The following is a 115,343-nucleotide window of genomic DNA, read 5'->3' as shown; positions in this document are numbered from 1 at the left end:
GCCTCATGCAAAATAAACCAAGCACCTTCCATAGCGTGTCCGGGATTCAGCGTTCGCCCGTCGATATGGTCGATAATACTTCCATCTAAGGCAACACTTTCCATCACACATTGAATATCATCTTTGATAAAATCACGTTCAATTTCCGTTATCCAACGACTAATCCATTCATCGCAACGCTCGTCGCCAATATTTTCTCGCAATTGTTGAGCAGTATTAATCATAATCATTGGTATTCCAATACCTTTTGCTGGACGCACAGCCGTGAATTTGGCAGGTAACAAACTTGGATTACTAGCATATTCGATGCACTTACCAAAAAGTTCTCTGGCTTTATCAGCGGCTTGTGAATCACCACTTGCTTTGGCATAGGCAGCATTTGCAATCACCGCAAAGGTTTCTGAAAAGAAATAACGCCTTTTACGAAGGGGTTTTCCATTACGAGTTACATGAAAAAACATACGCCCATCAGTATCAAAACAATGATTATTCAAAAAATCGATTCCGCTTTTGGAGCCTTCTATCCATTTGTTATCTTTTTCAAAAGTATTGTATAAAGTAGCAAGCATCCACGTTGCTCTGCCTTGAATCCAAACAGCTTTGTCGTCATCAAGCAAATTGCCTGTTTGGTCTCGCATCAATAAATAACCTCCGTGTTCTGTATCGATACTTCTTGGAAACCAAAAGGGAATCGTATCATCCAATAATTGTTTCCGATAAAAATCTCTTAAATCTATAAGTTCTTGTGTTGAGTACATCTTTTTCTCCTTTGAAAATTGGGGAATTGTAACATCGAAAATTCAAATCAGATGAATGATAATTGGAGTACTTTTCAGTCCAAAATCAAAAATCCTTAATCCGAATACGCATCATTTTCCCTAAAAAAATAGCTAAAGCCAGTAAGACAAAACCCGCTAAAATTGCCAAGTCGTAGCCAAGTTGCCCTTGGTCGGTTGATTTTCCTAAAAGATTGGTAATAAATGCCCCTGCAAATACGCCACACATATTCATGATACCATAAGCAGTACCTCTGTGTTGGGCACTAACAAATTGACATAAAATCGGCATATTGTTGGCGTCGAACATACCGTAACCAAAGCCAAAGCAAAGTGCTGCACAAACCAAATGCACTACACTATGTCCAAAGCCCAAAAACAATAAGGCGGGAACAGTTAACCCCAGTCCGATGGTGCTGGTAAAAATGCGTCCTCTGGGGTTTTTCTGTATCCATTTATCTGATAATACTCCTCCAAATAAAACACCAAACAAAGAAGACACTGCCAAAGCAATCGTAGAAAGTGGACCAGCTTTTGCCATTTCAATCTGTAAATTTTGGGCAAAAAGCGTAGGTAACCAGTTTTTAATTCCCCAACCCGACAAACTTGGAATTGTGAAATAGAATAGTAATAACCAAAATGAAAGATTTCCAAATAGTACTTTCAAGTCTTTTAAAAGCGGTCTTGGCGCCTCATTTTCAACTTTTTTACTTGTTTTCATTTTTTGTTCTTTCAGCAATAAGAGCAATACTAAAGCATAAATAATACCGATAATACCAAAAGCATGAAAGGTTTCTTGCCATGAATAATGTTCCGCAATCGTCGCTCCAAATCCACCTAGTGATTGCCCAACATAAAGACCAGTCATGTGAATACCAATGGCTATCGAACGAGTTTTATCACTATGATAATCGGCAATCAGCGACAAACCCGCAGGAATATATAAGGCTTCGCTAACGCCCATCAATGCCCGTAACCAAAAAAGTTGGTTGAAAGAAGTAGTATATCCCATCAAAAAAGTAACACTAGACCAAACAAAAAGACTAATAACAATTATCCATTTTCGATTGAACCTGTCTGCCACAATGCCCGCAACGGGACTCATAAGACCATAAATCCACAGAAAAATAGCCATTAAATAGCCAAAATTTGCAGCAGTTTGTAGCTCTGGGATAGACGCTTGCATACTTGCTTTCATGGTCGATAGCATTTGTCTATCCAAGTAATTGAGCAAAGCCACACCCCATAATAGAGCCACCACCAACCATTTATATGTTTTTGAAGCCATCTTTTCTAAGTTGAAATATTAATACTTTACAAATCAAAACTACGGGTTTAGTTTTCCCACCAGAATATTCGCTGTACGCACACCCGCTTTTACTTCTCCGCAAGGAATCATAATCTGTTTATCCCACATAACTGCTTGCGTAGTTACTGGCGTTTGAAAACCGATGTTATTGGTGCTAGTCCATTGATTACTAGTAATATTATACAACAATACTTCCTGACTAAAACCGGGATGATTTATCTGCAATTGATTTTTTTCTTGAATTAATCGCTGTTTCTTCTCTAAGTCTTGTTCTGCTTGAATGGCAACGAGTAACTTTTCTACCTGATGAAAAGTTGTTCCTTTATCACCACCGAACATTGCTAAAGTATTTTCCCCAACGACACAGCCTGTTCCTGCCGATAAAGGATAGGGCAAATCTTGAAGTTTCTCCCATGTTTGGGTGACTAAATTAAACGCAAAACAAGCACTGAATAAAGTACTGATTCCTGATTCTTGCTTTTGGCGTCCACCCAACAAATACAGTTTTTCTCCATGATTAAGGAAAACGGTATGTGATACTTTTTCAGGAATATCTGGCAAGATTTTCCAGCCTAGTGCTAAATTGTCTAAATCTAAGCGCAATAATGCTGATGAAATCCCATCTATCTTTTCGCCGCCAGCAACAAATAATTGATTATTGACCAATGTTGCTGCTGCATTAGTAAGTGCAAAAGGCAAATTGGGAAACAATGATATTTTTTTATTAATCTGATTATCAAAAACTTGCATCAAAACAACTTTATCGCTTAATCCTTTTTCATTTTCTCCTCCCACGTAAATTATTCCATCAGAAGTATTTACCACAGCTGCATAAGCTTTCTTTTCGGGAAGGCGTAAGGTTTTTTCTTGCCAAGTAAATACGCCATTTATGTCTTTTTTCAAGAAATAAATATCGTCGAAATACTTCTTTTTTCCCCCTTCCCAAGGAAGAGCATCTTCAAAATTGGATCCTCCAGCCACGATAAATACATCTCTATGGCATCCTGCGATAGCTCCTGCTAAACCCATTTGTTTGTGATGTCCTTCGGCAACAGGAAGTTGGGTCGGAATACTCCAATCAATGGTTTGAATTGCATTGTTTTGAGCAATGCTATTGTAAGTTAAAATCGAGAGTGAAAGAGACATTAGAATTTGCTTCATGAATGTGTTGAATAGATTTTGAGCAAAATAAGGAGAAATTCAATGATTCCACATCCTGCTTGAATACTTCGAACTGGGCTGACGTCATATTTCTAACGGGTGCTCTAAACGTTCCGCAGTCATGACCGATTAATTTCATGTATGCTTTTCCTGTAGAAATCCCACCATATTTTCCCAATAAACGAATCATTTCTATCGAAGTCATTTGCAACGCTCTTGCTTTTACTAAATCATTGTCTTCAAAAGACTGAATAAGCTGGTGATAAAGCGGTGCTGCATAGTTGAAAGTACTCCCAACCGCACCTTTTGCTCCTAAAGCCAAGGCCGAAAGCATATTTTCGTCTCGTCCCCATAACATATCATACTTTTCGTTTTGAAAGCTCATGCATGATTGGTAATCCATAAAATCTTCATGAGTATATTTGATACCCGCAAAATTAGGGACATTGCCATCTATCGCTTTTAACAAACCATACATGGCAAAATCAACACCCGTCAACACAGGAATATGATAATAATAAAATGGCATTTCTGGTACAACAGCAGCTACTTCTCTACAAGCACTTGCCAGCATTTCTACCGAAGCAGGTTTGAAATAAAAAGGAGCTGTAAATGAAATAGCGTATAAACCAATTTTTTGAGCAAACAACGCTAACTCTTTGCAATCTGTAAGGCTGGTTCCTCCCAAAAATAACATCACTTTAAAATCATCATCGTGACGAGTACATATTGCCCATGCTTCGGCAACAGCTTTTTTCTCTACTTGTGTCATTGAAACGCCTTCGCCAGTAGAACCACAGATGAATGCACCTGTTACGCCATTGGTTTTAAGCATTTGATAATAAGCTGGAATAGCCGTTAAATTAAGGGTTCCGTCGGCATTCATGGGCGTAAATGGCGCTGCAATAAGCCCAGAAAGATGTGTTGTTTTCATATAAATTATCATTAAAAAAAATAGAAAATCATATCCAGAGCAGGCGAGTACCCGCTCTGGATGATAAAACTAAAAGACTGGATAACCAGCAGTTTGTACTAATGACCTATTGTTTGTCAGGGAATTACGGTCGATTGGCCATAATAATTTGAATGCTTCGTTTGATGAAAGGCTAGTATTAGCAAATACATAATTGTTACCTACACGACGTAAATCGTACCATCTTTTTCCTTCGAAAACAAATTCAAATAATCTTTCATCCAAGATGGCATTGAGTGGACTAGCATCTTTGGCTTGATTTGGGAAAGCGTATTTACTCGCATCATATTTCGCTCCAAAAGCACGGGCTCTCACTAAATTGATTTCATTGGCAGGATTTTGTCCTAAAATTACTTTTGCTTCTGCCATCATTAATAACAAATCTGCATAACGATAAATAGGATAATCGTTGGTAAAAGCACGTGAACCCGCATTTTGTTCGCCTTGAAATTTATTGATAAAACAACCCACCAATTCAAACCCAGTACCTTTTTTACTAAAAGCAGGTTGAATAGAAGACAATTTTCGACTATCGTTATCATCAAATTTTTGATAAGTAGCAATACGTACTGGTGCACGCAAAATCCCTCCCCAGTTGTCGGTAGTTACATTAAATTGTCGTGAACCATTGAAGTCATAAAAGTTGGAAATCAAACCAGATTGTGGAACAAAGGAGCTCGCAACAAAACCCATTGTAGCTTCATTGAGTACATATCGAATGGCAAAAATAATCTCATTATTCCCTTTATTACCAGCAGTAAATACTGTGCTATAATTGGGTAATAAAGTTAAGTTTGGAATATTTGTTTTGATGTCATTCAGCGCATTTAATGCTGTAGTGGCATCAACAGAACCACCACCACGATGACTATTCCAAAGTGATACTTCGGCTTTGAGCATCAGCGTAGCTGCTTTTGACCAATAGCCTTTATTATTTCTGAAAGTATAATTAGGACCAAAACTGCTTTCCGATTTATCAATATCAGCTTTAATCAATGCCATTACTTCAGCTTCAGGTGAAGCCGCTTTTGCCAAATTTGCAATATCTATTGATAAAACAGGCTCTGTTTGAATTACCACACCGCCCCAAGAACGATACAAATGAAAGTAATAAAATGCACGCATCCCATGTGCAATACCCAAATAATAGTTTTTATTGGCATCTGAAACAATATTGGTAGCATTTAGCTTATGAATCAACAAATTGAGTTGAACAATATTGCTGTAAAATCCTCCGAAATTGCTCACACCCGTATTATCCATGTCCAGATTTTGCAACCACATGCGTTCTAAACCTTGCGTGGCTTCACCCGTGAAAGTACTTGGGCTGTTGGCTTCCGTTCCAAAAATATCAGAACGCATTTCTCCCAAAGCCTGAAAACTGGCATTGTGACTTCTGAAACGAACGTGAATACCCGATACAAAAGCATCAAATTGATCGGCAGTTTTCCAATAATTGGCGTCGCTGATACTGCTTTCAGGCGCTAAATCCAGTTGAGTATTGCATGAGGTAAATAGCAAACTAATTCCCAAACTGATGTATATGGTTTTAATGATATTTTTCATGAAAGTAATTTTTAATAATTAAAATGAAACCTGAAGACCTAATACCACTGATTTTGGCGTTGGATATGTACCTGCATAAATACCGCCTGCTGGTGGTTCTGGCGATGGTCCACTAAATTTCGTGACATAAAAAAGGTTGTTAAAATTGGTATAAACACGTGCTTGCGAGAACCATTTACTCAAGAATTTATTCTTAGATAAATCATAAGAAATGGTAATTTCTCTACAAGCTAAATAATCTCCTTTTTCATAGAATCTTGAATTGTTCCCGTTCAATACTTGCCCTGCGTTGTTTGCACGTGTATAGTTCTTTTTACCTGCTGGTGCACCCACTTGGTCGGCATAATATACTTTTGGAATATCAGTGTCGGTATTGGTTGGCGACCAAGCATCTTTTTGCATTTCCATGTAGTTTAAAGTACCCTGATAATTACCAAGTGTACGTGCTACTAAGTCATTATAAATGGTATGTCCTAAAGCAAAATCAAATCTGGTGAAAAGAGAAAATCCTTTGTAACTAACATTTGAAGTAAAACCTCCTGTAACCGTTGGATTGATATTTCCTAAAAATACTTGGTCACGTGAGTCGATAATATTGTTATTGTCAACATCTAGCCAATTGACATCCCCCGGGGCAATTTTGTTCGTCATCGTAGTAGATGGACCACCGATTCCTGCAATGGCATCTACTCTATTAGCAGCTAGTTGGGCGATTTCTTCCTCATTTTTAAAGATAGAAACTTGTTTGAAACCGTAAATAGCTCCCAAAGGTTGTCCTTCTTGTAAACCGCCAACCCACACTACTTTACCTTGAATTGGGTCATAAATTTGCAAGCCACCTTGTCGATTATTTTCATTTCCATTGAATGGTAATTGCAAGATTTTATTGCCCACAAACGAAACATTTCCACCCATATTCCAAGAAATTCCATTTGGATTTCTCAAGATGCTCGCATTAACCGTCAATTCAAGACCAGTATTTTGAAAAGTTCCGAGGTTGGTTCTTACCGAGCTATATCCTACATAACTTGGCAAGGTTAAATTGGTCAATAAATCGCTCGTTCTACGGTCATAATAATCTAGCATTATACTAAAGCGATTATTAAGGAAGGAAATGTCTAAGCCTAAATCCAAAGTTTTACTTTTTTCCCAACGCAAGCCAGAGTTAATAATACTTGTACTTAAAAAACCTAAACTAGTGTTATAATTACCTTGCGAACCGTACACGCCTTGTACTTCGTAATTGCCAATTCCTGCCACATTTCCATTAATACCATAACTAAATCTTGGTTTTAAGGCACTTATGTATTGGTTAAGTGAACTTTCAGCAAAGAATTTTTCTTTGTGAAGATTCCAACCAGCCGACATCCCAGGAAAGAATCCATAACGATTGTCAGTTGCCAAACTTGATACTCCATCTCTTCTGAACACAAGACTCACCAAATAACGCTCGTCAAAATCGTAATTAAGGCGACCAAATTGCGACACAATTTTGTACTCATCTCTGGTTGAATAATTACTTCCTGCCGCAAAAGTTGTTGAAGCATTTGCTGTTTCGATATCATCTGTCGGAGCATTTTGCCCTAAAACTTGCATTTCAAAACCTTTTTGACTGAATATTTCTGCCCCGAGCATTGTGTTGAAATGGTGCGATTCACCGATACTTTTTTGGTAATTAATAATGGCATTGTATTGCTGTTGTACCGACCTTGAGAAATTCGCAAGTGAATTACGTGTAGCATTGCTAAACGACGGCGGATTGGTATATAAGTTGGTATAGTTTTGCGTAGCAAGGTTAAATGACTGATTTAGCGATTCAAATAGATAAGCATTTCCAGCTACTTTTACGTACAAATCTTTCGTAATATCATATTTTGCAGAAGCATTTACCGTAAATCGGTTGACTTCGCTGTTACGTTTTGTTTTTTGTAACCAATACAAAGGATTACCATCGCTCACGCCATTTCCAGGGTTGGGCATTGTTTGCAAAGAATCTAACCAAGGGTTCATCGTAGGCCAAATCGCCAAACTTCTGTACAATACATTGGATTCAGATGCCAAAGTACCATTTTGGGAAGAAGTCGAGAAAGTTGTTCCTGTTGTTACTTCAAGGTTCGGTCTTACTTTGTAAGAACCATTGATATTCCCTGTATAACGTTTGTAATCTGAACCCACAATTACGCCATCTTCTTTATAATGGTCAAAGCTTGCGAAATACTTTCCACGGTCATTACCACCTTCTACGCTAACATAATGGTCTTTTGTATAAGTATTTCTGAAAACTAAATTTTCAATTTCTCCTCCGTGTTCTTTGTATAAAATCGAACCGCCATAAGGGTCATCCATTGCCAACCAGCCTTGCGATAGCAAGCCAGCATTAGCAGCATTGTTTATTCGAATATCAAAAAGTGCTAAATTGGCAGCGTCCGTCAAAAGTCCATAACCTCTTGATGAATTTACTTGTGCAAGCGTTCTACCTGAGTTCAAATTTCCCAATCTATTATAATAAATATAGTCTCGGGCATTCATGTATTTATAACCTTCACGGTTTTGGTTATAGCCCGCTGTAAACTTATAGGTTACACGGGCGGTGCCAGCTTTACCTTGTTTTGTGGTAATTATAATTACTCCATTGTTGGCCCTAGCACCATAAATAGCCGTTGATGCAGCATCTTTCAACAATTCTATCGACTCAATATCGTCTGGAGCGATGTCATTTAATGACCTAATTACGCCATCAACCACTACTAAAGGCGAACCCGGACTATTAATTGAAGCCCCGCCACGCAATAAAATTGATGGCGCTGCACCGGGCGTTCCTGTTCGATTTACAACTTGTAAACCCGCCAAAGAACCTTGCAAAGCTGTTCCAACATTGGCTCTCGGAGCATTCGAAAGTACATCTTTGTCAAGCTTTCCAATCGAACTGGTAATATTCCGACGTGACTGCGTTCCGTAACCAACCACCACTACTTCACCAAGAGAAGTAATGTCTGCTCTGAGTTTGATGTTCAAAAAAGCATTTCCACTTACTTTGATTTCTTCTTTAAGATAGCCAACATAACTCAGCACTAATATATCTCCCTCAGCAGTTGTTACACTAAATTCCCCATTTTCGTTGCTAATAGTTCCAGTAGTTTTTCCTTTCAAAATAATTGATACGCCGGGTAAAGCCTCCCCTGTTTCAGCGGCAGTTACTTTGCCATTAATCTTTTTGGTTTGTCCCCATGCGCTTAGTAGGCAAAGGCAACAGATAATCAAGAAACCAATTTTCTGATAAACGTTTTTCATAATGAAGTCTAATTTTATTTTTGTATTATGTATGACATAACAAAACTATAGAACATCTTTTTAATTTCATAACATTATTCGAATATTTTTATAAAATATCTCTAAATAGTAACAAATACTCAAAATTGGCGCCGATAATATACTCAATAAGAGTATTTATGAAGATAAATATGTAATACTTAATGGCTATTTTGTGATGTTTTGTCGTTAAAAGGCTTACTTTACATTATCTTTAAAAAGAAAACAGCATATCTTCTTCAACAAGTACTCATACAAAGCTAAATAGCGCTTTACAGTTGATATAATCATGAATATTTTATAAAATGAAATATTTTACCTACTTTTATTCGAAATAAGTAATACATAATATGACAAAGGAATCTATTAATAATAATTTTATAACTGTTGACAATAGCTCATTGGTGGATAAAGTAGAAGCCAATTTGGTTGAATTACTACAAAGTAGGAAGCTAAAAGTGGGCGATGTCATCCCTAAAGAAATAGAGCTGGTAGAGCTATTAGGAGTAAGTCGCACGGTAATTAGAGAAGCCATTACCAGACTTCGCACAATGGGTATTATTGAATCTAAGAAGAAAAAAGGTTCTGTAATTACGAGTCCAGATATTTTTGGAATTATGAGTAAAAGTATGAATCCTCATATTTTGAACGAAGAAACGCTGAAAGAGATTTTTGAAATTCGACTGGTATTAGAAATCGGAATGGCGGATTTTATATTTCAGAAAATCACCCCAAAAGATATTGAGGAACTCAAAGAAATTGTTAAAAATGAGCCTGCATCAAGTGAATCACATCTTTTTAATATTGAACACGAAATTAAATTTCATGGAAAATTGTACGAAATAACAGGCAACAAAACCATGAAGACTTTTCAGAAAATGCTATTGCCGATTTTCGATTATGTCCATAACAGTGGTTTATTAAAAAAGGAAGTACAGAAAAGAAAGTTTGTTTCGCACAAAGGCTTGGTAGATATTTTAGAAAATGGTTCACCAGAATTGTTCAGAAATGGTATGCGTAATCATTTAGAAAATCACTTCGCTCGATTAATTTCCTAATCATTCTGAAAGAATTATTACATACTTTGATTGGATAGTAATTCGCCCATTTTAAAATAATGGATGAATTACTATTTAGAATTATTTTAAATAATGCTTGCTAGTATAGATTATCACATGTAGCTTTGTGTTATTATTTATAATAAGTCTAAATAAAATTAACAATTTTCATACCATGAAAAGTAATACAACATTATTAAAGCTATGTCTATTATTGACAATTATTTGCCTCCCATTTTTATCAAGGGCACATGGATATTGGCTTGAAACACAAGGCTCTGGAAAAATCGGTGAACCTGTTAAAATCTTAATGTTTTTTGGAGAATATGCTGAAGCAATAAGAGAAAAGGGTAATAAACTTGATAAAATGGCTGACCTAAAAGTATCTGTTATTGATGTTATTGGAAAGCAATCGGCCATCAATATGGTTCAGAAAGAAACGCATTGGGAAGGAACGTTTACGCCAACAACCAATGGAAATTATCAGATTTTGGCAATAAATGATACCCGTGAAGTACAAGATTTTACGAAACATAATTTAGGCATTACTCGTCCCGTACAATTTATGAGAACAACTTATCAAGTTGGGAAAGCTAGTGCAACAAATGCGAAGAATCTTCAATTTTTAGATGTAACGACAAATCAAGAAAATGGTAAAATTACTTTATCGGCTTTTAAAGACAAGCAAGCTTTAGCCAAAACCAAATTAACGATTATCAATCCACAAACGTGGGAAAAAACAAAATTCACTAATGAAAATGGCCAAACAACATTTACGCCAACTGGAAAAGGTTTGTATTTGGTTGAATTAGAATGGATTGACACAAATCCTGGTACTTTTAAAGGAAAAGATTATCAAACAATCAGATACAAATCTGAGATGACTTTTGTGCTTGATTAATAATAAAAATCTTCTTTGAAAATAATTACGACTGGCACAATTTTAACAGTGCCAGTCGTAATTTATAGGCAATATTATTTATCCCACCATACTTTGGTTGTAAATAAGTCTGGACCCTGACGAGTAATAGCGTCTTTGAAATTAGGATTGATACCCAGTTCACTTAATGGATAACGTAAGCGACGAGGAATCACTCCACCAGTTTCGTTACCAGAATAATTTACTGGGTTTAAATTTGGATAGCCCGTTCTTCTCCAGTTTGCCCAAGCTTCAATATGATTAAGGGTTGAAGCATGAATCAAATATAATTCTGTATGAATAGCATTTAGTTTATTGTCTAAATTTCCACTTTCAGGATAAGCATTTAACGTTGCATAAGTACTTAAATCATTTGCTGTAATAGTGCTTCCCACTACTGAAAGTTGGTTAATTCCTGCACTTTGTCCTTCAATAAAAGCTGTTTTTGCCGAGCCACTTGCCCAACCTCTTTCAATGGCTTCTGCTTTTAATAATTGTGCTTCGGCATAAGTCATATAAATCCAAGGAGTAGCCAAGCTCATCAAATTACTGCTAGGACGAGAGTAATTATTAAGATTTTTCTCCTCTAAAGTATTCAATATGATAGCATCGGTTGCATTAGGTAATCCTCTTTGGTTTTCAATGGTTTTGTCGCCATTTCTTAAACTAGAAATAACCGATAAACGTGGGTCTTTACGAGTCTTTAAAAGGTCGATAAGCGTTTTGCCCCATTGTACACCCGCATTATTCAAATTGGCAATGTTTTGTCCGCTTGGTCCTAGTACCCATGAATTTGGGTTTGAGTTAATCATTGCACCAGTATTATCAAATTTAAAGGCAATGGTTTCACTGTTACTCGTTATCAAACCGCCATCAATGGCTTTTTTAGCCCAAGATTGTGCAGACGTGGCATCTACTTTCTGCAATCTCATTGCTAAACGTAGCATTAAAGTATTGGCTGCTCGTTTCCATTTGTCTAAATCACCTGAATAAATATAATCAGCCGTTTTAGGAATATAAGCTGTTGCACTAAATGCTTTACCTGCTTCATCTAATTCTTTCAACATATCAAAATAGATGTCTTTCTGCGCATCATATTTTGGCGAAAAGTTACCATCTAAAAATGCTTTTCCTGCTTCAGAATATGGAATATCTCCATAAAGATCGGTAAGCCTAGCCATTTCCATTACTTTCAGGATTCTAGCCATCGACAACACATTGATATATTTAGCATCTTTTTTAGCTATATCAATTACATTGACTAAACTTTTCACAGCATTGGGATATGAATAATCGAAAAATGAAGTAAAATTGTTAGAGCCAGAATTATAGAAACTACCGCCATAAAATGTTACATCTATTGATGACATCTGTTGAACAAAACAAGCCGCAAAACCAAAGTTGATACGCCAAGCTTTACTAGAAGCATCGCTAGAACCAGGAATAAATAATTCAGATTCGCCTAATAAATAATCGATTGGAACGCTTGATGGTGTATTTGGGTTCACATTGATTACTTCAAAATCTTTCGTACAAGCTCCCATTGATAAGATGAGAGAAGTACATATTGTTATTTTCTTTAACATAATTGTCTATTATATTAACTGTATTTTTCTAAAAAATTGATACTGTTTGGTGGATTACCCTTAAAACTTCAAGTTTACATTCATCCCAAACGACCTTGTTGATGGAGTACCCGCAAACTCTAAACCTTGAGCATTTCCATTATTATAAGTGGACTCAGGGTCAATGTTTGGTGTTTTTTTCATAAGTATAGCCAAGTTTCTACCTACGATTGAAACAGATGCTCCTTTGAATGGGAACTTATTCAAGTATTTAGCTGGAATACTGTATTCTAATACAATTTGGCGCAATTTGATAAAATCTGACTGATACACAAATGGCGTAGCAATGCTACTGTACCATCCGCTGTAGTAAGCCTGTGCAGGAGCTTTTACTGTATTAGGTTCGCCAGATTGAGTAACTCCAACTCCAAGTACTCCACCTTCACGACCAACCAACGTTTCTTTGGCTAAACCAAAACGATATGCCAAGGCGTTTGTACCAGAATAAATATAACCGCCAAACTTACCATCCACTAAAACACTTAGGCTTACACCTTTAAAAGAGAAAGTGTTATTTAAACCCAAAGTATATGGAGAAACACCCGTACCAAAGTTTTTCAAATCTCCTTGCATCGCAAAGCCTTGTGCATTGTACACGATGTTTCCGCTAGCATCTCTTTTAAAATCATATCCTTGAATTTGGCTATAAGGTAAACCAATGGTTTGTTGGATAAAAGTAGCGCCAGGTCTTGACTGGTCAACACGTAGCGTATTCAAATTGCCATATAAACTTAACACCTCACTTTTGTTATAACCCATATTGAATGAAGCATCCCAAGTAAAGCTTTTAGTTTTAGTAATAGCAACACCTAATAATAATTCTACACCGCTGTTTTGGATAGCTCCAACATTAAATAAAGCACTGTTATAACCAGAAGCTCCAGAAATTGTAGCGGCTACAATATCATTTGTAGTTTTCCTGTTGTACACCGCTAAATCTAGATTTACTTTATTTCTGAATAATTTAGCTTCAAGCCCTAACTCAGAAGCAGTAGATGTTAAAGGTTGTAAATTAGCATTTGGCACACGGTTTGAACTTACTTGAGCAATTGGTGAACCTAAATGTGCGCCATTTAAAGCATAATATAAAGATAAATTATAAGGGTCAGTATCGCCACCAGCTTGTGCCCATGAACTTCTGAATTTCAAATAGTTAATCGCTTCAGGCAATACGAAAGCCTCGGATGCTACAAAACTTAAACCAACAGAAGGATACATAATACTGTTTTTGCCCGCTGCAAGTGTCGAAAACCAGTCATTTCTAGCAGTAGCTGTTAGGAACAAGATATTATTGTAAGATAATTCAGCCGAACCATATACTGAGTTGATTCTTTTTTCGATATAAGCTTCTGATAAACTTCTTGCAGATGGATCAATGTTTGAAATATCATAGAAGAAAGGAATATTAAAGCTGTTTGAAGCACTAAATTCAGTTACTCTAGTAACTTGTCTCATTTGGTTACCACCAAGCAAAGCACTTACACTGAATTTTTCACCAAATTTCTTGTTGAAACCTACTAATAATTCCGTATTTGTCTCTGTAAAATTACGGGTAGAAACCGCATAATTTCCTCTTAGTGCATAGCCAGTACCATAAGGTTCGATGTTTTTGTAATAATGATTGAAATTATCAAAACCCAAACGTCCTTTCACATAAAGCCATTCGTTGATGGTATATTTTGGTTCAAATGAAGTAATGATTCTTTTCTTTTCATCATCTTGTTGAAATTGCTCCGTAGCAAAATATGGGTTTTGTGTAAACTGATTATCAGACCATACTTTTTCGTTGCCATTGGCATCGAAAACTGCATTTCTTAATACATCTACGCCCAACGAAGTTGGTAAAACATACATGGTAAAGTTGGCATTTCCGGGCGAATCGTTTACTCTTGGTCTATTGTGATTTTTTTCAATGATGTACTTTGCATTGGCTACGAATGAAATGTTTTTACCAAGATTACCATTCAGATTCAAGGCAAAATTATTTCTGTGTAATGTATTGTTTGGTAAAACACCCTTATTATTTAAGTCATTCATTGAAAAACGGTAGGTCACTTTTTCAGTAGCACCCGTTAATGCAACAGAGTTTGTTAAAGTCGTTCCTATTTGATAAAACTTCTTCAAATTATCTTTTACAGCTAGATAAGGTCTTTCTACGCCATCGTAAAACATGGCATTACTTCCGTCTAATTTTCCACCCCAGCTATTTCTAGTAGCCGTTTGAGCAACCGTTGTAGGTTTTACGCCATTGTTTCCTAAGCCATATTCATACTGGTAATCGTTGTAAGACTTAATTAGTAAGTCTTCAGCAACAAAATTGCTGTTTACTTCTAATCCAATACCTTTTTCTGATTTTCCGCCTTTGGTTGTCACTAAAATAACACCATTAGAAGCTCTTGAGCCATATAAAGCCGCTGCCGTAGCACCTTTTAAAACACTGATATTTTCAATTTCATCAGGATTTAAACTCGAAATTCCATCGCCTCTATCGGCACCAGTCCATGCTCCATCACGGTTTGCACCAATATTTACTGAACCTAGATTGTCATTATTGATAGGAATTCCATCCACAATAATCAAAGGCTGATTGTTTCCAGAAATAGACCCATTTCCACGAATCACAATTCTACTTGAACCACTTGGTCCTGTAGCAGTTCCTGAAATATTCAAACCTGCAACCTTACCAGCTAAACTATTAGCAATGTTGGTAGAACGAGCTTTAGTTAATTCGTCGCCTTTTATTTCAGAAACGGCATAACCAAGGGCTCTTTTTTCTTTTTTGATTCCTAAAGCAGTAACAACTACTTCTTCCAAAGCCTGATTTTCAGGAATCATTTGTACGTTAATCAACGACTTTTGAAGTACAGTAATTTCTTGTTTTTTGAAACCAATAAAGCTAAACACAAGTATTGCATTAGGAGATTCTACTTCAATTTTATAAGCTCCTTTTTCATCTGTCAAAGTCCCTTTCGATGTACCTTTAATTAAAATACTTACTCCAGCTAAAGCAATTCCTTTGTCATCCACAACCGTTCCAGCTACCTGACTTTCAACTACAGCTTCAGTACTCGTCTCTGCTGTTTTGATTAGTTCTTGCGTTTTGTTTTCAATCGCAGTAGTTGCTTTGTTGATTGTCGAGGGTAAGATTACGTAAGAATTCTTCTTGATTTTCTTAAAACGTAAACCCGTTGGTTGTAAAATAGATTCAATGTTTTGTTCAACGGTATTTTTATTACCAATCAGATTTCTAAGTACTTCGTGGTTTGCTACTAAACCCTCTTCAAATAAGATGTCTGCTTTGTAAAATTCTTTTAACTTTAGTAAAGCTTCTCTTAGTTTAATGGTATTAGAAGTATTTTCTTTTTCAGTAAACTTTTTACTTTTCTGATTGGAATATGCCAATAGTTGTGAGAAAACCAATGAGGGAAAAACACTCAGGGCGATGCCACAACAAAGCATTCTTAGTAAAGCTTTGTTTCTCATATTAAATTCGGATTGTTTTGTGAATAATTTTTGAATGGGTTATTTATTCTTTATTTAGTTGTAAACATTGTTTAATTATCAAATGAAATCACATAAGAATTCTCTTCTTTCACCACATTGAATGATAGCATTTCAGCTAATACATTTACCAATTCCTCGGCACTTTCTGCTTTGAAGGCTCCTGTAATAGTTCTGTTGGCTAATTCTGGTGTTTGTATTTTTATTTCTACTCCAAAATTTTCCTTAATTAAACTACCTATTTCTTTCAAGGGTGTGTTATCGAAGACAAACCGATGGTCTTTCCAAGAAAGCTGAGTACTCAATTTTTCTTTGTTCAATACTTGTAGTTTTAATTCTCCTTTTTTAGAAATATTGACCATATCTCCGGGTTTCATCGTAATAATTTCTCTTTTATTAGCAGAGCTTAATATTACTTTCCCTTTGTTTAAAACCACTTTTGTACCTCGTTGTCTAGCATAAACCACGAATTCAGTACCCAAAACCGTAATTTGGTGTTTATCAGGGGTATTAACGATAAATTTTTGGTGGTCTAGCGTGTGTTGAACAGAAAATTCAGCTTCGCCTTCTAATAATACTTCACGGGTTTTTGTGCCAAAGCCCCATCTTGGTACAAATAATTCTGAATTGGCATTGAGCGTAACATCACTACCATCTGGCAGATGTATTTTTCTTATCTCACCAAAGTCTGTTGCATAAGATTGGTACATTATTTCCTGTTTCATCAAAAATCCTGATACCCCAAAAATCAAGCATACCGCAGCTGCAATCCACCATGAATTTAGTTTTGGCTTTTTGTAAACAGGGTTAATGGCATCGACACCGTCGATGGGAAAAACGTTATTATCTATACGCTCAATATTTTTTAAAAGAGCGATTTCTACATTTGGTAAAAATTGCGGACAGGTTCTTTCCCACTCGTCAAGCCATTCAAAATACTGTTCGATATTTTTCGGCTCTTGTAACCAATCTTCAATTAATTTTTTATGTAAAGGCGAGGCATTACCAGCGAAATAATTAAAAATCATTTCTTTGACTAGATTCATCTTGTTCATCTATTTAAAAGGAAAACTATCACTTACTATAATACATTAATATCGAAAAGACCAAAAGAGAAACGAGTCCATAATTTTTTAATCCTTTTCGTAGTTCTGCTAAGGCTTTACTTACATGTGCTTCAACGGCTTTCTGGCTTACGCCAAGTTCACTAGCGATTTCACTATATTTTTTACCTTCAAATCTGCTTAATAAAAATACTTTTCGGCATTGTTGAGGCAAAGTACTTATTACTCGTTCCACTTGCATATAGAGCTCATCATATTCAAGTACTTTGTCGGGCTGAGGTAATTGAGATGCTCCATTCCAGTCAACAATATCATCAGTATTGTTATTATTGTACTCACTTTTCAGGTAAGTAAAACATCTATTACGAACCATTGTATATAAATAAGCCCTTAGCGAAGTATCTATTTGTTTATAAATTGCTTTATGCCAAAAATTATAGAATACCTCGGCAACAATATCTTCAGCGACTTCCTTTGAATAAACATACCTTATGGCATGGCTACACAATGGCGCATAATATTTTCTGAACAGCATTTCATATCCTTTGCGGGGCTCTTCTTCCAGAATTCTTTTAATGAAGAGCTCGTTATCGATTACTTTCTGAGAAGAATCGATAAAATTATGTTTGACAGCTGTCGTATCTAAAAGGTTTGTACTAAAATCCTTCGAGTTATCTTCTATTGGTAAATTCACGGGCAAACTTTAATAGTTTTTGCACTTTCAATTACATAGACTTCAAATTTTCGTTTTACCCTACCTTGCATTTAAAGTTTTTTTAAAATAAAATATAAGGATAGTTCAATATTTGACAATTGTGTATTAAAAATGTTGTATTATTTCTGTAAATATCACTTTACTAGCTGTTTAATACAAAATTTTAAATGTTTTTTAAATCAATAGAAAATAAGCTTCTTGTGAAGTATTTAGATAATCTGGAGTTCTAAGTAAATATTATTAGGAATAAATTAAAATAGAAAACCCATTGATTGAAGATAAATTTGAGCTATCAACTAAATTTATCTTCAATCAATGGGTTTGTTTTAATTCTACACAAACCTCAAACAACAGCACTTTTATTAAGCGCCACGTATTCGGATGGTGATACATTATACTTTGCTTTAAAGGCTCTGGCAAAGTAATTTGGATTGGAGAATCCTACCGAGTAAGCAATTTGCGAAATTTTCATATCGTTCTTTTGCAAAAGCGAAAGCGCTTTTTTCAATTTCAAGGACCTTACGTATTCAACGGGCGTTTCACCTGTAAAACTTAATACTTTTACATAAAGTGTTCCTCGACTCACAAACATGGCTTTACTTAATTCCTCAATCGAAAGATTAGGATTCTCAATATGCTCTTCTACATAACGAGAAAACTTCAGTAAGAATTTTTCATCTTCTGAAACTACTTCCGTTTCTGGCGTCTCAACTTGTATGTGCTTGCTGTATGTGTTTTTCAACAAACTGTTTAAACTCAATAAGTTTTCTATTTTGATACTTAATAAATGAAAACTGAATGGCTTAGTTAAATAGTCACTAGCACCTGATTCTAAACCTTTTAGCTGGTCATTTTCTTCCGATAAAACTGTCAGCATAATAACAGGAATGTGCTTGGTTCGGTTATCGGTTTTAATTTTACGCACCATTTCTATTCCATCAATTCCGGGCATATTGACGTCGCTGATGATTACCTGAGGATGACAAGCCAATGCTTTTTGCCAGCCTTGTCTGCCGTCTGAGGCTTCTATAATTTTATATTTTGTCTTCAAACTTTCAACTAAATAAGCTCGTAAATCGTCATCATCATCTACAATCAATACAACAGGCATTTCCATTTTTGGTGGCTCGTTTTTAGCGAAGCTTTCAATAGGATTTGATTCTTCATTGATGATTATTTGTGGTGTTGTTTGTTGGAAAGTAATCGGAAGTAATGGTAATGAAATCATAAAAGCACTTCCTACTCCTTCTTCACTTTCTACTTTTATAGTTCCTCCATGCAACTTGACAAATTCTTGCGCAATCGACAACCCTATTCCACTTCCTTGATTTAATATGTCAGCATTGTTATTTACTTGAAAAAATCTTTCAAAAATCTTATCGGTCATTTCTGTCGGTAACCCAATGCCCGTATCACGAAGAATTAATCTGACACCAGTATCGCCATCAGCAGCAATCTGAAAGCTTACATTTCCGCCATCATTGGTAAATTTTATGGCATTAGAGAGTAAATTAATCAAAATCCGCTCTAATTTGTCTTTATCAAAAGTGGTTTGGTAATAACTATAAGCACTTACAAAATGAAGATTTATCCTTTTTCTTACGGCGATATATTTGAAAGAATCTACAATTTCTTGAGAAAACGAAACCAAATCACCTTCAGTTTTATGAAGGTTTAATTCATTGGCTTCAATTCTTCTAAAGTCAAGTAATTGGTTTACTAAGTTTAAAAGTCTTTTGGCATTTCTACTTATCAAATTAAGCATCTCCAATTTTTCAGTACTATTTTCTTGAAACATCAGGTTTTCAATCGGATTCAATACCAGCGTTAATGGCGTTTTTAATTCATGACTCAGGTTCGTCAAGAATTTAACTTTGATTTTCTCCAATTCCATTTTTTGCTCTGCATCGTGTCGCTCTTTTTCAATTAAATGTTTCATTTCCAATCGCTCTTGTGTTCTGGAAAATTCATTTTTCAGCTTTTGAATAGAACTTCTTCTGATAGCCCAAACAGCGCCAACAATCAATAAAAAATAAAAGAAATAAGCGTAATAAGTACGCCAAAATGGGGGTTTCACAATTATATTAATCACCTTTTCGGGTGTTTGCCAAGAACCGTCTTCGCTGTAGGCTTTAAGTCTAAATGTGTATTCTCCTGGATCTAAATTGGTATAAACAGCTGTATTTGCCGTTCCTGCATGATTCCATTCTTTATCAAATCCTTCTAATTTATAAGAATATCTGTTTTCATGCGGAACAGTATAATTTAATGCCATAAAATCTAGCGAAAAGTTCTGTTTATAGCTCAAAACCATTTCTTTTGCTATCGAAATATGTTCTGTTATTTCGGCATTTTCAGAAGCATTTACTTGTTTATTATTGATTTTTAAGCTCGTAATTACAAGTGGTGGCACATTCTTTTTTTGAAAAATATTGGCAGATTTAAAATAATTAAACCCGTCTAGCCCACCAAAAAATAAGGTTCCGTCAGAGGTTCTCAAGCCTGAGCCAACATTAAAAGTACTTTGCTGCACGCCATTATAATAGGTAAAATTTCTAAATACTTTTTTGTGTGGGTCAAAAGAACTAATTCCTTTATTGGTACTAATCCATATTTTCCCGTTTTCGTCTTCTAAAATTTTATAAACTACATTGTTTGATAATGAATAATTTTCATCAAATCGTTCAAAAGAATTTGTACTAACTTTATACAAGCACAGTCCACCGCCCAAAGAACCAATCCATATTCTACCTGCATGGTCACAAAAAATACTCTGTATTTTGTCTATCGGAAGCCCACTATTACCATGATTAAATACCTGAAAACGTTTCTGTGCTGGATAATACACGGCTATACCAGTACCGTTTGAGCCAATCCAGAAATTCCCCAACTTGTCTTGTTCGATACTTGTAATGAAACCGTTTAATGGAAATTTTTGTCCTGAAGCCAATTGAAAAATCTTTTCCTCCGACTCTATGGAATTGCTAGCAGGATCATACCGATGAACACCACTTCCATTCGTTCCCATCCAGACTTTCCCATTTAAATCTGTTTTGAAACAATTTACAGGTGAATCAGCAGCATCGGTTTTACTTTTAGGAATATGAAAGTACCTCGAAGCACCTGTAGTCATATTAATATTATATAACCCAGCCTGATAAGTACCAATCCAGAGTATTCCTTTCGAAGATTCTAAAGCAATTACTGAGGAAACGTTTGCCTTTTGTTCTTTTAGTCGATAAGGTTTTATCTGACCCGTTTTACGATTAAACAAATTCAGCCCTGTTCCTTCTGTTCCGACGAATATATCACCCGAAGGGCTTTCACCAAATGCCATTACTGAGCTACCAGTCAATCCATTAGGATCGTATGAATTATATTTTTTATGGTTAAAAAAAGTCAAATTAGTATCATACTTATTTACTCCTCCTTGATGAACCGCAAACCAATATATACCAGCATCATCGATGTAAATATCTCTAACCGAACGCCCACTAGTACTTGGTACAAAACCGTTTTGTTCTAACAATGAGCTTTTTACTCTGGTAGCTTTACCTGTTTGTGGATTAAAAATATCAATGCTCCCGTCTGAACCAACCCAAAGTTGCCCAGTTTTATCAAATAATACTTTATAGATATGATTACTCGATAGCGTATTTACATCATTAGCATCAGATTTATAACAGGTAAAACTAGCCTTTGCAACATCCATTACATTGAGCCCGCCTTTGATAGTACCAATCCAAAGTTTACCTTTTTTGTCCTCGGCAATACTATTAATTAGGTTGGATGAAATAGCATTAGGACGATTTGAGTCGCTCAGAAATCTAGTGAATTGCCCTTTGGAGGGATTATAAAGATGTAAACCATTGTCAGTTCCAACCCAAATATTGTTGCTACTATCTTCAAAAATACAAAGAACTGTGTTCGAATTTAAGCTATATTTTTGGGCAGTATTTGCTTTAAAAGCTTTAACTTTTTTGGTCACTGGGTCAAAAACAAACAAGCCAGAGTAAGTCCCAACCCAAATTTTACCGGAATGGTCGGCACACAAACTGATAATCCATCCAAACTTAGTAAAGTCATAGTTAATAAAAGAATCCAAATTCAGGTTATAAACAGACAAAGTAAAATTGGTCGCTAACCACATGTTACCTACTTTATCTTGTGTCATTGCTGTTACTGGACCTCTTCCAATACTGGTGCTGTCATTATCTTTATGGTAATATGCAACAAAATTTTGTCCATCAAATCTATTGAGCCCATCTTCTGTACCAAACCACATAAAACCATTTTTATCTTTAATAATGGCATTAATAGAATTGGAGGACAGTCCATTTTTACTACTTAAATTAATGAATTTATATTCCTTTTGTTGCCCAATAATACAATGAGCAACTAAAAAAGTGATGACTAAAAAGTAAAGCTTTTTCATTTTCCTAGACTTTAACCTAACAACTATTGGTTTGGCGTACAAAATCATATCCATCCCCTAATCCAAACTATATGCTTTAGAATAAATTTACAACCCTATCAAATTTATTTCTAAAAGCCAAAAATATCTTTATCTTTCAATATTTGTACTAAAGTAGCTTTTATTCTTAAATCTACCTCAACCCTTTTATTGAAGCAAATCCCCCATCATCGTTAGATGTGGGGGATTGCAAATTCACCAAAGTGATTTTCATCTAAAATGCTATTTCATATTTGCTTTAATAGATTCTGCTACATACGAATAGGCTACTTTTCTTACATATTGCTGTGTCCAGAGACCAATTGGGTCATCAGCTCTCCAACTTGAATTAGCTGGGCTATCCAACGGACTCCATAAAGTGATACCATATCTTTGAGCAGCAGGAATAAGCTCAAAATATTTGTCAATAACATATTTATACATCTCAGCTTGTTCTTTATATTGTTCCTGAGTAGCATTTGCTGTTTTTACACCTCCTAAACCAATATCCAATTCCGAAATTTTAATCAATTTACCAGTCGCAGCTAATAATTTAAACATCTCTGCAATCTTGGCTTTATCCGATTTAATATCAATGTGCATTTGTGTTCCAATACCATCAACCTTCGCTCCTTTTCCTTCGATATAACTTGTATAGGCAATAAGTCCACGACATTTATCCAGACTGTATTCCAGATTATAATCATTGATGAAAAGTATGTCTCCAGCATTACCATACTTTCTAGCTAATTGAAAAGCAGTTACGGCATAATCTTTACCCATATAATCTTGCCAGTAAAATTCATCAGCAACTAAAGTTCTGCCTACTCCTGTTTTAAGTTCGTAAGGCTTGCCATCGTCCATTGGTTCGTTTACAACATCCCATGCTTTTACATAAGGCTTACTTACTGCCAACATTCCTGACATCCATTTGTCCAAAGCACTGGTAATGAGTGTGTTCTTTTGCTCAGCAGTTTTTTCTTTTGTTTGAATACTTCCTGTAGCATTATACTTTGTTAAAGTGATATTATCAAAATAAAAATTAGTGGCCGTTTTACCTAGATTAAACGCAATTGCACCACAAGTAGCCATATCGGCAGTAACTGTAATCTCTTTGGTATAAGTAGTCCAAGTTGAAGTCGCCGAAATAGCTCCAAAAAAGTCCCAGTGTTTGTATGCACCAGGCGTTACATGTGCCTGAGTTGGGTAAGTTGCAGGAACATCTGCCTTCACATCCATTTTAAGTATGTATTTTTCTCCTAAAACAGCTGCTGGAGCAAATTTTAAGAAAAATTGAGCTTCCCAATCATTGGCACGAACACTTGCATTGGTGATTTTCAATGCTCTTCCAACTCCGTTGGCTCCACCGCCCATTGCAGTGTAAGATATTACTGCATTAGCATTACTTTGAAAATTAGTGGCTGCATCACTTTCAAAATCAGCAGCGGTAATTAAATCCCAACCAGGACCTGTTGATGACAAGATATCAGGTGCAATTATCTTTTTCAAATAAGTGGCATTCTGATTAGCATGCCAACATAAAGTATGCCCATACACTGAAATATTGTTTTCTTTTGCTGCCGCTAATAATTTGCCAACGTTATCTAGCGCTAGGCTACCATCGGCTTGTACTACTGCACCATGCTTCATTTCATAACCCAAAGCTATTTCGTCGAAGTTTTTATTGGCAAGTCGGTACATTACTCCCTTATTGACATAATCATTAAGAGACAGAGCAACTCCAAATTTAAAATTAGGATGAGCACTGCGATTGATGTAAGATTTTAATGCGGGATAAGCATCAATATCTTCCTGAAGCGCAATGCTTTCAGGCTTTTGCACATCGAACTCCAGTGGCTCATAAGTGCTACACGAAGTCGCCAAAAGGGAGGTCAGACCAAGTGCAATTTTATATAATTTATTCATAAAATAACGGTTCTAATTTAGACAAATCATTACTTTGCCACTGGCGAAAAGGTTTCCATTGTTACTGTACGATCACGCATAACGAGGGTATCTGAAGTAGAAATTTTCATTCCCGAAACATTTACTTCGTATTTCAAATACAGTGCATCTCTGTCTTTGTTTCCCCAGCTATTTTTCTCTCCTTTTTTCACAAAAGCACCACTTCCTGTTGCGGTATAACCACTTGTTGCTGAAGCAATAGTACATTTTCCATCGCCTTCAAACTTTAGTGAAAGTGTCACAGATACATTTTTGTTGTCTTTGTCTTTGAATACTACAGGAAATTCTAGCTCGCTTAATGACTTCGTAGTAAGTTTATTTACTTCGTCACTTTCCACATATTTTGCATGACGCACCACCGTTTGATTAACAGTACCCGTTACAACGTCCTTTCCACGTCTGAGGTAATTTCCATGCCAAGGATTTACATATTTGATAGCATACAAAACAAAGTGTTTGCCATAAAGTATTGAATCAGCATCTGTTACACTTGTCATCGTTAAAGGAATGACATAAGTGTTTTTGATTGATTTCGGGTCAGCAAAAAAAGCGTCCGTTAATTGTACATCTACTCCACCTGCAAGCGTTCCTTTAGGGATAATAATTTTATCTGAACCTAAAGTGAAATAATTACTAGGCATCGGAAGTACTTCATCTTTCCCTGCTCCGAATAGTAAACCATTTTTCAGCAATGAATTATCAACCGCAACTTTGATAGATACATCTTTTCTACTTTCGTAAACGCCCCCAGTTGTGGCATAAATCTGGCATTTATGGGCATTATCCAAATCTGTATTCACATAAGTATCTTCGCCCAAAGTAATTGTTCTTACAGGGTACTGATAAGCGAAATATACAGTTTGGTATTTGAAATCTGGGAACTCATTTTCCGTATTGCAGGAGGCTAGTCCAATCAGAATCAATAGCGACATTAAAACTAAGTTCTTCATAAATATTAAATTTTGTCAATAATAAAATTATAGCTGATTATTAATTCCACCCTTCATTTTGTTCAAGTGCAGGGAACTTCAAGATTTCCGAATAAGGAATTGGTCCGTATTTCATATAGCTCTGGAATACTCTGTCTTGTACAGCAGGAAGTAAGGTATAAACACCATTTTGGATGCTTACTCCTTTGGCTGGTTCAGTTAGTTCAGCGTTCCAGCGACGTAAATCCCAAAATCTAAATCCTTCAAAACAAAGTTCTAAGCGACGTTCATTGCGAATTAATGTACGCATCATGTCTTTATTACCTTTTGCACTTTCCAGATAAGCATCGTTGTTGCTTGTACCAATGCCAGCTCTTCTTCGGATGGCTCTGATGATATCATAAGCTGAGTAAGCATTTGTACTCGTACCTGTAGGTCCCCAAGCCTCATTAGCAGCTTCTGCATAAGCCAAAGCAATTTCTGTATAGCGAATATGCGGTTTATAATGACGCTGATTGGTAGAAGATGTAGGATTTAGGTTTACATCTTGACGCAACAGTTTTCGCAAATAATAACCCGTTCTTGTAGATGTTGCCACTTTATTAAGCGCATCATTGGTTGTACCATTAGCAGTGGTATTGATGGCTGTATTATTTACACCAGCGGTTGTACCATTCACAAGCACAAACATTTTCAAACGTGGGTCACGATTAGTATATGGGTCGGCTGTATTGTAGCCACTGTTTGAGTTATTAATCGGATACCCATTTAGCATTGGAAACGCATCTACAAGGTTTTGAGTAGGGTTAATACGTCCGTTACCAAATAATGTTGGTGGAAAATTAGCTTGTTCTAAATCTCTATTTTCTCCCCAGTTATTACGCCACAATATTTCAGGTGGATTAGCTCCGTCCTTAATATTTGCAATCTCAGCAGTATTAGCATACCAAGTAAGACCACTCGCTGCATTACTTGTTACAGCGTTCAACCCTCCATTCAAATTCAATACATTGGCAGCGTAGTTGGCGGCATCTGTCCATTTATTTGTATTTCCATTATTATAGGCTGGGCTGGCAGCCAGTAATGCAGCTTGCGCTCTTACTGCTTTAGCAATACGACCCGTAAACAAACCGCTGAAAGTAACCCCGAATGCACGGTTATACTGTTCAAGCGTTACTTGCCCGTACTTTGCTGGTATCAGAGATTCTTGCCCTAATGAAAAATTCTGATAGTCTAAAGGAAGCTTGACATCAGCACTGTCTAAATCCTGATAAATTTGTTTCATACAATCATCAAAAGAAGCTCTTGGAAGATTATAATTATCAGAAGTTGTCTGTGGTTTCAATAAAATAGGTACTCCAAGCATTGTTCCGCTTACTCCTTTACCTGCATGTGTTAGTAAAAGATGGTACATCAATAAAGCACGAAGCCCATAAGCTTCTCCTTTAATTCTAGTCGTAAACAATCTATTAGCCACTGGGTCTGTTACCCATTGAACTTTGTTTACTTCTCCAAGCATGATGTTCAAGTATTGAATTCCTGCAAAACAATTTGTCCATTGATTAGCTGGATTATTGTTGGCTGTCCATTGACCTGTTGCCATTTTTAGATAGCCATTGTCTTGGTCATTACTTACAGCATCATCAGTTGCCACGTCATTGAAAGACCATGAATTTGTTGGCACTCTGTTATAGCCATTGAGTAAGATACCGAATGGAAATCTTGAGTCACTTGGTAAATAAGCACTAGGATCTAACTGTCTGTTATTTTCAATAGCAGGTTCTATTAGGTCTTCGCATCCGGTCAGCAATACAGCAGCGCAAACCAGTAGTTTTAATATTCCTTTATTCATATAAAACATAGTATAATATTCAAAATATGATATTTTCAAAAACTTAGAAAAGGGCTTTTACGCCTAAATTGAACAAACGTGTTTGTGGTGCTGCTCCAACATTAAGTTGAAGGTCCATGATTTCACGATTATCTGAAACGGTTAGCAGGTTAAAACCATTGACATAAACGCCAAGTTCACGTACAAAAGATTTCATCTTTAATACATCTGTTAAATCATAAGTAATCTGTACTTTAGTCAAGTCAAAACGATTTGTTTTATAAATCCAGAAATCAGAAGAACGGAAATTATTATCGCTGTTCAACGTTGTCAGTCTTGGATATTTAGCCGTTTGTTTTGTTTCTTCTGTCCATCTGTCTCTAACTACTTCAGAATATTTATCTTCGCCATCCACCCAGAAGTATGAGCTACGACGCATATCATTGCCACCAAAACGACCCACTCCCACTGCTAAAAAAGTAAGTTTTCTCCACTGGGCAGTAAGGTTTACGCCTAGAGTAAGCGGAGCACCAAACCAACCACCTTTTCCTAAAAACACTTCGTCTTGGCCATTGATAATGCCATCACCATTTTGGTCTTTGTATTTAATATCTCCAGGTTTTACTTGTCCGAATGTTTGCGATGGAGAATTTACAATATCTGCTTGGTCTTGGAATAGTCCTAAACTTTGTAATCCCCACATAGCATCAAGTGGTTTTCCTTGACGGTTTTGATAATCATCTTCATATAGTTCGGCTCTTTTAATAGCAGTGGTTTGATAATATGTACCATTCACGCCCAATGTCCAATTTACTTCACCATATTTTTTATTTAGTGTAGCTCCGAAGTCAAAACCAACACGCTTGTCTTCATTGTAGTTTACATAAGGAATAAAAGAAGAAACAGGGAAACCAGTTGTAAAATAACTTGGGAATAAAACAGACGCCTGAATGATATTTCCTGAAATTTTATTCACAAAGAATGTTCCGTTTACTATTAATAATCTTTTGAAAAACGAACCTTCAAACCCTATATTAATTTCTTCTCTTTTAGGGAATGTCATATTAGGGTTATCTCCTCTTCTTGATTCAGTGGCTTGAATACCTGTACCATCTTTCCAACCATACCATGAACCAGCACCCGTGTAAACACCTTGGTATAAATAGTAATTTGGAATATCCAAATCTGTATGTAAAATGCTAGCAGAAGCTGTCAATTTCAAATCGTCAACTACGTTAGAATTTTTAAGAAAACCTTCTTGACTCAATCTCCAACCTAAAGAAATTGAGGGAGAAAATGCTTGACGATTACTTGGTGGAAGTTTAGCAGAATGAATGTAAGCAGTACTCAAATCCATGTAATATTTATGCTTGTAGTTATAGCTTGCTAAAAATCCTAAATTGGCGTTGCTCGTTTTGTGGTAAATCGCAGATTCTGATTGTTGAAAACCATTCGCTAATAAAATAGCAGATAAATGATGGTTTTCATTATAGGTTCTGTCATAATTTAACTGTCCTGAAAATGCAATCGTTTGGCGATATTTGTTTCCAGATACGTTCTGAGTGCCAGATTTTGCATCTTGGTTATAAACAGCAAGGCTACTGATTAAGTCGGTTCCACTGTATTTATTCCAAGTAGGCGAATAAGTAGCATAAGAATAATTATATGCCAATGTATATTCAGTAGCATAGTCAACCGCAAAATTAGATTTGAAACTCAAGCCTTTCAAAACATTTTTGAGGTCGGCTTTAATTCCTGTATTAAATTGGAATTGGCGGTTAGCATACTGGTTATTACCGCCAGAATAAATGGTTGCAATTGGATTCGTTTGGTCTAACTGAGTACCTCCAAGTAAATATTGTCCATCGATAATATTATTACTATTTTGAATTAAAAGCTGTGAAACTGCATCTTCTTTTTCAATCATGCTAAGTGGAATTAGTGGAGCAAAACGGTTCGGACGAACAGTTGTTGCGCTATTCCAAAAGTTAGCATTTACTCCACGACCAGTATAAAAAATAGCCGTAGCATCAGCATTCAAGCTTATGAACTCATTCAAATTGACATCAATATTTCCACGGAAATTAAGGCGATCTGAATTATTGTAGGTTTTTGCTTCTCCAAAATTCAAAAGTGAGCCAGACGTTGCAAATCCTAAATTGGTATAATACTTTACTCTTTCATTTCCTCCAGAAATTTCAGCCGTAGCATCATAACTGCCATAAGCACTTTTAAGGTATTCTTGTGAGTAAAAATCTATATTAGGATAACGGTATTTGTTGATTCCTGAAGCATGATTATAAATATCGGATTCTGAATATAAGTTCGTCAATCCATCATTTCTGCGTGCTTCATTATACAAAGTCATGTACTCTGCCGAACCCAAATATTTAGGATAAGCTCTAGGAACATTTACACCACTGTTTACTCTAAGGTCAAATCTACTTTTGCCCGCTACACCTCTTTTCGTAATTACATTCACTACTCCTTTTGCTGCACGGCTACCGTATAATGCCACAGCGTTTGCTCCTTTCAAAAACACAATTTGTTCAATTTCAGTTGGCATTACGTTGCCTGTCTCACGAGGAACACCATCTATCATAAACATATAACTTCCCATTCCCCAGTTACTATTTCCATTAAATCCGGGGATGAAAGACTCCATACCGTCTAGTGTGTACGTAAAGTAATTTTTTTTCAAAAGTTCCTTCACATTTACAGAAGATATCCCACCAAGTAAATCTTGTTTATCGACATTGCGGAAAGCAAGACTTACTTGTTCTTGGTTTTCCTCTGGTGCAATGATGATTTCACCAATTTGTTGGTTTGCAGTAATGTATTTTGTTTGAAAACCTTTTGCAGTAATTGATAACACCTCATTTTTAGGAATTTCAATGCTGAAAGTACCCAAAGCATCTGTGGTAACAGCTTTTCCGATTTCGTCAGAGCTACTTACGATAGCCCCAACAACGGGTTGTTTGTTCGAGCCAACCACGGTGGCTTTCATGTTAATCGTCGAGGTATTCTGTGCCATTATAGTAGCTTTTGAAAAAGCCAGCAATGCACATAAAACCATAATTATTTTTATAAACTTCATTTCTTGTTCGTTTATCTATTGATTATCTCATTATATGATTTGCCTCCCATTACCAGCCAGGATTCTGAGAAAATTCCAGATACAAATTCACGTCATTCACCTTCAATGGTAACCAGTTATGTTTTGCAGTAAATTTGCGTTCTAAAATGACAGACTCTCTGATGTTCAAAACTCTGTTTTCTTTAGGGTCTTTTGCTGGATCAATTGCTGTGGCTCTATCAAATTCAATTGATTTTTTTAGCGTATAAGGATTTTTAGAAATCATCAACCAACGACGGAGGTCATTGAAACGATGTCCTTCAAAAGAAAGCTCAACAGCACGTTCACGTCTTAATTCTTCCATGTAAACATCCAAAGAACCCAAGAACTTGGCATCTACATGCCCCACTCCTGCTCTATCTCTAATGACGTTGATGGCATCTACTGAAGTTTTAGAATAAGTTCCAGCTTTGCCCATCGCCGAACCATAGCCTTGTGCAGCAGCTTCAGCGTACATCAAATAAATATCCGCTAAACGCATATATGGTAAGTGAATGTTGAGACTTTTATCATAGCCATATCCTTGGTCATACTTGTTTACTGTTCTTGGAACAAACTTGAATAATAAATATCCTGTACGACTACCCGTAGCAATGTCACGATAAGAACCTCCTGTATGTAAATTGGCATAACGGTTGTTAACCTCACTAGCATTTGGAATACTTCCTGTTACCATTCTCACACCATCGAAAATAATATCATTGTAAAAACGTGGGTCTCTGCCTTTCCAAGGATATTCTGGGTTATAACCAGATTCTGAGTCGGCTTTGGTAATGTCCTTAATTGGTAATCCGTTAGCCATTCCGTAATTGTCAACATAATTGGCTGTTGGCAAAAATTTCACATCGCCTTCACTGATAACGAGCGGGCTATATTGCTTACTTGTTCCCCAGTTTGAGCTATTCGCACCGTAATAAGGCCCACGGAAAATAGCTTCTGTTCCGCCCGGAATTTGCCAGTTCTGACCAGTCGTATAAAAGTTCGTATAATATTGTGCAAAAGGAATCAAGCGGTAAGGAGCTTCGCCACTTTCACATAAATTGAGCAATTCAGCAAAGGCTTCAGCAGCTTTTTTGCAATATTCAGCATTGTAAGCAGTACTTCCACCTGAGACTGAATTCATCAATGGACTACCTGCCCAAAGATAATTTTTACCCAAATAGCCAAGTGCCATAATCTTGTTGATACGCAAGGTATTTTTACCCAATGTTCTTTTACCTGCCGTTGTGTTGTCCCAGTTAGTTGGTAATAAATTAGCAGCTTCTCTAAAATCTGCTGCGGCTTTATCGGCACACTCGCTGTATTTAAGACGTGGCAAAGTCAATTTTTGGTCTCCGGGTAATACTTTATCAATATATGGAAGTCCTCCAAAATATTGCATAAACATAAAGTGGTACCATCCTCTGAAAAACAACAATTGACCTTTGATTAAGTCTTTTTCTTCTTGCGTGGCATCAGTCAATTTATCAATATTTTCCAAACCCAAATTAGCCTTACGGATACCATACCAACCTAGTCCCCAAAGTGATTTCGTAAAACGGTCATCGTTGGTTTGGTTATTGTTACGGTCCATCCAACCAGCTTGCCAGCCGTCAAAATTGCGTTGCCAGCCCCAAAAATCACCATTATCGATTTTTACACCAAAGTGAAAATTCTGAGCCGTAGATTGTATCTCATCTTCTCCCCAGTTCCAAGAGTTAGTCCAATAACCATTAGAAAAATCTGGAATTGTATGGTAGAGTTCTTCGGTAAAGCCCTGAAAATTTACAAAGTTTTTAAAGGCGTCTTTTTCAGATACCAGAGATTGAGGATCACGATCCAAAAAATCTGAACATGAAGTAACGCCAAAAGTCATAGAACAAACTACAGCTACACACAAAAGTTTTATGCTCTTTTTCATGATTTTGTTAATTAGAAAGTAATGTTTAAACCCAAGTTATATCTCTTTACTGTAGGATAAGCTCCTTGTGAAGCCCAACCAGTACCAGCAAAATTCGACTCCCTGTCATCTGGCATTTTGCTCCAAGCAAGCAGGTTGTTACCGTTCAGATAGATTCTCAGACTGCTAAGTCCTAATTTCCTACTAAGTTCTGGGGTTAATGTGTATGCTATTTCAGCATTTTTTAATCTTACATAAGAGCCATCGTACATATACTGAGTACCTCTATAATCTCCAAAAGGAGTTGATAACCAACGTGGAATAGGCGTTCCATTAGGATTTGATGGCGACCAGTATGCTCCTTCTTGATAAACCGTATGGCTCTGCGAACTTAAACTTGTAAAAACTACTTGACGAGTAGCATTATTTACTGCATAAAACTGTACAAAAGCTGATAATCCCTTCCAGTCTAAACCAATAGTTGCATTGTAGGTATTTTGTGGCCAACCAGTATGTCCGTAAGGAATTCTATCTTGTGTATCAATCACTCCGTCTCCATTATAATCAACCAAGTAGTAATTGCCTAATAGTTTTTGGTTGTCGTTTACGTTGTGCATCGCACTTCCATACAACTGATCCCAGCTATTATACAGCCCTTTACTTACAAATGAATAAGCTTGGTCAATTTGCATTCCTTCTGGTTTCTGATAATCTGGAAGCAATTCTGGCGTGGCACGTTCTAAAATTTTGTTTTGAGTATGGGTCATGTTAAGGTCTGCCCACAAACGGAACTTCCCTACATTTTTATTCAAATGAAGCTCTAACTCATAACCACTTGCTTTAACAGCACCTAAGTTGGCTACTGGCGGAGATGCTCCAAAATAACTTGGAACATCTGCTCTTCCTGTCAACAAAATTTTACTTCTGTTATCCTGAAAAAAGTCAGCTTTACCTTTTACAAAACCTCTGAAAAGTTCAAAGTCTAAACCCAAATTGAATTTCTCTGATTGCTCCCATTGTACGGTTGGGTTACCTACTGTAGCTTGCGAATACCAAGTATATGGGCTTTGTTCAGCACCTTCACCAGTTACTCCCAATCTTGACCTTCCACCATAAGCCCATTGTTCTAAGTATGGCCATCTTACGCCTAGATTATCAAAACCTGTTTGTCCGTAAGACATACGAAGTTTCATCGAATTGACAAATTTCACCGAATTCATGAATTTTTCATTCGATATAACCCAGTTAGCTCCTCCAGAAGAGAAAAAGGCAAAACGGTAATCTTTCGCAAATTGTTCAGAACCATTATAAGCTCCGTTGTACTCAACAGTGTACTTGTTATTGAATGTATAAGTAGTTCTAAATACCCAGTCTTCTCTGTAAGAAGGTATCGTACTACCACTCGCAAACACGTTTCTGTTTGTTAAACCCATCAAGGTTATGTTATGTAAACCTGCAATGGTTTTATTATAATTAAGTTGTAATTGATAAAACAAACGACGTTGACTTGCTCCGATACTTCCTGCTGCTGGCGCCCACTTGATTCCTTCTTGAAAATCAAAGCCAGTAATACCATCAACAGCTTGTTGGAAGGTTTCAACACCTGTTTCAGGATTTACCCACTTACGTTGAGTACCATTGTAGAGGTCATTCACTCCACGGTCTGATTCTACAAAAGTGTTATCTAAAGAGATTGTCCCTGTAGCTCTCAGTCCTTTCACAAGCATATCCAAATCTTGATCTAAAGTAAAATCTGTCGTTATACGAGCAGTAGTTTGATATTGCAAACCGCCAATGGCAAGGCTCAATGCCGAGTTTTCTGCTCTTGCTTGGTTAGGTGCGTAAAAACCCCATGAACCATCTGTGTATTTTGGTAAAAACAAATCGGGAGCGGCACTGTAGGCATCAATCCACGGACCATATTGACTTCCAGAGAATCCCCAAGGACTTTTTCTTACTCCATAAGAACCCGAAAGGTTAGTTTTAAAGAGCGTACTTGGTGTTAATTGAAAGTCTAAATTACTACGAACATTCAAACGGTTGAAACCAAAACCTTGCTGATAGCCTCTTTTATTGTCATAGATTTTGAACAAATCGGCTTCTTGTAGGAAATCTGCACTGGTGAAGTATTTCACTAGATTGGTACCACCGCTAATGTTCAAATTGGCATTGTTTGAAATGGCATAATCGTTGAACAATGCTTTTTCCCAGTCAACATTAGGATAGCGTTCTGCTTCTGCTAAATCAGCTGGATTACGATACTTGTTAAGAATATCCTGAGGCAAGTAATCTCTCCATCCTTCAGGTCTTGTCACAAGTTCGTATTCGATTGCCTCATTCCTAATTCTTAAAGCATCATAAGAATCATACTTTTGAGGTAATTTAGAAGGCGCTTTTACGATAGTGTTTATTGTCGCTCTGATAGAAGCTTTACCTGTTTTACCACGTTTGGTCGTAATCAAAATTACACCATTCGCACCTCTTGAACCAAAAACCGCTGTTGCCGAAGCATCTTTCAAAACAGTAACTGTTTCTACTGAACTAATATCCACACTGGTCATCGGGCGTTCTACACCATCCACTAAAATGAGCGGTTCTGAGTTATTCCAAGAACTACGTCCACGAATAAGAATCTGAGGATCTTCTGCACCGGGAAGACCAGTACTCGCATTGGTAATTAAGCCCGGTACATTTCCAGTCAATGCCGCACCAATACTTGAAACACCTCCTGCACGTTCTAGTTCTTTACCAGTAGTTTGGGTAACAGAAGCAACAACCCCTTCTTTCTTTTGCTTCCCGTAGCCTACCACTACCACTTCATCTAAAGCAGATTGGAATTCCTCCAACACGACATCAATGCTTGTTTTGTTTCCCACTAAAATCTCTTGTGTTTTGTAACCAACTGAGCTAAAAATCAAGATTGATTTTGATGAACAAGCAATTGAAAATACTCCATCTTTACTCGCACTAACTCCACGGTTAGTTCCCTTGACACTAACGGTTGCCCCAGGGATTCCTTCTCCTGAAGCAGACTTAACAGTCCCTTTCACTGTTTGAGCTTTTAACGAAAAGCCCGAAAACCCAATCAAAAGCGACACACACCATACAACCAAGTATAGTTTTTTTCGAGTGATTGAAATAGTTAGGTTGAATTGTTTCATAGGTAAATAAATATGATTCATTTAATAAATAATATGAAATTACTTTTGCAAAGTAAGTTGATGGCTAAAAAATAGAGTAGCACTAATCACTAAATATCTATTACAAATGTTCAGTAATCTTGGAAAGTGTCTATTTAACACCATTATTGTTAAATAAAACAGCCTCTATAGAACACTTTTGCTAAAATCATCAATAATTCATGTTAAAAAAGGATAGATATCTATACGTCTAATATCATAACTTTCTCTTTATTTAGAATTAATTTTGGTTGCCTAACAATAAAGAAATTTGTTATTTGAACGTTATTTTTTGTCTTATTTTCTAAGCAATTAAAGCGAAGAATTCGACCTAAAAAGATGGTACAATGAGCATCATTTTTTTACTTCTCAGCAGCAAGTCTCCAATAGTTTAGAACTCATTTAATTATATTTTGGAGTTTATAAAATCAAGATTTCTGGGATTATCAATCGAAAAGAAAACAACTAGAAATATCAGAAGAGAGTAATCAATGCGTTCCATTCTTAAAGAGTTATCATAGCAAAATTTGAATATCTTAAACAACTCAATCATAAGGATTTTAAAATAAACTAAATAAAAAAATCCAACCAGATACTGGATGGATTTTGTTGGATATATATCAAAAACCTATTATCGATCGATGTCTGATAATAGGTTTTCAAGTTAAAATCCCATCAGCGAAAGCATCTTTTCAGCATAACGTTTGCCTAATTCACGATAACCTGCTGCATCAAAATGGAGGTTATCGGCTGCATCAGTACAACCACTTGATGAAATGACATGTGCATTTTTGATGGTTTCTGGTAAAGTGGCTATAATTTTATTCATGCTTGCACAAATACCTCCTTGGTCAGCATTTACAGTTTCTCCAGCTAATAAAGGTACTTTTTTAGGTTTCAGATGAAGGTCTTTCATTAGATTGCCATAGACTAATTTAACCTTTTTAGTCCACAGTGAATCATTAGTATTAGATTCTCCTTGGTGCAACAAAATGCCTTTAATCACGCCATCTTTCTGTGCAATTTTTGCCATTTCTACCAATCGACCATAAGGATTTCCATCATACTCTTTCACCATATTTTTCAACCAATTTGGTGACTTCTCTACATACGATTCATAGTTATCTTTATCGAATAACTCAATTTTACAGCCTCCAATCGAAACATTAATAACGCCTACTCTAGCATTTTCAGGAAGTTTAGCAAGCATGGCTCTTCCAAAATAGTCAACAGGGGAAAGTCCTGTACGACAACGACATAAAGGCGGTACAGCCGTGTACCAATTGCCTTTACTTCTTCCTAAATTGGGGCAATCTACAGCTTCTAATACTTGAAATCGGCTATCAACATTTATAGTATCTTGAGCTTCAAATTTGGCATTTCCTTCCATGTTGGATTGCCCAAAACTAAGAAAAATATAAAAGTTTTTGTCTTGTGAAAAAGCTTTAAAACTTGTAACCAATAGACCAATTATTATTAAAAAATATACTCTTTTCATTGCCATTTTATTTAAACTGGATGCTTTTGATATTTAATAATTTGCTTTGCTCTTTCGGAAATTTGATAAAAATATCGTGATGTTCTGAAATACCTTTTACTTTTTGCGTAACTGTTTTCCAAGAATCATCCGTTGCCGAAAAAGGAATGGTAGCGATTAGTTTGCCTGTACTTAAATCATCAAGCCAAATCTCAATTTTCCCAATGCTTTTTGCCATCAGTTGAACTTGAATTTCCGAAGCAGATTTACTTTTATTACCTAATTCAACTCCTGAAATCATCAGCCAACCTCCTAAATTTGAATCATTTGTAACGGCTTCTTCTTTATCAATTTTCACTTTTTCTACGCCGTAATAATTACTGTATCCAATGGCTGGAAGCTCTGAAAAACCATCTTTGCAGACAAAAAAGTCAAAATCGGCAGATTTCCCTTCGGCAAATAAACCGATACTTGTACCAACCCATGAATTGTATTTTGGTTGAGTTTTATCAAGATTAACAAGACTGATACTTTCTCCAATTTTAACCCAATTCTTGCCATTGGCACTTGCAAAAGCTGTTAAATCATGTTGATTTCTAGTTACCTTTAACCAAGCGATATTTCCAAAAGTGTTTGGAATTGAATACGTTTTTTTGTTGAATTGAAAGATAATTTTCTTGCCATTATCAAAACCACTATAAAGACTTGCGTAAACAGTTTGGTCGCCATTTGTCATATAAAGTCCAGCTTTTTGATTTGATAATGAAGCATTTATATCAACTTTTGTCACGGCTGAATAATAATGGTCAGTTTCTTTTTGTACAATACTTGTTCTAGCACTGTCGGGACTTAAGCGCAACCATCCTTTTCTGGCTTCTAAAGAATATCTATTTGTATTTGCATCTTTTTTACTGAGAAAATGCCAACTTAGTGCCAAAGAAGTTTGGTCAAATTCATCAGAATCTACACTTCTCCACAAAGTTTTGGATGCAGGAAGCGCTGGCTTAACAATCGGCAATGTTGTTGGTGCCATTCCCCAAGGTCTGTCACCTTCCCAAATAACTGGATATAAGGACGTTTGACGACCCAAGCCCGACCAATCGTCGCCATCATATTTTTCATAACTCTGTCCAATAGTCCACCAAGTACCATCAGCCAACTGAATTGGCGCAGAAATATGATTAGGACGACGGAAGCCTGTTTTAGGGTCTGTTATAGGTTTGAAAAATTCGCCAAGTCGCTCCCATTTAGTAGAATCACTGGTAAGAGCGGTAGCTCTAAGTACGTATTGCCCGCCAGAAACATCGCCTGCTGGAAAGTAATAATAATAGCCATTTCGCTTACACATTACTGGGCCTTCTGCCCAACTGTATTGTAGTTTAGCGTTTATCCAATCAAGGTCAATTACAGAAGACGTAAGTTGCCCATCTTTCCCTAATTCTTGCAGACGGTTGGTTTTTTGTCCATTTTTAATAACCATATAAGGCTTTCCATCATCATCTACAAAGATGGAATTATCATAACCTAAAGGACCAGTTTTCGGATTTGACTTTACTTGAACGGGTTCAGTCCAAGGACCTAATGGAGAATCTGCTTTTGAAAACCATTGTCCATTTGCTGAAAAATATATCCAGTAAGAGCCATAAAAATAAGTAATCGCTCCTTGCCAAGTACCAGCAGAAGGTTGGTCGGTTACCCAAGTAGCTTTTTGTGGTGGCAATACTCGGCTGATTACTTTCCAATGAACAAGGTCTTTAGAATGATAAATCGGCATGTAAGGCGTAAAATGGAAACTTGAGCCACAATGATAAAAATCGTCTCCGACTTTTATCATTGTTGGGTCAGGGTGGTCGCCGGGTAAGACTGGATTTACAAAAGTTTTTACTGCATTGTAAAATGAAGCATTATTTTGGGCATAAATCTCATTGGAAATGAGGGAAAATACAATACTTAAAAAAGGGAAGTATTTAAAAATAGTATTTTTCATGTAGGTAAATTTTAACTTATGTATTTAAATAAAATTGGGTTTCTCTTTCACATAAGAAGCCTATTAATTCATTTCTAATGTTTATCAATATTTAAAATCGCATCGACAAACCTTGAAAAACATTAGGCACTACACATTACTTGTTAAAAACAAGTTTGTCTTGTATTTTAAAAAAATCGAAGTCGGCATATCCGCCTACATTTTTAGTTGCATAATTGAATAGCCCAAAACGATAGCCCATAAAATGCGGAATGGTGTAAGGCATTTTGATAGCTTCGCCAATCGGTTTCCAATCTTTAGCATCAAAACTGTAAAAGAAATAACCCTTGTCAGCTCGATTTCTAAAATCACATTCAGTCATTAAAAAAATGGTATTTTGCTTTAATGGCACTTTTTGTACTTCAATAGGTTTTCCAGAAGCATTACTGTACATTACGATTGATTTTTCTCCATGCTCAATTTTCACGCCAACCAAGCCAAAGTCTTTTTGCAAAAGGCTTAATCCAGCAAAATCGCCTTCTTTCATTTTTGAAATATCTAAAGAAGTAATTCCCGAACAAACAGGACCGATTGTTCGCTGAGTAAGTGTGTTTCTGGCTAATACAAAACTGCTATCAATTCTGGCAGTTTTTAATCGTAAAAAACCATTTCGTTCAGTAACAGACCATAAATTATTATCGGGATTATGGTTCCATTGCCAAACCAATGGAAGCGCAGGTTCTCCTTTTTTACGAGTAAATTCATCGGAATTCACAATATTTGGGATTAAACTTTTGTTGGCTGGAAGGTCTAATTTTTCAGGAACTTTACCATTTTCGCCCAATACTGGCCAGCCATCTTCCCATTTTACTGGTACTAAATAGGGAATCCGACCAACTCCACCAAAATCACGAAATAGGTATGAATACCATTTTCCGTCAGGCGTATCAATCAGTCCGCCTTGAGCTACTCCTAAATCTTGCAAACCCACTTTACCTTCCCAAGGTCCTGTAATTTTATCAGCTCGGTGAATTACCACAGTACGCATACCGCCACGAGGCCAAGTAATATTGAAAAGATAATATTTACCATTTACTTTAAAAAGTTGCGAGCCTTCTGCGGGCAAACCACCTTTAGTCCCTGATGGAGTACTGGCATTTTCAATAATTACTTGTTCCGTACTTCCTTCTTTAATACCAGAAACATCAGCATTGAGTTCTACCAATTTGAGTTTTCCACCACCATAAATCAAATAATTTCGACCATCATCGTCAAAAAACAAAGTATGGTCATGATAAGCAGGCTTAAAAGAAATAGCTTTCCAAGGTCCTTTTTCGATGTCTTTAGTCGTATAAATATGTGTTTTGCCAGTAGTTTGTGCAAAAGTCGTTACATAATAAGTACCATTATGAAAGCGCAAGCTACTTGCCCATGAGCCTCTGCCATAAGTACTTTTGCCATTGTTAAGATTCAAATCATCTACATTCGCTAAAGTATCATAAGCATAGCCAATCATTTCCCAATTTACCAAATCCTTTGATTTCATAATAGGCACACCCGGACTCATGTGCATGGTTGTGCTACTCATATAATAAGTATTTCCCACACGAATCATAGCCATATCTGGCACATCAGCAAAAATGATGGGATTTTGCGCCTGCTTTACTTGGGCTAACAAATGTTGACTAAGTATTAATAGTATTGGAAATAAAAATCTCTTTATCATTTAAACTTTATTTAATGAACATAAGGCTCAATTGTCTGAATTTTTCCATCAGCATCATAAGTAATTTCAGTAACTTTTACGCTACGTAAATGCGTAATTCCTTCCGAAAGACTTGAATCATGATAAAATAAATACCATTTGTTATCTACTTCACAAATAGAATGGTGCGTCGTCCAACCAACTACAGGATTCAATATTCTACCTTGATAAGTAAATGGGCCGTAAGGATTATCGCCAGTTGCGTAACAAAGGAAATGTGTATCGCCTGTAGAGTAAGAAAAATAATATTTTCCTTGATAAAAGTGCATCCAAGATGCTTCAAAAAAACGTCTCTCATTGTCACCAGCCAACAATGGATTACCATTCTCATCCAAAATCAATACTTCTTTGGGAGCTTCCGCAAAACCAAGCATATCATCTGTGAGTTTAGCAACTAATGGATTAAGCGCAGCTTCATTTACTTGAGGTTCTTGGTTTTCGACTGAGTATTGATTATTGCGATAGTTCTGAAGTTGTCCGCCCCAAAGTCCACCGAAATACATATAAAAAGAGCCATCTTTGTCTTCAAAAACCGCTGGGTCAATCGAATAACTTCCTTCAATTGGCAAAGGCTCAGCCACAAATGGCCCTACTGGCGAATCAGCCACTGCTACACCAATCTGAAAAATATCATCTGCTTTTTTGGCTGGAAAATACAGATAATATTTCCCATCTTTATGTGCTGCATCTGGAGCCCACATTTGGCGTTCCGCCCACGGAACATCTTTTACATGAAGTGCAACACCGTTATCAAGGGCTTCGCTTGTGATAGAATCCATTGAAATTACATGATAATCTTCCATCGCAAAATGGCTTCCTAAATCATCAAAAGCAATTCCAGCTTCAATATCATGTGAAGGATAAATATAAATTTTGCCGTTGAATACATGCGCCGATGGGTCGGCTGTATAAATATGTTTTACAAGGGGTTGGGAAATTGCCTTGCGATTCAATTCCTCAAAATCAATGTGTTCTATGCTTACTTCTGGCATTTTTCTATAATTTTATGCGTTTCTTCTCTCTTTTAATTCTCTTTCAAGTTTCAATTCCATCGCTTTATCAATCTCATACCAGATGACTAAAATGGCACCTAAAATGAAAATGATTCCCGGATAAATACTTACTGACATTATAATACCCGATACTGCTTCGGCAGTTTGTTCTGCTTTTTCGGCAATATATCCCGACCTCGATAACAAGGTAGCGCCAATAGCACCGCCAATACTTAAACCTGCTTTTAAACCAAAAATCATTGCCGAAAATATAATTGCCGTAGCTCTACGGTTATTTTTCCATTCACTATAATCTGCCACATCGGCAATCATTGCCCATAGTAATGGAATTGTTACACCATAAGTAAAACCATGTAGTAATTGTGTAACAAACACACTTCCGATGGAATCTCTAGCAAAGAAATTAAACAAGATTAAGCACAAGGCCGAAAGTGTAAGGAAAATGCCAAAAACATTACGCTTTCCAAATTTATCTGCCAAAGGTTTTGAAAACATAATGCCGACAATCATCATGATAATTCCACCAGCATTAAATAAACTATTGGCTGAGGTTGGGGCGTCTTCGGGCCATTCAAATTTTCCTAATCCCAAACCTGTAATAAATTGATTTAAGCCTTCGATGAAATGATTAAAGCCTATTTCTTGCAAGAAATTAGCCTGTGCTACAGGATTCAAATAATATTTAAAATAGTAAATATACATTCCGCCTTTTAGCGATAAAGTAATGAATATCAGTACTGTTAAAGCAAGCATAATTACCCAAGGGCGATTTTTCACTAAATCTGAAAGGTCTTGTGTTACGCTACTTTTCTCTTGTTTGGTAGGAACTACTCTTTCTCTAGTAGTAAGAAATGTAATTAAAAAACAGGCGACGCCAACTGTAGCAAAGAAAAACATTACTTTTTCAAAACCAACAGCTTTGTCGCCATGTCCAAGTGAAATAGCCAGAGGTAATAATAAAGATTGAATGATAAATTGTGCGACCATCACTGCCACAAATCTATACGACGATAAACTGTTGCGATCGGCCATATCGCCTGTCATCACGCCACTTAAAGCTGAGTAAGGTAAATTATTCGCAGAATAAACAAGTACTAATGATAAATAGGTAATTAATGCGTAAATCACTTTACCATCTTCGCTAAAATTAGGCGTGGAGAATGCTAAAAGTGCTATTACGCCAAAAGGAATAGAAGTCCAAAGTATCCACGGACGAAATTTTCCCCAACGAGTACTGGTTCTATCGGCAATTAAACCCATTGCTACATTGAAAAATGCGCCAATGATTCCTCCAATAAAAATCACTAAACTGGCTTTTCCTGCAGGTATTTTATAGACATCTGTATAAAAATATGCTAAAAAAGTCATTAATGTTTGAAATATCAAATTGGCGGCTAAGTCACCAAGACTGTAGCCAATTTTTTCCAAAACCGATAGTTTTTGTACCTCTTTATTTGTGTTCATCGTTGTTAAATTATTTTGCAGTTTTTAGATTCAATACAGCCTGATATGCTTTTTTAGGCTCTAAAGCTCTATCGAACAACAAAGGATAATTGGTACGATTGCGAATTGGGAAGCCATTTAACCATGAGTGACTATCGTTAACTCCCCAAAAAGTTACTCTACTAATTTTATCTCTGTGCTTCAAGAAAAGCTTGAAAATGTCAGTATAACGATTGGCTAGAGCTGTCTGAACTGAATCGGGTAAAGCATCTTTGTAAGGATTCATTTCAGGGCTTTCTGCAAATCGTTGATTAACATCAGCCCCTCGTAAATCCCAAGGGTTAGGTAATACAGTAAGGTCTAGTTCGGTGAAAGCCACCTTGATGCCTAATTGTGAAAATTCAATGATTGAGTCTTCAATGTCTTTTAGATTAAGTGTTTTAATACTCCAATGCCCTTGAATACCCACTCCGTCTATTTTTGTGCCACTTGCTTGCAATTTTTTGATAAGTTCAATCGCTCCTTTTCGTTTGGCTGGTTGTTCAATATTATAATCATTATAATACAAAGCCGCATTTGGGTCGGCTTTGGCAGCCAATTCAAAGGCTTCTTTGATGTAGCCTTCTCCTAGTTTATTCAAAAAAACTGATTTTCGTAATGTTCCGTCTTCATTCAATGCCTCATTCACAACATCCCAACTATTGATTTTCCCCGCATACCTTCCTGCAACCGTATTAATATGTTCGGTCATAAATATACGTACAGAGTCAGCACTTTTAATTTTACCGACAAAAGTTGGTAATTGTGAATGCCAAACCAAAGTATGTCCCACCACATACATATCATTTTTCTGACCATACTCAACGTATTTATCCGCTAAATCAAAATTATAACGATTGGGAGCTGGGTGAATTAACTGAGATTTCATGATGTTCTCAGGAGTAATCGCATTAAATTCTCGCTTAATCAACACATTTGCTTTTTCATTTCTTTCGAGAATATGTTCTGTACCTAAAGCTGTGCCTATCAGAAAATCTTCTTGATAAGCCGATTTTAGCGATTGTGTTTTGTTCTGACTAAAAGACAGATGAGTAGATAAAGCACAAAGCAATAATGTGCTATAAATAGGTTTTGTTATTTTATAATAATTCATAATTTTTGATAAATATGCTAATTGATGATTCGTTTTTATAAACATTATGTTTAATTCCATTCCTTAAATCCAACTTTATTCTTTTGAAAATAATTTTAGAGAAAAACTGCTCCAAATAAGAAATCTGGAGCAGTCCAAGAATCTAATAATCAGTCTTTACAAAAAAGTTCTGAGAGAATTTAGAGCAGTCATTTTTACAATTAAAAAGAGAAATAGAAATAAGATGGTTGTTTTTTTTCATGAGATTGTTAAATATGATTGCTTTTATCTGAATGTCTTTTTTGAGGATGTAAAGTAAGCAAATCAATAAAAAATTAAGTAGCACATATCATCATATCTCCACTCCAAATGTTCAGTGAACGTAAAATTGTGAAATAAACACCCTAAATATTACTAAAATCAGACCAAAATCTAGGAAATGTGTAGGAAAACAGAAAGGAAGTATAGTAAAGAAGTAATTTTAAGACTAGGACATCAGGAATGTAATTATTGAGCGAGAACGCTACTTTGTGTAGATTTTCTGTGATTTAAAAGGCAAGATTAACTTTGGATAGCAAATGAATATTGAATTTGCAATATTCATTTGCTATCCATAAAATTTAAGATTTCGGTAAACGCCTAAATCTTAGAAAAAGTCAGAAAAGCAATACTATGAGCAGGCAATTGAACATTTCCATTTTTCAATGTTTCTCCTTTGATGCTTGGAATTGTATCATCCTTTGTAAGCATAAGCTCTTTTCCATTCAGTTTTACTTTTTTAGTAAGCAGTTCATCAGCGGTAAGTAAATAGATTTTCCCGCCAGAAGGTACTTCAATGGAAGCTACTGCATCATTGGTATTCACCACTAAAACAGCTCTACCATCTGATTTTCCTTTTAAATTATGGGTGAAAATATCTACTCCATTCGTTGACGTTCCTGCTTCATATACTTGTGTTCCCATCAATTTATTCCACAATAATGCTGCCCAATAGTTCGGTCTTGGATTGTGCGTGTCATGGTCGAGTAAAGCATATTCGCTTCGTGCAAGAGTATTATGCATCACTACTTGTACTCCTTTTTTGGCAAGTCGCCCCAATTGTTCTAAATAACGGAAAGTATCAATATAAGTCGCCGCCATTGGGTTACCACCACAAGCTGTTTCAGCTGTTTCTGTCAACCAAATCGGAGTATTCGGCATATATTTATCTCTGGTATTTTGATAAAACTCAAGCCCTTTTTCTGTTTTACTCAACCATTCGTTGCTCAGTGCCATCGCTGGTTTTTGTCCACCCATACAGCGTTGTGAAACCGTTCCATAGTAGTGATAAGTAAATACCTCAAAAGTGGGTTTTGGCGAAGCACCCAAAATTTTATCAACAGGAATATCTAAGCCTGATGGCAAAATTCCACCTTCGCCAGTAGAACCTGGTCCAAGAATTTTCATATTAGGAAATTCTTTTTTAGAGAATTCTTCAAATACAGAAAAATCTTTAGCGAAACTATCGCCATTATAGCCTTTAGGCGCATCTCCGTGACTGGCATGTGAAGGTTCATTAAACATTTCTGCGGCAACGATTTCACCCCCAATAGATTTTGTATAATCCATAATAGATTTTACATATTTGGGTGTCCAGTTGCCCTCTTTATCTCTTACGCCACTACTTATTGGAAATGAACTTACCAATTTACCATCAACAGCTTTGCAAAAATCAACCACGCCTTTCCACTGACTACGAGTAAGGATATTTTTAAAACCTTCAGGTGGGCTTACTAATTGAGCTTCGTCATTATCCTGAAAATAAATAGCATTTGCCCATGTTCCACTAACTCGCACGTAAGTTGGACCTAAAGCAGAAGCTAAATTTCTAAGTTTTTTTTCATACAGATTGATAGGTTCTATTTTCCACTTCAAGGCAGCAAAACCTGTTTTCTTTGAAGTTTTTCTGACAGAATCTATCAAATTGTAAGGAATCCAGAAATCACCACCAATTACTTCGCACATTTCTACATTAAAAGATTGATAACGTTCGTCCACTTTACCTATCAATTTCATTTGCTTTAGGTTGATAGCATTGTTCGTTGTTTGAGCAAATGATGATGATAGGGCAAGTCCCGATAGCATGCTTATACCCAAGAAAAACTGTTTTATTTTCATGATTTTGAGATTTATAATTTTGGAATATTTATTCTTATTTAACAAGTTCCAGCTTTACTGTTCCCAATAAGCCAGCAGGCAATAAAGGAGCATCTGGTTGAGCATCACCAATAATGAGTATCATCATTATTTTGATATGATTACAATTCAGAAAGTATAAAATCAACAGTCTATAAGTATTTTACTTTAATCTGAACGTTATTGATGCCATTATTTAAGTTGAGTTTGAATTCTTCAAAGCTCACTCTTTTTAGCGATTGCATATAATAATTAGAAAAACCAAAGCCTTCTTTTGGCATCCTAAGAAAATTCTTATCCATGTCTTCATTGCTGTTCTCATCATCTAAAATGACAATCCCACATACTCCAACATCTAAAGTGCATTTCAATTCTAATGAACCATTAATAAGGTCTTTTTTATCAAATTTGATTTTTTTGTAAGGGTTTTCCTTGGCAAAGCTTTCACTATTTTTAAAAGTACTTAGTACAATCTGACCTTTTTTGGATTTAATTCCTGAAACATTAATATTAACAGTAGCATGCTGACCAAATGAAATTATACTTGAAAAGATAAAGTATAATCCCAAGCATAAGCTTAGATAAAAGGATTTTCTGATTTTCATAATTCTTAAAATTCCCAAAGATTATAGAGTAAAGATTATTTCGTTTAAACATCACAAAGCATAACACCTTGCTTTAGCGATGCAATTTTATCGGCTCGTTTAGGAATAAATTCCTGAGCGACAAAGCCTTTATAGCCTGTTTCTAAGATAGCTTCCATAATAGCAGGATAATTCAATTCTTGTGAAGCGTCTATTTCATGTCTGCCCGGTACTCCGCCAGTATGATAATGTCCAAAATATTGATGATACTTTTTGATGGTAGCAATAATATCACCGTCCATAATTTGAGCATGATAGATGTCATACACAATTTTGAAATTAGGAGAATCTATTTTTTTACACAGCTCAACTGCCCATTCGGTATGGTCACACATATAATTAGGGTGATCTACTTTACTATTGAGTAATTCAATCATGATATTAATGCCTTTTTTCTCAGCATAAGGCATCAGTTTTCTGATTCCGATGGCACAGTTTTCCAACCCTTGTTGGTCTGTAATACTTGTATCTCTATTTCCCGAAAAACAAATTACATTTTTGAAACCAGCTTTGGCTGTTTCATCAATGAGGTAATGATAGAATTTCGTCAACCCTTCATGGTTTTCGATTTTATTCCAAGCTTTTTCGATACCCCAACCTTGCCCGATACCCGATACCATACCGCAAACAAGATTGTGCTTTTTTAGCGTAGGAAAAGTATCCACCGTGAGGATTTCTACAGACTGAATCCCCATTTCTTTGGAAACAATACAAAGTTCATCCAAAGACATAGGATTAAAAACCCAGTGACAAACCGAATGGTTGATACGACCTTTAAGTTTGTTACTTTGTTCGGTTTCTGCTGCATGAAGTTGGTTTTTGATAGAACCAACCGTTGTTGCCAAGGCTGTTGCTCCGATAATTTTTTTCATGATATTTCTACGAGAATTGTTCATGATAAAGATAGCTATTAAATTAGGGAGAGTTGTAGCTCTCCCTAAACATTAAAATTTATAACTTAAAGTCAAAAAGTAAGCCCTTGGCGGTAAGGATGTGGTGTTGAATATTGCATTAGGATTGGCTTCAATTGAAGCTTTTGTAACGCCTTGAGTATTCAAAGCCGCAGGAAAACCACCAGTGCCAGCCCAGCCCATTACACCATAATTATTGAAAACATTGTTGATATTAGCTTGAACCGATAAATGTTGGTTTACATTATAGCCTAAGTTGATATTGGTTTGTGTAAAGGCTGGCAAGTAAAATGCGTTGGCAATATTAGCTTGTCTTTTTCCCATGTAAGTCATATCAACTGATGCAAAAAACGTAGTTGAATTCCAATAAGGCGAGATTCTTGCTAAAGCTCTTGGTACGTTTTCATTTTCATTTCCTGAATAACTCACTACTTTATCATCAGCTTTACCGTTGCCATTTAATGCCCAAACGTTATAGTCCACCGCAGTTGATTTTTGGAATGTAACATTTCCTCTGATACCGACATTTTTAGTTACTGCATAATTGCCCTCTAATTCCACACCGACTGTTTCAGCTTTATTATAAAGTACTTCTGTAGAATAAGCCGTTGAAGCCTCGGCGGTTTCTTGTCCATAAGCTTGCTGTGGCACATTCCCCAAAATACTATAGAAAGGAGTAATGAATATACTCAGCTTATCTCTTCTAATTTTAGCTCCCATCTCAAACATCTGGGTAGATTGAGCGATTGGATTTAAGAAATTTGAATTTGATGCTGTATTGATAGAAAGATAAATACTAACATCTGGAGCTTTTTTACCTAATGAATAACGACCGTATAAAGCAAAATCATCGTTTACTTTATAATTCAAACCTGATGAAAATGAAGTAGTCGTTACTGTTTTGTCGTAGTCGTATTTTGAAGTAATCTTACCTGCGGTATTGTCATAAAGCGTTAATGGGTCGCCATCTGTTCCACCATTTGGTAAATTATAAATAGTACCAATTTGGTTTGTACCTTTCACTCTAATGCTTTCATAACGGATTCCCCAGTCAAAATTAAGTTTCGGTGATACCTCCCAATTATGTCCTAAAAATACGGCTGCCTGATTGAACGTTACATCAAACAAACTAGCGGCAGTACTTCTATTACTTCCACCAACGATACCGTCAGGATTAGTCAGTTTTTGAATTTGACCTGTCGCAGGGTCTGTAAAAGTAATTACGGTGGCTCTTGGGTAAGTAGGAAGCATTTGAGTAAATGCTGTCCCAGCTCCTGTTGTAGTTCTACTGATGTCTGAAGCAACATAATACAAACCACCTGAGAAACTCATTTTGTCAATTTTCTTTGTAATTGTTAATTGCTCTACCAATTCCTTTACTTTATTATCCGTCACAACCAATGGGTTGAAAACCAAAGAATTTGCTTGAATTTCTGCTCCCGGCAAAGCACCTGTTGGGGTGAATTTTAAACCAGTCGCTCCAAATCCTTGGTTAACCGTTAGCAATGTTTGACCCGTGGCTGCATCTGAAAAAGTGAAAAGTCCAAATTTTGGCACCCAACCATTAAGTCCATAAAAAGTAACGCCATCGACGGCGAAAGGAAAAGGTACTTGGGTACTGTTCCAATATGAACTTTTATCCGAAACCCTAATTTTGTTATCAATATTCCAGCCTTTGCCTAAATCAAAATCAGCATTCAAGCCAATAGAAAATTCTTTATTATGAATCTTATCCGCAGAATTAAAGGTTTGCAGCGTTTTTGAATCATTCAAATAATAAGTGGCTTTAATAGGAGGTAATAAAAATGATGTATTTTCAGTTACACCCGGTGCCAATCTTGGATTATTAAAGTCAACAGTTGGTAAAAAATCGTTAAAAGAGTTTTTATCATCAAGATATTTTACGTACAATTTCAGAGAGCCACTACCAAGATGTTTTATCAAATTTGCTTTGAATTGTCCTCCGTTATTGAGTGGATAACCCGAATATCTTGGTCCATCATTTTGTCTATAAAAGCCTCCCATATTAAAATAAAGGCTATTTGATTTACCAATTGGACCGCCAATATTGGCATCCATTCTGTAATATGGATTGGCGGCTTTATTACCTTCTAAGCCATATTTTGCTCTCACTTCAGCCTTTAATTCAGAAGTACCCGTTTTGGAAACGTAGTTGAAAATCCCGCCCGGAGCGTTGTTACCTAAAATAGAGGCTGTTCCACCACGCACGGCTTCTACTTTACTCAAAGTAAGGTCTGGTCTGAGAAAAAAGTCTGGCGCATAATTGGTGTATTGAGCTCCCGTAACTGGAAGTCCGTCTTCTTGCATCGAAACATAATAATACCCGTTTACGCCACCAAAACCACGAGACGAAACTTCGTTTTTGATTTCACCAGCGGCTGAATTCACGAAAATTCCGGGAATATTTTTTAAAATCTCAGCTGAACTTGTGGGTGCTTGCAATTCAATCTGTTTTGAATTCAAGACTGAAATGGCTACTGAAGATTCCATTCTGGTACGTTTATCAAATACGCCCGTAACGATTACTTGGTCTAATGAAGCAATATCTTCTTTTAAAACGATATTGATGATTTTCTGATTTCCCACTACAATATCTTGCGAGCTATAGCCTATCATCGTGACCATTAAAACACTATTTGCATCAGGCACATCAAGCGTAAACTTACCATTGTTATCGGTAATTGTTCCCAAACGAGTTCCTTTTACAAGGATTGAAGCCCCAATTAAGGGTTCATTTTTTTCATCTTTAATGGTACCAGTTATTGTTTCCTTCACTGAATTCACTGAAGAGTTAGCAACGTTTAATTCGTGCTTTGCCGAAGCTAAAGCAGGCATTAAAGTAGTGCCAATAAGCACTATTCCTTGAAATACAATTGATTTCAAGGCTTGTAAACATGAGTAATGAGTTTTTTTCATACTTTTGTACGTTTTGTTTTTGGGTTAAAGAATAAAACAAGCATTTCTCTCTTGTTTTGGTGGCCAGACCAAAACAGAGTATCAAAAGCCAGTGATTATGCCAGTAATCATTGGCTTTTTTTGTACTCAAATTCAATGAATTTTGGAGTATTCCCGTTATGGATTTCTACTACTCAATGGTAACAAGTCCGCCTAAACCTGCTCGTTGATTTTTTTCTGTTTCTATCAATACCACCAATTTGTAGCTTTTATTTTGCCCATTAAATGGTACGCTTATCGTTGTACTTTCGTTATGATCTTTTTTGAAAATCAATTGATTATCTAACCAAAATTCAGCTTTCCCAACAAGATTTTTGAAGACTAATTTTCTTTCTTTTGAACCATCGTTTAAGCTAAAGTTGGTTCGTAGTAGGGCATATTTCCCTTCGGTAAATAATTGTAATTGAGCTGATTTAGTCGGCAACCAAGAATTCATATCATTCTCTGCTACTTCTTGTGTTGGGTTAGGTTTATTATCCGAAAATGCACTGATATGCCATTCATTCAACTCAACAACCGAATTAATCACTTTTACAAATGGAATAATGGTCGCTTTTCTCACAGGAATTTTCAGACTAAATGGCTTTAAACTTTCTGCACTGGCCAACAATTCTATCCTATTCGTATCTTCATCAGCTTGTACAATTACTTGTGCCAATCCATTAAAAAGACTTCGCTGATTGACTTTTTCTAATTCGTGTGAGTTGGGATTTCCATTACCAACACCAATAATTTTTCCGCTCCCTTTAATTGTGAATTGAATAAGGTTTTGAGCCGTAGGAACTTCTCTCCCTTTTTTATCCAACACTTTTACAGTAATTGGCATAGCATCTTGTCCATCACCATTTAAAAATGAGCGGTCTGGAATAAGCTGTACCGCAAAAGGTTCATCACTCGTTTCTACTTTTGTTCTGCTTACTTCTTTCCCATTTTTATAGCCGACAGCTTCCAGTTTTCCTTTTTGATAAGGAACAGAAAAAGTATTCATTTCATATTTATCAACCTTTTGTCCAGCTATCATTTTACCATTCAAGAGTAATTTCAAACTATCTGCATTACTCATTACCATTACTTTAATGGCTTTGCCAACGCTATCAGCCCAATTCCAATGTGGTGCGATATGGATAATTGGTTTATCTTTTATCCATTGAGCTTGGTGAATGTAAAAGGCTGTTTTGGGAAATCCGCATAAATCCATCGCTCCAAAAAACGAACTTGCCGAAGGCCAAGTAAAAGGCGATGGTTCGCCTCGATAATCAAAACCTGTCCAAACGAAAGCTCCCGCTAAAAAAGGACGTTCGGCAATGGCTTTCCAAGCGTTGCGATGCGTAGCTCCCCAAATGGCTTTTTCAGAATCATAAGCATCAATGATATTTTTGGCTTTGTCGGTTTTGTATTCTCCTCTTACCTGAAAAGCCGAAACATCTTCTGAACTTGTTAACTTCATTGTTGGGTTTTCTTTATGAAAACGGTCATACGATTGCATTTGGTAATTAAAACCCACAACATCAACCGCTTGCGATACATTTTTGAAAGCAAATAAACCGCCATTCATCGCTGCGGTAACGGGACGAGTATCATCCAAACTTTTTACTTCGGCATTCATTCTTCGCACCATTTCGTAGCCTTGTTCAGAGCCTTGCATGGGTTCTTCATTGAAAACCGACCAAAGAATAATACTTGGATGATTTCGGTCACGACGTACCATCCAACGTAATTGATTCATGTATTCGGGCGAAATATTAAAGTTTCGGTTTTCATCCATCACCATGATTCCCATTTTGTCACACAAATCCAAAAACTCAACAGAAGGCGGATGATGCGAGCAACGATAAGCATTCACCCCCATTTCTTTCAATTTTCGTAACCTAAACTCAACAATAGATTCTGGCACAGCTACACCCACACCCGCATGGTCTTGATGATTACAAACCCCTTGAATTTTAATATTTTTATCATTCAAGAAAAAACCTGAATCAGCATCAAAACGAATAGTTCTAAAACCACAATTTGTAACAACAGAATCAAGAATAGAATCACCTTGTTTTACAATGGTTTTTACTTGGTATAGATATGGGTTTTCGAGTGTCCATAAAGTTGGGTTATCTACGGAAAGATTTAGATTTAACACTTCTTTCTTCAATATTCCTATTTCATTTTGAGTGTTTTGGCTAACCAAAGTTTTCCCTTTCGCATCCAAAACACTTACTTCAATATTGGCTTTAGTTGTACTTGTAGCACTGTTTTCAAGGGTAATTTCTACTGGTAATTTCCAAGTATTTTCTATTTTGATAGGTTGTGCGTACACCCCATCGGTAACAATATGTAGGGGCGAACGTTTCAAGAGCCAAGTATGGCGGTAAATCCCAGCTCCTTCGTACCACCAGCCTTCTTGAGCATCCGCATCAACACGTACAGCCAGTGTGTTTACTTCGTCCCCGTATTTTGCTAAAGCAGTTATATCCAAATACATAGAAGTATAACCGCAAAAATTTCTATGAATTAATATACCGTTCAACCAAATGGTTGCATGAGTAGCGATGCCATCAAATTGAATTTCAAGATGTTTCCCTTTATCAGTAGCTTCTAATTTGAATTGACGACGATACCAGCCAATGCCACGTTTGCGGTAACCTTGAGAAACATTTTCGTTTTTATCAAATTCTCCTTCTACTTCCCAATCGTGGGGTAGCATAATACTTTGCCAAGTTTTATCGTTAAAATTGGCTGAAGCCGCCGCTGTTGCTCCAGCAGCTTTTGCATTATTATAACTTTCACGATGTCCTTTTACAATTGGGAAAGGAATATCACCTTTAAAAAATTTCCAGCCTTTATCAAGTGAAAGTTTTTCAGAAGTAGTCTGCCCCTCTCCTTTCCACGAAAGTATTAATAAGAGAAGCAGTAAAAAAAGATTTCTTTTCATAGCGTATTTCGATTTACATTACTACTTTTTTCATCATTTTACCGATGAGATTCGTGGCAAATCTTGGGCTAAGACGATAAAGAATGTCTAACATGGTAGCATCTTTACCGACTGTTACTCGAAACTTATTTTTCTCCATCGCCTGAATAATTATCTCAGCAGCTTTGACTGGCGAAAGTGCCATTTTCCCAGCGGCAGCAGCATTTTTTGGGTCGGATAAGTCAACTTTAGGTTTACCTAATCCTGAGTTTTCAGTAATATTGGTGGCTATCGCTCCGGGATGAACTACCGTAACTTTTACATTCGTATCTTTTAATTCAGCATAAAGTCCTTCGGTAAATATTTTCACCGCTGCTTTGGCTGCCCCGTATATTGTCTGTTTTGGAAAAGGAATAAAACCACCCATACTTGAAATATTGACAATATGTGCTTCTGGACGTTCTAAAAACAAAGGAAGAAAAGCTTTAGTAAGATACACCGTTCCATAAAAATTGACATTTATTACTCGACTAATGTCTTCAATACTAAGCTCATTTACCGTTATAAATTTTTGGATAATTCCTGCATTATTAATGATGCCGTCCACCGCCCGAAAGTGATTTAACACTTCTTCAGGCAAGGCTTCTACTTTCGTTCTATCTGTAATATCTAATGCAAAGCCTTTGAAACGTTCGTCGCTTACATTGGCTATTTTTTGAGTTTCATTCAGTGCATTGATGTTAATATCAACGCCTACTACATTGGCATTTTTTCGGAGTAATTGTAATGTCAATTCACGTCCTATACCATTTCCCGCACCTGTAACGATGATGGTTTTGTTTGATACTTGCATAATTTTAGCGTTTTTTAGATGAGAGTCATCCGTCAAATAATCATTAAAATCTTAAAGAAAAGGCGACTTTATCGCAATCGCCTTTATCTGCATCACTTATACAGTTTTAAACATTGGGTATGTTTAAATAAATACTCTTACTCTTTAATTCTTAACCCTTTTGCATCAAACATACTCATCATACTTCCTTTTAGGGTATTGTCATCTACTTTATTGAATTCAAGATTTACGTCATAACCTTGTGCTGAAAAGTAGATTACAATTTTCTCCGCTGATTCTTCAATTTTAGTAATCGCTATTTTTTCAGAAGCAGGCATGGCTGGAGAAGACAATTCTCCTGTTAACGTTCCTTCTTTACGAATGAGATTTGTTAAAAATTTAGCATCACCTTGGGGTGTTCCAGATACAGTAAATTCCCATTTTCCTGCCCAAAAATCTGCTGGTTTTGTAGTTTGAGAAAAACCTTTAATGACAATTCCAAATAGGAATACAAACAGTATTAGACTTACTTTTTTCATTAGATTATTTGTTTTATGATTAAAAATTTGATTGTTATTTCAACTTAAACTCTATTCCAAAAATCAACATCAACGAACGTTGTTCTGAACTTGTGTTGACAAAAACTATATAGACATCATGTAGTTTTTTATCATAATTATCTGGCAATTTTATAGGAGCTTTTAATTGACGCTGACCACTTCCTGCATCCATAAATTCTGATTTTCCAAGTAGTATTCCTTGTGGACTATCTAATCTAATTTCTACAGTTCCGCCTTTCATAATTACTCCTTGCTTAGGAGCCATTGCCGTAACTGCAACCTCATTTATTTGGGCTAAATCAATTTGTTTAAGACTCAGAAAAGCACCATTTTGGGATGGGATAAGTAAATTATTTCCGCCAGAAGCTACCTTTCTTACTTCATCATAAACATCAAAACTTGTTACATCTATTTTTGAATTTCTTAATAATAAGTTTTTTTCATCTTTCAAGGCTGGCAAGCCTGATACTCCTTTATCTTGATAAGCAGCTCTTACAATAAATACTCCTTTCCCTTTATCTCCTTCAGGTAGTTTGGCTGTATAATTTCCCTTAGTTGGTAATACTTCTTTTACTTTTTCGTCTGATAAACTCAAAATATACTTCACCATTTCGGTTGCATCTGATGGTGATAATTGAGGGTGACCAGACATCATTACTTCGCCCCAAACGCCACTTCCGCCACTGATAACCTTTTTGGATAATCTATCCAAAGCCGAATTATCGCCTTTATATTTCAAGGCAACTGAACGATAAGTGGGTCCAACTGATTTTTTTTCTTTGCTATGGCAAGCCATGCAATCATTGGCTTCAAGCAAGGTTTTTCCTTTGGCTACCAATGTAATAGCATCAGCAGAACGGTGTCCTTGTGCAATAGTCACTTTATCATATCCTTCTGCTAAATAGTCGATATTGATAGCTACTCTTTCGGGACTGATACCTTTGCCTAAAACTCCATCTTCTTTATCTTTTACATTGACATCATAATTAAATGGCTTATTAACAACATAGAATGACTTGTTGCTCTCAGGCATTTCTAAACTCACTTGAGGAGCTTCGTTTCCAGCGGTAATTTCTACTGATTTTGAGCTGATTCCACCTTTTCCATCATCGGCTGTAAGAGTAGCAGTATAAACTCCTTTTTTACTTAAATTAACTGTAATATCTTGGCTTTTAAACGTTTGGATAAACCCATTTTTAGCGGTTACTTTCCAAGTATATTTCAGGATATCACCATCTGCATCTTTTGTATTTTTGGCAGACAATTTTACTGTTAAAGGCAAAGAACCTCCTGATTTATCTGATGATAGTTCAATCTCTGGCTTGCGATTTCCAGCATTATATTCAATTTTAATTAGTCGAGCATCGTCGTTCTGAGCGAACCAACCTGCACCATACTCAAGCATGTATAAATCGCCATTAGGAGCAAATTCCATATCCATCGGATTACTAAATTTATGGCTTGGCATAAAACGTTCCATTGAAACATAATTGCCCTCTTTATCCATCGTAACAACCATTATTGTTCCTCGCATCCATTCATAAATAAATAATTTTCCATCATAATATTTAGAAAAAGCACGTGGCGCATTCTTGAAATTTTCAGTATAAAAAACAGGTCCCGCCATAGCATTTCGCCCGCCACTTCCTAATAATGGAAATTCTTTCGATTCACCATAAGGATACCAAATGAATGCCTTTTCAGCTGGAGGTAATACTTTTAGTCCCGTATTATTAGGTGAATTATTGGTAGGAGCATTTGCATCCCATTTTTGCGAAGCGTCGCCCGGACCTGATGTTTTTGTCGCAAAATCATACTTTGTGTAAGCTTTGTTATCGCCTACAAAATAAGGCCAGCCAAAGTTACCAGCCTTGCGTGCTTGCCCTACTTCATCATAGCCTTCTGGTCCTCTATTGGGGTCAGCTTTGGTGGCATCTGGACCTACCTCTCCCCAATATACGTATCCAGTTTTAGGGTCAACAGAAATACGATATGGATTGCGATGACCCATTGAAAAAATTTCAGGACGAGTTTGTGGAGTACCCACTGGGAATAAATTTCCTTCTGGAATAGTATAGCTACCATCAGGCAAAGGTTTTATTCTAATAATCTTTCCACGTAAGTCATTCGTATTTGATGCCGATTTTTGAGCATCCCAAGGGCCACGTCCTGCTCTTTCATCGACTGGATTATATCCTTCAATTCCTTGCGGGTTGGTATTATCTCCAGTTGACAAATAAAGATTTCCTGCTTTATCCCAAGCGATTGAACCACCTGTGTGAATACACTCTTCACGCTGTTCGGGGATTTCTAAGAGTACTTTTTTAGACTCCAAAATCAATTTATCTTCACGAAGTTCATAGCGAGTTAAAACACTTTTAGGCTCATCTGGTAAAGAATAATATAAATACACCCAGTGATTTTGTGCAAAGTTGGGGTCTTTATTTAAACCTAATAACCCTGCTTCGGCTACTCCTCCTTTGCAAGTTAAGCAAACGGGTATTTTTCCGATTGTCTTAAGTTCCTTCGTTTTGTTATTGTATAAACGTACTTCTCCTTTTCGTTGGATAAAAAGAATACGGTCGTTATCCAAAACAGATATTTCAGTAGGTTCGTCTAATTTTTCTTTTAAAATTACTTTCGTAAAACGATTTTCTTCAGGTCTTGCTTTGCTAAAATCCACATTTTTAGGCATTTCCCCTTCTATTAAGGGTAGTCCAGCAGCGTATTTAATACCTGCCCAAAGATGATTTAAGAAAAGTGGTTCAGAAAATGTTTCGTCGGTATGACCCATCGCTGTATAAAATGAACGACCGCCATCAAATTCTTGATACCAACTTATCGGATGATTCTCACCATTTTTACCTCCTTTATAACTTTTTTCATCAAGCGATAATGCTACATTGATTTTGGAAGAAATGTCTCTGAAATTATAGAACTCATCTGTTTTTTCAAATTCGTCTGGCATTCCTTGCGTAGCCCAATGGTTTTTAAGATTTACCTTAAATTTTCCTTTTTGCACATTGTTTGGCGACGGATGGTCTAAAAAGTATGCTCCCACTAATTTCCCATACCAAGCCCAACCATACTCGCAATCAGTAGCAGCATGAACACCCACATAACCACCTCCCGCTTGAATATATCGTTCAAATACATCTTGCTGTACATTGTTCAGAATGTCTCCAGTGGTATTAAGAAAAAGTACAGCATTATATTTTTTAAGGTTCTTTTCATTGAATATTTCAGCATCTTCTGTAAAGGTTACATTAAAGCCTTTCTCTTTCGCCATTAACTCCAATGCTTTTTTCCCAGCAGGAATAGATTCATGCCTAAACTCCACTGTTTTGCTAAAAACAAGCATATTAAATTTAGCCTGAGAGAATACTCCGAATGGAAGAAGAATACACCCAATAAGCTTTAAGATTCTTGATAATTTCATCCTTATTTATCCTTTATTTGATTATTTCAAGACAAAGTTATAAATAAAAACCATATTGTATATTTTTTTATACAATAATTTTCAAAAGAATAATTATACTATTCAAATACGGAATAAAACAAAAACATTTTATTGTATTTATTTATATACAATAAATAATAATGCTACTTTTGTAATGCTAAATTTTTCAGACTAAACTTCTGATAACACCTTTTAAATTGTAAAGAGTAGGAAGTATATTTAAGGATAAAATTTTAGCGGTTTTCATATTTCAATACAACAAACATATAAAAATAAGACATGGTTTTACGTTCACGATGAGCAGAATCGGGGAAATCTCAACCTAAATTATTAAAAGACAAAATGGAAAAAGAAATAGCTTTGAAGGAATTAGAATCTACAAGATGGATTAATTTAAGTCAACAAAATTATATCAATCAGGTATCTATTGACTGTGTAATTTTTGGTTATCAAGACAGACAATTAAAAGTATTAATTCCTAAACTTTCGTACAAAGGAGATTTTTGGGTATTACCCAGTGGTTTTGTTTTGCAAGATGAAGATATTGACCAAGCTGCCGAACGCATTCTCCGTGAAAGAACAAATATTAAGGGTATCTATTTAGAGCAATTTCAAGTATTTGGAAAGGCAAATAGAAATAGTAAAGAGTTTATGAATCGCTTAAAAGATCTTAACTTAGAATATTTGAAGACAACAGATATAAATCTTGAAGATCAACCTGACTATAACTGGTTCACAAAGCGATTCATTTCTATTGGCTACTATGCCTTAGTAGATATAAACAAAGTAGTTCCTCACAAAAGCATCGTTGATGAGTCGATAGAATGGTATAATATCCATGAAATTCCGCCAATGGTGATGGATCATAATGAGATTTTGGAGAAAGCACTCAAAGCTTTACGCAATGATATTGACGAAAAATTAAATGTTTTTAATCTATTACCTGAAAAATTTACCATCGCCCAAGTTCAAGAAATTTATGAAACTATTTTTGAAAGGACTTATGTTAGAACTAATTTTCAAAAGAAGATTTTGGAATTTAATGTTTTAGAACGTTTAGAAAAGAAATTTACAGGTGCTGCCAATAAAGCACCTTATTTGTATAGATTTAAGGATAAAATAAGTTTGTAATCGTAATTTATTTCAAGCAAAAAGCGGTCAAAATTAGTTTTTTGACCGCTTTTATTTTTTAAAATTCTTGATATTCAATGAGGCTATTGTTTATATTTTGTCACCTTTAAATCCTTAAAATAGCCTTCGGTACCAACATCCACAAATAAGCCCAAAGCACCTGAAGTGTTTTCGCCTAATGATTCAGTAACAACTAAAGAAGGCTGTTTGGCATCATTTACAAATAGTTTGGCATACTTGTCTTTTATTACGATTTTGATTTTTATCCACTCATTCAAACCCATATCAGCATAAGATTCATACATTTCAGGTTTTTCTTTTCTTAAACGATTGAATTTAAAATCAGGAAAAGAAAAGTATTGTATTGAATGATTACGGCGTACTTGTTCATCAGCTCTACCATTGGTTGGGCGAATATAAATACATTCAAACTTTGTATTATCTGCATTGATTCTGTACGCTACTCCTATAAATCCACGGTCGGATGGTGAAGCCGTTTTTAACAATCTGCTCAATACTTTTACTTCAATAATACCATCTTTAAAATCAAGTTCTTTAATCCGAACAAAAGTAGCTTCATCTACTTTCTTTACGGTAGAATCTTTGATTACTTTCAGCACTTTCATGCCTTCTAGTTTTTCAAAAGACATGAATACTTGATTGGCCACAAGATTATTGGCTTCTAAACTGATAGTTTGAGCGAATAAATTATGATTTAGAAAAATGGCAAAAAATAAGATTAGTAATTTTTTCATAGTTGAGGTTATCTTTGAAAGATAAGTTTTGAATTGTATTTAATTTTTCGTAAAACTTAAATTTAAGTATTTTTTAAAATATATAAATTCTTATAAATCAAAAACTTTATTCAACTAACTAACACTACTGGGATTCACTTCTTTAAAAAAGGAACAATACTTGCCCAAGTGGCAGTAAAATTTTCTAAAAAACAACCATGTCCAGTATTAAGGATAATCGCAATCTGATGTTTCGGAATAAGTCTTGCTGCTGAAACTACTCTTTCCACTGGATTACCATCATCATGGTCGCCAGCCATTACATCGTTGTTCAAGCGTAGCTTGTTCTTTGCCTGATTCAGATAAGTAAGTAAATAGTTAAATATCATTTACTTTTTCGCTTGCTTTCTTAGCTTTTAATGCTCTTTTGGTTACTTTCAAATCTTTAAAATAACCAGTTGTGGCAATATCAACATATAAACCGATACTTCCTTTTTTTGATTTCCCTAACATTTTATCTACGATAAATGATGAATACTTAAGGTCATTAATAAACATTTCTGCTGATTCGCCATTAATTTCAATTCTCATTTTTATCCATTCATTCAGAGCCACAGGTGCTGGTCCTTCATATTTGAAAGGAGCTATTTTTCGTAAAGTATCAAATTTAGCATTTGGATAAGCAAAATACTGAACAGTGTGATTTCGGTACAGTTGGTTATCAGCTCTGCCAACTTTTGGACGAAGATAAATAGATTCCCAAGCTGAATTGTCTTCTTGAATTCTATAATAAAGACCTATAAAACCTGCTGCACCAGCAAATGGTGATGGATTCTGTATTTGGCTATACATTTTCACTTCAATGGTGCCGTTTTCAAAATCATCTAAATTCAAAAGTCGTGCATAATGAACATCGTCCACAGTGGCTTCCAATCGGTTTATATCAAATGGAAAAGCCTTCAAATCTCTTTCTAATTTTAGTACTTTTTCACCCTGAAACTTTATTATTTCGCCCGTTACATTAAAAAGTTGGAAGGTTTGTTTGTCGAATTGTAGGTTTTGTCCAAAACTTTCAATCGTAAAAAGACAGAGTAAACTGTATAAAATATATTTTTTCATTTTTTTGATTTATTAAAAATGCCACGAATGAATCATATTTTAATTCGGACAGTCGTGACGATAATACATTGAAATATGTTTCTTAAAACAACTTTTCTTGTGGTGGTTTTACACCTGCCAAACGAAGATAAACTGTTGTTTGTCCTCTTTGATGCGTTTGATGTTCGAAGCTTTTTTGTAAAATCATTTCCTTGGTTAAATCAAATCTACCAAACAATTTGATGTGTTCGTTTAATTGAGCTGGCGTCATCGTTTTGATAGCGTTAATCACAAAATCATAACCTTCCATGACCAATTTCGTCACGTTAGCTTTTGATTTATCAGCCGTTTTTTCTAATTCGCCCATGCCAACAGGACTTTTTACTCCTGTTGCTGCCGACACGAAAGCATAATCTGTATCTGTTGAATGTAAAATTTGTTCAGCAAATGAACGCATTTCTGGAGTAGGTTTCAAACCATAACCAGATGCTGGCATAGCATCTAAGTATTCTTTGGTATAAGATTTTGCTCTTTCCCATTCTTTTGAGATTGCATCCACTGAATTTTGGGCATTTCCACTAAAGCTAATGCTTGTTAGAATAATGAAAAGGATTTTCGTGATTTTCATGTTTGATTTTTTTGATTGGTTGATAATACAAAATTACTCAAACAGCGTCCCCCGAACCCTTAACTTATCTTAGGAAATAGGCTTAATGTAGTTTAAGAGTAAAAGCAAAAATTAGCCTTTGAAACGTAGATTAAACCTTCTTCAAGTTTATTACTTGCAATAAAGCCAGTAACTTTATGCCAAGTTTGAAGTAGCAAAAGCCATTACTTTATTACAGAAGTGATTTCATACAAATTGACAAAACACATTTTAGATGCAAAATCCAACTGAGGTACTCATAGATTTTTTCAACAATTATTTACCTTTAAATCAAGAAGAAATTGCTTTGATTCTCGAAAAAATTACCCATCGAAATATCAAACGCCGACAAATGGTTTTACAGGAAGGTTTTGTTTGCAAACACTATTTTTTTGTCGTTAAAGGATGTTTCAAAATGTATGGAATTGATAATAAAGGAAACGAACATAACATTCAGTTTGCAGCCGAAGGAGATTGGATTATGGATATTGGCAGTTTTCATACTCAAAAACCAAGTCAGTTATTTATTGAAGCCATAGAACCCGCTGAAGTATTTCAAATAGAGCAACAAGACCTCTATTTTTTGTACTTAAATATTCCTAAGCTCGACAGGATTTTCAAAGTAATTGTAGAAAACAAATTTGTAGAATTACAAAACCGTGTATTACAAACGTTTAGCTCAACTGCCGAAGAGCGATATTTGGATTTTCTTGAACGATACGCCGATTTAGCTTCACGCCTACCCAATACTCAAATTGCTTCATACTTAGGAATCACACCCGAATTTTTGAGTAAAATTCGTAGAGATTTAAGTAAAAATAAGCCTTCAAAGTAAGCAAATTGCCATCATCTACTTTCAAAAAATTAGCTTAAAAAGCCCTGATTTCCATTATCTTACTTTCAAATGCCTCATTTGAAAGTAAGGATTTACTCTTCACTTTTGTTTTATGATTGTAAATTGTTCTAACAGAATATTCAAGTATTCTGGCGATTTGTTCGTGGTCGCTGATACCTATACGAATAAGGGCGAAAATCCTTAAATCTAGGTCTAATGGCTGGTCGGCTTGAAGAGGATATTTATCTTCTTCTTTGAAAAATGAATTAAAAGCAGGCACAAAATTGGGAAAGAGTTTGATGAAAATCTTATCAAAACTTAAGTACAAGGCTTCTCTTTCCTTTTTCATATTGATAGAATCCAAAACTTGCCCGATGCTATCGAAGTTTTTAATGGCTAATTTTTTCTCAATATTTTTCTTGATTTTTTCTATTTTATCAAGGTAATCAGAATACATATTGAATGAGTACCCAATGTACTCTTCTTTGATTTTATTGGCTTCTAATAACTCGTTATTGGTTGCTTGAAGTATTTCATTAGTCTCTTGAAGGCGGTCGTTGGCTTCTTGTAATTTATGGTTGGCTTCGGTTACTTTTTTGCCCGCTAATTTCAATTGCTTTAACTGTTTAAAAATGATAAAAGCAAAAATAATAACCAGTAAAGAAAGAAATGAAACGACAAGCGTAAAAGTAAACAAGCGATTTTTTTGCCCTTCAACGGTTGATAAACGATTTCCTTCAATAATGGGTAAAATGCCTGAAACGTGCTTTAAACGCAATTTTGCGCCATAAAAATTAGCATCATTCAGTGCTTCCTTAATGAAAAGATATGCTTTTTCATCATGTTTTTGATGATAGAGTAAATCAGCAACATAAGCCAAAGCAACGCCTTCTTTGGTTGACGATTTGATGTCGGCAATAGCGGCTTGAATCATTAAATCGGTAGCAATTTCTTTTTCTTCACTTTCTATGTAAGCACTTGCAAGCGACGATGCCGTCATGGCAAATTCTCGATAATTAGGATGAAATTTTTCTAAAACTAGCTTAAAATTTACTTTTGCTTCTTCAAATTTTCTTTCTTTGAGGTCTTTAATTCCCTTCACAAAATAGTATTGTAAATCTTTATTACTCATCAAAGCAATCGCAGAATCAGAATACATATTTCCTTTTTTATTGTAAAGGTCTAAATAATATGGGTCGCCATTATAAGCTGCTAATTCATAAAAAGACCGAGACATCAAAACATAATACTCTGTACGAAGATGATTGGGCAAGCCTTTCACCTTAATACTATTCAAGGAATCAATAGACTCTTTGTACATGCCAGAAGACAAAAGTGTAAAGCTTAATTGCAATTTTGCATAATTGATTTTAAGAGGATCTTTGAGTTTCTGGGCTATTTCTTGAAGCTTCAACGCATAAGTAAAAGCAGCATCATACTGAAAAGTTTTGTATTCGCTATACAGTTTATCGTTAAGCTGAAATTGTTGCTCAAGTGTTAAACCTCCTTGTTGAAGTGTCCCTTTTAGTTGCTCTATATCAGCTAATTTTTTCTTGATGTAAAGCTCTTTATGCTGTATTGCTTCATTCAACTCAGCAATCAATTTATCGTTATTCGATTTAGCAAACAAGACTTTTTGTTGTGCACTCATCAAGAATAAACAGACCATCATAAAATAGCGAAGCTTCATAATTTCAATTGTTTTATATCGGCAAAAAAAGGATAATAAATATTTAATGAAAAACATAATGGCTACAAAAATCTAATAAAATATTGATTAGAAGAGTACATCTGAAGAAGTTTATTTTAAAAAATTATGCTATTTCAATTAGTACTTCTTGTCAAAAAAACATTTCACCTCGAATTATTTATAAAATACTCTTCAAAAATACCCAAAAAACGCTTACCTGTCATTTACCTGAAAACACTTGAGAAATACGGATAAACGATTGATTTTTAGCATAATATCTTTTTTTGAAATATTTATTTTTTACCTGTGGATTCACTCATTTGACCTATCGGTATTCGATAATTTACATTTGTTATCGAAAAATTAATAATTCATTCATTATGCAAAAAACTTTATTTCATTGGCTAAAGCAAATAGAAGCTTGGGCTATGCTCAGTTTGTTCAAGCGAATAACTCCAAGTAAGAGTTATACCTTTCTATCTTGTTTTTTGACTTTACTTTCATTGAACTTTCAATTATTGGCGCAAAGTCAACGTACCATTACAGGAACAGTTCAAACAGAAAGTGGTGTGGCGATGGCTGGTGTTTCTGTCGTTGTAAAAGGAACCAATTTAGGAACGACAACTGATATTTCAGGAAACTATAAACTATCCGTTTCAGCGAAAAATACGAGCTTCGTTTTTTCTCATGTTGGATTTATTTTACAAGAAATTCCTGTCAATACTCAAACAAAAATTGATGTAATTTTAAAAACCGATACCAAAGCGCTGGATGAAGTAGTGGTTGTAGGTTATGGTAGTCAAAACCGAAAAGACGTAACTGGAGCAGTTGCCACAATTTCCAATGAAAACTTCAACCAAGGAGCAATCACCAATCCTTTGCAACAAATTGCTGGTAGAGCTGCGGGCGTAAACGTAACGCAAACAGGTAGCGAACCTGGCTCTGGACCAAGTGTGAGAATCAGAGGAATTACTTCATTGGTAGGTGGCAACGACCCGCTGGTAGTTGTTGATGGAATTCAAGGCAATATGGATTTATTGAACCAAGTACCACCAAGTGAAATCGCCTCAATAGATGTACTGAAAGATGCTTCGGCAACGGCAATTTATGGTTCAAGAGGTGCGCCGGGTGTAATTATTGTAAGTACAAAAAAGAATAAATCAGGAAAATCTTCGGTTGAATACAGTGCTACTTTTTCGGTTGATAGAGTAGCAAAACAGTTAGAAGTACTCAGTGCTGACGAATGGTGGCAACAAGCCCAAGCCAATGGCGTGCCTGCGGCGGCAAATCATGGTTCAAATACTGATTGGTTCAATATTTTATCTCGTACAGGTTCTACTCAAAATCATACACTTTCATTTGGCGGTGGCACGCAAAACTTCAATTATCGTGCTTCGCTAACAGCTATTTTACAAAATGGAATTGTGGTAAATTCTAACAACCAAAAATACATTGGTAGAATTCAAGCAACACAAAAAGCCTTGAACGACCGCCTGACGCTGACCATGAATTTAAACAGTGGTATTAATAACACGCTTGGAAGTCCGGGAAGTGTAGGTCGTGCCGCTTTTACTTCTAATTTGATTACGAATTCTTATTTAATGCGTCCGACTGACCCAGTTTTTAATACCGATGGAAAGTATTACACCGATCCAAACGTATTTGAATACTTCAATCCTTATGCTATTTCACAGGCTGTTGTGAACGAAGGTAGAAATAATAGTTTGTTTGGAAGTTTAAAAACGGATTTAGAAATCATTGATAATCTGACACTTGGTTGTTTTGGTAGTTGGCGAAAAACGGATAATAATTGGGGCTATTACATGCCAGCGGTTTCTACGGTGGCTTATGCCATCAACAACAAAGGCGTGGCGAATATCAGCAATAACCGCCAAGATGAAAAGTTGATGAATATTAGTCTAAATTACAAAAAAGTATTTGGCGACCACTCTATCAACGCATTGGCACTTTACGAATGGCAAAACCAAACGTACCAAGGGAATTTTACACAAGCGAAGGGTTTTATCAATGATATTGCCACTTATAATGCCCTTCAATTAGGCGATTTGACGAAAGTACAACCAGGAGATTTTTCATCGTATAAGAATGACCGTACTTTGGTTTCTTTCTTAGGAAGAATCAATTATTCGTATTTGAGTCGCTATTTATTGACGGTAAGTTTCAGAAAAGATGGCTCGTCGGTTTTTGGGGAGAATAGTAAATGGGGAAATTTCCCATCGGTAGCAGTAGCTTGGCAAATCGACCAAGAACCATTTATGCAAAATCAAAAGGTTTTTAATCAGTTGAAATTGCGTGGTGGATATGGCGTAACGGGCAATCAACAAGGATTATATCCTCAAAATTCATTGTCGTTGGTTGGGGCTGCAGGCGTTACTTATTTTGGGGGAAATCAGATTACCAATTTCAATATTACTCAAAATGTCAACAAAGATTTAAGATGGGAAACCCGAAAACAATATAATGTAGGAATTGACTTTGCTGTTTTAGATAGTCGATTATCTGGTTCATTGGATGCTTTTACAGCTACTACTGATAATTTATTATTCAACTATACTGTTCCTCAGCCTCCATTTCCTTATGGAACAATCATGGCAAATGTAGGAAGTATCAGAAACCAAGGGATAGAGGCAAGTTTGGCGTATCAAGTCATCAAAAGTAAAAATACAAGCCTTACTTTGGCTGGAAACGTTTCGCTTTTAGCCAACCAAGTAATGAACCTCAACGGCAGTATCAATGGCGTGCCTTTGAATACTGATTATATTCCTTGGGGACCCAACTCATACTTAATTGCAGGAAAACCGATTGGTACTTTTTCAATTTTACAACATTCAGGAAAGAATGAAAATAGAGCCGAAACGGTAATGGATGTAAATGGTGATGGTGTAATCGACCAAGGAAATAGAAGTCCCGACAGAGTATTAGCGGGCAATGCTTTACCGACTCATACTTATGCTTTTACGCCTACACTAAAGCACAAAAACTTAGATATTTCAATGGTTTGGCGTGGTTCTGGTGGTAACAAAATTTACAATGGTTTACGCCAAACATTAAGTATGATGGAAAACATTGGTAAAGCCAATTTATTGAAAAGTGCCGTTCCTTTAGATTTATATACTACACAGTATGGCTCAAACCTTTGGTTAGAAAATGGTGCTTTTCTAAGATTTGAAAACCTTTCTATTGGTTACAGTTTTCATCCATTAAAGCTTAAATCTATCGAAGCACTTAGGATTTCGCTTACGGGCTCAAACCTTGCGGTATTTACAAAATACTCTGGCATTGACCCAGAATTGAATGTAAGTGGTGGAAACGGATTTGGAGGTGATAACGGAATTTATCCACGCACAAGAAGCTTCGCCGTGGGTTTGAATGTAATTTTTAAATAAAGAAAACAATGAAAAAAATAATGATACTTAGCTGTCTCAGCTTGATTTTTTTGCCAAGCTGTACAGATGTAGAAGAGAAAGTATATGATAAATATGCCGCAACCGAATTTTATAATTCTCTTGAAGGCGCAGATGTGGCTTTAGCGGGCGTTTATTCAAAAATTGGCGGAAATTGGGGTGGCGTTGGTTACGCTGGGGCAGATAATGGTTGGTACGATTTAAACACAATGGCATCCGACGAACAAGTAATTCCACACCGTAATACGGGCGACTGGCAATTAGATTTTGCTCGTTTGCACTTACATCAATGGTTGCCTACAGACGGTATCATTGGCAATACTTGGAACTGGTTGTATAACGCTATTTTTTCGGCAAACTTGGCGATTGAGCAATTGGAAAATGCGAAAGCTGCGCCTGCCAAAATTGCTGAAGCAAAAGTATTAAGAGCATTTTTCTATTATTTATTGATGGATGATTTTGGAAATGTTCCTTTTTTCACTGAAAATAACGTTACAGTCGATAAAATTCCACAAATCAGTCGCAAAGAATTGTATGATTTTGTAGTGAAGGAATTGACTGAAAATCTGGATAAATTGCCCACTACAAAAGGTGGTGAATTTTATGGTAGATTCAATCGCTGGGCGGGTTATGCCCTTTTAGCCAAAGTATATTTGAATGCCGAAGTTTACACTGGAACTCCCAAATGGAAAGAATGCTTAAATGCTTGCGAGCAAGTAACAGCAGGCGGTTTTACGCTACACGGTGCAACTGCCAACGCTTCAAGTCCGCTGGGAAATCAGTATTATGAGCTTTTTGGAGATGTACTTCCAGAAGATGAAACTATCTTGGCAATTTTCGCAAAAGTCAATGTGGTATCAAGAAATATTTACGGTATCAGAAGTTTAAACGGGCCACATGCACTGGCAATTCTTGGCTTTAGTGGCTGGAATGGCACGATTGTTCCGAAAAGCTATTATCAGAAATTCAACGATGCAGATATTCGTAAAAAGCAATTTTTGTCAGGACAACAACCCGGTGGCGTGAATTATTCTTTAGAAGTTACTTCTTTGGACAATCCGGGAGCGGATAGAAATGCAGGTGTGCGAAACTTGAAATTTTACCCAGCATTACCCATGGACGGAGGCGGTGCTTCAAATGATTTTCCGATATATCGTTATGCCGATATTTTATTGATGAAAGCTGAATGCAATCTTCGTTTGGGCGATGCTACTGTCGCAAAAACATTTATTGATGCTACCAGAAAACGTGCAGGTTTAGCCGCACTTGCCAGTAATCCGAGCTTGGAAGATATTTATAACGAACGTGGATTTGAATTGAGTTGGGAAGGACACAGACGACAAGATATGATTCGCTTCAATACGTTTTTATTAGCTAATGATTTCAGAGGAGCTTCTCAAAATCATAGAAAACTCTTCCCAATTCCAACATCAGCCTTGAATGCGAATACTGGTTTAAAACAAAATTCAGGCTATTAACATAGAATACTCATGAAAAAATATATCCAACAATACTTGGCTTTTTTACTTGTTTTCTTCTTGGTTTCTTGCCAAGAAGAAGCAGAATTAACCATTCTCAAAGCGGTAAATTTCACTAATTTACCAACAGCATCAGCCAATACGATACAACTAACTCAGGCAAAAGATAATGAAACCGTTATTACTTTTTCTTGGGCAAAAGTTGATTATCCCGTACAAGCTCCCGTTACTTATACTTTGCAATTTGATATTGCTTCTGATACAATTGGCGCAAAAGCTTGGGCAAATGCCATCAGTATCGAAGCGGGCGAAGACGTTTTGAATAAATCAATTTTAGGAAAAGATTTAAACAAAATGGCTACAGACCTCGGCTTAACGCCAAACGAACAAGGTTCTTTGGTAGTTCGAGTTCAATCATATCTTGATAGAGCGGCTTTTTCAAAAGCTATTCCTGTAAAAATTACGCCCTATAAAGTATTCACTGGTTATCCATCTTTATGGGTTGCGGGCGATTATCAAGGTTGGAACGTGAACGTTGCGCCGAAACTAGTTTCTGTAAATAGTGATGGTATTTATGAAGGCTACATTTATATTCCAGCAGGCGGAACAAATGAATTCAAATTGTATGCTCAGGCAGACTGGTCACCGACTTCTTATGGCGATGATGGTAACGGAAATGTAATTATCGCCAATTATGCAGGAGGAAATTTTAAAGCTCCTTCAGATGGTTACTACTTGTTTTCCGTGAATTTGAAAACCATGAAGTATTTACTTATCAAAACAACTTGGGGCATTATCGGTGGTGCAACGCCGGGTGGTTGGGATGCTGATACCAAGTTAAATTATAATCCAAGTACTCAAAATTGGTCGGCTACTGCTGATATGAAAGCCAATGGCTCGTTTAAGTTCAGAGCCAATAATGCTTGGCAAATAGATTTTGGACTGAATGCCAGCGGAACTTTGGGCTATGCCAACCATCCTTGGTTGACCTACATTGACCAACCACAATTTACCGTGCCACAAGATGGGAATTATACCATCACTTTAGATTTGCACGAAGCTGGAAATTATACTTATAAGATTAAAAAGAATTAAGATTCTTTATTCGTTGCAGGGTTCATTCCTGCAACGATTTTATTGAAAATCAAGCATTTATCACGAACGAATTATCATTTATAAAGAAAAATCATGTCGATATTTTCCCTCAAAAAATCACGAGAAAGTAATTTTGGAATAAAACTTCCTAAAATTTTAGTCGTATTATCATTTGTTTTAGTTGGTTTTGGTTGCAAAGGAACAGAACCAGCACCTACGCCAATTGTGACAGAACCAAGTACTGCCAAACAATACGATACGCCCTTTACCAATGTTCCTCAAACTGCCGATATTTTAATGTACGAAGTCAATTTAAGTGCATTTAGTGCCACAGGAAATTTAAAAGGTGTGCAAAGTAGATTAGATTCTGTTAAAAGTTTAGGCGTAAATGTACTTTGGCTCATGCCCATTTATCCAATAGGTGAATTAAAAGGTGTTGGTTCACCCTATGCTGTAAAAAATTACACACAAATCAATACAGCTTTTGGCAATTTAGAAGATTTAAGATTGTTAGTCAAAGAAGCTCATAAACGCAATATCGCTGTTATGTTAGACTGGGTTGCCAATCATACTTCATGGGACAATCCTTGGATTCAAAACCCATCATGGTATGCCAAAGATGCTGCGGGAACGATTATCAGTCCGCCCGGCATGAACTGGAACGACGTTGCCGAACTGAATTACAGCAGTACTGCCATGCGCAAAGAAATGATTAAATCTATGACTTATTGGGTATTAGAAGCCAATATTGATGGCTTTCGTTGCGATTATGCCGAAGGTGTTCCTACGGATTTTTGGAAACAAGCCATTGATGCTTTAAGAGCGATTCCAAATCGGAAATTAATCATGTTTGCTGAAGGGGCGAAGAAAGAATTACTTTCGGCTGGCTTTGATATGATCTTTGGTTGGGATTTTTACACCAAGCTAAAAGACGTCATGAATAACAATAAGCCAGCTTCGGATTTATTGGCTTTCAACATTACTGATTACAACAATGTACCAGAAGGTTCGCAGATTTTAAGATGGATTACAAATCATGACGATGGTGCTTGGGACGATTCGCCTATCAATATTTTCAAAGGACAAAAAGGTGCTTTGGCAGCTTTTACGCTTACTTCGTTCATGGGTGGAGTGCCTTTGATTTATAACGGACAAGAAATTGGTTATGCAGGAAAAATTCCATTTTTCAGTAATAATACCACTAAAATTGACTGGTCGATGAATCCAACAATCTTGGCGGAATATAAAAGTTTGATGGCTTTTAGAAATAGTAGCAATGCCATTAAAAGAGGGACGCTTGAGGCTTTTAATGCTAAAGATGTAGTTGTGTTTAAAAAGAAATTGGGCACTGAAGAAGTACTCATTTTGGTGAATGTGCGCAACAGTAAAGTTTTACAGGATTTGCCATTCAGCCTGACGAATACTTCTTGGAAAAACGCCCTTTCAAATGAAAATGTAACCTTAAGTACATCTATTACACTTGAGCCTTATTCATATTTGATTTTAAAGAAGTAAATATTCTGCTTTCCATTTCATACTAATTTAGTGTGAAATGGAAGGCTTTTAAAAGGAAATAGTGTTACGATTTATTTTGCAAATACATCTTTCCAAGCCCTTTCAGAAGCATGAAATCCGCACATTCCATGTACTCCACCACCCGGAGGTGTTGAAGAAGAACAAATGTATAAACCCTTTTCAGAGGTTCTATAAGGCGAATATCTAAGTGCTGGACGAGTAAATAATTGTCGGATGTCGATAATTCCTCCATTAATATCTCCGCCAATATAGTTGGGATTATACTCTTCTAGCTGAGCCGTGTTGAAAGTATGTTTTGCTAAAATTCTTTCTCTAAAACCTGGGGCAAAACGTTCTACTTGTTTTTCAATAGATTCTGTCATGTCTTTACTTGAACCGTTCGGTACGTGACAATAACCCCAAACAGCATGTTTCCCTGCTGGAGAACGAGTATCATCAAAAACACTTTGTTGTGCTAATAATACAAATGGTTTTTCAGGATGTTTACCTTTTGAAGTTGCTAGTTCTGAAGAGGCAATTTCTGCAAAAGTATTGCCAAGATGTACTGTTCCTGCTTCTTTGGCTTTATCGGAAGTAAAAGGCACAGCACCATCCAATGCCCAATCTACTTTAAAAACACCCATGCCATAGCGGTATTTCTCTAATTGCCATTTGTAGATAGTTGAAAAACGGTGCCCAGCAATTTGAAATAATTGTCTAGGAGTAATATCAAATAAGATTGCTTTTGATGAAGGGAGTTGATCAAGCGATTTTACATGAAAATTAGTTTCAATTTTTCCTCCAATCGAAACAAAATAAGATGCCAACGCATTCGCCAATGACTGTGAGCCGCCTTTGGGAATGGGCCAACCCTTTGAATGCGCTGCCGCCATCAATACCAAACCTATCGCAGAAGTCGCTAAATTGTTCAACGGTTGAATGGAATGTGCTGCCATTCCTGCCCACAATGCTTTTGCTTCTAAGGATTCGAATTTCTTTGCCAATAAGGTTGCGGGTAAAAATGCTTTTAGTCCAAATTGTGTAAAATTGATTGGGTTTTTAGGAAGATGTAAAGGCGCTAATAATTCATCTAACAAACTTTCCCAGTTTTTCGTAATTGGCTCAATGAGTTTTAAATAGTTTTTTCTGTCGATACCTAAATATACTGCCGTTTCTAAAATAGAATTTGTCAAAATTACCGAAGTACCATCATCTAATGGATGAGCAGCAGTAATCCGTGGCTGAATAAATGTCAAGCCATGTTCTTGCAAAGGCAAAGTATTAAAAAATGGCGAAGCCGCAGCCAAAGGATGAATGGCAGAACAAATATCGTGTTGAAAACCCGGTAAAGTAAGTTCTGCCGTGCGGAGTCCGCCACCAATGGTACTTTTTGCTTCAAGTATTAATACTGAAAGACCTTTTTGTTGTAAGTTTATCGCTGCTGCTAATCCGTTTGGGCCAGAGCCTATTACGATAGCATCAAAATCTGTTTTTGACATTATTTTTCGTTTTATCGAAATGATTCTGGTTTAAATAAAACCTTTCCATCTTTTTTAATTTGCCAAGCTGTTATCGGATTCAGATGATAACCACCCATATCGCTTCCTCGTGCTTCTACTAATTGCTTCAAAGTTGGTTGCGTATAGCCTGTTTCGTCAGTAACTCGACTTAATAATTCGGTTTCTTCGCCTTTCCATTGCCACAAGTGTCTGAACTGCACATGCGCTTTATCCAAAATTGGCTCGTTCAATTGGGCGATTTGCCAGTTTTTTCCAGCATCTGTACTTACTTCTACCTTCACTACTTTTCCTCTTCCAGACCATGCCAACCCTCGAATTTCAATCCAACCTTTTTCAACATGTTGTGGAAAAGAAGGAAATGTAATGATAGAACGTGCATCAATGTCAAAGCTGAACATCCTTATTTTTCCATCTTTAATGCCTTCAGTATATTTTGAAGTTTCTTCTCTGGTCATATAAGGTTGGTCGGATAATTCTAATCTCCTTAACCATTTTACACTGGTGTTTCCTTCCCAACCGGGAAGAAATAGCCTGATTGGAAAACCCTGTTCTGGTCGAATGGCTTCTCCATTTTGGGCATAAGCAATAATGGCATCGTCCCAACCTTTTTGTACAGGAATACTTCTAGTCATAACGGCGGCATCGCCACCTTCTGCTAAAAACCATGTTGCATTCGGTTTTACACCTACTTCTCTGAAAATGGTAGAAAGTTTTACGCCTGTCCATTCACTCTGACTTGTTAAGCCACAAATTTCTTGTGGACTCATTTCCTCTTTACCAGTTCTGAAATTGCCTGAGCATTCAATAAAAGCAATTCTTGATACAGAGGGAAAACGCTTTAAATCAGCTACTTTTAAAATTAACGGCTTTTCAACGAGTCCATGTATCAATAATTCATGTGCATTAGGGTCGATGACTGGGATACCAGCATGATGGCGTTCAAAATGTAAATCTGAAGGAGTGATCATACCATAAAAATCTTGCAAAGGCGATCTTGAGGAAATATCTGAAGGCTTTTTAACAGATTTCACAAAAGATGATCTCGTTCCAATTTCTCCTGCTAAATTACCTACCTGTTTGGTTGGGTCTTCAACAATTGCCTTTTGAATACTTTTACCACTGGCTGATTGAACGATAGCCACTGCGACGGTGGCTGCACCGCCCAAAAGCGTTCTTCTTGATATTGTTTTGGGGCTATTTTGAGTAATCTCAATGATTTTTTCCATGTTTATTTTATTTCAGCGCCTCCTTTTCTATCATCTGGTACATATAATTTTTGTGCAGGCATAATTACTTTAGGTAATGTTTGCGCATTGATTACGTACTTTTCATCAATGATTTCATTCGCATTCAGTAAGTAGGCTGTCAAATGATATACTTCTTCATTAGTCAAAGAACCGGGTGCATTAAAAGGCATTGCTCTCCGCACATAGTCAAAAATCGTCGTGGCAAAAGGCCAGTAATTCCCAATAGTTTTTTCTTTCTTTTTATCTGATGGATTTTTATTTATTACCAAAGAGCCATTTGCTCCACCAATTCCTCCAACTCCATGACAAGCCACACATTTTGTTTCAAAAATCACTTTGCCTTTACTGGCTAATCCAACACCAGCGGGTAATCCTTTCCCATCTGGTCGAACGTCAATATCTAGTCGTTCTATTTCGGCTTTGGTTGGAGTTCTTCCCCAACCAAAATGCTGTGGAGTTTCACTAGAATCTTTTTTACTTTGATATACTAAAGTATTACTTTCTACTGAATGATTAGTGGATTGAAAAGCACTTAGTGCAATACCAAAGCCTATCAAAGTCAGTAGTTTATACTTATAATAATGGATCTCCATTGTTGAAATTTATAATGATGTTGAAGAAAAAGTACTTTGATTTAAAAGATTCGCACTTTTTTCTCTACCAAAGGATACTGTTTTTCAATTTTTTGAAGAATTACAAAAAGCGAATCACCACTTTCATTGATACCCTTTAAAATAAATTGCTTGTTATTAATATGCTTGTATTTTAAAAGTATCTTTTTGCTAGTATCCGCTCTGTTCCATAAGGTAAGACTTTGCTTGAGTGAATCTATTTCATAACCATAATACAATCGTCCTACGTTGCCATAATACTCCGTCGTTCTGGCTTTATTATCGGTATTTAATTTTGTCTGACTACCGACTTTGATGCTGAAAGTATTGAATTTTTCAAAAACTACATTTTGCCAACGAATGGTATCGTTGGTAGAGTAAGGAATAATCTGATTATTGATGCTAAATGCTGAAACATCGTAGAAACCTGCAAAAGACTTTACGCCGTCAGTCAAGGGTAGTTTAAATGTTTTATCAGCCGCATAAACTCTGCCGTATTCAAAACCACGATAAACCAAAAAGATTAGGATAAAACCCCACTTCAGTGTTAATCGAGTATTATTCTGCCATTTTTTCAAGAAATCAGGTGAAATAAAAGCAGGGATATTAGACGGTTTATGTAAAATGAGTAAGTCCCAGAAAGGCTTGAAATCTTTAACCAATAATAAAACAGCTAATGTAAAAATGTGTAGGCTGGTTAGCTCAACGCCTGCATCGTAACCAATATTCACAAACCAAATTGGGAGAAGAATTGCTACCATCATTAAAGCACCAAGTGTAGTTGTTCTTCTAAAAAGAATTAATATCGTAGCAGTTAATTCAAATATACCTGCAAAGACCTCAAAAAATGGCGAAACGCCAGTGGTTAACCAATAAAGTTTACCGGGAGTAAATTCTCCTAAATTGGTATTCAATTGACTAATTGTTGGGAAAGGCATTTGTACTGGGAATACTTTAGCAATGGCAAACCACGACATTCTTAAAGCTAAACTGTAGCGTACAATTACAAAAAACCAATAAGATAATCGGTTATAATCCTTGCGTTTTTTATCAAAAAAGTACCAGATTACGCCAACGACGATACTTAACAATAAAGTAATGAGCCAGCCAACATAATTTTTACCATCAGCATTATTGAAAAACCACGGATTATTCTGACTCGCCACATCGATAATTCTGAAAGGATGCGATTTTGTCTGAAAACTTTCGCTGTAGTCTTTTAAATAAAAACTGGGATAAAATGGAATACTTGTAACTGTAACAAAAAGGAATAATCCACGAAAAAGAATGGATTCATAAGGCTTTTTGAAAATGATATTTTCTTTTTCAGAGGACATAATTAAGGAGTTTTGGCTTTTGGCTTAAAAAAGCATATTGGTACATAAATGCCCAATACGCTTTAGCTTTTTTAATGATTCCCATATCGTTTTTCACCTGCTGTGATGGCTACAGCCAACTTGTTTTCCTGAGTTGGCAAAGGACAAGTAGCATAAGGTGTAAATGCGCAAGGTGGATTATAAGATTTGTTGAAATCAATATAAGTAATACCCTCAGCATCTGGACCGGGTACATCTAAAAATCTACCACCGCCATAGCTATCGTGTTTATTGGTTAAATCTCCGAATACAAAATGTAATCTTTCTTTTGTTCCAACGGCTTCTAAACTGTACTCTTTTCCATTTACTTTGAATACTAATTTGCCCGGAGATTCTTGTTCGTAAGTACGTCCAGTGATGTCAGTAATTTTAAGTTTTTTGCCAACCGAAGGAAAAAATTGAGCTTTGATTTTCCAGTCTTGGCTAATAGGAAAAGTTTCGATTCCTTTAAATCCTTTCAGATATGGACTCTCTAAATCTCGCAAGCGAATGGCATATTTATCACCTCGCTGAATGATAAACCATCTTAAAGATTTATGTTTTAAAACGGTAGGTTTACCAACATAAGGAAATAATTCGGCACGACTTACCAATGCTTCATCTTGATAAACAGCCGTATTTTTGTCTGCTTCAAAAGATACTTTACCTTCTTTCAAAATGATTTTTCCAAGCGTTGCATCGCTATGGTCAGCAGGAAATACAATAGCGTTTTTGGCATCGCCACCAATGGTATTTACGCCTTCTTCCAACCAAATAAGACCTGCTAGATTTAGCCAACCTTCTTCTTTTTTAAGGTCTTCAATGCGTTTTTGATGCCAACTTTTAATATCCTGTTGATAAGGAGTATCTGCTTTAAAAGCAACTATCAGGATTGATAGCAACAGAAATGCTAGGGATGTTACAGATTTTTGCATGGTATTTAAGAATTGATAATTTTTAGTTGATTGATTAATGCGATTCAAAAAAACGTATTGATGATGAGTATTTGTTGTTCTTAAAGTTGGAATAGCGATTTGTCACCAAATTCTATTACTTCTGCTAGGCGTTTAGCATTTTCATTTGCTTTGGTGATATCGCCTTTCTTAGTATAAACTTTATATAACCCCCAATAGGCATTGGCAGTATTAGGGTGACGCTTTAATAACTCTTGATAGGCTTCAATGGCTTGAGGAAAATTGCCAGCTTTCAAATGTGCTTCGGCCAAACTAATTAATACTGGTCTGGCATAAGTAGGGGGTTCACTATAGCCTAAATCTTCTTCCTTTTCTTGGGCTTTTTGTAGGATGATAATTGCCTCTTTGTGTTTATTTTCGGCACTTTTAATAACACCTTGAAGTTCTAAAGAAGCTACATTCAAATCTGCCAAGCGTTTGGTAGAAATTGCATCTTTAGCATTGTGTTGATTGCTATTTCGCCAAAGTAAAGCATCCAACGCATCTGCATAATGTTTCGCATCGTTGATTTTATTGTTTTTAGCCGCATCCATGCCTAGCGCAAAAAAATAGATTCCTTCTTTATAAGCTATTGCTTTTTGAGTAAAGAGACTATCTTTATCTACTTGGATAGTAGCGAGTCGGTCGGCTGCTTTTTTATAGAATCCAAAACAAAGCTCCATTTTAGCAGGTGCAATTACCCCTTGATAAAAGAAACGCCCTTCGTACTTACGTTTTCTTTCCTTCGTAGCAGGCATATTTTTTAGCTTTTCAGCATAATACAAAGCCGTTGAGTAGCGTCCATCTTCAGCACAGTTAGAAAGTAAGTAATTGATATTGTGGATATAATTCCAAGTATCTACTTCGGGTACTTTGAATTGCTTCATATAGGCAGAATCTACTTTTACCGCTGCTACAAAAGCATTAAAAGCCTTTTTATAATCGCCCAATTTATAATATACGTGTCCCGGCATGTGTACCATGTGACCAGAATTATTGGCTAGTTTGGGTAATTTTTCGGTACTTTCAAGTGCTTGTTCTGGACAGCAATTTTCTTTTAAGTGAATCCAATAATGATGTGCTGCCGCATTTTCAGGATGAGTTCTTAAAATATCCTTTAGTAAGTATTCAGCATATAACTGTCCTTCACGAGGTACCATTTTTGAATCATAACCGCCCATTTTACTCAAAGCCAAAAACAGTTTTGTATCCAAATCATCAGGATATTTATCAATGATGTATTCTAGTTTTTTCTGGTAAGCAGCTTTCCCGCCATCCACTTCAGAATCTCTCACTAAAATGGCTTCTGCATAACTGCGTTCTCTTTCGCTGGCTTTGCTTTTCAACTGTTTTAATTTTTGCAAGGCAAGTTTTTGGTCGTATTTGAATTCATCCCCTTCAATGGCACCAATCGCACTGTACAAACCATAGTAAGGCATAATTGCTGTTGAATCATGGCGAATAGCTTCTTTAAAAGCCCTGTAAGCTTCAAAATCCCAAAAGCAATGCAAGAGTGCAATACCTTGGTTAAAGAATTCTTGTGTTTTATTAGATTGAGTCGTAATCTTGAAAGCTACTTTCCCGATACCTTGCAAAAGCTGAGCAGGGGGTAAGTTGGGAACATAGGCCGTTTCTTTGCGATAATCTAAAATATGTTCGAGGTGACTATGGCTATCGTGACTTTCGCCATCATGCACTTCGTGTTGTGTACTATTATGTTGAGCGTGCCCCGCAGTGTCAGACTGGCGAACTCTTTGGGCTGTCATTTCAAAGCTTATCAAGCATAATAATATTGGAAAGTACTTCATTGATTTTTATGTTATAAAGCTCAAGTAGTCGGATGAAAATGGACTACTTGAGCAAGTAATCAGCTTATTCTAGTAATAATTTGTTGGTCACAATTTCCACATTTGGAAGAGGGAAAATGTAGTTAGTTTGTGATGGCTCAACAGCTGGAGCACTCAATGAACTGCTTGATTTAGCGGGTAATGGCAACAAATTGCGAAGCAAGTCGTTCGAGCGGAAACCTTCACCCAATAATTCGATGCGTCTTTCTTTTAAAATAGTATTTACCAAGGCTGTTTGTGTGCCAACGTTACTTTCTGGAAAAATATAAGTAGCATCCGAACGATTACGCACTGCTTTCAATAATTCCACCGATTTTGCTAAATCTCCTGTACGAGCCGCCGCTTCTGAATAATTTAGTAATACCTCTGAATAGCGAATGATGGGGAGATAGTCTAAAAAAGGAGAAGGCTTATTGTATTTAGTCAGGAATTGAACCCCTGAAGCAGTACGAGCAAACGTTCTTCTCAAATCAGTAGATTTCCATTCTGTTTCACCCCAAATACCGTTTGGATTTAAGTTATATTCTGAATTTGCATTAAACACATAAGGGAAAGATGTTTGCCCCGTTACATTATCCAAATCTGTCATTGGCACAGAGAGGATAGATTCTGTACTGGTATAATTGGTCGTGAAGATTTCTACAATATTTTGTAGTTTATGATTCACGCCTGTAGTAGCCGAGAAAGGAGCCGATGTTGATACTATTTTTTTAGCCTCTTCGATTACTTTAGCATAATTTCCTGAATTTAGATACACTCTTGTTTTTAGTGCAATTGCCGTATTTTTATGCGCTCTCGTTGTATTCAACAAGTTAGAAGCATAATTTGTAGGCAAATCAGCTTCGGCTTCATTCAAATCTTTGATGATTTGGGCATATACTTCGGCTACTGTACTTCTTTTCAAATCGTTGTTTGCAGTATTGGTTTCTGCTTGTAAACGAAGTGGTAATCCCGGAGAAGCACCATTGTTTTCATTGTATGGTCGTGCATACAATGTTATCAAACTATAATAGCTTAATGCTCTTAAAAACTTAGCTTCTGCAATGTATTGTTTGGTAAGAGTAGCACTTACTTTGTTCGGGTTATCCGTTAAGCCCTTAATAACGATATTAGCATTATTGATAGCGCCATAACCTGCTGCCCAGAAACCTGCTACAAAGTTTGACCCCGAATTAAGCGTTTGGTTCCAAGCTTCATAAGCGGTAAATGTATTGCTGGTGCGGTTGATAAATTCTTCTCCACGAGCTTCCGTGTAGGTATAATAATTTCCTCCGTAATAATTCCCGTTTTTTACAGCCTTGTAAATTCCATTGACTAAGCCCAAAATTCTTTCAGGCGTATCAAAGGCATTTGTTCCAGAAATAGAAGTAGCAGGCGTTGGATTTAAGTATTCTTGATCATTACAAGCAGTTGTTCCTAATACCAATGATAAACAAAAGATGCCGCTAATACGAGAAATATATGTATGTTTTGTGAATGTTTTCATGTTTAATACTATTTATGGATAGCCATTTTAGGCTAACGCTTTCGTTAAAAACTTACGTTTAGTCCCAAAGTAAATGTTCTTGCTTGTCCAACTGAGTTTTTCTCTACACCTGGAGTAGTATTTGAGTTACCATTTACAGACGATTCTGGGTCAGCACCTGTATATTTTGTTATTAAGAATAGGTTTGCTCCTTGGGCATATACACGTACTGAGCTAATACCAATTTTTGTAAACAAAGCAGACGGAAGTCTATAGCCTAGAGAAAGGTTTTGTAAGCGAAGGAAATCCGCTTTTTCAGCATTTGTTGAAACAGGGAAAGAAGAACCACTTGATAATTGGTCATTATAAACCAGTCTTGGTACATCAGTAATGTCTCCAGGTTTTTGCCAGCGATTTAAGATTTCAGTCGAGTTGTTATAAGCACGTTGGTCAAGCAAAGTAGCTCTTGTTCCATTCATGATATAGTTGCCACCTGAGAATGAAAGATTAATGCCTAAATCAAAATTGCCATACTTGAAATTGTTTGAAAAACCACCATACCAAGTTGGTAGTGCATTTCCGATTAAATAATAATCAGCACCTGTAATAGCTGCTGCTTTTTCACCATTTAGGTAAGTCCACTGACTTTGCCCCGGTAATACCACTTGGCTGTATTGTACTTGTTCACCTTTTTTATTGATGAAAATTCTTTGACCATTCGCAGGATTTACTCCAGCCGTTTTTGCGCCATATAAACTACCTACCGAATAACCAACTCGTGTGATATTCGTGGTTTCGTAAGATACGTGAGTAGTACCAATAATATCAGTATTTCCTTCTGCAAGGGCTGTTACTTTGTTTTCTAGTTTAGTGAAATTAAAGGAAGTATTCCAAGAAAAATCGCCTTTGCGGATAACTGTTGCTGTAATTCCTAATTCAATACCACGGTTGTACATTGAACCCACATTACCTAAAATAGCATTGCCAGGAATCCCTTTTGATACTGCTTGTGGGGCGCTCAAAATCAAACCATTTACGTCGTTATTGAAATAAGTCAATTCTACTTGAACTCTATTGTTCAATAACCCTAAGTCTGCTCCAATATTGGTTTGATTACTCGTTTCCCAGCCTAAGTTCGAGTTCCCTGCTTGAGAAATCGCCCAAGTAGCAGCATTTCCATACAATGAGCCACTGTATAATTCTAATGAACTGAAGGCATCGCTTAAATTACCATTGCCTACACGTCCCCAGCTTGCTCTTAGTTTTACATTGTTCAATACAGAAGAAATGGCAGAAGATTTATAAAATTCTTCTTCAGAAATTGCCCATCCTCCAGAAACACCACCGAAGTTTCCATATTTTCTTCCAGAACCAAGTGCTGAGTTACCGTCACGACGGAAGTTGAAAGTAAGGAAGTATTTTTTAGCCCAGTCGTATGTTAAACGAGAGAAGAAAGAAAGGAAAGCACGTTCACTAATTTCATTGTTTGTTGCCGAAATTGCTCCCCAGTTTCCTTGGTAGTTTTCAAAGTAAGGGTCAGCACTTTGCGTTCTTGAAGCACCCCAAGCATTATAATTGAATTTTTGTAAATCATAGCCTACTAAAGCTGAAACATTGTGCTTGTCGGCAATCGTTGTATTGTAAGTTAGCGTATTTGTCCAGTTCCAGTTATCTCTTACTGCCGAAACATTTGTTGCATTTCCTCTACTTGAAAAACCATTTCCTTGAATCGGACTATCATAGCTATAAGTATCCGTTCTAAGGCGATCAATCGCATAAGTAGTTGTAAATTCTAAGTTTTTGTACAACTTAGCCACCGCAGCAAAACTTGCAATAACACGGTCGTTTTCAGAAGTATATTTGTTTTCACGAAGTAAAGCTACAGGATTCCCCCAGTTACTTACAAACTGATTATTTCCAACCCCAATTGTATTTGGGCTATTAGGGTTGATGTTATAAGAACCATCGGCATTGAATGCTGGTACGTTTGGAGGTAAAGCCACAGCCAAGCGAGCAGCACCTACTAAGAAGAAATTAGAGTTTGCCAATGAACCTGAATAAGGAGACTGGTTAAAACTTGTATTATAAGAAAGACTACCTTTCAATTTTAACCAACCTGTAAGTTCTTGGTCGATGTTAAAACGAGCTGATTTTCTTTTAAACTCGTTTGTTACTAAGAAACCTTTTTGGTCTGTATAGTTGGCTGAAAAGTAATAAGATGTCGTTGGTGTTCCGCCAGAAACATTCACATTGTGGTTTTGTGCTGTTCCTGTTTGGTAAATATAATCATACCAACGAGTGTTAATGGGATTATTGTTTGCATCATAATTTGGATAAAATAATGCTGAAGCCACATTGTTATTATTGGCATTACCTCCCAAAATTTTAGCGTTTAAAACAGCTTCATTTTTGATGGCAATAAACTGTTCTGCATTTAATAATTTAGGCAAACGCACTACGTCAGAAACGCCCGTCCAACTATCAAAGCTGATACGAGGCTTCCCTGATTTACCTCTTTTTGTGGTAATTAATAATACTCCTGCCGCAGCTCTTGAACCATAAATAGAAGTTGAAGCAGCATCTTTTAAAACATCTATTGATTCAATATCAGCTGGGTTAATATCCCCAAGTGGGTTGTTTGGCACGGCTGTACTTGTTGAAACATTACCCGTATTAATAGGAATACCGTCCACAACAACTAATGGATATGAACTCAAGGAAATAGAGTTTACTCCACGGATACGAATAACTGGCGGGTTATTAAGTACTCCGTTGGGCGATGCAACATTTACCCCAGCAGCACGACCAGACAAGGCTTGGTCAAAACTTTGAATGGGTTGTTCTTTGATGGCTTCGCCTGAAACCCTTACAGCTGAACCTGTAAATTCAGCTTTGGTTTGTGTACCATAGCCAACAACTCTTACTTCAGCTAATTCATTATTAGCAGGAATTAAATCTACAGAAATAATAGATTGATTTCCTACAACTTTTTCGACGTTAGCAAAACCAACAAATGAAAATACCAAAGTAGCTTTTTCAGAAGCACTGATTTTGTAATATCCCTTTTGGTCGGTAACAGCTCCAGTATTTGAGCCTTTGATTAAAACAGAAACACCCGGAAGTGCATCGCCCGTTTCTTTGTCTTTGATAGTACCCGTAATGGTTTTTAATTGAGCAAACAGTGATGTGCTGAGGCTCAAAAATAGACATGTGATGATGTGTAATTGTCTGATTTTCATGCGTGCTTTTTTTGAGAAGTTTTAAATAAAAGTTAAGGGATTTTCAACTTGCTAATGATTCAGCAAGTTGAAAACTGTTGATTAAGAAATGTATTTAGTTGTACTTACCAGCTTCCAAGGTACTTTTTGAAAGGGCATATTTTTTAGTATATCGGTTTAGAGTAACATGAATAGAATCTTTATTTTCGTTGATACCCGAAAGTAAAACCCTGTTTCCGTCATCTAAAACGGTATATTTCAAAATCATTCGATTGCGTTTACTTGGTTTGCTTTCTGCTTTGATGCCTTTTGTACGGCGAGAAGAACGAGCGATGGCTTCTATTTTTGGGTCTTCTGGACCAATATTGGCTAATGCTTCTTTAGATATCCAGTTGTCTGCCACTTCTTCTGCTTTTACTTCTTTCTTTTTACGAATAGTTTCTCCACCTAAATCACGATTATTTACCAAAAACTCTCGATTTTCTTGGTTGCGTGAGCCTCTGTTTTTATCCTGCAAATACAATACTTTATTCACAGTATCGGCTTCATAATAGAAAACTCGTTGTCCGCCAGCTACGCCCGTTAGCTCAAAGGTTCGGTTAATATCTCTCATGGGCGCACCCCCGCCATTGGATAAATCTAATTCTACAGGCTTGTTTACTTTAAAAGTAAGCGTTGTCCATTTTTCGAAAGTAGCTTGTTGCCACCTTAAAGTGTCCGTAGGCGAATAGGGGATAACTTGGTTATTGATTTTGAATTCCGAAACTTCATAATTCCCACGCAATTCAGGAATACCTTTCAAAGCAGGTTGTTTGTAAGGATCATACAAAAAATTCACTACTGCTAAATACGTAAACACTGGTAAAAACAAAACAATGGTAGCTGTTTTTAGCGTAATTCTGGTGATACGTTGCCACGCTTTATCAAAAACTGGATAGTGTGTTACAGGAATTGTCAGTCGTTCTAAAATCAGTAACTTATAAATTCTAGGGACATAATCAACCAACAAAAATCCTGAAAGTAATACAAAATATGAACTGTAAACGTGTACCCCGCCATCATAAGCAAGGTTTACATATACAATATCAGCCAAGGCCCCAAAGAGTAAAACCGAACCCCAGAAAGTAGTTGCTCTGAAAAATAACAATGCTCCTGCGGCAACTTCAACAACGCCCGTGAATACTTCGTACCAAGGCACAATACCGATTGATAACCAATAGATTTTTTGAAGTGTTAAATCTCCAAAATTAGTATTCAGTATTCCCCAAGATGGATAAGGTAATTGCGTTGGTGTTAATTTTGTAAAACCAAAACCAATAATCCCGATTCCTGCACGATAACGAACGATTACTTTTAGCCAGTAATAAAGAATGTTATAGGTCTTGGGTTCTTTCTTAATCAAATAAACTATAGCAGTCCATAGAAGTCCGCCTACAACAGCAAAGATTAGTGTAATGACCCAAACGGCATAACCGTTGAGCGAAGAGCCAAAAATTTTGTTACCAAAGAAATTTAGCCCAGAACCAAATCTTGCAATATCGTACAAATCTCTGTAGTGCAAATGTAACCAATTGAAAGTAGCGATTTCTTTATACCATTCTAAAGTATTGGGTAGCGACATCGCCACAAAGAATACAAATGCTATACGGAAAAGCACTTTTTGCCAACCTGACCACGTTTGTTCGGTCGTATTTGTTTGACTATTTATGGTGTTTTCGGGCAATTCTATACCCAAATCCTCATGCTCTAAATAAAAGTTTGAATGCGACATTTTGTATGGAGTTTATGGTAAGAATTAAAGTTTAAGTACACCTCTACGTCCTAATTTTTGTGCTTCGAAAGTCAAATATTTTTTGTTGACTTTATTCAAAACAGCATAAACAGAATCGTGTTGGGTATTTACGCCCGACAAAACAAGTGTCGAATCATTAAGTTTTTTGAACGATAAAGTAAATTGGTCATTCTTGTGATTAACATTTTTATTACTCAGCGAAAGCGTTGATTTTGAAGCATCTATACTGTACTGATAATAATGGCGACCTTGCGAACCAGATAATTCATAAACACGAGAAGCATCTTCTTTAAAAATTTCTTCACTTGGTAAATGCGTCAAAATCACCGATTTGTTAGATTTTATGCTAATGGTATTCCATTTTTCAAATACCACATTTTGCCAACGAATCGTATCTGTTTTTGAATAAGGAATACTCTGGTTATTCCATTTAAATTCACTCACATTATAAAGCCCAGCAGTATTTTCTAAACCTTTTTCAGCGGGAAAATGATAGCCTCCTTTTTGGTAACTTCCATAAGTTTTCAATCCATAGAATATTACAAAAAAGAGAACGTAAGCAAATTTGATAGCAATTCTAACCTGACTCCATTTTTTGTCAAATACAGGTTGAAAGCGGTTAGGTAAAGTCGGTTTTTCTAAAGAAAGTAAATTAAATAATCGGATAGCATCAAATGCAAAAAGGTAAAGTGCTAGAGCTATCAGATAGAAAGCATAAACATATTCACCACCTTCGTAAGCAATATTTGAAATGGCAACATTTCCTGCAAAAGGTAAAATTATTAAAGTAGCAATCGTTGTCGTTTTTCTGTTCAGCAGTAATAAACCTCCTACAATTTCTATCAATCCTAGAAAAGATTGATAGCTAGGTACAACGCCCAAACCCAATGAAAATAGTTTCCAAGCAGTAAAATCGCCATATTCAGTATTAAGATTACTGATAGAAGGAATTGGCGACTGAATTGGAAAGAATTTGAGAAAACCATAGGCAATCACTCCAATCGCTAAACGATAACGTACTACAACTCGTATCCAATAATACAATTGGTCATAATTGATGTCTTTTTTGTAAATCGTATCCCATGCAAATGTCCCAATTCCTGCTATTACAGCAATAATCAGCCAGTTGGAAAAGTTGTCATTTCCTGTAAAACTAGGGGCATACTTCGACAAATAGAAAATATCAGGATAGCCTATATTCAACCAATTGGTAGAAAAAAGGTGCTTGAAAAACCTAATGTCGATAGGTAGTACCTGCAAGAAGAAATAGATACCGAAAAACTTAAAAACGAGTTTCTCTGTACTAGTCCATTCGCTTTGCGAGTTAATTTCTAGTGTTTTAGCCATTTTAATATTGGGTTTAAGCCACAGGCTAGGTAACTAGCCTGCGGACTAAAAATTAATATCCTTTATTTTGTACTAATGATTTATCAATCAATAATTCTCCAGCTGGAATCGGTAAAACAAATCTGTTGGCATCGCTAAGATTAAATACTTGTGCGGCACGACCTGTTCTTACAATGTCATACCAACGATGCGGCTCTAATGCAAACTCTACTCTTCTTTCATTTTCGATGGCTAAGAGTACATTGTCTTTCGTGGAAGCGGTACTTGCTACAAGACCAGCACGGTCACGAACAGCATTCAAATCTGTAAGTGCGTCCGTAATTTTGTCTTGATTAGCACGAGCTTCCGAACGAATTAAATATAATTCTGCAATACGAATAATGTAACTTGGGTCAGAAGCAGGAGTACGATAATACAAATTTCCATACCAACGATTTTGGTTGTCTTTTGCAACTAAAGTACTGCGAGTTCCTCCAACAGTTGGATCGTTCAACAGTGCAACAATGGCATCATTTGGAGCCCATTGACGAGTACCTCCATTAGTTTGAGGTTGCCATTGGTTACGGTGCGTATTAGGCTCGTTGGCACTATAGAAAATTTCAAAAACAGACTCTTGTGTTCCTCTAGCATCGCTCGCAAAAAAAGTATTGAATGGTTTTAATAAACGATAATTGCTGTCTGTCAATACTTTAGTCGCATATTCTTCTGCCTTCGCCCATTCTTTTTGGTACAAATGGTATCTTGCACGCAAAGCCCAAACAGTTTTGCGAGTAGCTCTGTAACGGTCTGTCGTAACAGGTAATAATGTTTCAGCTGTTTCTAAATCTTTTAATACTTGTGCATAAGTTTCGGCTTGTGTACTTCTACCGATACCTCTGTTTTCAGTTGGACTAGCCGTTGGTTTTGTCACAATTGGCACGCCACCCCAAGTACGAGCCAAATCAAAGTAAGCTAAAGCTCTGATAAAATAAGCTTCGCCAATGATTTGATTTTTTAAGGCTTCTGTCAAAAGCGGGTCTGTAACAGTTGGTACTTTTGCCAGCACATTATTTGCACGGTTGATGGTAACATAAATGGCTGTCCAAGCTCCAGAAATAGTCGAGTTTTCAGCATTTACTTTTTTATTGATAAACTCCTGTACTTGCGACTGCGAGCCAGTCCATTGAATATTATCGCCCGACAAATAGCCAATAGATTGGAAAGTAGTACCGTAATAATTAGCACTAGCAAGTGCCGAATAAACACCTCTGATAGCTGTTTCAGAGGATGTTTTATCGTAAATAGTCTGTGTATCTGAAATAGACTCTAATGGCTTTACATCCAAATAATTTGAACACGATGCTAATAAAGCTACTAGTCCTATTGAGTATATATATTTTAAAGTCCTCATAAATCTAATATTTAAATGGGTTGTCTATGCTGATTTTTTGATTAAAAAGTCAAATTAAAACCAGCTTGGAAACTACGTGGTTGTGGTGGCGTTCCTAAATCTATCCCTTGTGCATTTTGGTCGCTACTGGCACTAGATTCTGGGTCGAGTCCTGTATATTTTGTAATCAAGAACAGATTTGTTCCATTCACAAACACCTTGATACCTTCGGCACCTAGTTTTTTAGCAAAAGATTTTGGCAAATTATAGCCTACATTTAACGAACGGAGTCGTATAAACGAACCATCTTCCAACCAGCGACTTCCACCATCACGATAATTATTAACATTTACTCCGTCAGGGCGAGGAACGTCAGTAATGTCGCCCGGTTTTTGCCAACGAGCTACGTTACTAGCAAAAATAATACGAGCTGCATCTCTAGCTCCGCCGCCCTCTCCAAAGAATTTATTGTGGTTATAGATTTTGTTCCCATACTGGAAAGCTAAGAAAGCTGATACTTCAAAACCTTTGTAACTGAAATTGTTAGTAAATCCGCCAAAGAATTTCGGCCAAATACTTCCTACAATTTGTCGGTCAGCAACGGTGATTTGCCCATCTTTATTCACATCTTCATACACTACATTTCCTGTTTGCGGGTCAACATACAATTGTTTATATACCCAGAAAGAGTAAAGAGGAGTACCTTGTTGTTGAAGAATCAAGTCTCTACTTCCATAGCGAAGTGGATTTTCTAATTTCTCAATATTATTAATATTTTGAGCAATGTTTAAACTAGATGTCCAAGTGAAACCACCTCGTTGAATATTCGTTGTGTTGATACTAAATTCAAAACCTTTATTGCTGATTTCAGCAGCGTTGCTCCAATAATTGGCGAAACCTGTTGTACTTGGTAAAGCCAATTGCAATAAACCATCTCTGGTGTATTTAGTATAATAATTTAATTCAAAGGCAATTTTTCCATTTAATAAAGAAGCATCTACACCCACATTAAATTGATTTGTTTTTTCCCATCTTAAATCTGGGTTAGCCAATTGTTGTGGTGCTGTTCCTGCACTTCCTTGGTAAGATGCACCACCAGTCCACAAACCTTGTGAAGCAAAGTTTCCAATACCGTTTTGGTTTCCTACAATACCATAACTAGCTTTTAATTTTAAGTCTGAAATAACAGTATTGCTTTTAAGAAAATCTTCTTGTTTTAATCGCCAAGCGGCACCTACTGCAGGGAAATAGCCCCATTTACGGTCTGTCCCGAAACGAGAAGAACCATCTGCTCTCAAGCTTACGTTGAATAAATATTTTCCGTCAAAATTATAGTCTGCTTTCGCAAAAAATGACGCTAAATTACTTTTACTCCAGTTTTGTGAACTAATTGTTGTAGCAGCCGAAGAAATAATTTTGAATGAATTATTCGCAAAACCTCTTCCTTCGGCATAAGTTCTGTTCAATACGTCGCTTTGTAAGGTATTGCCTACGACTAATCCGAAAGAATGTTTGTCGCCCAATTTCTGGCGATAAGTAAGCGTTTGTTCGTTCAATAATGAAGTAAACTGAGAAATCGAAGAAGTAGCCAAACCACCTTGTGCTCCTAATAATAGGAAAGTATTCCAGTATTCCGATTCGTTATAATTGTTGTAATCAACACCCCAACTTGAACGTAATTTTAAATTGGGAAGTAAATAAGCTTCCGCATAAAGATTACCAATATATCTCAAACTAGTTGAATGTACATCGTAGTTTTCTAATAATAAAGTTAAGTTATCAAAGCCTGCACGACCCACCAAAACACCTTGTTCATTGTATGGTGACAAATAAGTAGGAGTGTGCAAAGCAGCTTGTAGTAAACCTCCTTGTGGACCATCACCAGCACGAGCTTGGTTACGATATGTTCTTGAAAAAGAGTTACTTACGCCGATTTGTACTTTGTCGTTAATCTTCTGGTCGAGATTTACTTTAAAGCTTGCTCTATCAAAAGTGATGGGTTTAAGAATTGCTTCTTGAGAATTAAAACCACCGCCAATATAATACTTCGTAGTTTTTGTACCTCCCGATAATGATATATCATAGCTTTGAAGTGTCGCTGTACGGAAAGCTTCGCCGAGTCTGTCGTAAGTTTGTTGTTCTTCAGGCAAACCACGTCCACCTTCTGATACTGGTCTGAATGGTCGGTTTGCCACAGTTCTGTTAAGCGAAGGCGTATCTTTACCAGTATTAATCCACCATTCGTTTACTAATTGAGCATGCTCTGGACCAGTTGTCAAATCCCAAAGTTTAACAGCCTTTACTTGTCCGAAACTTGCGTTGATATTTACTTTTGGCGCTTGTTCAAAATTTCCTCTTTTTGTCGTAATTAAAATTACACCATTAGCCCCTCTTGAACCATACAAAGCGGTTGCTTCTGCATCTTTCAATACTTCAATACTTTGAATATCAGCAGGGTTAAAATCTGCAATTGGCGATGTCGCTTTACCGCCTGTTCCAATTGTTTGAAGACTGTTACTATTGATAAAAACACCGTCAACAACATACAAAGGGTCGTTGTCGGCATTGATAGAAGTAGCTCCACGTACTCTTACATTAACGGCTTCGCCCGGTACTCCTGTGGCTGAAGAGATTTGTACACCAGAAACTTTTCCTTGTAATTGAGCATCTATACTTCCTACAGGAATCGAACTAACTTCTGAAGGATTTACTTTTGTGATAGATCCAATCAAATTTTTACGTTCCTGTGTTCCATAACCAACCACTACAATTTCACTTAATTCTCTGTTATTTGCTTTAAGTTGAATGTCGATATTATTCGTTTTTACAACTACTTCTTTGGCATCATATCCTACAAAATTTACAACAAGTATATAAGGAAATTTTTGACCTGTCTTAAAGTAAAACTTCCCATCTGCATCGGCTAACACACCATGAGTAGTTCCTTTAATTTTAATAGAAGCGCCAATGAGGGGTTCTTTTGAACTTTCGTCTAACACTCTTCCTGAGAGCGTAGAATTAATAGTGGCATCGGTATTTTGGGCAAATAGCCCAAAAGGAAACAATAAAATACCTAGCCAGAATACTACTAGTAATTTTTTTTTCATTTACTTTGCATTGGTTAAATTAAAAAATAAGGTACTGGGAGTACAGCTTTTGCGTGCTCCTGAATCATTCCACAATGAACCTTTTTTGAACCAGCCATTCTTGTTACAGCAAGAGTGGCTTTTTTTAGTGTTTAAGTATTTGGTTTTATTTATTGATGAAATATACATAATCCATTAAAACTATAGACTATATGTGCAAAATTACTCTTCAAAATTAGACTTTACAAACATTTTTCAAAAAATTTAATATATCAGTATAAATGAGGTAAGATTAATCTGCTAAATGACTACTGCCAAAGATTTTTAATCGCTTTTGGAATTATATAAAATAGACAATATTTATTTTACAAATGCTTGATTATCAAAATCTTGAAAAAATCATTTAAAAAAAGCCCTCGTTTTGCAACGAGAGCTTCTCAGAGGGTATATTTAGAAGTTAAAAGTTAATCTGCCATAATAAAATGCACCATTGAATCCGAACTGTTGTCCGCCACCTGTTCCCCAAGGCACAGTGCCCGTTTGGTTATTTGCAATGCTTAATTGGTCGGGATAGACATCAAAAATATTATTCGAACCCAAAGTAATTCCTACAGATTTATTCAGTTGATAATTCACTGAAATATCAGTCGTTGTTTTCGGACTAAAAGTTTGGTCTCTTCCACCTGTTGCGCTGTTTATATTACTTTGAGTTGTGTAAAATGTATATTCACCAAAGCGAGTAACAACCACATTAGGCGTAATTCGTCCCCAAGTATAACCAGCTAATAATACCAATTTGCTTTGTGGAGTACCTCTTTCATAACGTCCTCTTTGCTGACGGTCAAAGAAAATACGTTCAGATAAATATTGGCGAACTTCTTCTGTTCCTGAAGACGTTAAACCACTTGGCACATGAACATCAGTTACTTTCGTTTGGGTGAAATTTCCTGCTAATGAAAGATTAAGTGTTCCTGCACCAACACGATTTTTGTAGGCTAAAACCACATCAATCCCTTTGGTTTTGGTATCAATGGCATTGGCAAAAAACTGAGCAGCATTTACGTCTGGATAATTAGACAATAATCCTTTTACTAATTGCGCTGCTCCTTTAATAGTAGCATCACTGTTGTTAATCGAACTAAAATCAAAAGTACCTGTAAGCGTAATGCGATTTTTAATGTCAATTTGATAAGCATCAACCGTAGCCGTAAAATGTTTCGCAATGCGACTGGTAATTCCTAAACTAAAATTGTTTGACGTTTCAGCCTTCAAGTTAGGAATACCAAATGATCTTGTGACATTGTTATCATTGTTCGATACTAACGAAAGAATCAAACCTCCATCAGCTTGTGGAATAGAAGTAGTTGCCGAGTAATATTTCTGTTGTAAAGAAGGCGCTCTAAAACCTGTACTAACCGCTCCTCTCAATGATAAACTTTCAAGAATGCTATTTCTATCATCAATCAATTTCAAAGAAGTAGATGTTTTCCATGTTAATTGGTCGCCAAAATCGCTGTATTTTTCATAGCGTAAAGCCCCAGTTAACAAGAACTTATCTGAGATTTCGGCTTCAACATCGCCATACAAACCAATGCTATGACGGTATTGATTTTGGGCATCCGCAGGCTGATAACCAGGAAATACTTGTGCGCCAGCAGGTCTAACACCTTTCGTTTTTCCGCCTACTGTACTGATATAAGTAGTATCGCCATAGTTTTTGTATGACTTTTCTTCTCCAGCAATGATTTGATAGTTTTCAAAACGATATTCTGCTCCAAAAGCTACGTTGAAAGCTTTGATGGCTGCATTTTCAAAACGTTGAGACAATCCAATATTAGTTGTATTCTGATTAAAGACTAAAGCTCCGCTGTTAAATTTTGTAGGACTAGATGTTCCAATCGAAGCATTAATTGTATTTTGAATCGTATAATCAATACGGTTATGTCCAGAAGTATTACTAAAATCAACATTCCAGCCATTGGCTTTTCCTTTGATTCCAGCTGTGAAAGAACCATCTACTAAGCGAGCAGCATTTTCTCCCAAGAAACCCGTCGGGTAAATTGTTGGAAAATATCTACTTGAAATACTATTAATCGTTGTTGTTCCATTCGGAAAACGATAAGCATTATTCGGGCTGATACTATATTTTGAAGAGATTCCGCCAAAAGCATAAAATTCTACATCATTGCCCAATGGTAAAGCAGCGTTGACAAATAAACTAGCATTTTCTTGTTTTCCATTACCACTTCTTGCTGAACTATATCTATCAACAGATTTTTCTTTGGCATCTACAATTTCAGAGCTTGTACCTACTGCATAAGGAAACCAATATAATTTTGCTCCTGTTAAGCGGTTATTATATTCATAAAAACCTGAACGGTCGGTAGCATCACGGTTATTGATTTGTCCTGAAATATTAATAAAGCCTTTTTCCCCTAAACGGAAACCATAATTTACGCCTGTTAATAAAGTAAAACCATCTTTTTTGTTACGATAACTGGTATTGTATTCTCCTGTTGTAATCGTTACTTGTCCTTGATCTACACTTGATTTCAAGACAATATTAATCACACCAGCAATCGCATCTGAACCATACTGAGCCGCCGCACCGTCACGCAATACTTCAATACGCTCAATGGCTGAAACAGGAATCGCATCTAAATCAGCTGACGAAGCACCTTGAGCTGGTGTTCCTAATACATTGACTAAAGCACTGGAATGACGACGTTTACCATTTACTAAAATCAAGGTTTGGTCTGGAGCAACACCTCTTAAAGCAAGCGGATTAATGTGCGAAGAACCATCTCCGCCAGTTTGACGATTAGAATTTACCGAAGGAGCAATAAAACTTAGAATTTGTGATAAATCCGTTCTTCCTGTAGCGACTATTTCCTTACTGGTAATAATATCAACAGGAACAGGCGTTTCTATATTAGTTCTTGCTTGGTTTGAACGAGAACCAATAACAACCACTTCGTTAAGGTCTTGTTGGTCAGGATTTAGTTTAATCGTCAATGAATTTTGGTTGCCAACTTTTACTTGTTGACTCACGTAACCCACAAAAGATACAACCACTACATCTTCTGGTTTAGCAGAAAGCGTAAAGTTTCCGTCAAAATTAGACGTTGTACCTGTTTGCGTACCTTTTATCAAAATGGTGGCACCAGCCAGCGGAGCATTATCTTTTGCATCAATAATTTTACCCACGATGTTATTGCGTTTTTGGGCAATGGCTGTACTAAAAAGCAAGCTTAGGCTAAATAATAAAAGTAATTTTTGTTTCATTATGGAAGATTTTCGTTAAAGTAAAGATTAGGTAAAAGACAGCCGTAATAACATGGCAACTATTACGGACTGTCTATGTGGGGGTATGTTAGTTAATTGATGAATACAATTATTTCAAACTTGCAGTTGTGACCGTCGCCTTTTCGTAAGGGTTTGGTTCAGCAATTAATCCGTCTAATACTTTATTGAATTTTTTAGTGTATTCTTTAAAGTACTTGCCCGTTACTTCGCCAGTGTAACCCGTATAGATTTCACGAACATCTCCTTTTCTATCAATGATGATGGTTGTCGGGAAAGCCGCCATTCTATTCAAAGCTGCGAGTTTTTCGGTGGCTACTTTTTTGTCGGCAATTCCACCGAAAAGAATATCATATTCTATTCCGAAGAAATCACGAAGTTTACCTAAAGTGTATTTAGCATATTCTAAATCATCTTTTTGTTCAAAACCGATGGCTATTGCTTCTACGCCTCTTTGTTTATTGGCTTTAAACCAAGGTGCTAAAAAGCGAGTTTGGTCAGTACAATTAGGGCACCAAGTACCGATAATTTCTACAATAACTACTTTGCCTTTGTATTTATCATCGCTTAATGATACTTGCTTTCCTGTTAAATCTGGGAAAGTAAAATCTAATTTTTTATAGCCTTCTTTCAAGAAAGTAAGCTTGTAAGGGTCTGGTAATGAAGCATTTTTATCTTTTGTAGCTTCAAATTTCTGAGTAACATAAATCCCAAAACTGATTTCTCCATCACTTATGGTTGTTAAATCATCATTGATTTTTCCTTTAATTGCTACTGGACTTGGTCCTGTAAAACCTGAAAGATGAAATTCATTGCCTTGAATTGTACCTTCAAGTTCACGAGTATCACCAACCACGGTCATTAATACTCCTGTTAATTTATTGCCTTTTTGTTCTAATTGTGCAATAGAATTTGCGGCATTGGGGTCTTTACTGATGATTTTTACATTCCATTTTCCAGTAACATTGGTGACAGGTTTAAGGTCTTTTCCGGGTTCTACAAAACGATAGGTTTTGCCAAATTCAGCCACAAAAGGCAGAGAATTTCCTCTGAAATTTGGAACAAGACTTTTGTAAACTCCTCTGAAAGTACCTTTTTCATCAATTTTTCCAATTAAGGCAGCATCATAAGTATTCATTTTTACAAAAATACTATCTCCAGAAATTGCCTTTACTTTAAAATCATCTCTTCTACTTCCATTCAATAAAGTCAACGTTGATGATTCTAATGATTTCCCTTTTATTTCAAAATTGAAGGGTACTCTTGTTTCATTTACTTGAAATTCGCCACGCCATTTACCTTCTTTCAAACTCGGTTTTTCGGTAGCAAAAGCAGTGCTTGCCAATGAGAGCGTTAACAATGAAACATTGCACGCACCTTTTATAAAATTGATTTTCATGATTTTTTGTGTTAATCGTCCATCAATATTTTGATGGACGATATTTTGTTGGAAGATGATTAACTAAAGTAAACTGACAGGCATCGGTCATGATAGACCAAATGAAACTTAATGAGTCTCACCATAATTATTAGGTTTAAATTGTTAATGGATATAAAAAATGTAGCAATAAAAAGGTATGTTTGGTTTAAGGAAATTATCCAAAATATGATTACTTCTTCAAGAATCTATCGTCTGTCAAAGCTTTTAAGAAAGCCTCTAACTCATTAATTTCTGTTTTACTAAGTCCTAATGGCGTACTGAGGGATAAATCTCTATTGACGCCATTTTTCACAAAAGCGTCAGGTTGGTTGTAATATTCTATTACTTCACGCAAGGTTTTGAACACACCGTTGTGCATATACGGAGGCGTAATGGCAACGTTTCGTAAACCCGGCACTTTAAAATGTCCTAAATGACTAGAATCTTTTGTGATTTTAAATCTGCCTACATCATTGTGCTTTTTACCATCGAACAATCCAATATTTTTAAATCTATCCGCCGTAAAATCTTCTCCAGCATGGCAATTGGAACAATTCCCTTTTCCAATAAAAATAAGTCGTCCACGAATTGCTTCCTGACTCATCGCCGAATCATCTCCATTAATGTAGCGGTCATAAGGAGTATTGGCGGTTTCTAGTGTTTTTTGATAAGCTGCCAAGGCGTCTCCCAAGAGTTTTTCAGTTACTTGAGATTTATAAATTTTCTTGAACGCTCTACTATATACTTTATCTTCATTCAACCTTGCTACTGCTTGTTCAATGGGCAAATTCATTTCAGTGGTAGAGATGATGGGCTGAATAGCTTGTTCTTCTAGTGAATTAGAACGACCATCCCAAAATAAATGAATTCTACCTGCTAAGTTCATAGCAGAAGGAGTATTTCTATCTGTCAGAATACCATCAACACCTACACTAAATTGTGTGGTATCTGCAAAAGCCAATTCTGGTTTATGGCATGATGCACAACTCAAAGTACGTTTAGAAGACAAAATTGGGTCAAAAAATAATTTCTCTCCTAAAGTTACTTTCGTAATAGGCTCATTTTCTTGCAAACGATACTGAAAACTCATCAAAACTATACAAGCTAACGTGAGTATGTAGAAGTACTTTTTCATCGTAATTCATTTAAAAATAAAAAGAAGCGTTAGAAATTTAGAGGTACAAAGCTCAAAGATTTTTGTACCTCTAAATTTCATAAGTATTTACAGATTCACTATTTATCTGCCCTTAAAATAGTGAATCGCATACTTATTTACCTGTAGCTTTTGCTGCGGCTGTTCCTGTTTGAGCTACCAAATTAACGGCTAACTCAAAATCATTGTCGATGGCTTTGTCGCCAAGGTTTTCAAAAAAGTTTTTTGAACGAAACTTAATATCATACTTGGTGCGGTCAACCAAAATTTTAGCTTGAGCCGTCGTTTTGTTTTTTTCTACTTTTACAGTAGCTGGAAACTTCACCTCATTAGTAATGCCTTTGATGGTAAGTTTTCCTGAAATTTCATAATTCTCACCTCCTTTCGATACAACAGAAGTAGTTACAAATTTTGCTTTAGGGAATTTTTCTACACTAAAAAAATCGTCTGCTTTTAAATGTCCAACCAATTTGGCATTATAATCTTTGTCAGTCAAATCGGTTACTGTTAGCGACGTTAAGTCAATTTCAAAAGTGCCACTTTTTAGTTTATTGTTGGCTGTTACTAAACTTCCAGTACTCAAAGAAATATTTCCTGTATGTTCGCCTGTTACTTTCTTGCCTGTCCAGACAAGTTTACTTGACTGGCTATCAACTGTATAAACAGTATCGTTACCTTTGTTTTTGTCGTTTGCTTTTGCACCAATTGCTAAAGCCAATACACTCGTTAGGATAAGCGTGATTTTTTTCATGATTAAATTATTTAAATGAAGATTGATTTTATTTTAAAGCTACTTCTGTACTTGGAACAGGTTCTGCAATGAGTTTATCTAATTCTTTGTTCCATTTTTTAACATATTGTTTGAAGTATTTCCCTGTTACTTCACCCGTATAACCCGTATGAATTTGTTTTACTTTTCCATCTCTGCCGATGATGATAGTCGTAGGGAAAGCTATCATTTTATTGAGGGCTACAAATTTTTCTGAAGCAACCTTTTTATCTGCAATACCTCCAAATAAAATATCGTATTGGATGTCGTACTTTTCTTTTAGTTTTCCTAAGGTGTATTTTGCATAAGCTAAATCGTCTTTTTGTTCAAAACCAACAGCGATTGCTTCAACACCACGAGTTTTGTTGGCCTTATACCAAGGCGATAAAAACTGTGTTTGATCTGTACAGTTCGGGCACCAAGTACCAATTATTTCAACAATTACTACTTTGCCTTTGTATTTATCATCGCTTAATGAAACTTGTTTTCCGTTCAAATCTGGCAAAGTAAAATCAAGTTTTTCATAGCCTTCTTTCAAGAAAGTAAGTGCGTAAGGATCTGGTAATTCTGCTTTTTTATCTTTTACGCCTTCAAATTTTACATTGTTATAAATGCCTAAGCCGACTTCTCCCGTGATACTTTTATCAGGATTTATTTTTCCACGAATTAACCAAGGACTTGGTCCAGAAAAACCAGTTAATGTAAATTCATCGCCTTGAACAATTCCTTCTAATTCACGAGTATCACCCGTTACTTTCAGAAATACGCCTTTGAGTTTATTTCCTTTTTGCTCAAAAACAGCGATTTGGTCGGCTACAGGTTCTTTGCTAAGTATTTTAATTGCCCATTTTCCTGATAAATTATGGTTTGATTGAATCTCTTTTGCAGGTTCTACAAAACGATAAGTTTTACCATATTCAGCTACAAATGGAAGGAAATTTCCTTTGAAATTAGGGACAAGACTTTTGTACACACCCGACAGCGTTCCATCATCATTCACTTTTGCGACTAGTGCAGCATCATAAGTATTCATTTTGATAAATACTGAATCTTTCGCAATTTGCTGTACATGAAAATCATCTCTTCTTGAGCCATTGATTAAAGTGAAAGTTGCGTGTTCAGCATCCTTTCCTTTTACCTCGAAATTAAAAGGAACTTGTACTTCATTCACTTTAAATTCACCACGCCAAACCCCTTCTTTGATAAATTTATTTTGTGCATTTGCAGCGTTGAACGTCAATGAGCCTACAGCTAAATAAGCGATTGATAGTAATTGGTTTTTAGTTTTCATTTGATTCAGTCGGTTGTTTCTATTATTCTATTAAGCTTATAGATTAAGTATATTATACAATCGTAATTTTGATTACACTATAAATAAATACTTATTAATTGATACAGTATTGAAGGTGAAATGGCAAAAACGCAATTCCCATCAATGCTTAATCAAGCATCATCGTAAAAAAATTGATTGTATGTACGATTTATCCTTAGAATTAGGTTGGGGCACCTTGTTGGTGGCTAACAGGTTGCCAGAAGGTCATTGAGCCTAGTCTCTCGCTTCGTTCTTTATAAATCTATTAATTCTATAGGCAAAGTTAATTAATTTAATTTTAGAAAAACAAGTGTTTGAGTAAAAAAACTCAAAAAAATAATTTTCTTGGAGATTTGTGACTAGGAAAAAGGTTTAATTAGAGTCATTCAAGGCATCATAATGATGGCAAGTGTGAGTACTTGCACCAGTTGGAAGAGCAATAAAATACTTTATTTTGTATTTATAATCTTGAAAGAAAATCTTTACTTTTCCAAGACTACTAATATTTTTATAACATTTCCAATATCTCATTTTTCTGTAAAAACAAGTAATAAGCCAATGTCAGCATTTTTAGGAAAGCATATAGCACAACAAATTTCAATCTCAGAGACTGATATTACTCAAATATTAACTTATTTTAAGCCTCGTGTTTATGAAAAAAAAGCCTGTTTGCTACAAGAGAATCAATCTTGCAAAACATTATATTTTGTCGATAGAGGGTGCTTACGTTTGTTTTTTTGTGATGATAAAGGGATTGAGCAAACGATACAGTTTGCGATAGAAGGCTGGTGGATGACAGACCTCACAGCTTTTCATAGTGGAAAAACAGCTGAATTCAGTATTCAAGCCATCGAAACGACGGAAGTAATGGAGATTGATAGAGATACTTTAGAAGAATTACTGAAAGATTTTCCGCAAATGGAACGCTATTTTAATAAAATCTATCAAAGAGCTTATGCGGCTTCTTTATTGAGAGTGAAGCACATTTTTACTTTTTCCAAAGAAGCATTTTATCAGTTGTTTAGTAGTAAATATCCTCAATTTATTCAACGCATTCCGCAGAAAATATTGGCTTCTTTCTTGGGATTTACCCCTGAGTATCTTAGTGAATTAAGAAAAAAAAGTATGAAACATTAATTAAATTTAAACCATAAATGCTTACTTAAACCAGCTTAAGTTTTTTTGAAATTCTGTGACCGACCTTTGTAAGGTAATATTTAAAACAACATAATATCAATCAAAGGAAATGGAACAGAGAATTAAAATTCAAGATGTACAACCAGCTGCTTGGAAAGCAATGTATGGTTTAGAAACTTATTTGGCTTCAACAGAAGTAAGTAAAACACATAAAGAATTAATCAAAATAAGAGCATCCCAAATCAACGCTTGTGCTTTTTGTATTGATTTACACACGACAGATGCAATTAAAAATGGAGAAACTACCAAACGTATTTTCTTATTAAATGCTTGGAAAGAAACAGATATTTTCAGCGAAGAGGAGAAGGTTGTATTGGCAATTGCTGAAGAAATTACGCTTATCCATTTAGGAGGTCTTTCTGACAAAACTTATCAAAAAGCAAAAACCATTTTTAGTGAAAGTTACATTGCACAGCTTATTATGGTAGCAGTAACCATTAACGCTTGGAATCGCATTGCTATTAGTACTCAGCTACCAGTGGCTCATTAATGTTGGAAAGATTTCTAAAAATAAAAATTAATTTTTCTATTAGCGGGCGAATTACACCCGCTAATAGAAAAATTTAAATAGTTTCTTGAACATTTAAGATAACCCTAAAGCTCCATCACAAAAGCATATTTCCCTGAACCTAACTCCAAACTTCCCTCCTGACTCACTTTAAGGCTCGTGCCATTTTCAATAATGGAAGCTATCTTTTTAGTCGGAAAAGTCAGCGTTGCGGTAGTATTTGCTGGAATTTCTACTTCCCATGAAAGTTTTCCATTGTCTATTTTCCAAGCAGAAGCAACTACTCCGTAATTAGTTTTCAAGATACCTTTGGCATAAGTAAGCCCCCCTCCTATTTGCGGTTTGATGACAATTTCTTTGTAACCTGCACCATCAAATTCTTTGGTATCAATGCCTGCAATGTTTCTGTACATCCAGTCGCCTACTGCTCCATAAGCGTAGTGATTGAAGGAAGTCATACCTGGATCTTGAAAAGTACTGTCTGGTTTCATGCTATCCCAACGTTCCCAAATAGTTGTTGCACCATGCGTTTTGATTGGATATAACCAAGACGGGTAAGTATCTTGTAAAAGCAATTTATAAGCTACATCATTTCTATCAAATCGGCTCAAGACTGGGTTCAAGAAAGGCGTTCCTAAGAAACCCGTCGTTAAGTGATAGTTGTACGATTTGATATTATTCACCAATCTTTCAACTGCTTGCGGACGAAGAGCTTCAGGTAACATATCAAATTGTAAAGCCAAAATATATGCCGTTTGTGTTTCAGAAATCAATTTTCCAGATTCTGTCATATATTCTTTTTGGAATTGTTTTTTGACTCTCCCTAAAAGCTTTTCATAGTTTTGAACATCCTCTGTTTTGCCTAATATTTTACCCGTGTTAATCATCAACTGCACACTGTAAGCGTAAAAACATTGTGCTACCAAATAATTATCAGTAATGGCAGATTTCATCCCAATCATTCCTTTTGAATCGTCAACACGATACGAAAGCCAGTCGGCAAACTGAAAACCAGTATTCCATAAATCATTTTTAGCAGCTTTATGGATATACTCTGCACTTTTCTTCATCGTTTCGTATTGGTTTTCAAGCACTTGTTTATCGCCAAAAGCGACATAAACGTTATACGGAATGATAATTCCTGCATCGCCCCAACCAGCCGCTTGCGATGGTCCATCATTCAACACATTTGGAATTACGTGCGGTACTGCTCCGTTTGGAAATTGGTCTGCTGTTACATCTTTCAACCATTTTGCAAAAAACTGATTGGCATTGAAATTATAAGCTGCCGTTCTTGAAAATACTTCGGCGTCGCCAGTCCAACCCAAACGCTCATCACGTTGCGGGCAGTCGGTCGGAACATCTAAGAAATTACCTTTTTGTCCCCACTGAATATTTTTCTGTAATTGATTCACCAAAGGATTTGAGGTTTCAAAGTTTCCAGTTTGTTCCATATCCGAATACAAGGCATAAGCGGTAAAATCTTCTGGATTGATTTTCCCTTCCATGCCTTCTACTCGCACATACCTAAAACCAAAGAAAGTAAAATGTGGCTCGAAGAAATCTTTACCATTTCCACTTAAAATATAAGTAGCTTGTGCTTTTGCCGAACGAAGGTTGGTAAAGTACGGATTTCCAAATTTATCCATCATTTCAAAATGCGAAAGTGTAATTTTATCGCCCGCTTTTCCTTGTGCCGAAAGTGTTATCCAACCAACCAAATTTTGTCCGAAATCTAAAATCGTTTCGCCATTGGTTGCCTTGAATACTTTTACTGGTTTAAAAGTTTCATGCTTTTTAATGAGTTCATTCACTGAAGCATTGAGATAATCAGTAGGGAAATTTTTCTCTACGGCATTTTTCCAATTAGCATCATTAAATGCCACACTTGCCCAATTAGCTGTTCTTTTACGGGCATCAATTACTTCGCCATCATAAATTTCAGCGAAACGAATATCACTTTCTGCCACTTTCCACGAATTATCCGAAACAATACTTTCTTTTGAACCATCCGAGTAAGTCAATTCCAATTGAAAAAGTAAAGCTGTTTCTTTTCCATAAATATTTCGCTGTTTTAGCCAAGCTAAACGTGTTCTGTACCAACCACTTCCCAAAGTTGCACCGATAGCATTTTTTCCAGAAGTAACCAAATGGGTAACATCATACGCTTGGTATTGCAAATGTTTGTTGTAGCTCGTCCAACCAGGTGTTAAAAAAGCATCTCCTACTCTTTTGCCATTCAATTGGATTTCATACAAACCTCTTGCCGTTACAAAAGCCGTTGCATTGACGATTTTCTTTTTTGTGTCAAAACTCTTTCTGAACATCGGCACAACACCATTTACGGTGTCGTTTACAAAACCTGAATTTATCCATTTTGCTTTCCAATCGCTTTTATTTAAAGCTGTTTGAAAATTGGCAATTGCCCATTCTGACGTTTGTCCTTGATTATCCCAAGCTCTTACTTTCCAAGTAATAAGCGTATTTGAAGACAGTTTTTCTCCTTGATAAGCATTAAAAATAGATGTTTCAGCGTTTACTTTCCCACTATTCCAGATGACATTTCTACCATTTTTTACTTGAATTTCATAAGCAATTTGCTTTACATTTTTCTTTTCTGAAACGAGTTGCCAGCTAAATCTTGGCTTTTCAGCATCAATACCAATTGGGTTCTGTTGGTTTTCAGTTCTGAGATTTTGGAGCTTTAACTGAGCAAACAGTGTATTTGCCATTAAAAAGCAAAGGAGAAATAATAGTTTTAATTTCATGTTAATTTGAAAATTGGATAAGATAAATTTTATAAAACACTGATAATGAGCACATTTAAAAGTAAGCGTTTAAGACCAAGGCTCTTCAATATACATCACCATCAAATAAGTATAAATATATCTTGGAATAAAACAAGTACTCTCATGTACTTACCTTTAAATACGCCATTATTTCATGCTACACTACCTTGTCCTGCTTATAACAAATTGATTGAACTTAAAATCTTAATCAAACAAAAACGCCCCGTTTCCGAGGCGTTCGAGTATATATAAGTGGTTAGAAATTATCGTCCCATCCAACCGCCATCCACGGTTAAAATTGTTCCTTGTACATATTTTGAAGCATCCGAACAAAGGAAAACTGTTGCTCCTTTAAAATCTTCCGTTTCTCCCCAACGTCCAGCAGGAATTCTATCTAAAATACTTTTTGAACGATTTTCGTCTCCACGCAAAGCTTCCGTATTGTCTGTAGCGATATAACCCGGTGCAATGGCATTCACGTTAATACCTTTTGATGCCCACTCGTTAGCAAAAGCTTTTACCAAACTTCCAATAGCGCCTTTACTTGCCGCATAACTCGGCACATTAATTCCACCTTGGAAAGTCAGTAAAGAAGCCGTGAATACAATTTTTCCAGAACCTTGGGCTATCATCACTTTACCAATTTCACGAGTAAGTATAAATTGAGCATCCAAATTAATACTCAGTACATTATCCCAATATTCATCTGAATGTTCTGCAGCAGGATTTCTTAAAATTGTACCTGCATTATTCACTAAAATATCAATGACTGGAAAATCAGTTTTTACTTGATTGATAAAAGTATAAAGAGCATTTCTATCCGAAAAATCACATTGATAGGCTTTGAAATTTCTGCCCAATGCACTTACTTCTTTTTCTACTTGGCTACCTTCGAGTTCCAAGGAAGCCGAAACGCCAATAATATCAGCACCAGCTTCTGCCAAAGCCAAAGCCATTGCTTTTCCGATTCCTTTTTTACAACCTGTTACTAATGCAATTTTGCCTTCAAGGCGAAATAAATCGAGCGTGTTCATTTTTGTTTTGTTATAAATGCTTTATAATAATCTCGTTAATGTTACAAAACAATATACTTTTCAAGTTAATCAAGCTATTCTCTTTGAAATTTTATCAGAGAAAAGGCACATTTCAATAATATTTGTCGTGGTTGAGACGAAATTATCCAAAAATATTTAATCACAGTCTTTTCTATCAATACAAATTTAAGTAGTCAGTTAGCAATTTTCTTAAATTTATTCCTGCAATTTAAAAATATAATTTTAAATTTACAGGAATAAATTTTATCATTATGATTCAACGAGAACTTAGTTCAGAATTACTTTTTAGGGTAAATAATTTTCCTGTTTCGGCGATATTGGGTCCTAGACAAGTAGGAAAAACGACTTTGGTTAAGGCAATTCAAAACGAGTTATCGAAAGAAAGTATCTATTTTGACTTAGAGATACCCTCTGATTTGAATAAATTTACAGTTGACCCTGAATTATTTCTTAAAAACCTACAGCATCAAACTGTTATTTTAGATGAAATTCATCGGCTACCTAATATTTTTGTCTTACTCCGTGGTTTAATCGATCAACAACGTGAAGCAGGTCGATTTGTACTTTTGGGTTCGGCTTCGCCAGATTTACTAAAAAATACAGCTGAATCGCTCGCTGGACGAATTTCATATTTAGAAATGCACCCTTTGCATTATCGTGAAATTGCTCCAGAAAGTTATCAAAACCACTGGCTTTGGGGCGGATTTCCAGCGGCTTATTTACCCAAAAATGAACGAATCAAAAATCTTTGGCTGAATGATTTTTTGATTAGTTATCTTGAAAGAGATTTACCTCAATTAGGACTTTCTGTTTCGCCATTACTCATGCGCCGACTTTTAATGATGCTTGCTAGTATTCAAGGTGGAATTTTAAATTATTCTACTTTAGCAAATTCATTGGGAGTAAGTCAGCCAACAGTAAAAAATGCCATTGACTTTTTAGAACAAGCCTTTCTCGTACGTCGTTTACAACCTTATTTTGTCAATATTGGTAAACGCTTAGTAAAAAGTCCTAAAATTTATATTCGTGACAGCGGACTTCTGCATCATTTATTAAACATCAAAGATTTCAATAATCTTTTGGGGCATATCGTTGCTGGTGGTTCTTGGGAAGGGTATATTATTCAAGAAATCATCAGTATTTTGCCACAAGATGCTTTGCCATTTTATTATCGTTCACAAGATGGCGCCGAACTGGATTTGGTCATTGAGCAAGGTTTAGGTATTAAACTCGCTATCGAAATTAAATTATCAGACTCGCCAACACTTTCAAAAGGCAACAGTATTTCATTGCAAGATGTAGGCAATCCGCCTTTATTGGTTGTTACTCCATCCGCTCAAGACTATGAACTTCGACCCAACGTTTGGGTTTGTTCGATTGCTACTTTAGCCCTAAACTTAGCAAAGTTTGGCTTAAACAATTATCAACTTTAATAATTTTATTCCTGCATATTCAAAATTACATTTTAAATATGCAGGAATAAAGAACTATTTACTTCATTACACTCTCAATAATATATCTTATCGATTTCTAAAATGGCTAATATTAATTTTCTTTATCTTTCTAAATAAAATACTCGTTCGACAGGTTCAGCTGATTGCACTTTTCCTGCAATACCATATTGCCAAGCAACAATACTTACTTTCATAAGAAGCTTTGCTTTAGGTGGAATTTTAGTAAAAAACACTTGATTATCTTTGATATAGGCAGGTCCTTCTTTTACATAAAATTGAACTGCTAAATTGGCATTTGAAGAAGCATTCAATGCTATTTTTTTAATACGAACCTTCTGATTAGCAATATTCTTAAAAGTGATTTCCTGAGCTATTCCTTCAGTATTTTTCAAAGGAAAACGCATATCCAATTGTTGAACAGCTGATTTATAATACTTATCTCCTTCATTATGAGCCAATAACCAAATATCATTGCTCCTTTTAGGATTATTAAAACCCATTCTATAAAAGCTGATTTGGAAGGTTGAATCATCTAGTTTTTTCACTGGTCCACAAATACGGTCAATACTCAATTGACTTGAAGCAAAATCTGAAACTGCTTTTATTCTGGAAGTATCCGCAAAAAATGCTTTTAATCTAAAACTTATTCCATCTTCCAAAGGCATAAATTTTAATTGATAATTTACATGTGTTTTTATAGGTTGCAACACCTTATTATTTTGCACAAAACCAATATATTGCTGTTTCTTAGCACGAGCTTTAGCATAAAATGTTTCCGTCCTATCTGCCATTTCTTTATCAAAACACCAAGATGATTGTTCCCGATTTCCTTGATAATTTGAATAAGCTGACGCTTTTGCTATAGGAAGGCTATCCTTTCTCCATCTGTCCATCAACCAGCCTTTCGCTGGATTTATTGGATTAAGTATTTGATTACCTGTTTTTGCCAAACGATACTTTGCTGCTTTTTTGATAAACATCGCCACATAATCGACCATCGCATTGCTATAATCAAAATGTCCGTGACCAGCATCAGCAAAAAATGAAATGGGCGTTTTAGGATATTTTACGACATAATCAAAACCGGGTTTCAAGCGAGCTTCCCACCATTCGTATTCGCCAATAACGAATAAACTAGGAACGCCTTCAATAGTACGATTCTCCCAATTTGGATTTGGGCGACCACTTCCTGTCAAATTTGTTTGAGGAGTATCGCCATGAATTGATACGATTGCCAAAGTACGATTTGGATTCCAAGCACCAAAATTCCAAGGATAACTCGCCATTGCTGAATGCCCCATTGGAATTATGGGAGCTGTTACTAATTCTGTATAGCCAGAAACTTGGGCAAGGTCATTCATCATCGTTTGAAAATGCTCTTGAATACCTTTATGAAAATCGAAAGTAATATCTAAACCCGGCGTTATCCAGATTTCCGCAATACCAACTTCTGCCATCGTTTTACGGAAATTGGCATTTTCCAACATTCCTTCTTCCACCATATTGTGCATACAAAGAACTACGCCTTTTACTTGCTTACAATTTTCTGGAATCCAAAGAAAAGCCTGTGGCTTGTCATTTGTTTCTGGATGAATCATTCCTTTCACAGGCACAGACCATTGCCAAACTTGAGCATGACTTACAAAAGAAAGAATACTTAAAATCAGAATTATTATTTTTCGCATTTTTAGATAAATCGATTAAGCAATGTTAAATTAAACGCTAAACATTACTTGTCCTTACAGATTTGAATAAAGAATGAAAAAGTAAGACGATATACCCTAAACTGTGAAAATATTTAATCAAATAATTCGGCAAGCGAATCCGATTCCTTGTAAAAGAAAATATAGAAGGATTTACTGCTTTCCTAAAACGTGCGTCATGTAATTATCCGCCATTTCAATCAAAGCCTCAGAATGTAGTAATTTGCTGTAATCAATTCCTTGAAGTGCTAAAGCATGGATGAGCTGGTTTAATGTAGATGCTTTCCCTTTGCCTTGTAATAATGCTTTATACTGAAAATACTTGATTCCAAGCGGTTCTAAAACATCTTGCATTTTCAATGGTGTGTTATCTTCAGGCATTTTGGTGGTGTTGAAAAGCAATTGTAAAACTGTAGTGTAAAGTTTGGCATAAAAGAAATTCGCTACTTCTTCATCAGCTAGAATTCTGTTGAGCTTTTCTAGTAACTCAGGTTTCAGTGATTGATGTATTCTGTTTGCATCGCCATTGATTTGTGAAATCTCTCTATCAGAAAGCATATTCCCTCCCTGACTCGTACTACCTTTGATGACAACGTAATTCATAATTTTAAAATATTAAAATGTGGAATTTTGAATTTATTTACAAAAATTATCAAATTCTGCTGAATTAAAAAGCCTTTATTGCTTGATTCTTAATTTTAAACACATCTTAACACAAAAAATAATAAAGATACATACATTTTTAAAACAAAATCCTGAGGCATAAACCCTCAGGATTTTTATTATTTATCGGTTGTGAAAAATTATACCCCTCTCCTACCCTATTATTTTATATTTAAAATTCTTTAAAGAATGCCTAAATACGCACCATATTCTTCCAAAGTATTTCTTAAATTATCAAAATCTTCTTTACTTCTACTGCTATAAACCTTTTCTATTTTTGCTGATAAAGTATTCATCCAAATACTTAAATCTTGCGTACTTGCTTCTAATTTATTGTTTTTAGCACTCGTTTTTATACCTAAGCCACTCGCTTCTACTATTTTCTCAATATCACTTATTGCTGTGATTGGCTCAATGTTTTCAGAAATTCGTCCTAAAGTTTGAATGACTTTTTTGTCAATCTTACTTTTCCCCGTCAGAATTTCATTTCTTAATGTAGGGTCAATTTTGGATAAACCTTCTGCAAATTGTGCATCTCTTTTAATGGTAGAAGCCCCTACATTATACTCTTTCGCCAGTTTTTCAACGGTTCTGCCTTTTTCTTGTGAACTAGCATTGGGTTCATTGTGGACCCAATGCCCAGTTCTATCATACTTCCCTGGACCTGTTTTTTCATTCAAAAATCTTAATCCACGGAAATATGAAATTTGTTCTGAACTAAGGTTTCTTCTTCCTAATTGTAAATCAATCATGTAATCTTTCACTTCCTCTTTGGAATTGAAAGGCATGAGTTGCACACTAAAATTTAAATTGTGCTGTTTACAAATCTGAAAACGGTTATGTCCATCAACCAAAATATACACTGGTTCGTCTGGATATTCCGCATTTGCTTCAATCGCACTTCGTTTGGTTTCCCACAAAGTCAAAGCATCACGACAGCCATTTTTCAAAATATTTTGTTCTAACAAAGAAAATTCTTCTGCACCAAGAGGCGGAATAAACATTCTGAGTTCTTCCAATACTTCTATACTCTTTTTAACCTGTTCGTCAGATATTAATTTATTATTGACAAAAGTACTTTTTGTGGTTGCTGCAATGGCTTTTCCTAAATCTAGTTTTTTCATCTTTCCTCTTATTTAACCAATTGAAGGTATTCAATGTATTCATTGCAGAAATCAGCGTACAATTTGGCCGCTTCTGAAGCACCAGAAAACTTTGAAATGGTATTCAACATTACTTGTGCTTTTTGAAAATCTACCAAATGTTTGATTTCCGTTTTGAAAATTCTGATGGGTAAATTCTCTCTAACGGCTTCTTTGATATTATCATGCACCGAATTCTTTTTTACCATTGTAAAAACCAAACCATCTACATCCAACATCGGGTTGAGGTTTTTCTTTACATCATGTACTTTATCCAATAATGTATTTACGCCTTTCATAGCAGCCATTTCCGGCAACATGGTTACCAAACAAGCATCTGAAGCATACATTGCCGAAACCGTTAATTTCCCTAATGAAGGCGGGCAATCTATCAAAACATAATCAAATTCACTCAGTAAAGGAATAATGCGGTTTTTAAGACGTAAATCTCCGCCAGTTAACAATATCAATTCATATTCTGCTTTGGCTAAATCAATGTCCGATGGCGACAAAAACAGGTTTTCTTGTATTTGAACAACTGGAAATTCAGCATCATTAATCAGAGAATCAGCTACTTGTACTTCTGGATTTTCAATCCCTAGAATTTGTGATAAATTTCCTTGTGGGTCAAGGTCTATCATCAACACTCTAAAGCCTTTGTTCGCCAAGGCTTCTCCCAAACACGAAACCGTAGTTGTTTTTCCTACTCCTCCTTTATGATTTACAACTGAGACAACTCTCGCTTTTTGATACAAATCTTTAGAATAACCGTATTTCATCAAAACGCCTTCCAATGCTACTAAATGGTTTTCATTTAATTTACGATTTCCTGCCACTGCTTGTCTTAAAGTACCAGAAGGTAAAGATGCTTCTTTTTCAATACCCGCAATCGACAAAGCAGGATTATGTCTAAAGAACTTCAAAGCATTTTCTTGTGTAAGCATTTCTAAACGATTTTAGGTTTTATTACATATCTGTTACAAACTTAATTTTTTTGTAACAGATATGCAACAAAACAAATGTATAATATTTGTAAATAATTATACATTTTCAAAAAATGTCCTTAAAAGCCCTAAAACAATAGAAAAAATTCAAATTAAGTTGAATAGATTAAACCTAAAATTTAGATAAAATGTACCGTATTGCTATATACGTCTATTTAAGAATTTATTTATTAACAAGAAATGAAGTGACAGATTTTCGTTAAATAAGATTGATGCCCATCTTTTTTGCTTCTTTTTGTAAAGCAATCGCTTCTGAACTAGCATGAATTTGCTGTTTGTAAGCACTTTCAACAATTGAAATAATCGCACCATTGAAAGATGGATTGATATCTAAATATTGAATAATATTATCAGCAGAAACAACATCTTGAAAATGTTTTTTAAATGATTCAAAGGCAAACTGGGTTTCCAAAGAAGTTCCCAATTTATTAACGACAAATTGATAGCAATTCGAATCCGTTTTCAGCAATTCACTAATTCTGTTCTGACAATAAATATGATATTTCTTTTTCAAATTAAACACATTCATATTCAAGCCTTCTTCTCTGGCTTTTTCTAAATGAGCTTTTTTCTTTTTTTCTCGTTCTTCTTTTTGCTTTGTTTCTTTTTCTTTCAATATCTCCGCAAACTTCTCATCTTCAAGCAATTGAATAATATAACCTACAATATTTCGGATTAACTTCCCTCCTTTCGCTTCTGTTAACACATAAGCAATTGTTTCTTTAATTTTTTCTAGCGGATAAGCTTTCAACCATCTTTGAATCAATTCTTCCGAAGCGCCATACTCTCCTACCAATTTCAAGATTTCTGTAACTTCCTTATTTTCAGGAATACTTTTCTTACTTTCTTTAATTAATTCATACGTTGCTTCTTCAATATCATCACTTGGCACCGAAATATTAGCATTTCTTTGAATAGTAAAAACCAATAAAACAACTGTATTTCCTTTCTTTCTTTCTTCATAAGTGAAATATAAATCGCTGGTTTCTTGCAATTCTTTTTGTGCCACATTGATTACTCTTTTGCGAAAATCTGTGTATTTGGCATAGCGGTCGCCCAAGCCCAAAATATCTTTGAGTTTTTCGACTTCAAACTTAAAAGTGCCCAATCGTTCAGATTCTTTACAAAATTCATAAAATCTGATAGCATAAATACTTTTCAATTGCAAAAGCGAACGAATATCAATAACCGTGAAATTGGTTTTTAATTGCAACAAATAAGGCGTTAATGTAGGCGAAAAGTCTATGTTAAACTTTCCTAAGCCATTATTGTAAGTATAACCCGCAATGATAGTGGTGTTGATTAAACCTCCATCAAATTTGTTATAAATAGTTTTCTTGAGAAAATTATCTAATTCTATATTAATCCTAGAGTAAATGGCTGTGGTACTGATGCCAGTGATTTTCTTAAACTCTTGCACTGAAATTGTGATAGTGTCTAATCTGTCTTTGGTATGATCTATTTTCGAAATCATGTGCAAAAGTATTTTAACCTGTATCGTACTCAAATCATATCGAGCATTGATTACAGGATTACTTTTTACTAACTTGAAGGGTGAATTGGATACGGCTGCCATTGCACTAGCAACTTTATCCGTTTTTTTATTTCCCATAACTATCACGAAACATAGTAATCAACAGCGGAAAGAGACATCTAAATTTTAACAATCGCTTGCAATTTAATACTTCAAGAGTAATCAACAAAATCCTTTAAATATATTTTTAAGCGCATTCTTGCACTATACATTCAAATTGTCTCTAGTCTGCATTCAATTTGTCTCGCTTATACATTCAAATTGTCTCTAGTCTGCATTCAGTTTGTCTCGCTTGTACATTCAGATTGTCTCTAGTCTGCATTCAATTTGTCTCTTTATTGACTTTCAATATATTCATTATCAATAAGTTATGCCTCCTAAAAGATTTAAAAGAATATAAAGAATAAAATCAACAAAGAGTAAAACATTGATGTCTCTTTATATTTTATTCTTTTTTTTAAAGATTTTCAATAATTTTTTCCTCTAATCGATTTTCTAAGGTTTTATCAATCCATTCTGTCTCGTTTTCCATTGGAATATTCTGAAAATAGGCACTTTCTTAAATAATTCTCTAAAATTTTGCATAAACAAAGCCATTTGTATTAAAATTGAATTTAAAACATTCAAATTGTCTCGTTTCTAACTTTAGTTTGACTATTCCCCTTTCTCAAAATTAATTCAAATTGTCTCTGTTCAATATTTTTAGAGAATTTAAAAAGCATTCAAGGCACATTCAAAAAGTCTCTCTTCTAGTATTCTTAATTGATTGTTTTTATTTTAAACTAATTCAAATTGTCTCACTTGTGTGTAGGGATTATCATAAAACTTAGCAGATAATTTCGCTTAAATTACTCAGTTGTCTGATTAATAAGTACTTATCAAACATTCAAATTGTCTCATTTCATAGCGAGGCTATTACTTTTGTCATAGAATTGTCATAGAAAAGAATACATTCAAAAAGTCTCGCTTTGAAAATTATGTGAATATCTATGCTTTAAATAAAAATTAATTCAAAAAGTCTCACTACTGTTGGGTAAAAGCATTCAATTTGTCTCTTTTATAAGTGTTTTTTAACTTTATTTTTTCTTTAAAATACATTCAAAAAGTCTCTCTTGATGATTAATGAATGTATTTCTTCATTTCAAACAAAAGCATTCAAATTGTCTCTAGTCTACATTCAATTTGTCTCACTTTCAACAAGTTTTAGGAATGTATATATAAGGGCATAAATTTGTTTTATTGATATTTAAAAGCATTCAAATTGTCTCTGTTCTTTTAATACATTGAAGATAGAACAGGTTCATTTATTGATAGCATTGGGTTCACAATGAACCCAATGCTATCAATAAAAACGTGTTTAGAACGCTTTTAGGCTTAATAAATAGCTATTTAAAATATTTTTTAAATATTATTGTTCAAAAAGAGTATCCAGAAAGTGTTTTCACATCTTTACTTTGAAACCAAATAAAGTGCAATAATTCCTATGCAACATTATAAAAACTTTAAACCAGAAGATTTTGCTTCTGACGCTTCATTCAGAAGGTGGGTGTTGGAAGGAAATGATTACGATACAATATTTTGGGAAAACTGGATAGATAATAATCCTGATAAAAGTGAAGACGTTGAGAATGGTAAAAATGTATTATTATCAATCACAAATGCTTTTAATCAAATCTCAGAAGACGAAATAGAAGAAGAACTTGGAAAACTTGAATTCAAATTAGACGAAAAGGATGAAGTGCAATCGAAATTAAGGTCATTATTCAATCCAAAACGTTTTTTTTATGCTGCTGCTTCCATTGCCATGTTGTTAGGTGGCTTCTGGTGGTTTAGCCCACACAAAGGAAGTGCAGAATACGGCAATGATATATTTCAAACGTTGGCAACTAAAATTATTAAAAGTGATTTGATAGAACAAGAAAACCATTCAGGTCACCAAATAGCGATTACTTTGACAGATGGGAGTACGGTTATTTTGCAAAATGAAAGTAAAATAAGTTACCCGAAAACATTTGCTAAGGAAAAAAGAGAGGTTTATTTAGAAGGAGAAGCATTTTTTGAAATTGCAAAAGACCCACGAAAACCTTTTTATGTATTTGCTAACGATTTAGTAACGAAGGTATTAGGAACTAGTTTTTTGGTACAAAGCGACAAAACAACCAATAAAGTAAAAGTTGTTGTAAAAACAGGAAGAGTATCGGTTTTTGAAAGAACAGCAGAAAATTTAAACAAGCAGCAAGCCCAAACTCAATTAGAAGGTTTGGTTTTGACGCCAA

General features: G+C 35.8%; 72 protein-coding genes and 1 riboswitch (2 of these 73 running past the window's edge). Of the genes, 12 read left to right on the top strand and 60 right to left on the bottom strand.

The features are described from left to right. The 6 genes from ABID42_RS08715 to ABID42_RS08690 form a co-directional block, all read right to left on the bottom strand. Positions 1–758: the 5' portion of an AGE family epimerase/isomerase gene (locus ABID42_RS08715; RefSeq protein WP_367283321.1), read on the bottom strand. The gene continues 424 nt to the left of window position 1, outside the view; only the first 758 of its 1,182 coding nucleotides appear in the window; the start codon lies at positions 756–758; the stop codon falls past the left edge of the window. Positions 759–843: 85 nt separating this feature from the next. Next, a complete protein-coding gene (locus tag ABID42_RS08710; protein ID WP_367283320.1) occupies positions 844–2,064 on the bottom strand; it encodes an MFS transporter in 1,221 nt (406 codons plus the stop codon). Positions 2,065–2,103: 39 nt separating this feature from the next. Then, positions 2,104–3,246, bottom strand: a complete 1,143-nt coding sequence (locus ABID42_RS08705) for a Kelch repeat-containing protein (RefSeq protein ID WP_367283319.1) — start codon at positions 3,244–3,246, stop codon at positions 2,104–2,106. Continuing rightward, entirely contained in the window at positions 3,197–4,180 is a 984-nt protein-coding gene (locus tag ABID42_RS08700) for a dihydrodipicolinate synthase family protein (protein WP_367283318.1), read from the bottom strand. The genes ABID42_RS08705 and ABID42_RS08700 overlap by 50 nt, the downstream gene beginning before the upstream one ends. 69 nt (positions 4,181–4,249) lie before the next feature. Further along, on the bottom strand, positions 4,250–5,785 hold the full coding sequence (gene nanU, locus ABID42_RS08695; RefSeq protein ID WP_367283317.1) for a SusD family outer membrane lipoprotein NanU: 1,536 nt from the start codon (positions 5,783–5,785) through the stop codon (positions 4,250–4,252). A gap of 18 nt (positions 5,786–5,803) precedes the next feature. Continuing rightward, positions 5,804–9,076: a SusC/RagA family TonB-linked outer membrane protein gene (locus tag ABID42_RS08690; protein ID WP_367283316.1), complete on the bottom strand. Its 3,273-nt coding sequence runs from the start codon at positions 9,074–9,076 to the stop codon at positions 5,804–5,806. 368 nt (positions 9,077–9,444) lie between these two features. Here ABID42_RS08690 and ABID42_RS08685 point away from each other — a divergent pair, with 368 nt between their 5' ends. After that, the gene (locus ABID42_RS08685) at positions 9,445–10,152 is read left to right on the top strand and encodes a FadR/GntR family transcriptional regulator (RefSeq protein WP_323259391.1); all 708 of its coding nucleotides are present in this window, start codon (positions 9,445–9,447) and stop codon (positions 10,150–10,152) included. 175 nt (positions 10,153–10,327) lie between these two features. Continuing rightward, positions 10,328–11,053: a nickel transport complex, NikM subunit,transmembrane gene (locus ABID42_RS08680; protein ID WP_367283315.1), complete on the top strand. Its 726-nt coding sequence runs from the start codon at positions 10,328–10,330 to the stop codon at positions 11,051–11,053. 74 nt (positions 11,054–11,127) lie between these two features. Here the strand turns inward: ABID42_RS08680 and ABID42_RS08675 are convergent, their stop codons facing one another. From ABID42_RS08675 to ABID42_RS08555, 25 genes are all read right to left on the bottom strand, one after another. Beyond that, entirely contained in the window at positions 11,128–12,657 is a 1,530-nt protein-coding gene (locus ABID42_RS08675) for a SusD/RagB family nutrient-binding outer membrane lipoprotein (RefSeq protein ID WP_367283314.1), read from the bottom strand. A 60-nt stretch (positions 12,658–12,717) separates the two neighbouring features. Beyond that, on the bottom strand, positions 12,718–16,179 hold the full coding sequence (locus ABID42_RS08670; RefSeq protein WP_367283313.1) for a SusC/RagA family TonB-linked outer membrane protein: 3,462 nt from the start codon (positions 16,177–16,179) through the stop codon (positions 12,718–12,720). A 71-nt stretch (positions 16,180–16,250) separates the two neighbouring features. Next, positions 16,251–17,243 (bottom strand): FecR family protein, encoded by a 993-nt coding sequence (locus tag ABID42_RS08665; RefSeq protein ID WP_367283312.1) that lies wholly within the window; start codon positions 17,241–17,243, stop codon positions 16,251–16,253. Positions 17,244–17,271: 28 nt separating this feature from the next. Beyond that, on the bottom strand, positions 17,272–17,955 hold the full coding sequence (locus tag ABID42_RS08660; RefSeq protein ID WP_323259565.1) for an RNA polymerase sigma-70 factor: 684 nt from the start codon (positions 17,953–17,955) through the stop codon (positions 17,272–17,274). A gap of 364 nt (positions 17,956–18,319) precedes the next feature. Further along, positions 18,320–22,411, bottom strand: coding sequence for a hybrid sensor histidine kinase/response regulator transcription factor (locus ABID42_RS08655; RefSeq protein ID WP_367283311.1), 4,092 nt, complete (start codon positions 22,409–22,411; stop codon positions 18,320–18,322). Between the two features lie 261 nt (positions 22,412–22,672). Further along, the gene (locus ABID42_RS08650; protein WP_367283310.1) at positions 22,673–24,355 is read right to left on the bottom strand and encodes an endo-1,4-beta-xylanase; all 1,683 of its coding nucleotides are present in this window, start codon (positions 24,353–24,355) and stop codon (positions 22,673–22,675) included. Positions 24,356–24,384: 29 nt separating this feature from the next. Next, complete coding sequence (locus ABID42_RS08645; RefSeq protein WP_323259405.1) at positions 24,385–25,344, bottom strand: DUF5627 domain-containing protein; 960 nt, start codon at positions 25,342–25,344, stop codon at positions 24,385–24,387. 40 nt (positions 25,345–25,384) lie between these two features. Further along, positions 25,385–27,175, bottom strand: a complete 1,791-nt coding sequence (locus tag ABID42_RS08640) for a RagB/SusD family nutrient uptake outer membrane protein (RefSeq protein WP_367283309.1) — start codon at positions 27,173–27,175, stop codon at positions 25,385–25,387. Positions 27,176–27,218: 43 nt separating this feature from the next. Further along, positions 27,219–30,188 carry a SusC/RagA family TonB-linked outer membrane protein gene (locus ABID42_RS08635; RefSeq protein ID WP_367283308.1) on the bottom strand — a complete coding sequence of 990 codons (2,970 nt, stop codon included), beginning with the start codon at positions 30,186–30,188 and terminating at the stop codon, positions 27,219–27,221. A gap of 112 nt (positions 30,189–30,300) precedes the next feature. Continuing rightward, positions 30,301–32,190, bottom strand: coding sequence for a RagB/SusD family nutrient uptake outer membrane protein (locus ABID42_RS08630; protein WP_367283307.1), 1,890 nt, complete (start codon positions 32,188–32,190; stop codon positions 30,301–30,303). A gap of 11 nt (positions 32,191–32,201) precedes the next feature. Further along, a complete protein-coding gene (locus tag ABID42_RS08625) occupies positions 32,202–35,351 on the bottom strand; it encodes a SusC/RagA family TonB-linked outer membrane protein (RefSeq protein ID WP_323259413.1) in 3,150 nt (1,049 codons plus the stop codon). Between the two features lie 661 nt (positions 35,352–36,012). Next, on the bottom strand, positions 36,013–36,852 hold the full coding sequence (locus ABID42_RS08620; protein ID WP_435521472.1) for a sialate O-acetylesterase: 840 nt from the start codon (positions 36,850–36,852) through the stop codon (positions 36,013–36,015). A gap of 1 nt (position 36,853) precedes the next feature. Further along, the gene (locus ABID42_RS08615; RefSeq protein ID WP_367283305.1) at positions 36,854–38,812 is read right to left on the bottom strand and encodes a family 43 glycosylhydrolase; all 1,959 of its coding nucleotides are present in this window, start codon (positions 38,810–38,812) and stop codon (positions 36,854–36,856) included. Between the two features lie 136 nt (positions 38,813–38,948). After that, positions 38,949–40,517: a glycoside hydrolase family 43 protein gene (locus ABID42_RS08610; RefSeq protein ID WP_367283304.1), complete on the bottom strand. Its 1,569-nt coding sequence runs from the start codon at positions 40,515–40,517 to the stop codon at positions 38,949–38,951. Positions 40,518–40,528: 11 nt separating this feature from the next. Further along, positions 40,529–41,548 (bottom strand): glycoside hydrolase family 43 protein, encoded by a 1,020-nt coding sequence (locus ABID42_RS08605; RefSeq protein WP_367283303.1) that lies wholly within the window; start codon positions 41,546–41,548, stop codon positions 40,529–40,531. Positions 41,549–41,560: 12 nt separating this feature from the next. Next, positions 41,561–43,033: an MFS transporter gene (locus tag ABID42_RS08600; RefSeq protein ID WP_367283302.1), complete on the bottom strand. Its 1,473-nt coding sequence runs from the start codon at positions 43,031–43,033 to the stop codon at positions 41,561–41,563. 10 nt (positions 43,034–43,043) lie between these two features. Continuing rightward, positions 43,044–44,210: an endo-1,4-beta-xylanase gene (locus tag ABID42_RS08595; protein ID WP_367283301.1), complete on the bottom strand. Its 1,167-nt coding sequence runs from the start codon at positions 44,208–44,210 to the stop codon at positions 43,044–43,046. Between the two features lie 573 nt (positions 44,211–44,783). Then, a complete protein-coding gene (locus ABID42_RS08590; protein ID WP_367283300.1) occupies positions 44,784–46,301 on the bottom strand; it encodes a hypothetical protein in 1,518 nt (505 codons plus the stop codon). Between the two features lie 170 nt (positions 46,302–46,471). Continuing rightward, a complete protein-coding gene (locus tag ABID42_RS08585) occupies positions 46,472–46,924 on the bottom strand; it encodes a DUF2141 domain-containing protein (protein ID WP_367283299.1) in 453 nt (150 codons plus the stop codon). A 44-nt stretch (positions 46,925–46,968) separates the two neighbouring features. Further along, positions 46,969–47,859 (bottom strand): hydroxypyruvate isomerase family protein, encoded by an 891-nt coding sequence (locus ABID42_RS08580; RefSeq protein ID WP_367283298.1) that lies wholly within the window; start codon positions 47,857–47,859, stop codon positions 46,969–46,971. 48 nt (positions 47,860–47,907) lie between these two features. Further along, a complete protein-coding gene (locus ABID42_RS08575; RefSeq protein ID WP_367283297.1) occupies positions 47,908–50,811 on the bottom strand; it encodes a TonB-dependent receptor domain-containing protein in 2,904 nt (967 codons plus the stop codon). 169 nt (positions 50,812–50,980) lie between these two features. Continuing rightward, positions 50,981–53,773 (bottom strand): beta-galactosidase GalA, encoded by a 2,793-nt coding sequence (gene galA / locus ABID42_RS08570; protein ID WP_367283296.1) that lies wholly within the window; start codon positions 53,771–53,773, stop codon positions 50,981–50,983. Between the two features lie 13 nt (positions 53,774–53,786). Beyond that, a complete protein-coding gene (locus tag ABID42_RS08565; protein ID WP_367283295.1) occupies positions 53,787–54,605 on the bottom strand; it encodes an SDR family NAD(P)-dependent oxidoreductase in 819 nt (272 codons plus the stop codon). A 137-nt stretch (positions 54,606–54,742) separates the two neighbouring features. Beyond that, positions 54,743–55,123: a hypothetical protein gene (locus tag ABID42_RS08560; protein ID WP_367283294.1), complete on the bottom strand. Its 381-nt coding sequence runs from the start codon at positions 55,121–55,123 to the stop codon at positions 54,743–54,745. Positions 55,124–55,157: 34 nt separating this feature from the next. After that, positions 55,158–58,583, bottom strand: a complete 3,426-nt coding sequence (locus tag ABID42_RS08555) for a ThuA domain-containing protein (protein WP_367283293.1) — start codon at positions 58,581–58,583, stop codon at positions 55,158–55,160. 363 nt (positions 58,584–58,946) lie between these two features. Here ABID42_RS08555 and ABID42_RS08550 point away from each other — a divergent pair, with 363 nt between their 5' ends. Further along, on the top strand, positions 58,947–59,735 hold the full coding sequence (locus ABID42_RS08550) for an NUDIX hydrolase (RefSeq protein WP_367283292.1): 789 nt from the start codon (positions 58,947–58,949) through the stop codon (positions 59,733–59,735). A gap of 83 nt (positions 59,736–59,818) precedes the next feature. On the opposite strand, the gene ABID42_RS08545 is transcribed toward ABID42_RS08550, so the two are convergent. The 4 genes from ABID42_RS08545 to ABID42_RS08530 form a co-directional block, all read right to left on the bottom strand. After that, positions 59,819–60,490, bottom strand: coding sequence for a hypothetical protein (locus ABID42_RS08545; RefSeq protein WP_367283291.1), 672 nt, complete (start codon positions 60,488–60,490; stop codon positions 59,819–59,821). Positions 60,491–60,624: 134 nt separating this feature from the next. Continuing rightward, positions 60,625–60,858: an alpha/beta fold hydrolase gene (locus tag ABID42_RS08540; RefSeq protein WP_367283290.1), complete on the bottom strand. Its 234-nt coding sequence runs from the start codon at positions 60,856–60,858 to the stop codon at positions 60,625–60,627. Further along, entirely contained in the window at positions 60,848–61,588 is a 741-nt protein-coding gene (locus ABID42_RS08535) for a LamG domain-containing protein (RefSeq protein ID WP_367283289.1), read from the bottom strand. The genes ABID42_RS08540 and ABID42_RS08535 overlap by 11 nt, the downstream gene beginning before the upstream one ends. Before the next feature lie 82 nt (positions 61,589–61,670). Then, a complete protein-coding gene (locus ABID42_RS08530; protein WP_367283288.1) occupies positions 61,671–62,195 on the bottom strand; it encodes a DinB family protein in 525 nt (174 codons plus the stop codon). 253 nt (positions 62,196–62,448) lie between these two features. Between ABID42_RS08530 and ABID42_RS08525 the strand changes: the two genes are divergently transcribed. Beyond that, entirely contained in the window at positions 62,449–63,048 is a 600-nt protein-coding gene (locus ABID42_RS08525; protein WP_367283287.1) for a Crp/Fnr family transcriptional regulator, read from the top strand. Positions 63,049–63,082: 34 nt separating this feature from the next. Here ABID42_RS08525 and susR read toward each other — a convergent pair whose 3' ends face one another. Next, positions 63,083–64,738: a SusR family glycan utilization regulator gene (gene susR, locus ABID42_RS08520; RefSeq protein WP_367283286.1), complete on the bottom strand. Its 1,656-nt coding sequence runs from the start codon at positions 64,736–64,738 to the stop codon at positions 63,083–63,085. A 380-nt stretch (positions 64,739–65,118) separates the two neighbouring features. On the opposite strand from susR, the gene ABID42_RS08515 reads away from it, so the two are divergent. The 4 genes from ABID42_RS08515 (at position 65,119) to ABID42_RS08500 (ending at position 72,251) form a co-directional block, all read left to right on the top strand. Further along, positions 65,119–68,145, top strand: coding sequence for a SusC/RagA family TonB-linked outer membrane protein (locus ABID42_RS08515; RefSeq protein ID WP_367283285.1), 3,027 nt, complete (start codon positions 65,119–65,121; stop codon positions 68,143–68,145). 8 nt (positions 68,146–68,153) lie between these two features. Then, complete coding sequence (locus ABID42_RS08510; RefSeq protein WP_367283284.1) at positions 68,154–69,641, top strand: RagB/SusD family nutrient uptake outer membrane protein; 1,488 nt, start codon at positions 68,154–68,156, stop codon at positions 69,639–69,641. Between the two features lie 12 nt (positions 69,642–69,653). Then, positions 69,654–70,736: a SusE domain-containing protein gene (locus ABID42_RS08505; protein WP_367283283.1), complete on the top strand. Its 1,083-nt coding sequence runs from the start codon at positions 69,654–69,656 to the stop codon at positions 70,734–70,736. Positions 70,737–70,829: 93 nt separating this feature from the next. Then, the gene (locus ABID42_RS08500; RefSeq protein ID WP_367283282.1) at positions 70,830–72,251 is read left to right on the top strand and encodes an alpha-amylase family glycosyl hydrolase; all 1,422 of its coding nucleotides are present in this window, start codon (positions 70,830–70,832) and stop codon (positions 72,249–72,251) included. A gap of 71 nt (positions 72,252–72,322) precedes the next feature. Here ABID42_RS08500 and ABID42_RS08495 read toward each other — a convergent pair whose 3' ends face one another. From ABID42_RS08495 to ABID42_RS08415, 17 genes are all read right to left on the bottom strand, one after another. Further along, the gene (locus ABID42_RS08495) at positions 72,323–73,750 is read right to left on the bottom strand and encodes a phytoene desaturase family protein (RefSeq protein WP_367283281.1); all 1,428 of its coding nucleotides are present in this window, start codon (positions 73,748–73,750) and stop codon (positions 72,323–72,325) included. 11 nt (positions 73,751–73,761) lie between these two features. After that, on the bottom strand, positions 73,762–74,997 hold the full coding sequence (gene soxC, locus ABID42_RS08490; protein WP_367283280.1) for a sulfite dehydrogenase: 1,236 nt from the start codon (positions 74,995–74,997) through the stop codon (positions 73,762–73,764). Positions 74,998–74,999: 2 nt separating this feature from the next. Further along, positions 75,000–75,611: a c-type cytochrome gene (locus tag ABID42_RS08485; RefSeq protein WP_367283279.1), complete on the bottom strand. Its 612-nt coding sequence runs from the start codon at positions 75,609–75,611 to the stop codon at positions 75,000–75,002. 41 nt (positions 75,612–75,652) lie between these two features. Then, positions 75,653–76,966 carry a hypothetical protein gene (locus tag ABID42_RS08480; RefSeq protein WP_367283278.1) on the bottom strand — a complete coding sequence of 438 codons (1,314 nt, stop codon included), beginning with the start codon at positions 76,964–76,966 and terminating at the stop codon, positions 75,653–75,655. A 71-nt stretch (positions 76,967–77,037) separates the two neighbouring features. Next, positions 77,038–77,919: a DUF1684 domain-containing protein gene (locus ABID42_RS08475; protein WP_367283277.1), complete on the bottom strand. Its 882-nt coding sequence runs from the start codon at positions 77,917–77,919 to the stop codon at positions 77,038–77,040. Positions 77,920–77,999: 80 nt separating this feature from the next. Continuing rightward, positions 78,000–79,703 (bottom strand): tetratricopeptide repeat protein, encoded by a 1,704-nt coding sequence (locus ABID42_RS08470; RefSeq protein WP_367283276.1) that lies wholly within the window; start codon positions 79,701–79,703, stop codon positions 78,000–78,002. 106 nt (positions 79,704–79,809) lie between these two features. Beyond that, positions 79,810–81,270, bottom strand: a complete 1,461-nt coding sequence (locus ABID42_RS08465) for a RagB/SusD family nutrient uptake outer membrane protein (protein ID WP_367283275.1) — start codon at positions 81,268–81,270, stop codon at positions 79,810–79,812. 44 nt (positions 81,271–81,314) lie between these two features. Then, entirely contained in the window at positions 81,315–84,488 is a 3,174-nt protein-coding gene (locus ABID42_RS08460) for a SusC/RagA family TonB-linked outer membrane protein (RefSeq protein WP_367283274.1), read from the bottom strand. A gap of 94 nt (positions 84,489–84,582) precedes the next feature. Next, the gene (locus ABID42_RS08455) at positions 84,583–86,238 is read right to left on the bottom strand and encodes a hypothetical protein (protein ID WP_367283273.1); all 1,656 of its coding nucleotides are present in this window, start codon (positions 86,236–86,238) and stop codon (positions 84,583–84,585) included. A gap of 24 nt (positions 86,239–86,262) precedes the next feature. Continuing rightward, positions 86,263–87,606 (bottom strand): DoxX family protein, encoded by a 1,344-nt coding sequence (locus ABID42_RS08450; RefSeq protein ID WP_367283272.1) that lies wholly within the window; start codon positions 87,604–87,606, stop codon positions 86,263–86,265. Between the two features lie 52 nt (positions 87,607–87,658). Beyond that, the gene (locus ABID42_RS08445) at positions 87,659–88,996 is read right to left on the bottom strand and encodes a RagB/SusD family nutrient uptake outer membrane protein (RefSeq protein WP_367283271.1); all 1,338 of its coding nucleotides are present in this window, start codon (positions 88,994–88,996) and stop codon (positions 87,659–87,661) included. A gap of 41 nt (positions 88,997–89,037) precedes the next feature. Then, positions 89,038–92,082, bottom strand: coding sequence for a SusC/RagA family TonB-linked outer membrane protein (locus ABID42_RS08440; protein ID WP_367283270.1), 3,045 nt, complete (start codon positions 92,080–92,082; stop codon positions 89,038–89,040). A 429-nt stretch (positions 92,083–92,511) separates the two neighbouring features. Beyond that, positions 92,512–95,346, bottom strand: coding sequence for a TonB-dependent receptor (locus ABID42_RS08435; protein WP_367283269.1), 2,835 nt, complete (start codon positions 95,344–95,346; stop codon positions 92,512–92,514). A gap of 109 nt (positions 95,347–95,455) precedes the next feature. Then, entirely contained in the window at positions 95,456–96,763 is a 1,308-nt protein-coding gene (locus ABID42_RS08430; protein WP_367283268.1) for a peroxiredoxin family protein, read from the bottom strand. Between the two features lie 211 nt (positions 96,764–96,974). Further along, on the bottom strand, positions 96,975–97,919 hold the full coding sequence (locus ABID42_RS08425; RefSeq protein ID WP_367283267.1) for a cytochrome-c peroxidase: 945 nt from the start codon (positions 97,917–97,919) through the stop codon (positions 96,975–96,977). Between the two features lie 133 nt (positions 97,920–98,052). After that, complete coding sequence (locus ABID42_RS08420; RefSeq protein ID WP_367283266.1) at positions 98,053–98,688, bottom strand: YceI family protein; 636 nt, start codon at positions 98,686–98,688, stop codon at positions 98,053–98,055. A gap of 28 nt (positions 98,689–98,716) precedes the next feature. Next, on the bottom strand, positions 98,717–99,997 hold the full coding sequence (locus ABID42_RS08415) for a peroxiredoxin family protein (RefSeq protein ID WP_367283265.1): 1,281 nt from the start codon (positions 99,995–99,997) through the stop codon (positions 98,717–98,719). Positions 99,998–100,184: 187 nt separating this feature from the next. Beyond that, positions 100,185–100,281, bottom strand: a riboswitch (SAM riboswitch). Between the two features lie 205 nt (positions 100,282–100,486). Here ABID42_RS08415 and ABID42_RS08410 point away from each other — a divergent pair. Beyond that, complete coding sequence (locus ABID42_RS08410) at positions 100,487–101,155, top strand: Crp/Fnr family transcriptional regulator (RefSeq protein ID WP_367283264.1); 669 nt, start codon at positions 100,487–100,489, stop codon at positions 101,153–101,155. A 109-nt stretch (positions 101,156–101,264) separates the two neighbouring features. Then, complete coding sequence (locus ABID42_RS08405) at positions 101,265–101,705, top strand: carboxymuconolactone decarboxylase family protein (RefSeq protein ID WP_323259483.1); 441 nt, start codon at positions 101,265–101,267, stop codon at positions 101,703–101,705. 104 nt (positions 101,706–101,809) lie between these two features. Here the strand turns inward: ABID42_RS08405 and ABID42_RS08400 are convergent, their stop codons facing one another. Next, the gene (locus ABID42_RS08400) at positions 101,810–104,491 is read right to left on the bottom strand and encodes a family 78 glycoside hydrolase catalytic domain (protein ID WP_367283263.1); all 2,682 of its coding nucleotides are present in this window, start codon (positions 104,489–104,491) and stop codon (positions 101,810–101,812) included. 284 nt (positions 104,492–104,775) lie between these two features. Beyond that, the gene (locus ABID42_RS08395) at positions 104,776–105,546 is read right to left on the bottom strand and encodes an SDR family oxidoreductase (RefSeq protein ID WP_367283262.1); all 771 of its coding nucleotides are present in this window, start codon (positions 105,544–105,546) and stop codon (positions 104,776–104,778) included. Between the two features lie 272 nt (positions 105,547–105,818). On the opposite strand from ABID42_RS08395, the gene ABID42_RS08390 reads away from it, so the two are divergent. Then, positions 105,819–107,000, top strand: a complete 1,182-nt coding sequence (locus ABID42_RS08390; protein ID WP_367283261.1) for an ATP-binding protein — start codon at positions 105,819–105,821, stop codon at positions 106,998–107,000. Positions 107,001–107,122: 122 nt separating this feature from the next. On the opposite strand, the gene ABID42_RS08385 is transcribed toward ABID42_RS08390, so the two are convergent. The 5 genes from ABID42_RS08385 to ABID42_RS08365 form a co-directional block, all read right to left on the bottom strand. Beyond that, positions 107,123–108,706 carry a hypothetical protein gene (locus ABID42_RS08385; RefSeq protein ID WP_367283260.1) on the bottom strand — a complete coding sequence of 528 codons (1,584 nt, stop codon included), beginning with the start codon at positions 108,704–108,706 and terminating at the stop codon, positions 107,123–107,125. Positions 108,707–108,877: 171 nt separating this feature from the next. Further along, positions 108,878–109,327, bottom strand: coding sequence for a hypothetical protein (locus ABID42_RS08380; protein ID WP_323259493.1), 450 nt, complete (start codon positions 109,325–109,327; stop codon positions 108,878–108,880). A 242-nt stretch (positions 109,328–109,569) separates the two neighbouring features. Next, positions 109,570–110,511, bottom strand: coding sequence for a hypothetical protein (locus tag ABID42_RS08375; RefSeq protein ID WP_367283259.1), 942 nt, complete (start codon positions 110,509–110,511; stop codon positions 109,570–109,572). An 8-nt stretch (positions 110,512–110,519) separates the two neighbouring features. Then, on the bottom strand, positions 110,520–111,473 hold the full coding sequence (locus ABID42_RS08370) for an AAA family ATPase (RefSeq protein WP_323259497.1): 954 nt from the start codon (positions 111,471–111,473) through the stop codon (positions 110,520–110,522). A gap of 259 nt (positions 111,474–111,732) precedes the next feature. After that, complete coding sequence (locus ABID42_RS08365; protein ID WP_367283258.1) at positions 111,733–113,145, bottom strand: replication initiation protein; 1,413 nt, start codon at positions 113,143–113,145, stop codon at positions 111,733–111,735. Positions 113,146–114,550: 1,405 nt separating this feature from the next. On the opposite strand from ABID42_RS08365, the gene ABID42_RS08360 reads away from it, so the two are divergent. After that, positions 114,551–115,343: the 5' portion of a FecR family protein gene (locus tag ABID42_RS08360; protein ID WP_367283257.1), read on the top strand. It continues 320 nt past the right edge of the window; the window shows 793 of its 1,113 coding nt (coding positions 1–793); it begins with the start codon at positions 114,551–114,553; the stop codon falls past the right edge of the window.

Source organism: Arcicella rosea (genome assembly GCF_040543805.1).
Lineage (GTDB): Bacteria > Bacteroidota > Bacteroidia > Cytophagales > Spirosomataceae > Arcicella > Arcicella rosea.
This window is presented reverse-complemented; position numbering and strand designations above follow the sequence as displayed.

What these genes read in the sequence shown, in the direction of transcription:
- ABID42_RS08640 (WP_367283309.1), bottom strand. Translation starts at nt 27,175, where the DNA reads ATGAATAAAGGAATATTAAAACTACTGGTTTGCGCTGCTGTATTGCTG.
- ABID42_RS08605 (WP_367283303.1), bottom strand. Translation starts at nt 41,548, where the DNA reads ATGCCAGAAGTAAGCATAGAACACATTGATTTTGAGGAATTGAATCGC.
- ABID42_RS08480 (WP_367283278.1), bottom strand. Translation starts at nt 76,966, where the DNA reads ATGTCCTCTGAAAAAGAAAATATCATTTTCAAAAAGCCTTATGAATCC.
- ABID42_RS08645 (WP_323259405.1), bottom strand. Translation starts at nt 25,344, where the DNA reads ATGAAGAACTTAGTTTTAATGTCGCTATTGATTCTGATTGGACTAGCC.
- soxC (WP_367283280.1), bottom strand. Translation starts at nt 74,997, where the DNA reads ATGGAAAAAATCATTGAGATTACTCAAAATAGCCCCAAAACAATATCA.
- ABID42_RS08705 (WP_367283319.1), bottom strand. Translation starts at nt 3,246, where the DNA reads ATGAAGCAAATTCTAATGTCTCTTTCACTCTCGATTTTAACTTACAAT.
- ABID42_RS08595 (WP_367283301.1), bottom strand. Translation starts at nt 44,210, where the DNA reads ATGTTTATAAAAACGAATCATCAATTAGCATATTTATCAAAAATTATG.
- ABID42_RS08415 (WP_367283265.1), bottom strand. Translation starts at nt 99,997, where the DNA reads ATGAAAACTAAAAACCAATTACTATCAATCGCTTATTTAGCTGTAGGC.
- ABID42_RS08385 (WP_367283260.1), bottom strand. Translation starts at nt 108,706, where the DNA reads ATGCGAAAAATAATAATTCTGATTTTAAGTATTCTTTCTTTTGTAAGT.
- ABID42_RS08585 (WP_367283299.1), bottom strand. Translation starts at nt 46,924, where the DNA reads ATGAAAATCAGAAAATCCTTTTATCTAAGCTTATGCTTGGGATTATAC.
- ABID42_RS08545 (WP_367283291.1), bottom strand. Translation starts at nt 60,490, where the DNA reads ATGAAAAAATTACTAATCTTATTTTTTGCCATTTTTCTAAATCATAAT.
- ABID42_RS08440 (WP_367283270.1), bottom strand. Translation starts at nt 92,082, where the DNA reads ATGAAAAAAAAATTACTAGTAGTATTCTGGCTAGGTATTTTATTGTTT.
- ABID42_RS08565 (WP_367283295.1), bottom strand. Translation starts at nt 54,605, where the DNA reads ATGCAAGTATCAAACAAAACCATCATCGTTACAGGTGCGGGAAATGGT.
- ABID42_RS08600 (WP_367283302.1), bottom strand. Translation starts at nt 43,033, where the DNA reads ATGAACACAAATAAAGAGGTACAAAAACTATCGGTTTTGGAAAAAATT.
- ABID42_RS08685 (WP_323259391.1), top strand. Translation starts at nt 9,445, where the DNA reads ATGACAAAGGAATCTATTAATAATAATTTTATAACTGTTGACAATAGC.
- ABID42_RS08400 (WP_367283263.1), bottom strand. Translation starts at nt 104,491, where the DNA reads ATGAAATTAAAACTATTATTTCTCCTTTGCTTTTTAATGGCAAATACA.
- ABID42_RS08655 (WP_367283311.1), bottom strand. Translation starts at nt 22,411, where the DNA reads ATGAAAAAGCTTTACTTTTTAGTCATCACTTTTTTAGTTGCTCATTGT.
- ABID42_RS08680 (WP_367283315.1), top strand. Translation starts at nt 10,328, where the DNA reads ATGAAAAGTAATACAACATTATTAAAGCTATGTCTATTATTGACAATT.
- ABID42_RS08405 (WP_323259483.1), top strand. Translation starts at nt 101,265, where the DNA reads ATGGAACAGAGAATTAAAATTCAAGATGTACAACCAGCTGCTTGGAAA.
- ABID42_RS08535 (WP_367283289.1), bottom strand. Translation starts at nt 61,588, where the DNA reads ATGAAAAAATATATTTTATACAGTTTACTCTGTCTTTTTACGATTGAA.
- ABID42_RS08700 (WP_367283318.1), bottom strand. Translation starts at nt 4,180, where the DNA reads ATGAAAACAACACATCTTTCTGGGCTTATTGCAGCGCCATTTACGCCC.
- ABID42_RS08365 (WP_367283258.1), bottom strand. Translation starts at nt 113,145, where the DNA reads ATGGGAAATAAAAAAACGGATAAAGTTGCTAGTGCAATGGCAGCCGTA.
- ABID42_RS08485 (WP_367283279.1), bottom strand. Translation starts at nt 75,611, where the DNA reads ATGGAGATCCATTATTATAAGTATAAACTACTGACTTTGATAGGCTTT.
- ABID42_RS08620 (WP_435521472.1), bottom strand. Translation starts at nt 36,852, where the DNA reads ATGGCAATGAAAAGAGTATATTTTTTAATAATAATTGGTCTATTGGTT.
- ABID42_RS08675 (WP_367283314.1), bottom strand. Translation starts at nt 12,657, where the DNA reads ATGTTAAAGAAAATAACAATATGTACTTCTCTCATCTTATCAATGGGA.
- ABID42_RS08425 (WP_367283267.1), bottom strand. Translation starts at nt 97,919, where the DNA reads ATGAAAAAGTACTTCTACATACTCACGTTAGCTTGTATAGTTTTGATG.
- ABID42_RS08420 (WP_367283266.1), bottom strand. Translation starts at nt 98,688, where the DNA reads ATGAAAAAAATCACGCTTATCCTAACGAGTGTATTGGCTTTAGCAATT.
- susR (WP_367283286.1), bottom strand. Translation starts at nt 64,738, where the DNA reads ATGAAGCTTCGCTATTTTATGATGGTCTGTTTATTCTTGATGAGTGCA.
- ABID42_RS08370 (WP_323259497.1), bottom strand. Translation starts at nt 111,473, where the DNA reads ATGCTTACACAAGAAAATGCTTTGAAGTTCTTTAGACATAATCCTGCT.
- ABID42_RS08455 (WP_367283273.1), bottom strand. Translation starts at nt 86,238, where the DNA reads ATGTCGCATTCAAACTTTTATTTAGAGCATGAGGATTTGGGTATAGAA.
- ABID42_RS08470 (WP_367283276.1), bottom strand. Translation starts at nt 79,703, where the DNA reads ATGACAGCCCAAAGAGTTCGCCAGTCTGACACTGCGGGGCACGCTCAA.
- ABID42_RS08575 (WP_367283297.1), bottom strand. Translation starts at nt 50,811, where the DNA reads ATGAAAAAAACTCATTACTCATGTTTACAAGCCTTGAAATCAATTGTA.
- ABID42_RS08635 (WP_367283308.1), bottom strand. Translation starts at nt 30,188, where the DNA reads ATGGCACAGAATACCTCGACGATTAACATGAAAGCCACCGTGGTTGGC.
- ABID42_RS08500 (WP_367283282.1), top strand. Translation starts at nt 70,830, where the DNA reads ATGTCGATATTTTCCCTCAAAAAATCACGAGAAAGTAATTTTGGAATA.
- ABID42_RS08450 (WP_367283272.1), bottom strand. Translation starts at nt 87,606, where the DNA reads ATGGCTAAAACACTAGAAATTAACTCGCAAAGCGAATGGACTAGTACA.
- ABID42_RS08550 (WP_367283292.1), top strand. Translation starts at nt 58,947, where the DNA reads ATGGAAAAAGAAATAGCTTTGAAGGAATTAGAATCTACAAGATGGATT.
- ABID42_RS08665 (WP_367283312.1), bottom strand. Translation starts at nt 17,243, where the DNA reads ATGAATCTAGTCAAAGAAATGATTTTTAATTATTTCGCTGGTAATGCC.
- ABID42_RS08515 (WP_367283285.1), top strand. Translation starts at nt 65,119, where the DNA reads ATGCAAAAAACTTTATTTCATTGGCTAAAGCAAATAGAAGCTTGGGCT.
- ABID42_RS08495 (WP_367283281.1), bottom strand. Translation starts at nt 73,750, where the DNA reads ATGTCAAAAACAGATTTTGATGCTATCGTAATAGGCTCTGGCCCAAAC.
- ABID42_RS08560 (WP_367283294.1), bottom strand. Translation starts at nt 55,123, where the DNA reads ATGAAAAAAGTAAGTCTAATACTGTTTGTATTCCTATTTGGAATTGTC.
- ABID42_RS08475 (WP_367283277.1), bottom strand. Translation starts at nt 77,919, where the DNA reads ATGCAAAAATCTGTAACATCCCTAGCATTTCTGTTGCTATCAATCCTG.
- galA (WP_367283296.1), bottom strand. Translation starts at nt 53,773, where the DNA reads ATGAAAAGAAATCTTTTTTTACTGCTTCTCTTATTAATACTTTCGTGG.
- ABID42_RS08395 (WP_367283262.1), bottom strand. Translation starts at nt 105,546, where the DNA reads ATGAACACGCTCGATTTATTTCGCCTTGAAGGCAAAATTGCATTAGTA.
- ABID42_RS08580 (WP_367283298.1), bottom strand. Translation starts at nt 47,859, where the DNA reads ATGAACAATTCTCGTAGAAATATCATGAAAAAAATTATCGGAGCAACA.
- ABID42_RS08690 (WP_367283316.1), bottom strand. Translation starts at nt 9,076, where the DNA reads ATGAAAAACGTTTATCAGAAAATTGGTTTCTTGATTATCTGTTGCCTT.
- ABID42_RS08390 (WP_367283261.1), top strand. Translation starts at nt 105,819, where the DNA reads ATGATTCAACGAGAACTTAGTTCAGAATTACTTTTTAGGGTAAATAAT.
- ABID42_RS08615 (WP_367283305.1), bottom strand. Translation starts at nt 38,812, where the DNA reads ATGAAAAATACTATTTTTAAATACTTCCCTTTTTTAAGTATTGTATTT.
- ABID42_RS08540 (WP_367283290.1), bottom strand. Translation starts at nt 60,858, where the DNA reads ATGATATTTAACTATTTACTTACTTATCTGAATCAGGCAAAGAACAAG.
- nanU (WP_367283317.1), bottom strand. Translation starts at nt 5,785, where the DNA reads ATGAAAAATATCATTAAAACCATATACATCAGTTTGGGAATTAGTTTG.
- ABID42_RS08435 (WP_367283269.1), bottom strand. Translation starts at nt 95,346, where the DNA reads ATGAAACAAAAATTACTTTTATTATTTAGCCTAAGCTTGCTTTTTAGT.
- ABID42_RS08590 (WP_367283300.1), bottom strand. Translation starts at nt 46,301, where the DNA reads ATGAAAATAAAACAGTTTTTCTTGGGTATAAGCATGCTATCGGGACTT.
- ABID42_RS08465 (WP_367283275.1), bottom strand. Translation starts at nt 81,270, where the DNA reads ATGAAAACATTCACAAAACATACATATATTTCTCGTATTAGCGGCATC.
- ABID42_RS08610 (WP_367283304.1), bottom strand. Translation starts at nt 40,517, where the DNA reads ATGATAAAGAGATTTTTATTTCCAATACTATTAATACTTAGTCAACAT.
- ABID42_RS08460 (WP_367283274.1), bottom strand. Translation starts at nt 84,488, where the DNA reads ATGAAAATCAGACAATTACACATCATCACATGTCTATTTTTGAGCCTC.
- ABID42_RS08430 (WP_367283268.1), bottom strand. Translation starts at nt 96,763, where the DNA reads ATGAAAATCAATTTTATAAAAGGTGCGTGCAATGTTTCATTGTTAACG.
- ABID42_RS08445 (WP_367283271.1), bottom strand. Translation starts at nt 88,996, where the DNA reads ATGAGGACTTTAAAATATATATACTCAATAGGACTAGTAGCTTTATTA.
- ABID42_RS08505 (WP_367283283.1), top strand. Translation starts at nt 69,654, where the DNA reads ATGAAAAAATATATCCAACAATACTTGGCTTTTTTACTTGTTTTCTTC.
- ABID42_RS08375 (WP_367283259.1), bottom strand. Translation starts at nt 110,511, where the DNA reads ATGAAAAAACTAGATTTAGGAAAAGCCATTGCAGCAACCACAAAAAGT.
- ABID42_RS08630 (WP_367283307.1), bottom strand. Translation starts at nt 32,190, where the DNA reads ATGAAAAAGAGCATAAAACTTTTGTGTGTAGCTGTAGTTTGTTCTATG.
- ABID42_RS08530 (WP_367283288.1), bottom strand. Translation starts at nt 62,195, where the DNA reads ATGAAAATCACGAAAATCCTTTTCATTATTCTAACAAGCATTAGCTTT.
- ABID42_RS08555 (WP_367283293.1), bottom strand. Translation starts at nt 58,583, where the DNA reads ATGAAATTATCAAGAATCTTAAAGCTTATTGGGTGTATTCTTCTTCCA.
- ABID42_RS08510 (WP_367283284.1), top strand. Translation starts at nt 68,154, where the DNA reads ATGAAAAAAATAATGATACTTAGCTGTCTCAGCTTGATTTTTTTGCCA.
- ABID42_RS08625 (WP_323259413.1), bottom strand. Translation starts at nt 35,351, where the DNA reads ATGAATCATATTTATTTACCTATGAAACAATTCAACCTAACTATTTCA.
- ABID42_RS08670 (WP_367283313.1), bottom strand. Translation starts at nt 16,179, where the DNA reads ATGAGAAACAAAGCTTTACTAAGAATGCTTTGTTGTGGCATCGCCCTG.
- ABID42_RS08650 (WP_367283310.1), bottom strand. Translation starts at nt 24,355, where the DNA reads ATGAATAAATTATATAAAATTGCACTTGGTCTGACCTCCCTTTTGGCG.
- ABID42_RS08380 (WP_323259493.1), bottom strand. Translation starts at nt 109,327, where the DNA reads ATGAATTACGTTGTCATCAAAGGTAGTACGAGTCAGGGAGGGAATATG.
- ABID42_RS08710 (WP_367283320.1), bottom strand. Translation starts at nt 2,064, where the DNA reads ATGGCTTCAAAAACATATAAATGGTTGGTGGTGGCTCTATTATGGGGT.
- ABID42_RS08525 (WP_367283287.1), top strand. Translation starts at nt 62,449, where the DNA reads ATGCAAAATCCAACTGAGGTACTCATAGATTTTTTCAACAATTATTTA.